100 protein-coding genes and 3 tRNA genes are annotated in these 109,160 nt (G+C 31.4%); 50 read left to right on the top strand and 53 right to left on the bottom strand.

The features are described 5' to 3' along the window. Window positions 1–130: 130 nt before the first annotated feature. Entirely contained in the window at window positions 131–331 is a 201-nt protein-coding gene (locus ACEQT4_RS08985) for a dodecin family protein (protein WP_027880463.1), read from the bottom strand. Between the two features lie 115 nt (window positions 332–446). Beyond that, complete coding sequence (locus ACEQT4_RS08980) at window positions 447–1,349, bottom strand: NifU family protein (protein ID WP_370227066.1); 903 nt, start codon at window positions 1,347–1,349, stop codon at window positions 447–449. A gap of 259 nt (window positions 1,350–1,608) precedes the next feature. On the opposite strand from ACEQT4_RS08980, the gene ACEQT4_RS08975 reads away from it, so the two are divergent. Beyond that, window positions 1,609–2,625, top strand: a complete 1,017-nt coding sequence (locus ACEQT4_RS08975) for a type IX secretion system membrane protein PorP/SprF (protein WP_027880465.1) — start codon at window positions 1,609–1,611, stop codon at window positions 2,623–2,625. Window positions 2,626–2,681: 56 nt separating this feature from the next. Here the strand turns inward: ACEQT4_RS08975 and ACEQT4_RS08970 are convergent, their stop codons facing one another. Next, window positions 2,682–3,686, bottom strand: coding sequence for an SIMPL domain-containing protein (locus tag ACEQT4_RS08970; protein WP_370227065.1), 1,005 nt, complete (start codon window positions 3,684–3,686; stop codon window positions 2,682–2,684). 209 nt (window positions 3,687–3,895) lie between these two features. Here ACEQT4_RS08970 and ACEQT4_RS08965 point away from each other — a divergent pair, with 209 nt between their 5' ends. From ACEQT4_RS08965 to ACEQT4_RS08955, 3 genes are all read left to right on the top strand, one after another. Next, entirely contained in the window at window positions 3,896–6,061 is a 2,166-nt protein-coding gene (locus ACEQT4_RS08965; RefSeq protein WP_370227063.1) for a histidine kinase, read from the top strand. Window positions 6,062–6,108: 47 nt separating this feature from the next. Continuing rightward, window positions 6,109–6,843 carry a LytTR family DNA-binding domain-containing protein gene (locus ACEQT4_RS08960; RefSeq protein WP_027880468.1) on the top strand — a complete coding sequence of 245 codons (735 nt, stop codon included), beginning with the start codon at window positions 6,109–6,111 and terminating at the stop codon, window positions 6,841–6,843. Between the two features lie 229 nt (window positions 6,844–7,072). Continuing rightward, window positions 7,073–7,588, top strand: coding sequence for a gamma carbonic anhydrase family protein (locus ACEQT4_RS08955; protein WP_304145992.1), 516 nt, complete (start codon window positions 7,073–7,075; stop codon window positions 7,586–7,588). Between the two features lie 182 nt (window positions 7,589–7,770). On the opposite strand, the gene ACEQT4_RS08950 is transcribed toward ACEQT4_RS08955, so the two are convergent. Continuing rightward, a complete protein-coding gene (locus ACEQT4_RS08950; RefSeq protein ID WP_027880470.1) occupies window positions 7,771–7,992 on the bottom strand; it encodes a hypothetical protein in 222 nt (73 codons plus the stop codon). Between the two features lie 56 nt (window positions 7,993–8,048). Beyond that, window positions 8,049–8,843, bottom strand: a complete 795-nt coding sequence (locus ACEQT4_RS08945) for a DUF2797 domain-containing protein (protein WP_106676439.1) — start codon at window positions 8,841–8,843, stop codon at window positions 8,049–8,051. A 43-nt stretch (window positions 8,844–8,886) separates the two neighbouring features. Between ACEQT4_RS08945 and ACEQT4_RS08940 the strand changes: the two genes are divergently transcribed. Next, a complete protein-coding gene (locus ACEQT4_RS08940) occupies window positions 8,887–10,401 on the top strand; it encodes a GH3 auxin-responsive promoter family protein (protein ID WP_370227062.1) in 1,515 nt (504 codons plus the stop codon). Window positions 10,402–10,622: 221 nt separating this feature from the next. On the opposite strand, the gene clpX is transcribed toward ACEQT4_RS08940, so the two are convergent. The 6 genes from clpX to ACEQT4_RS08910 all read right to left on the bottom strand — a co-directional run bounded on the left by clpX (window position 10,623) and on the right by ACEQT4_RS08910 (window position 15,985). Continuing rightward, entirely contained in the window at window positions 10,623–11,855 is a 1,233-nt protein-coding gene (clpX, locus tag ACEQT4_RS08935; RefSeq protein WP_027880473.1) for an ATP-dependent Clp protease ATP-binding subunit ClpX, read from the bottom strand. Between the two features lie 15 nt (window positions 11,856–11,870). Next, a complete protein-coding gene (gene clpP / locus ACEQT4_RS08930) occupies window positions 11,871–12,548 on the bottom strand; it encodes an ATP-dependent Clp endopeptidase proteolytic subunit ClpP (protein WP_027880474.1) in 678 nt (225 codons plus the stop codon). A 129-nt stretch (window positions 12,549–12,677) separates the two neighbouring features. Beyond that, window positions 12,678–14,006: a trigger factor gene (tig, locus tag ACEQT4_RS08925; RefSeq protein WP_370227061.1), complete on the bottom strand. Its 1,329-nt coding sequence runs from the start codon at window positions 14,004–14,006 to the stop codon at window positions 12,678–12,680. Window positions 14,007–14,133: 127 nt separating this feature from the next. Then, on the bottom strand, window positions 14,134–14,487 hold the full coding sequence (locus ACEQT4_RS08920; RefSeq protein ID WP_370227060.1) for a phage holin family protein: 354 nt from the start codon (window positions 14,485–14,487) through the stop codon (window positions 14,134–14,136). A gap of 22 nt (window positions 14,488–14,509) precedes the next feature. After that, a complete protein-coding gene (locus tag ACEQT4_RS08915) occupies window positions 14,510–15,271 on the bottom strand; it encodes an alpha/beta fold hydrolase (RefSeq protein WP_370227059.1) in 762 nt (253 codons plus the stop codon). After that, window positions 15,272–15,985, bottom strand: a complete 714-nt coding sequence (locus ACEQT4_RS08910) for a pyridoxine 5'-phosphate synthase (protein WP_370227057.1) — start codon at window positions 15,983–15,985, stop codon at window positions 15,272–15,274. It abuts the gene before it with no gap. A 94-nt stretch (window positions 15,986–16,079) separates the two neighbouring features. Between ACEQT4_RS08910 and ACEQT4_RS08905 the strand changes: the two genes are divergently transcribed. The 8 genes from ACEQT4_RS08905 (at window position 16,080) to murI (ending at window position 24,212) form a co-directional block, all read left to right on the top strand. Then, a complete protein-coding gene (locus ACEQT4_RS08905; RefSeq protein WP_370227056.1) occupies window positions 16,080–16,739 on the top strand; it encodes a CBS domain-containing protein in 660 nt (219 codons plus the stop codon). Between the two features lies 1 nt (window position 16,740). Then, entirely contained in the window at window positions 16,741–17,610 is an 870-nt protein-coding gene (locus ACEQT4_RS08900; protein ID WP_027880480.1) for an NAD kinase, read from the top strand. Window positions 17,611–17,708: 98 nt separating this feature from the next. Beyond that, complete coding sequence (locus tag ACEQT4_RS08895) at window positions 17,709–18,398, top strand: DUF6089 family protein (RefSeq protein WP_027880481.1); 690 nt, start codon at window positions 17,709–17,711, stop codon at window positions 18,396–18,398. Window positions 18,399–18,452: 54 nt separating this feature from the next. Continuing rightward, window positions 18,453–19,136: an isoprenyl transferase gene (locus ACEQT4_RS08890; protein ID WP_051169874.1), complete on the top strand. Its 684-nt coding sequence runs from the start codon at window positions 18,453–18,455 to the stop codon at window positions 19,134–19,136. Then, a complete protein-coding gene (locus ACEQT4_RS08885; protein WP_370227055.1) occupies window positions 19,108–21,723 on the top strand; it encodes an outer membrane protein assembly factor in 2,616 nt (871 codons plus the stop codon). The genes ACEQT4_RS08890 and ACEQT4_RS08885 overlap by 29 nt, the downstream gene beginning before the upstream one ends. Window positions 21,724–21,934: 211 nt before the next feature. Next, complete coding sequence (locus tag ACEQT4_RS08880; protein ID WP_370227053.1) at window positions 21,935–22,777, top strand: OmpH family outer membrane protein; 843 nt, start codon at window positions 21,935–21,937, stop codon at window positions 22,775–22,777. Between the two features lie 76 nt (window positions 22,778–22,853). After that, window positions 22,854–23,363 (top strand): OmpH family outer membrane protein, encoded by a 510-nt coding sequence (locus tag ACEQT4_RS08875; protein WP_027880484.1) that lies wholly within the window; start codon window positions 22,854–22,856, stop codon window positions 23,361–23,363. A gap of 69 nt (window positions 23,364–23,432) precedes the next feature. Then, the gene (gene murI, locus ACEQT4_RS08870; protein WP_370227052.1) at window positions 23,433–24,212 is read left to right on the top strand and encodes a glutamate racemase; all 780 of its coding nucleotides are present in this window, start codon (window positions 23,433–23,435) and stop codon (window positions 24,210–24,212) included. Between the two features lie 54 nt (window positions 24,213–24,266). Here the strand turns inward: murI and rpsU are convergent, their stop codons facing one another. The 4 genes from rpsU to ACEQT4_RS08850 all read right to left on the bottom strand — a co-directional run bounded on the left by rpsU (window position 24,267) and on the right by ACEQT4_RS08850 (window position 28,977). Continuing rightward, window positions 24,267–24,461, bottom strand: coding sequence for a 30S ribosomal protein S21 (gene rpsU / locus ACEQT4_RS08865; protein ID WP_027880486.1), 195 nt, complete (start codon window positions 24,459–24,461; stop codon window positions 24,267–24,269). Window positions 24,462–24,538: 77 nt separating this feature from the next. Next, entirely contained in the window at window positions 24,539–25,402 is an 864-nt protein-coding gene (locus ACEQT4_RS08860; protein ID WP_027880487.1) for an RNA polymerase sigma factor RpoD/SigA, read from the bottom strand. Window positions 25,403–25,505: 103 nt separating this feature from the next. Next, on the bottom strand, window positions 25,506–28,178 hold the full coding sequence (locus ACEQT4_RS08855; protein ID WP_370227050.1) for an AsmA-like C-terminal region-containing protein: 2,673 nt from the start codon (window positions 28,176–28,178) through the stop codon (window positions 25,506–25,508). 94 nt (window positions 28,179–28,272) lie between these two features. Continuing rightward, window positions 28,273–28,977 (bottom strand): queuosine precursor transporter, encoded by a 705-nt coding sequence (locus tag ACEQT4_RS08850; protein ID WP_027880489.1) that lies wholly within the window; start codon window positions 28,975–28,977, stop codon window positions 28,273–28,275. A 71-nt stretch (window positions 28,978–29,048) separates the two neighbouring features. Here ACEQT4_RS08850 and folK point away from each other — a divergent pair, with 71 nt between their 5' ends. Then, window positions 29,049–30,200: a 2-amino-4-hydroxy-6-hydroxymethyldihydropteridine diphosphokinase gene (gene folK / locus ACEQT4_RS08845; RefSeq protein WP_370227049.1), complete on the top strand. Its 1,152-nt coding sequence runs from the start codon at window positions 29,049–29,051 to the stop codon at window positions 30,198–30,200. Further along, on the top strand, window positions 30,172–30,651 hold the full coding sequence (locus ACEQT4_RS08840) for a GyrI-like domain-containing protein (protein WP_370227048.1): 480 nt from the start codon (window positions 30,172–30,174) through the stop codon (window positions 30,649–30,651). The genes folK and ACEQT4_RS08840 overlap by 29 nt, the downstream gene beginning before the upstream one ends. A gap of 21 nt (window positions 30,652–30,672) precedes the next feature. On the opposite strand, the gene ACEQT4_RS08835 is transcribed toward ACEQT4_RS08840, so the two are convergent. Together ACEQT4_RS08835 and ACEQT4_RS08830 are read right to left on the bottom strand one after the other, a co-directional pair. Then, a complete protein-coding gene (locus tag ACEQT4_RS08835) occupies window positions 30,673–31,218 on the bottom strand; it encodes an RNA methyltransferase (RefSeq protein WP_370227046.1) in 546 nt (181 codons plus the stop codon). A 69-nt stretch (window positions 31,219–31,287) separates the two neighbouring features. After that, on the bottom strand, window positions 31,288–31,752 hold the full coding sequence (locus ACEQT4_RS08830; RefSeq protein WP_370227045.1) for a DUF1573 domain-containing protein: 465 nt from the start codon (window positions 31,750–31,752) through the stop codon (window positions 31,288–31,290). 183 nt (window positions 31,753–31,935) lie between these two features. Between ACEQT4_RS08830 and mutS the strand changes: the two genes are divergently transcribed. From mutS to ACEQT4_RS08815, 3 genes are all read left to right on the top strand, one after another. Beyond that, complete coding sequence (gene mutS, locus ACEQT4_RS08825) at window positions 31,936–34,509, top strand: DNA mismatch repair protein MutS (protein ID WP_370227068.1); 2,574 nt, start codon at window positions 31,936–31,938, stop codon at window positions 34,507–34,509. A gap of 104 nt (window positions 34,510–34,613) precedes the next feature. Continuing rightward, window positions 34,614–34,685 (top strand) — tRNA-Gly (locus ACEQT4_RS08820). 29 nt (window positions 34,686–34,714) lie between these two features. Then, a tRNA-Leu gene (locus tag ACEQT4_RS08815) sits at window positions 34,715–34,799 on the top strand. A gap of 111 nt (window positions 34,800–34,910) precedes the next feature. Here ACEQT4_RS08815 and ACEQT4_RS08810 read toward each other — a convergent pair. Both ACEQT4_RS08810 and ACEQT4_RS08805 read right to left on the bottom strand, forming a co-directional pair. Further along, window positions 34,911–35,186 (bottom strand): hypothetical protein, encoded by a 276-nt coding sequence (locus tag ACEQT4_RS08810; protein WP_027880495.1) that lies wholly within the window; start codon window positions 35,184–35,186, stop codon window positions 34,911–34,913. A gap of 100 nt (window positions 35,187–35,286) precedes the next feature. Beyond that, entirely contained in the window at window positions 35,287–36,489 is a 1,203-nt protein-coding gene (locus ACEQT4_RS08805) for a 3-deoxy-D-manno-octulosonic acid transferase (RefSeq protein ID WP_372521215.1), read from the bottom strand. Window positions 36,490–36,626: 137 nt separating this feature from the next. Between ACEQT4_RS08805 and ACEQT4_RS08800 the strand changes: the two genes are divergently transcribed. From ACEQT4_RS08800 to ACEQT4_RS08790, 3 genes are all read left to right on the top strand, one after another. Continuing rightward, window positions 36,627–37,769, top strand: a complete 1,143-nt coding sequence (locus ACEQT4_RS08800; RefSeq protein WP_370227067.1) for a DegT/DnrJ/EryC1/StrS family aminotransferase — start codon at window positions 36,627–36,629, stop codon at window positions 37,767–37,769. An 88-nt stretch (window positions 37,770–37,857) separates the two neighbouring features. Further along, a complete protein-coding gene (gene galE / locus ACEQT4_RS08795) occupies window positions 37,858–38,877 on the top strand; it encodes a UDP-glucose 4-epimerase GalE (protein WP_370227043.1) in 1,020 nt (339 codons plus the stop codon). Between the two features lie 162 nt (window positions 38,878–39,039). Beyond that, a complete protein-coding gene (locus ACEQT4_RS08790; RefSeq protein WP_027880499.1) occupies window positions 39,040–39,231 on the top strand; it encodes a hypothetical protein in 192 nt (63 codons plus the stop codon). Between the two features lie 54 nt (window positions 39,232–39,285). Here ACEQT4_RS08790 and lspA read toward each other — a convergent pair whose 3' ends face one another. The 10 genes from lspA to ACEQT4_RS08740 form a co-directional block, all read right to left on the bottom strand. Further along, window positions 39,286–39,774 (bottom strand): signal peptidase II, encoded by a 489-nt coding sequence (gene lspA / locus ACEQT4_RS08785; protein WP_370227042.1) that lies wholly within the window; start codon window positions 39,772–39,774, stop codon window positions 39,286–39,288. After that, entirely contained in the window at window positions 39,774–40,667 is an 894-nt protein-coding gene (fabD, locus tag ACEQT4_RS08780) for an ACP S-malonyltransferase (protein ID WP_027880501.1), read from the bottom strand. Before fabD ends, lspA begins: the two co-directional genes overlap by 1 nt. A gap of 247 nt (window positions 40,668–40,914) precedes the next feature. Continuing rightward, on the bottom strand, window positions 40,915–42,471 hold the full coding sequence (locus tag ACEQT4_RS08775; RefSeq protein WP_370227041.1) for an NAD(P)/FAD-dependent oxidoreductase: 1,557 nt from the start codon (window positions 42,469–42,471) through the stop codon (window positions 40,915–40,917). Between the two features lie 42 nt (window positions 42,472–42,513). Next, window positions 42,514–43,425, bottom strand: coding sequence for a dihydrofolate reductase (locus ACEQT4_RS08770; protein ID WP_370227040.1), 912 nt, complete (start codon window positions 43,423–43,425; stop codon window positions 42,514–42,516). Between the two features lie 14 nt (window positions 43,426–43,439). Further along, window positions 43,440–43,877 (bottom strand): energy transducer TonB, encoded by a 438-nt coding sequence (locus tag ACEQT4_RS08765; RefSeq protein WP_370227038.1) that lies wholly within the window; start codon window positions 43,875–43,877, stop codon window positions 43,440–43,442. A gap of 10 nt (window positions 43,878–43,887) precedes the next feature. Beyond that, on the bottom strand, window positions 43,888–44,712 hold the full coding sequence (locus ACEQT4_RS08760; protein ID WP_027880504.1) for a thymidylate synthase: 825 nt from the start codon (window positions 44,710–44,712) through the stop codon (window positions 43,888–43,890). Between the two features lie 210 nt (window positions 44,713–44,922). Then, window positions 44,923–46,620 (bottom strand): NupC/NupG family nucleoside CNT transporter, encoded by a 1,698-nt coding sequence (locus ACEQT4_RS08755; RefSeq protein ID WP_370227037.1) that lies wholly within the window; start codon window positions 46,618–46,620, stop codon window positions 44,923–44,925. 16 nt (window positions 46,621–46,636) lie between these two features. After that, window positions 46,637–47,251 carry a bifunctional nuclease domain-containing protein gene (locus ACEQT4_RS08750; protein WP_370227036.1) on the bottom strand — a complete coding sequence of 205 codons (615 nt, stop codon included), beginning with the start codon at window positions 47,249–47,251 and terminating at the stop codon, window positions 46,637–46,639. 114 nt (window positions 47,252–47,365) lie between these two features. After that, complete coding sequence (locus tag ACEQT4_RS08745) at window positions 47,366–48,328, bottom strand: electron transfer flavoprotein subunit alpha/FixB family protein (protein WP_370227034.1); 963 nt, start codon at window positions 48,326–48,328, stop codon at window positions 47,366–47,368. A 46-nt stretch (window positions 48,329–48,374) separates the two neighbouring features. Next, window positions 48,375–49,121, bottom strand: a complete 747-nt coding sequence (locus ACEQT4_RS08740; protein WP_027880508.1) for an electron transfer flavoprotein subunit beta/FixA family protein — start codon at window positions 49,119–49,121, stop codon at window positions 48,375–48,377. A 241-nt stretch (window positions 49,122–49,362) separates the two neighbouring features. On the opposite strand from ACEQT4_RS08740, the gene ACEQT4_RS08735 reads away from it, so the two are divergent. The 5 genes from ACEQT4_RS08735 to ACEQT4_RS08715 all read left to right on the top strand — a co-directional run bounded on the left by ACEQT4_RS08735 (window position 49,363) and on the right by ACEQT4_RS08715 (window position 57,275). After that, window positions 49,363–50,340 (top strand): pyruvate dehydrogenase complex E1 component subunit beta, encoded by a 978-nt coding sequence (locus tag ACEQT4_RS08735; RefSeq protein ID WP_370227033.1) that lies wholly within the window; start codon window positions 49,363–49,365, stop codon window positions 50,338–50,340. Between the two features lie 78 nt (window positions 50,341–50,418). Further along, window positions 50,419–52,920 carry a DUF5686 family protein gene (locus ACEQT4_RS08730; protein WP_370227032.1) on the top strand — a complete coding sequence of 834 codons (2,502 nt, stop codon included), beginning with the start codon at window positions 50,419–50,421 and terminating at the stop codon, window positions 52,918–52,920. A gap of 151 nt (window positions 52,921–53,071) precedes the next feature. Further along, entirely contained in the window at window positions 53,072–53,599 is a 528-nt protein-coding gene (locus ACEQT4_RS08725; protein ID WP_027880511.1) for an inorganic diphosphatase, read from the top strand. Window positions 53,600–53,744: 145 nt separating this feature from the next. Continuing rightward, window positions 53,745–56,198 (top strand): sodium-translocating pyrophosphatase, encoded by a 2,454-nt coding sequence (locus ACEQT4_RS08720; RefSeq protein ID WP_370227030.1) that lies wholly within the window; start codon window positions 53,745–53,747, stop codon window positions 56,196–56,198. A gap of 75 nt (window positions 56,199–56,273) precedes the next feature. Further along, complete coding sequence (locus ACEQT4_RS08715; protein ID WP_370227029.1) at window positions 56,274–57,275, top strand: App1 family protein; 1,002 nt, start codon at window positions 56,274–56,276, stop codon at window positions 57,273–57,275. A gap of 96 nt (window positions 57,276–57,371) precedes the next feature. Here ACEQT4_RS08715 and ACEQT4_RS08710 read toward each other — a convergent pair whose 3' ends face one another. Next, window positions 57,372–57,986 carry a deoxynucleoside kinase gene (locus tag ACEQT4_RS08710; protein ID WP_027880514.1) on the bottom strand — a complete coding sequence of 205 codons (615 nt, stop codon included), beginning with the start codon at window positions 57,984–57,986 and terminating at the stop codon, window positions 57,372–57,374. Between the two features lie 2 nt (window positions 57,987–57,988). Then, window positions 57,989–58,768: a hypothetical protein gene (locus ACEQT4_RS08705; RefSeq protein WP_370227028.1), complete on the bottom strand. Its 780-nt coding sequence runs from the start codon at window positions 58,766–58,768 to the stop codon at window positions 57,989–57,991. A gap of 157 nt (window positions 58,769–58,925) precedes the next feature. Here ACEQT4_RS08705 and ACEQT4_RS08700 point away from each other — a divergent pair, with 157 nt between their 5' ends. Together ACEQT4_RS08700 and ACEQT4_RS08695 are read left to right on the top strand one after the other, a co-directional pair. Further along, complete coding sequence (locus ACEQT4_RS08700; RefSeq protein WP_370227026.1) at window positions 58,926–59,831, top strand: GLPGLI family protein; 906 nt, start codon at window positions 58,926–58,928, stop codon at window positions 59,829–59,831. A 23-nt stretch (window positions 59,832–59,854) separates the two neighbouring features. Next, window positions 59,855–62,590: an outer membrane beta-barrel protein gene (locus tag ACEQT4_RS08695; protein ID WP_370227025.1), complete on the top strand. Its 2,736-nt coding sequence runs from the start codon at window positions 59,855–59,857 to the stop codon at window positions 62,588–62,590. Between the two features lie 51 nt (window positions 62,591–62,641). Here the strand turns inward: ACEQT4_RS08695 and rodA are convergent, their stop codons facing one another. The 7 genes from rodA to ACEQT4_RS08660 all read right to left on the bottom strand — a co-directional run bounded on the left by rodA (window position 62,642) and on the right by ACEQT4_RS08660 (window position 70,563). After that, window positions 62,642–63,919, bottom strand: coding sequence for a rod shape-determining protein RodA (gene rodA, locus ACEQT4_RS08690; protein ID WP_370227024.1), 1,278 nt, complete (start codon window positions 63,917–63,919; stop codon window positions 62,642–62,644). After that, window positions 63,920–65,845 (bottom strand): penicillin-binding protein 2, encoded by a 1,926-nt coding sequence (gene mrdA, locus ACEQT4_RS08685; RefSeq protein WP_370227022.1) that lies wholly within the window; start codon window positions 65,843–65,845, stop codon window positions 63,920–63,922. After that, window positions 65,842–66,348, bottom strand: a complete 507-nt coding sequence (locus tag ACEQT4_RS08680; protein WP_027880520.1) for a hypothetical protein — start codon at window positions 66,346–66,348, stop codon at window positions 65,842–65,844. Before ACEQT4_RS08680 ends, mrdA begins: the two co-directional genes overlap by 4 nt. Then, a complete protein-coding gene (gene mreC, locus ACEQT4_RS08675) occupies window positions 66,341–67,153 on the bottom strand; it encodes a rod shape-determining protein MreC (RefSeq protein ID WP_027880521.1) in 813 nt (270 codons plus the stop codon). Before mreC ends, ACEQT4_RS08680 begins: the two co-directional genes overlap by 8 nt. Before the next feature lie 12 nt (window positions 67,154–67,165). Next, window positions 67,166–68,194 carry a rod shape-determining protein gene (locus tag ACEQT4_RS08670; RefSeq protein WP_027880522.1) on the bottom strand — a complete coding sequence of 343 codons (1,029 nt, stop codon included), beginning with the start codon at window positions 68,192–68,194 and terminating at the stop codon, window positions 67,166–67,168. A 226-nt stretch (window positions 68,195–68,420) separates the two neighbouring features. Beyond that, entirely contained in the window at window positions 68,421–69,950 is a 1,530-nt protein-coding gene (gene purH / locus ACEQT4_RS08665) for a bifunctional phosphoribosylaminoimidazolecarboxamide formyltransferase/IMP cyclohydrolase (protein WP_370227021.1), read from the bottom strand. 157 nt (window positions 69,951–70,107) lie between these two features. Further along, window positions 70,108–70,563 carry a GAF domain-containing protein gene (locus ACEQT4_RS08660; RefSeq protein WP_027880525.1) on the bottom strand — a complete coding sequence of 152 codons (456 nt, stop codon included), beginning with the start codon at window positions 70,561–70,563 and terminating at the stop codon, window positions 70,108–70,110. An 80-nt stretch (window positions 70,564–70,643) separates the two neighbouring features. Here ACEQT4_RS08660 and xrtF point away from each other — a divergent pair, with 80 nt between their 5' ends. Next, window positions 70,644–71,195, top strand: coding sequence for an exosortase family protein XrtF (gene xrtF, locus ACEQT4_RS08655; RefSeq protein ID WP_370227019.1), 552 nt, complete (start codon window positions 70,644–70,646; stop codon window positions 71,193–71,195). Beyond that, window positions 71,188–71,616: an exosortase F system-associated protein gene (locus tag ACEQT4_RS08650; protein WP_027880527.1), complete on the top strand. Its 429-nt coding sequence runs from the start codon at window positions 71,188–71,190 to the stop codon at window positions 71,614–71,616. Before xrtF ends, ACEQT4_RS08650 begins: the two co-directional genes overlap by 8 nt. A 52-nt stretch (window positions 71,617–71,668) precedes the next feature. On the opposite strand, the gene groL is transcribed toward ACEQT4_RS08650, so the two are convergent. The 8 genes from groL to miaB form a co-directional block, all read right to left on the bottom strand. Next, window positions 71,669–73,306, bottom strand: coding sequence for a chaperonin GroEL (gene groL, locus ACEQT4_RS08645; RefSeq protein ID WP_027880528.1), 1,638 nt, complete (start codon window positions 73,304–73,306; stop codon window positions 71,669–71,671). Between the two features lie 73 nt (window positions 73,307–73,379). Next, on the bottom strand, window positions 73,380–73,658 hold the full coding sequence (gene groES, locus ACEQT4_RS08640; protein WP_027880529.1) for a co-chaperone GroES: 279 nt from the start codon (window positions 73,656–73,658) through the stop codon (window positions 73,380–73,382). Between the two features lie 138 nt (window positions 73,659–73,796). Beyond that, the gene (secG, locus tag ACEQT4_RS08635; protein ID WP_027880530.1) at window positions 73,797–74,153 is read right to left on the bottom strand and encodes a preprotein translocase subunit SecG; all 357 of its coding nucleotides are present in this window, start codon (window positions 74,151–74,153) and stop codon (window positions 73,797–73,799) included. Window positions 74,154–74,165: 12 nt separating this feature from the next. After that, window positions 74,166–75,086 carry a hypothetical protein gene (locus tag ACEQT4_RS08630; RefSeq protein ID WP_370227018.1) on the bottom strand — a complete coding sequence of 307 codons (921 nt, stop codon included), beginning with the start codon at window positions 75,084–75,086 and terminating at the stop codon, window positions 74,166–74,168. A gap of 10 nt (window positions 75,087–75,096) precedes the next feature. Further along, a complete protein-coding gene (locus ACEQT4_RS08625) occupies window positions 75,097–75,597 on the bottom strand; it encodes an LptE family protein (protein WP_370227016.1) in 501 nt (166 codons plus the stop codon). A 29-nt stretch (window positions 75,598–75,626) separates the two neighbouring features. After that, window positions 75,627–76,886, bottom strand: coding sequence for a sigma-54 interaction domain-containing protein (locus ACEQT4_RS08620; protein ID WP_370227014.1), 1,260 nt, complete (start codon window positions 76,884–76,886; stop codon window positions 75,627–75,629). A gap of 25 nt (window positions 76,887–76,911) precedes the next feature. Next, entirely contained in the window at window positions 76,912–77,877 is a 966-nt protein-coding gene (locus ACEQT4_RS08615; RefSeq protein WP_370227013.1) for a hypothetical protein, read from the bottom strand. 12 nt (window positions 77,878–77,889) lie between these two features. Further along, window positions 77,890–79,335 (bottom strand): tRNA (N6-isopentenyl adenosine(37)-C2)-methylthiotransferase MiaB, encoded by a 1,446-nt coding sequence (gene miaB, locus ACEQT4_RS08610; RefSeq protein ID WP_370227012.1) that lies wholly within the window; start codon window positions 79,333–79,335, stop codon window positions 77,890–77,892. Between the two features lie 155 nt (window positions 79,336–79,490). Here miaB and topA point away from each other — a divergent pair, with 155 nt between their 5' ends. From topA to ACEQT4_RS08575, 7 genes are all read left to right on the top strand, one after another. Further along, complete coding sequence (topA, locus tag ACEQT4_RS08605; protein ID WP_370227010.1) at window positions 79,491–81,995, top strand: type I DNA topoisomerase; 2,505 nt, start codon at window positions 79,491–79,493, stop codon at window positions 81,993–81,995. 6 nt (window positions 81,996–82,001) lie between these two features. Further along, entirely contained in the window at window positions 82,002–83,168 is a 1,167-nt protein-coding gene (locus tag ACEQT4_RS08600) for a formimidoylglutamase (protein ID WP_370227009.1), read from the top strand. A 162-nt stretch (window positions 83,169–83,330) separates the two neighbouring features. After that, window positions 83,331–84,698, top strand: a complete 1,368-nt coding sequence (gene gldK, locus ACEQT4_RS08595; protein ID WP_106676546.1) for a gliding motility lipoprotein GldK — start codon at window positions 83,331–83,333, stop codon at window positions 84,696–84,698. A gap of 68 nt (window positions 84,699–84,766) precedes the next feature. Continuing rightward, a complete protein-coding gene (gldL, locus tag ACEQT4_RS08590; protein WP_027880539.1) occupies window positions 84,767–85,402 on the top strand; it encodes a gliding motility protein GldL in 636 nt (211 codons plus the stop codon). 49 nt (window positions 85,403–85,451) lie between these two features. Beyond that, window positions 85,452–87,014: a gliding motility protein GldM gene (gene gldM / locus ACEQT4_RS08585; protein WP_027880540.1), complete on the top strand. Its 1,563-nt coding sequence runs from the start codon at window positions 85,452–85,454 to the stop codon at window positions 87,012–87,014. A gap of 32 nt (window positions 87,015–87,046) precedes the next feature. Continuing rightward, the gene (gene gldN, locus ACEQT4_RS08580; RefSeq protein WP_027880541.1) at window positions 87,047–87,946 is read left to right on the top strand and encodes a gliding motility protein GldN; all 900 of its coding nucleotides are present in this window, start codon (window positions 87,047–87,049) and stop codon (window positions 87,944–87,946) included. Between the two features lie 76 nt (window positions 87,947–88,022). Continuing rightward, window positions 88,023–89,072: an NAD(P)/FAD-dependent oxidoreductase gene (locus ACEQT4_RS08575; protein ID WP_370227007.1), complete on the top strand. Its 1,050-nt coding sequence runs from the start codon at window positions 88,023–88,025 to the stop codon at window positions 89,070–89,072. 144 nt (window positions 89,073–89,216) lie between these two features. Here ACEQT4_RS08575 and ACEQT4_RS08570 read toward each other — a convergent pair whose 3' ends face one another. After that, window positions 89,217–89,603 carry a DUF983 domain-containing protein gene (locus tag ACEQT4_RS08570; protein WP_027880543.1) on the bottom strand — a complete coding sequence of 129 codons (387 nt, stop codon included), beginning with the start codon at window positions 89,601–89,603 and terminating at the stop codon, window positions 89,217–89,219. Window positions 89,604–89,690: 87 nt separating this feature from the next. Between ACEQT4_RS08570 and ACEQT4_RS08565 the strand changes: the two genes are divergently transcribed. The 13 genes from ACEQT4_RS08565 to ACEQT4_RS08505 all read left to right on the top strand — a co-directional run bounded on the left by ACEQT4_RS08565 (window position 89,691) and on the right by ACEQT4_RS08505 (window position 103,749). Next, complete coding sequence (locus tag ACEQT4_RS08565) at window positions 89,691–91,598, top strand: ABC-F family ATP-binding cassette domain-containing protein (RefSeq protein WP_027880544.1); 1,908 nt, start codon at window positions 89,691–89,693, stop codon at window positions 91,596–91,598. Window positions 91,599–91,679: 81 nt separating this feature from the next. After that, a complete protein-coding gene (locus ACEQT4_RS08560) occupies window positions 91,680–92,819 on the top strand; it encodes an efflux RND transporter periplasmic adaptor subunit (protein WP_370227006.1) in 1,140 nt (379 codons plus the stop codon). Further along, complete coding sequence (locus ACEQT4_RS08555; protein WP_370227004.1) at window positions 92,819–96,019, top strand: efflux RND transporter permease subunit; 3,201 nt, start codon at window positions 92,819–92,821, stop codon at window positions 96,017–96,019. Before ACEQT4_RS08560 ends, ACEQT4_RS08555 begins: the two co-directional genes overlap by 1 nt. Continuing rightward, window positions 96,006–97,331 (top strand): TolC family protein, encoded by a 1,326-nt coding sequence (locus tag ACEQT4_RS08550; RefSeq protein ID WP_370227003.1) that lies wholly within the window; start codon window positions 96,006–96,008, stop codon window positions 97,329–97,331. The genes ACEQT4_RS08555 and ACEQT4_RS08550 overlap by 14 nt, the downstream gene beginning before the upstream one ends. Window positions 97,332–97,525: 194 nt before the next feature. Beyond that, window positions 97,526–98,338, top strand: a complete 813-nt coding sequence (locus ACEQT4_RS08545; protein WP_370227002.1) for a Two component regulator three Y domain protein — start codon at window positions 97,526–97,528, stop codon at window positions 98,336–98,338. A 64-nt stretch (window positions 98,339–98,402) separates the two neighbouring features. Further along, complete coding sequence (locus ACEQT4_RS08540; RefSeq protein ID WP_027880549.1) at window positions 98,403–98,585, top strand: CPXCG motif-containing cysteine-rich protein; 183 nt, start codon at window positions 98,403–98,405, stop codon at window positions 98,583–98,585. A 121-nt stretch (window positions 98,586–98,706) separates the two neighbouring features. Continuing rightward, window positions 98,707–98,779: transfer RNA gene (locus ACEQT4_RS08535), tRNA-Met, on the top strand. A 56-nt stretch (window positions 98,780–98,835) separates the two neighbouring features. Next, complete coding sequence (locus ACEQT4_RS08530) at window positions 98,836–100,191, top strand: tyrosine-type recombinase/integrase (protein ID WP_370227001.1); 1,356 nt, start codon at window positions 98,836–98,838, stop codon at window positions 100,189–100,191. Window positions 100,192–100,194: 3 nt separating this feature from the next. Further along, window positions 100,195–101,172, top strand: a complete 978-nt coding sequence (locus ACEQT4_RS08525) for a hypothetical protein (RefSeq protein WP_370226999.1) — start codon at window positions 100,195–100,197, stop codon at window positions 101,170–101,172. Window positions 101,173–101,363: 191 nt separating this feature from the next. Next, window positions 101,364–101,588, top strand: a complete 225-nt coding sequence (locus ACEQT4_RS08520; RefSeq protein WP_370226998.1) for a ribbon-helix-helix protein, CopG family — start codon at window positions 101,364–101,366, stop codon at window positions 101,586–101,588. Next, on the top strand, window positions 101,581–102,615 hold the full coding sequence (locus ACEQT4_RS08515; protein ID WP_370226997.1) for an AAA family ATPase: 1,035 nt from the start codon (window positions 101,581–101,583) through the stop codon (window positions 102,613–102,615). The genes ACEQT4_RS08520 and ACEQT4_RS08515 overlap by 8 nt, the downstream gene beginning before the upstream one ends. A gap of 4 nt (window positions 102,616–102,619) precedes the next feature. After that, window positions 102,620–102,817 carry a hypothetical protein gene (locus tag ACEQT4_RS08510; RefSeq protein ID WP_027880554.1) on the top strand — a complete coding sequence of 66 codons (198 nt, stop codon included), beginning with the start codon at window positions 102,620–102,622 and terminating at the stop codon, window positions 102,815–102,817. A gap of 65 nt (window positions 102,818–102,882) precedes the next feature. Then, the gene (locus ACEQT4_RS08505) at window positions 102,883–103,749 is read left to right on the top strand and encodes a DUF6371 domain-containing protein (protein WP_370226995.1); all 867 of its coding nucleotides are present in this window, start codon (window positions 102,883–102,885) and stop codon (window positions 103,747–103,749) included. A gap of 505 nt (window positions 103,750–104,254) precedes the next feature. On the opposite strand, the gene ACEQT4_RS08500 is transcribed toward ACEQT4_RS08505, so the two are convergent. The 6 genes from ACEQT4_RS08500 to ACEQT4_RS08475 form a co-directional block, all read right to left on the bottom strand. Continuing rightward, the gene (locus ACEQT4_RS08500; RefSeq protein WP_370226994.1) at window positions 104,255–105,136 is read right to left on the bottom strand and encodes a DUF4238 domain-containing protein; all 882 of its coding nucleotides are present in this window, start codon (window positions 105,134–105,136) and stop codon (window positions 104,255–104,257) included. Between the two features lie 176 nt (window positions 105,137–105,312). Continuing rightward, a complete protein-coding gene (locus ACEQT4_RS08495) occupies window positions 105,313–106,020 on the bottom strand; it encodes a hypothetical protein (protein WP_370226993.1) in 708 nt (235 codons plus the stop codon). Window positions 106,021–106,166: 146 nt separating this feature from the next. Next, on the bottom strand, window positions 106,167–106,490 hold the full coding sequence (locus tag ACEQT4_RS08490; RefSeq protein ID WP_278006647.1) for an HNH endonuclease: 324 nt from the start codon (window positions 106,488–106,490) through the stop codon (window positions 106,167–106,169). 5 nt (window positions 106,491–106,495) lie between these two features. Then, on the bottom strand, window positions 106,496–107,005 hold the full coding sequence (locus ACEQT4_RS08485; RefSeq protein WP_278006648.1) for a hypothetical protein: 510 nt from the start codon (window positions 107,003–107,005) through the stop codon (window positions 106,496–106,498). Window positions 107,006–107,156: 151 nt separating this feature from the next. After that, on the bottom strand, window positions 107,157–107,741 hold the full coding sequence (locus ACEQT4_RS08480) for a hypothetical protein (protein WP_370226991.1): 585 nt from the start codon (window positions 107,739–107,741) through the stop codon (window positions 107,157–107,159). Between the two features lie 149 nt (window positions 107,742–107,890). Then, window positions 107,891–108,655 (bottom strand): hypothetical protein, encoded by a 765-nt coding sequence (locus ACEQT4_RS08475; protein ID WP_372521214.1) that lies wholly within the window; start codon window positions 108,653–108,655, stop codon window positions 107,891–107,893. Window positions 108,656–109,160 lie beyond the last annotated feature (505 nt).

Genomic DNA, 109,160 nt, shown 5'->3' with positions numbered 1-109,160 from the left:
CACTTTACTCTGAAACGCTAGGAAACAACTTCTAATTCAAACAAACCAATACAAATAGAAACAAAAAAGCCTGAACATAGTGTTCAGGCTTTTTAATATAAGGTGTTTTATAAATAAAAACTAAAAGTGATTACTCAACTTCAAAAGTGATTTTAAGGTTAACTCTAAACTCTGTTACCTCACCACTTTTAACAATAGCGCTTTGATCTTGTACATACACAGAACGTATGTTTTTTACACTTTTTGATGCGTGTTTTACTGCTTTTTTTGTTGCATCTTCCCAACTTTTTTCAGAGTTAGATAAAACTTCAATAACTTTTAATACTGCCATAATATTTGTTTTTTAAATGTTAATACTATTAAATTAACAAATATTTGATGTTTAAAAGTTTGATTTATAGTTAAATGAACTGAAAATAGATGAAAGGTTTAATTTTTAGGATTAATTAACCATTAATAGCTACAACAGTATTAACTCTACCAGGCAACATTTCTTTTAGCATATTTTCAATACCATTTTTTAAAGTAAAAGTAGAAGATGGACAACCACTACAAGCACCTTGTAATATAACTTTTACACTTTTAGAAGGTTCATCATAAGATTCAAATTGAATGTTACCTCCATCACTTGCTACTGCTGGTTTAACATATTCTTCTAAGATATTTATAATTTCTTGAGATGTAGTATCTAAATTTTCAAAATGCTGTTCTACTTTTTCGGTAGATTTTTCAATAACTTCAGGCGCGTTAGGATCTATAATATTTTTACCTTCTTCTATGTACTTTTTGATAAAATCTCTAAGTTCTACAGTAATATCGTTCCATTCGGCAATATCATATTTTGTTATAGATATATAATTTTCATCAAAAAATACGCTTTTTACAAACGGAAAATGAAATAACGCGGTTGCTAAAGGAGATGTTTTTGCTTTTTCTATAGAATCATAATCATAAGTCGCAGTCACTAATTTTTTATTAGCTACAAACTTTAACGCGGATGGATTAGGAGTACTTTCTGTGTAAACTGTTACAGGTACTTTTTGTGTAGTAGCAGTTTCGGTCACAATGACACCATCATTATTTAAATAGTTTTCAATTTGTTTTGCAACTTCATCTTTTACATCATCCCATTCAACAATGTTATAACGTTCTATTGCTATAAAATTACTAGATATGTATACTTTTTTAACAAATGGTAAATAGAATAATTGCTGTGCTAAAGGCGAGTCTTTTGCTTCATCAATATTATTGTACTCATAGTTTTGATGCTTGGTAATAAATTGATTAACATCAAATTTTAAAATAGTAGGGTTACTTGTGTTTTGTATAGAGATTTTATATGTGCTCATGCTGTAATTTTTTTGCAAAAATACTAAAACAATAGCAGAGATATCTATATATTTGATCTTTATATACGTTGAAATTTTTAATATAACTTTAGTAATTTTACTAAAAGAATTTTAAATTGAAACCTTTAACTATTTTCAACTTAATTATACGTTCTAAATTTATATATTTACAAACGTTATAATTTTTTACTTAAAATTAAGTTATAAATTATAAGTTGATTTGAAATAACAGACCATACGACCTCGGAAAAAAGAGATTATGAGATTAAAAAATATTCTATTTATAGCAATTGCAACTTTATTTGGATCGCAATTAGCTAACGCTCAAGAAGGACTTCCAATTTATTCAGATTATTTAACTGATAACTATTATTTAATTCATCCATCTATGGCTGGTGCTGCTAACTGTGCAAAGGTTAGGATTACTGGTAGACAACAATGGTTTGGAGATGATGATGCACCAAGATTAATTACTGCAAGTGTAAATGGTAGAATTGGAGATTCTCCTTCAGGTATAGGTGCAATAGTTTATTCTGATAGAAATGGTTATCATTCTCAAACAGGAGCTTATTTAACTTATGCTCATCATTTAATGTTTTCTCGTAGTACAGCAGATTTAAATCAATTATCTTTTGGTTTAAGTGTTGGTGCAATACAATATAAATTAGACGAGACTACTTTTTTAGCAGATGGGTTTGACCCTTTAATTGCTGGTATAGAGCAGTCTGCTACAGAGTTTAATGTAGATTTTGGGTTCTCTTATAACCTTTACGATTTTTATGCTCATGCAACCGTGAAGAATTTATTAAACAACGATGGTGTAAACTATAATAATAACCCTGGTAATTTAAACTTTAATAATTTAAGAACATACATCTTTACTGTAGGTAATACTTTTGGTAGCTACGGAAGCGAGTGGAGTTTTGAACCATCTGCGTTATTCTTATATAGAGAATCTACTGAAGAGGCTCTTTTTGATGTAAATCTTAAAGTTTATAAAGAAATGGACTTTGGTAAAGTTTGGGGAGGTTTATCTTACAGACGTTCTTTAGATGGAGCAGAGTATTTAGATGGACAATCTGTAAGTAGTCAAAAATTACAATATTTAACACCGCTTTTAGGGGTTAATGTAAAAGACTTTATGTTTGCCTATTCTTACAATTATCAAACAAATGATATTGTGTATAATAGTGGTGGTTTTCATCAAATTACTTTAGGTTTTAACTTTAACTGTGGTAGAGCTGCTTATAGCTGTAACTGTCCAGCGGTTAATTAAGATATAAAATACATATTAAAAAAAGCCTTGAGAGATCTCAAGGCTTTTTTTTTGTATTATTTAGTGTCTAATTCTTTAATATCAATATCACCATTTGGAGAGATTACATAATACTTACGTTCTATTTCTTTATTTACTATTGGTTCTGGCTTATCGTTTTTAGGTTTAGGGTTGTAGTGTAGTTTAATTTCCATACCAATTTGTACAACAGGCTCTATAATGGAAGGGTTAATAACAATATCATAATTTTCATAGGTTAGCGGTTGATAGTAATAAGAGGTTTGCTTGTTTGCAGTAGTAACACCTTCGTTTTGCTTTAAGGCTTCAAAAGAAATACTATTAAATGCCTGATAATTATTGTAAAAATCTTTTGGAAAGTAGCAATACTTTTGATCTGCCATTTGTACATTATATTCTTTTAAATCAAAACCTAAAACAGAGTAATATTCTTTTTTGTCTTTTATTAATTGTAAAAGTTGTGTTTGTAGATTTTTGTAGACTTCAGCAATGTTTTCGATAAAATAATCCACCTTAACAAGATTATAGACTTCGTTATTAGCACAAGCAGAAAGTATGTTTTCAAATTGATTGGTCTTCTTAAACTGTATATGTATGTTCTGTTGTAACTCAAAGCCTTTAGGGACTTCGGTATAAGTTTTGCTAAATAGTTTTTTAGTAACTTCAACTTCATAAACAGGTATAAAAGAAATTACATCTATAGCAATATCACTTTCTTTTAAGCCGATCTTTGTTAGTTCATTTTTAATATTTTCAACTTTAAGACTCATTAAATTTTTAGTTGCTTCTGCAGTTTCTGCAATTTGAGAAACGTTAAAAATAGCAGTGTAACTAGATGCTTTTACATTTTGTAAAGCTCTAACATCTATTATCAACGTACTGTTTGGATTTAAGATTTGTTGTTTTTGTTTAGTAGTATGACCATAAGCAATAGCGTTACCGGCTATGTTAGCTCTAGATATTTTTTGATCAAAATTACCCTTGTGTTGTGCTTTTACTGTTAAAATAGTTAGGATAAATAAAAATAAGTGAAGGTTTTTCATAATTGAATTTTTTAAAATTAGGCATAAACCTATACTCAACTTTTTTATAATAAAAAGAGCAATGAGGCAACATTAGCTTTAGTTTAGTGAATAAGAAATACGACTGAGTAAGTGATGTTATTTTGTTAGTTTTTAGTGATAAATACCTAAAATGCTATTTTATTAAATGAGTTAAAACGTGTAGCTTTATACTCGATATTTAATTTAAAATGAAACTTTTAAAACAATTTATATTAATCTATTTTCTTACAATCGGATTTCAATCTGTATTGGCTCAAACCAATACAATAATTGATAATGCAGAAGCCTTTACAGTAAGAGGGAATATTAGAGAAAGCGATACGCGTAATCCAATAGAAAACGCAGATATACAAGTAAATGGTGGTAGCTACACCAAATCGTCTTTAGACGGTACGTTTAGAATTCAAGTAAAAAAAGGAGATCAAATTGTTATTAGTCACGACGATTTTGAAACCGTTTATTACACCATTAAAGATAATGATGATATTACAGTTGAAGTCCAGCCAATAGGCGTAAACGGTTACGTGCAAAAAATAAAAACTAAAGAAAACACTTTTAGAAGCACAATAGACTCAGCTATATTTTACAAGAAAATTTCAGCAGAAAAAAGTATTCAATTTATTACCGAAAGTATATCTAAAAGTACATCAGTAAAAGAAAATGCACAAGCATTTGAAGTTTTGGGCGATGTAAATATGTATTGGAAACAATATGATTTAGCAACAACTAATTACCGTATAAGTCTTAAAAACGATAGTAATATAGATGTAAAATTAAAATTAGCAGAAGCCTACTTTTTAAATAAAAATTATCAAAAAAGCCTAGAGATTTATAATGACTTAGAAGATAAAACACTTAATAACTGGCAGCAAATTGAAAAACAAGAAGGTTTAGGAGATGTCTTTTTAGAACAAAATAAAATAAAACTAGCAACACAATCTTTTAAGCAAGGATTAAAAATAGCCGAGACCAATAATATAAAACCAAAAATCACCGATTTAAACTCAAAATTAGGTGATTCTTACAGCGAAATTGGAAATAAAACTGAAGCAGAAAGCTATTTCACAAATTCAATAAATTTAGCATCTAAAGAAAATAAAGCCAAAGCGCTAGAACAAAAAATTAAAATAGCCGATTTTCAGAATACTAACCGAGCATTTGATAAAGAAATTCAATTAAGAAAAGAAATTATCAAAGATATAGATGCTATAGAAAAAGACTCTGTCATCACTAACGAAAGTCCGTTAACCAAACAAAAACAAAACTATAAAATTGGTAATGCCTATTTTTTAAAAAATAATTTAGATGAAGCCATTCCGTATCTAGAAGAAAGTATTGAAGAAGCCGATAAAAAAGAAGATTTAATAGTTAAAAAAGACGCTACCAAAAAGTTAGCCGATGTATTTGTAGCTTCGGGTAATTTTGAAAAAGCTAAAGAAGCCTTTAACGCCTATACCGAAGCTGTAGACCAGCTTTACATAAAGAAAGAACAAGAAATATCTCAAGCAGCAAGAATATCCAAAAGCATTGCCGAAAAGCAAAATCGTATTCTTTCACTAGAAAACGACAGACAGCTTACTTTAAGCCAAATGCAATTGTCTGACGAGAAAAACAAACGCCAACAACTTATCATTTACTCATTAATTGGCGGCTTATTTTTATTAGTTGTCTTGGCGTATTTAATGTATAAATACATCAAACAACAAAAATTGGCTAACAATTTACTGGCTTTAAAATCTTTAAGAAGTCAAATGAATCCGCACTTTATCTTCAACGCATTAAACTCGGTTAACAGTTTTATTGCTACTAACGACGAGCGTACAGCTAATAAATACTTGTCAGATTTTTCAAAATTAATGCGAGCAGTTTTAGAAAATTCAGAAGAAGATTTTATTCCATTACAAAAGGAAATTCAACTTATAGAATTATACACCAAGCTAGAATATTTTAGGTTTAAAGATAAATTTGATTATAAAATTTCTGTGGAAGATACTATAGATATAGAAGCCTATAAAATACCACCTATGCTATTGCAACCCTATATAGAAAATGCGGTTTGGCACGGATTACGTTATAAAGAAGACAAAGGAATTTTAGATATTAAAATCTGTAAAAAACAAAAAGACCAAATAGAAATCACTATTGCAGATAATGGTATTGGTCGCAAAAAATCTAAAGCATTAAAGACCGAAAATCAGAAAAAACACAACTCTAAAGGATTAGGAAACATCAAAAAACGTGTTACTATTTTAAACGAAATGTACAAAGATAAAGTAGACATCAACATAGAAGATAATCAGCTTAATGCAGAAGATGTTGGTACAAAAGTAATAGTGACTTTAAAGAAGGATTAATAAAAAAAAGCTTCAGACTTCGGTTTTCAAGCTTAAAAAAATAAACAATGAAACTAAACGCCATATTAGTAGAAGACGAAGAACAAAGTAGAACAATTTTAAAAAACTACTTGACCAAATACTGTCCAAAAGTTAATATTTTAGGAGAGGCATCAAACATAAACGAAGGTTTAGAACTCATAAGAAAACTAGATTTAGACCTCGTGTTTTTAGATGTAGAAATGCCTTACGGAAACGCATTTGATTTATTAGATAAGGTTGGCGATCGTAATTTTGAAACCATTTTTGTAACCGCATATAATCACTATGCAATGGATGCGTTAAATGCGCACGCGTCTTATTATTTGATGAAGCCGATAGATATAGACGAGCTTATAAAAGCAGTAGATTACGTTGCCGAGATAAAAACCAAAGAAGACGCTTTACAAGACCAAGTACTAATCCCAAAAACCAATAGTGTAGAAGGCAAAATAACCATTCCCCAACAAGATGGCTTTGAAGTATTAAACACCAAAGACATTTTGTATTGCAAAGCAGATGATAATTACACGCAAATATTTTTAAATAATAACAAGAAAAAATTAGTAAGTAAAACGCTTAAATATTTTGAAGACATTTTATCAGAATCTGGTTTTGCAAGAGTACATAAAAGTTACTTAATAAATGTCTCAGAAGTGGTTAAATACGTTAAAGGAAAAGGCGGAAGCGTTATTTTAAGCAACGGAAAAGAAATTATGGTTTCAGCCTCCAAAAAATCAGGATTATTATCGTATTTTAATTAACAAATTCCTGCGTAAGCAGGAATCTCTAAGAAAAAAAACAATTAATAATATATGTTGTCAGGCTAAGCGCAGTCCAAAACTAAATTATTTAATAAATTCAGTTCATATGTATTGAAACGCATGATCAAAACATAAAACTCAACATACGTCAGTTCGAGTGTTTTGCGAAGTATAAGCAAAATGTATCGAGAACAAATAATAAATCATAAATCAAAAATCATACTTCAAAATGCCAATTATAAAACCAGTAAACGGTAAATCACCACAACTTCCAGAAGACTGCTACATTGCCGAAAACGCAACCATAGTAGGAGATGTACAAGCAGGTAACCAATGTAGTATTTGGTTTAATGCCGTAATACGCGGCGATGTACATTACATAAAAATGGGAGATAAAGTTAACGTGCAAGATGGCGCAGTTATCCATTGTACGTATCAAAAACATCCAACCAACATCGGTAATAATGTGTCTATTGGTCACAATGCTATAGTGCACGGATGCACCATAAAAGACAATGTTTTAATAGGTATGGGAAGTATTGTAATGGATAATTGCGTGGTAGAAAGCAATAGTATTATTGCGGCAGGAGCAGTTGTTACACAAAATACAATAGTCGAGTCTGGTAGCATTTACGCAGGCGTACCAGCCAAAAAAGTAAAAGACATTAGCGAAGAATTAATTAATGGCGAAATCAACCGAATAGCTAATAACTACGTTAAATATTCAAGTTGGTTTAAAGAATAGTGTAATTATAATTTTTTGGGCGTTACCTTATCGGGTCGGTCTTTCGGCAGTCGCAATCAAAGATGTGCTCCAATAATGCCTCAACTACGAAGTAATTATTAATACATAAATTTAAAAATAAGTAGTAATGAATAATCCCTAACATGGGTATAACCAATGGTCATTTATTTAAAGCAAAATTACTAACGATAATTTATAGGTCGGTCTTCATAAAAATGTTTAAACGTTTTATCGGTTGTATAGTTATCGGTTAACACCTTATAAACCATAACGCCAACTAAAACTTGACCAATACAGGTTAAATAAAATACCCAATTAAAAGGCATATTCATAGATACCATTATAGTTACGGTAACTAAAAGCATGGTAGTAATTGCTACCCAAAATAATACTGGAATTTTCATAATTGTAATTTTATTTACAAATTACTAAAAACCAGTGTTTTAATGCGTTAATGTAATTATAAAATAGAAATGTTTACAACGTAACCTTCATTACTTCTAATGTTACAAACGGTATCATCTTCAAAAATTAAATATTGACCTTTAATACCTTTTAAAACACCAGTATATGTTTTGGCTTTTTCAAAATTCAACGATTTTGGTTTTTTAGGATATTGCAAAACCGGGAAGTGTATTTCGGTTTCGCTATTATTTTCAATAAAATAGTCTTTAGCTTCATCTGGTATATAAGCTTTCAAACGATCTCTCCATTCTACTAAATTTTCATCTTTAATATCATTTTTAAGCATGGTGCGCCAATTGGTTTTATCGCTAATATGGTCTTTTAATGCTATTTCTGTAATACCAGCAAGATAACGGTTTGGGACTTCTACAATTTCAATAGCTTCGTGTGCACCTTGATCAATCCATCTTGTTGGGACTTGTGTTTTTCTGGTAACACCAACTTTAACGTTACTAGAATTAGCTAAGTAAACAATATGTGGTTGTAATTGTACTTTTTTTTCATACTCTAAATCTCGGTCTTCAATATCTAGATGAGCTTGACTTAATTCGGGTTTCATGATCCAATCTGCAGCTTGAGGAATGTCAAAAAAACAACTTTTGCAAAACCCTTGGCGGTAAATGGGTTTATTTAAATGACAGTTTAAACACTCATAACCAACAAATTCAAAAGATATGGTTTTATCTAATAGTTGATTAAAGTTTATAAAGTCGTTTTTAAAAACCAAATAGTAGGCAATTGGGTCTAAAAACTCGGTTTGCATTTTTGTTAAAACACCTTGGTAGGTCATAAAAAAAAGTATTATTTTTAAAACTTTAAAGATACAAATTACTATGCCAATTCCTCTTGTTAATTCTATTGCATCTTGGTTTTTAAAGAAACGTTTTCATCAAATAGAGTTGTTTTTAAAGTATCCAAACGAAGTACAACAAGAGTTGTTATCTAGCCTTATAGATATTTCTAAAGACACAGAAGTAGGTAAGAAGTATGACTTTTCTTCAATAAAAAATTATAAAACTTTTGCTGATCGTGTTCCGATTTCTTCCTATGAAGATATACAAGATGATATAGAGCGCGCACGTAAAGGCGAGTCTAATATTTTTTGGCCAAAACCTATTAAGTGGTTTGCAAAATCTAGTGGTACTACTAATTCTAAAAGTAAATTTATACCTGTTAGTATGGATAGCTTAGAAGACTGTCATTATGCTGCTAGTAAAGATTTGCTATGTATGTATCTTAATAATAATGAAGATTCTCAGCTTTTTACAGGTAAAAGTTTAAGGTTAGGAGGAAGTAAAGAATTATACAAAGAAAATGGTACTGCGTTTGGAGATTTAAGTGCTATTTTAATAGATAATATGCCATTTTGGGCAGAATTTAGTAGTACACCAAGCAATAAAGTAAGTTTGTTAAGCGAGTGGGAAACTAAAATGGCAGCAATAGTTGATGAAACGATAGAGGATAACGTAACAAGTCTTGCTGGTGTGCCAAGTTGGATGTTGGTTTTGCTTAACAATATTTTAGATAAAACAGGAAAAAATAGCATTTTTGATGTTTGGCCAAACCTAGAAGTTTACTTTCATGGAGGTGTAAGTTTTAATCCTTATATAGAACAATATCGAGCTATTCTTCCGAAGAAAGAATTTAAGTATTACGAGATTTATAATGCTTCTGAAGGGTTTTTTGCTATACAAGATCAAAATTACTCTGGCGATTTATTATTAATGCTAGATTATGGGATTTTTTACGAGTTTATCCCAATGGATACTTATGGTACAAAAGATGAAAAAGTAATACCGTTAAGCGAGGTAGAGCTAAATAAAAACTATGCAGTTATAATTACTACAAATGCAGGTTTATGGCGTTATAAGATAGGTGATACTGTAAGATTTGTGTCAATTAGCCCTTATAGAATAAAAGTGTCTGGACGTACAAAACATCATATTAATGTGTTTGGAGAAGAGTTAATTATAGAAAATGCAGAAGATGCACTAAAAAAGGTGTGTAAAAAAACTCAGTCGGAAATTAAAGATTATACAGCAGCACCAATATTTATGGAAGGTAAGGAAAAAGGTGCGCACGAATGGTTAATAGAGTTTAAAACTCCTCCAAAAGATATTAATTATTTTAGTGAGTTATTTGATAATGCATTAAAAAGCTTAAATTCAGACTACGAAGCTAAGCGTTATAATAATATGACGTTGAACAAACCTAAAATTAATGTAGCTAGAGAAAATTTATTTTACGATTGGCTTAAGAAAAATAATAAATTAGGAGGACAACATAAAGTGCCAAGACTGTCTAATACACGCCAGTATATAGACGAATTATTATCTATCAATAATTAAACATGTTTTAAATCAGTTAATAGGTGTTATCTAATTTGGATATTAACGAAAAATTAACTACATTTAAAATGCTATTAATCTGACTTAGGGGAAACGTCAAATTAACATTTAATTTGAAAACCACTTTATATTTGTAAATGTATAAAGTGGTTTTTTTTATTTATAAAAAAACCACTCAAAACGTGAGTGGTTTAATTTTATTTAAAAAGTGTGTTCTTATTTTAAGATACAGCTTTTAGTTTTTTAAGTTTTGTTTTACTTAGCTTTTCTTCTGCGTAAGATTTAGTTACACTAAACTTTTTAGTCTCACTTCCTGGTAACTCAAACATTGCGTCTGTTAAAATCTCTTCACATAAACTACGTAAACCTCTAGCTCCTAACTTGTATTCTATTGCTTTTTCTACAATATAATCTAAAGCGCCATCTGTAATGTTAAGCTCTATTTCGTCCATTTCAAACAGTTTTTTGTATTGTTTGATAATGGCATTTTTTGGCTCTGTTAAAATAGCTCTTAAAGTCTTTTCGTCTAAAGGATCCATGTAAGTTAAGACAGGTAATCTACCAATAATTTCTGGTATTAAACCAAAGTCTTTTAAATCTTTAGGAATGATGTATTGTAACAAGTTATTTTGGTCAACAACTTCTTCTTTAATAGAAGCGCTATAACCTACAGCTTGCATGTTTAAACGTTTAGAAATAACACGTTCTATACCATCAAAAGCTCCGCCAGCTATAAACAAGATGTTTTCTGTATTAACTTCTATAAATTTTTGATCAGGATGCTTACGTCCGCCTTTTGGTGGTACGTTAACTACTGTTCCTTCTAAAAGCTTTAATAATGCTTGTTGTACGCCTTCACCAGATACGTCTCGGGTAATAGAAGGGTTATCACTTTTACGTGCTATTTTGTCAATTTCATCTATAAAAACAATACCTTTTTCTGCTTTATCAAGATTGTAATCTGCTGCTTGTAATAATCTAGTTAAAATACTTTCTACATCTTCACCAACGTAACCAGCTTCTGTAAGAACAGTAGCGTCTACTATAGCTAATGGTACATTTAACATTCTGGCAACTGTTTTTGCCATTAATGTTTTTCCTGTACCGGTTTGTCCTACCATAACAATATTTGATTTTTGTATATCAATATCGTCATTGCTTGCTGGTTGTAACAAACGTTTGTAATGGTTGTATACAGCTACAGACATTACTTTTTTTGTGTATTCTTGTCCAATAATGTATTGATCAAGAAACGTTTTAATCTGTAATGGTTTTTTTAGCATTAGCTCTGCCGATAAACCATTGTCTTCGTTTTGTTTAGATTCTTCTATAACAATGCCATGAGCTTGTTCTATACATCTATCGCATATATGAGCATCTAAACCAGCAATTAATAAATTTGTTTCTGGCTTTTTCCTACCACAAAATGAACACTCTAATTCTTCTTTTGCCATTATTAATTTTAATTTTTACTCGCCTCTTGTTAAGATTTCGTCAATCATTCCGTACTCTTTAGCTTTATCAGCTTTCATCCAATAATCACGGTCACTATCATTGTAAACCTTATCGTAATCTTGTCCAGAATGTTTACTTATTATTTTATATAATTCTTCTTTTAAAGTAAGAATTTCTCTTGCAGTAATCTCAATATCACTAGCCTGTCCTTGTGCACCTCCTAATGGTTGGTGAATCATAACACGTGAATGTGGTAAACCACTACGTTTTCCTTTTTCTCCTGCACATAATAATACTGCTCCCATAGATGCTGCCATACCTGTACAAATAGTAGCTACGTCTGGTTTTATAAATTGCATAGTATCATAAATGCCTAATCCAGCATAAACACTACCACCTGGAGAGTTAATATATATTTGAATATCTTTATTAGCGTCTGTGCTTTCTAAGAATAATAATTGTGCTTGTATAATGTTTGCAACTTGGTCATTTATGCCTGTTCCTAAAAAGATAATACGATCCATCATTAAACGAGAAAACACATCGAAGATAGCAATATTCATCTGGCGCTCTTCAATAATATTAGGTGTTAAATTAGTTGGATACATACTACTAACAATTTTGTTGTAGTAATTACTGTTTATCCCTTGGTCTTTTATTGCAAACTTTTCAAATTCTTTTCCGAAATCCATAGTTGTAAATAATATTTTTTAAATAAAATTAGGCGTTGTTTTAGTGAATTAAACAACGCCTAAAGATAATGATTATTTTGTTAAACCTATACTAAAGAAACTATTGCTTTTTAAGGTTTAAAAAGAGGTTTACTTATCTCCGTAAACTTCTTTTACAAACTTATCGTAAGATAATTCTTTAGTTTTGATGTTGGCTTCTTCTTTATATAACTCTAAAAGTTTTTGGCTAACAACTTGTTCAGAAATTCGTCTTACTTCATCTTGATTAGATAATACGCGTGCTGCGATATCATCTAATTCTTTTTCTGAAGGGTTTAATTGTCCAAACTGTGCCATTTGCATTTTAATCATGTTTTTGGCGTTGCTTTTTACGTCTTCAAAATCTACTTTTAAACCATGTTTTTCCATGATTTTTGCTTCGATTAATTGGTAACGTAGGCTTTTTTCTGACTTTTCGTACTCTTCTTTAGCAGTAGCTTCATCCATTTCTTTTTCACCAGAAACTTGCATCCATTTTGTTAAGAATTCTGCTGGTAAATCAAATTTTGTATTGTCTACTAAATACTCAGTAATGTCGTTTAATAGTTTTTGATCAGATTGCTGTACGAATTGCTTTTCTGCATCTTCTTTAATCTTTTCTTTTAACTCGGTTACAGATTTTACGGTGTCTTTTCCAAATAACTTATCAAATAACTCTTGGTCTAAATCTGCTAATTCACGTTTGTTAATTTCAGTAATTGTAAACGTTACTTCAATGTCTAAACCATGAGCATCATCATGAGATACTTTTAAAGCATGCATTAACTCGTGATCATCTTCGTAAAGACCTTTAGTCTTTAAAGTGATTACATCACCAACTTTAGCTCCGATAAATTTCTTCTCGGTAGTTTTTCCTTTAAACTTGTCTAAAGTTAAAGTTACAGTGTTGTCAATGTCTTTGTCTTCGTTTTTGAAAGTACCGGTAATTTCGCTGTCTTTTTCTACAGTGTCTTGAGATACTATTTTACCGTATTGTTTTTGGATACGCTCTATTTGCTCTTCTATCATTTTATCATCTGCAACGATGTTATAGTGCGTAATTGCTTTTTTACTTTTAATATCTACGGAAAATTCTGGAGCTAAACCTAATTCAAATTCAAAAGAAAAATTATCTCCATCCCAATCAATATCATCTTGTTGTTTTGGTAAAGGTTGTCCTAAAACATCAAGTTTTTCTTCTGTTAAATATTTATTTAATGCATCTTGAAGTAATTTATTTACTTCGTCTACTAATACAGCTTTACCGTATTGTTTTTTTACCATTCCCATTGGTACATGACCTTTTCTAAATCCAGGAATGTTAGCTGTTTTACGGTAATCTGATAAGATTTTTTCTACTTTATCACTATAGTCTTCTTTAGCGATATCTACTTTTACTACAGCATTTAATGCATCAATGTTTTCTCTTGTAATATTCATTATAAATGGTATAAAGCCTTTTTAAAGGCATTTAACACTTGTTTTAATTTAAAAAGGAGTGCAAAAGTACTACTTTTTTACACTCCAACCAATTTTTTAAGCTGTTGTATTTCAGAGTTTTTTGTGTTTACTCAGATTTTATGTCTGATTTTAATAAAGATTGTAAAAACCACTGTAAAATTGATAGTAAAACACTAAATAAAATGGCTGTCCAAATGCTTGAAACGGCAAAACCATCTATAAATTTATCTGCCAATAAAATTATAAGTCCATTTATTACAAAAAGGAATAATCCTAACGTTAAAATAGTAGCAGGTAATGTTAATAAAACTAAGATGGGTTTTACTAATAGATTTAAAACAGCTAATACCAATGCTACAATAATAGCTGTAATATAACTGTCTACACTTACGCCATTTAAGATGTGTGCTAGGACAAAAACAGCAACAGCGTTAAGTAAAAGTCTAAGAATTTGATTCATAAATTAAGTATTAAGAGTTGTTCTAATTTACAAAATTAATTACAGCTTCGTAGAATTGTTCTGGGTTTTCTGCATGTAGCCAATGTCCTGCATTTGTAATTGTTATTATATTGGCTTTAGGGAATTGTCTTTTTATAATAGCTTCATCTTGTGCGCCAATATATTCGCTTTTATCACCTTTTAAGAATAATGTGCTTTTGTCGAATTTAAAATGAAGTGGAAGCGCCTCTCCAACTTCACTAACATTTTCAGTAAGTGCTTCAAGATTCATCCTAAAGGCAAGTTTTCCTTTTTCTTTCCAATATAAATTTTTAAGTAAAAATTGTCTAACACTAACCTGTGGGATATAATTTGCTAATTGCTTATCTGCAGCACCACGACTTTTAATTTCTTTAAAATCAAAACTATTTAATCCTGCTAGGATAGTGTCATGATGAATTGGATAAAATCTTGGTGAAATATCTGCAACTATCAAGTGGCTAACTAGTTCTGGATATTTGCTAGCAAAAAACATAGCGGTTTTGCCTCCCATAGAATGTCCTAAAACAATAGCTTCTTTAATATTATGATGATCAAAATACTGCTTTAAATCTTCAGATAATGCTTCGTAATGATGGTCTGGATCATGAAAACTCCTACCGTGATTACGTTGGTCTATCAGGTGGACTTCAAAACTTTCTGCAAATTGATTCCCTAAAGTTTTCCAGTTGTCACTCATACCCAAAAAGCCATGAAGGATAACAAATGGTTTGCCTTGACCAAGTATTTGTGAATGTAAAATCATTTATTTTAACTTGTTTTTATACATGTTTATTACATTTTCTACACCTAAGTATAGGCTTTCTGCAATTAAAGCATGACCAATAGATACTTCTAATAGATTAGGGATGCTTTGCTTGAAAAATTCTATGTTATCTAATGATAAATCATGACCAGCATTAACACCTAAATCTAAACTATCTGCTAATTTTGCACAATCTGCATAAGGTATTACAGCGTCTTTGTTGCCTAAGCTGTATTGGTGTGCAAAAGCTTCGGTGTATAATTCAATTCTATCAGTTCCGGTTTCTTTAGCGCCTTCAATTTGTTTTAAAACAGGATCAACAAAAATGGATGTTCTAATTCCGTTAGTTTTAAATTCTTTTATAACTTCAACTAAAAAGTCTTTGTGTTTAATAGTGTCCCAACCAGCATTACTAGTAATTGCGTCTATGCTATCTGGTACTAAAGTAACCTGTGTAGGTTTTGTTGCTAATACTAAATCTATAAATTTTGGTATAGGATTACCTTCTATATTATACTCTGTATAAACAACAGGTTTTAAATCGTGAGCATCTTGGTATCTTATGTGTCTTTCGTCAGGTCTGGGATGGATAGTGATTCCTTCTGCACCAAAACGTTGTGCGTCTTTTGCAAATTGAACAACATTTGGTACATCGCCACCACGAGAATTACGTAAAGTAGCAATTTTATTAATATTAACGCTTAATTTTGTCATTAACTTAAAGTTTATTTTAACACAAAAATACGAACTCTTAAAGGCTTTTTGTGCTAAAATTTAATTAATTTGCATAAACAAAAAGTTAAACTAAATGAATCTTTCAGAATATATTTTAAACGATATTAAACCTTTATCAAGTGCTGATAAAATAAGCGATTTGCAATTGCTGTTTAATCAGTTAACCTTCTCGCATATACCAATTAAGGATCAAAATGATGTATATATAGGTTGTGTTTCTGAAAATGATGCACATTGTTTTAAAGGCTCTGAAGTGATAAGCGATATAGCGTATTCTGTAGAAGGTTTTTTTGTAAGAGAAGAAACTAACTGGTTAGATGTTTTAGAGGCTTTTGCTCAAAACCACACTAACATAATGCCTGTTTTAAATAAAAATAATAAATACTTAGGGTATTATGAACTTAATGATGTAATTGGATTGTTTAATGAAACTCCATTTTTCTCGGCAAATGGAGGGATTTTAATTGTAGAAAAAGGTATTCAGGATTATTCGTTTAGTGAAATTAGTCAAATTGTAGAGAGTAATAACGGAAGGTTATTAGGCGCTTTTGTTTCTAAACATGAAAATGATTTAGCGCAAATTACCTTAAAAATAGGGAATACAGGCTTAAATGATATTATGCAAAGCTTTAGGAGATATAGCTATAATATAGTTTCAGGTCATGAAGAAGATACCTATTTAGAAGGCTTGAAAGAACGATCTGATTATTTAAAAAAATATCTAGATATTTAAGATGAAGGTTGCTATTTACAGTCAATTTCAAAAGAAAAAACCTTTAGCATCTTTAGAAGTATTACTAGAGGTTTTAGAGAAAGAGAATTTTGATGTTTTTATTGAAGAAACCTTTTTTAAAAACATTTCATCCAAAATAAAAAAGACATTAAACACTTTTTCTAGTTTAGATAGTTCTTACGATTTTTTAATAAGCATTGGTGGTGACGGTACAATTTTACGAGCTGTTACTTTGGTAAGAGATTTAGATATACCAATGGTTGGAATTAATACTGGTAGATTAGGCTTTTTAGCAACTATTCAACATGACGAAATTGAAGACGCTATTAAATCTATAATAGAAAAAGATTATAAAATTTCTGAACGTACCTTGTTAAGTATTTCAGTTTCTGAACCTAATAAAGAAATTGAGTCTTGTAATTTTGCCTTAAACGAAATAGCCGTTAGTCGTAAAAACACCACATCTATGATTACGGTTGAAACCGAATTAGATGGTGAATATTTAACCTCTTATTGGAGTGATGGATTAATTATATCTACACCAACAGGATCAACAGGATATTCTTTAAGTTGTGGCGGACCAGTAATTACGCCAAAAGCAGCAAGCTTTGTGCTAACGCCAATTGCACCACATAATTTAAGCGCAAGACCTTTAGTAATAGAAGACTCTATTACAATTAAACTTAAAGTTGATGGTAGAGAGAAGCAACATCTAGTATCTTTAGACTCACGTATAGCAACACTTTCAAATAAAACCGAAATTACCATAAAAAAAGCTCCATTTTCAATTAAAATGATAGCGCTTCATAACGAAACCTTCTTAGATACCTTACGTAAAAAATTACTTTGGGGAGAAGATAAGCGTAATTAAACAATAAAATTTGCCTAAATCTGTTTAAATGAGTAACTATTTCAATAGAATTGTTATAGGCTAATCTTATTTATTATATTTGCAAACTTTGAAGATTTATGAGGCAATTAACAGTAATCATAATAACACTATTTAGTATACAGTTTAGCACTGCTCAAATACATGAATTTGGCTTGTATTTAGGCGGTTCTAATTTTATAGGCGATGTTGGAGCAACAGATTATATTGCGCCAAAAAACCTAACTATAGGTGGAATTTATAAATGGAATAGAAGTCCGAGACATTCGTACAGAATTTCATTACTGTTTAGCGAGCTAGAAGGAATTGATAAAAACTCTGATGACCCAAGTCGTCAAATAAGAGGATTAGAATTTAATAGTCAAATAATAGAATTATCTGCCGGAATGGAGTTTACCTTTTTAGATTTTAATCTTCACAAAGGAGGTTTTGTTTCAACACCATATTTATATACAGGTGTTACAGTAACAAAACACGATAACTTCTTCTTAGCAAATTCAGGACAATTAGAACCAGAAGGAACCGAGAGTTTTGCTTACGGTATACCAATGGTAGTTGGTTATAAAGCAGCAATTGCACAACATTTTGTGCTTGCTTTTGAAATTGGTGCACGTTATACATTTTCAGATGAAATTGATGGAAGTGTACCAGATGCAGAAGAACTTCAAAGTAGAAGCTTTGGTAATTTAAATAATAATGATTGGTATACCTTTACAGGTGTAACACTAACCTATACATTTGGTAAAAACCCTTGTTATTGCGCATTTTAAGTGAGTATTGATAAAATAAATAAAGACTATTTACCTAAACATCTAGCTATTATAATGGATGGAAATGGGCGTTGGGCAAAACAAAAAGGCATGTTACGTGCTATTGGTCATGAAAACGGAACAAAAGCAGTTAGAACAACAGTTGAGTCTTGTGCAAAATTAGGTGTAGAAAACTTAACACTTTATGCGTTTTCTACAGAAAACTGGAACAGACCAAAATTAGAAGTAGATACACTAATGAAGCTTTTAGTGTCTTCACTAAAAAAAGAAATTAACACACTTTTAGATAATAATATTAAACTAAACGCTATTGGTAACTTATCATTATTACCAAAAAAAGTGTATAAAGAATTACAAGAAGTTATTAATTTAACTAGCAAAAACACGCATATGAATCTTACTTTAGCACTTAGTTATGGGTCTAGGGAAGAGTTAGTTACAGCTGTTAAAGAAATCAGTAATAAAGTTAAAAATAATATAATTTCTGAAGAAAGTATTGACCAGTCAGTTATAAATAAGCATCTTTACACGCACAATTTACCAGATGTAGACTTGCTTATACGAACTAGCGGAGAGCAACGTATAAGTAACTTTTTGTTATGGCAAATAGCCTATGCAGAGTTGTATTTTACTCCAGTACTTTGGCCAGACTTTACAGAGCAACACTTAAGTGAAGCTATTATAGAATATCAAAAAAGAGAACGACGATTTGGGAAAACAAGTGAACAAATTAGCTAAACAATTACCATTGAAAAAAGCATTACAATACGTTTTAATTACCTTCATATTTGCCATTTCAGCATTAGGTAACGCGCAAGAATTAGACTACGAAGGCGGAGAAAAATATAACCTTGCCGGTATATCAGTAAAAGGAAACACAACCTTTAGTGAACAAACCATAATAACCTATTCGGGATTAAGAAAAGATACCGAAATACAAATACCAGGCGAACAAATAAGTAATGCTATAAAAAAGCTTTGGAGTTCTAATTTATTTAGTGATATAGAAGTTTACTTAGTCAAAACAGAAGGTAAAGATGCCTTTTTAGAAATAAGATTATCAGATCTTCCAGAATTAAATGAAATTAACATCACAGGTGTTAAAAAGAATAAGAAAGAAACTATAATCAAAGAAAATAAGTTACTTAAAGGTACAAAGGTTACAGAAAACCTAGTAACAACGACAAGAAACTATCTTGAAAATAAGTATAGAAAAGATGGTTTTTTAAATGCAGATGTAAAAGTAAATACTACAGAAGTTGTTAGTGACTCTACATTTAAGCCACAAGTAAATATGTTCGTTGCTGTAGATAAAGGAGAAAAAGTTAAAGTTAAAAAAATCAACTTTGAAGGTAACGAAGTCTTATCAGACAAAAAGCTAAGAAAAGCAATGAAAAATACGAAGCAGAAAAACCCAATTCGTATTTTTAAACGATCAAAGTTTATTGAAGCAGACTACAAAGAAGATTTATCTTCAGTTATAGATAAATATAAAGAGATAGGTTATAGAGATGCACGTATTATTTCAGACACTTTAACATACAATGGAGAAGAAACTGTGTCTTTAGACATAAAAGTAGAAGAAGGAGAAAAGTATACTTTTGGCGACATTACATTTATAGGTAATACAGTATATTCTGATGAGTTCTTAAAAAGAAAGCTAAGAATTGAAAAAGGAGACACATATAATGGTATAGAACTACAAAAAAGAATAGCAGATGCATCTAGTCCAGATGCAGATGACCTTACAAACTTATATCAAAATAATGGATACTTATTCTCAACAATAAACCCGGTAGAGGTTAATGCAGATGGTAACGTTATTGATATGGAAATTAGAATAAGCGAAGGTAAACCTGCTTATTTTAACAAAGTAACAGTTGTTGGTAACAACAAAACAAATGACCATGTTATTTATAGAGAAATAAGAACACGTCCAGGAGAATTATACAGTAAAGAAAATGTAGTAAGAACAATAAGAGAGTTAAGTCAACTAGGTTTCTTCGATGCAGAACAATTAACACCAAATTTTAAAAATGTAAATCCAGATGAAGGAACTGTAGATATGGAGTACTCTGTAGTAGAATCTGGATCTAGCCAAATAGAATTGCAAGGTGGTTACGGTGGAGGAGGATTTATTGGGACCTTAGGTTTATCTTTCAATAACTTTTCTTTAAAAGATATATTCAAAAAAGATGCTTATACGCCAATTCCAATGGGTGATGGACAAAGATTAGCTTTAAGATTACAAGCTAGTAGATTTTTTCAAACCTATAGTTTTCAATTTTCAGAACCTTGGTTAGGAGGTAAAAAACCAGTACAATTTTCTACCTCTATATCACAAACAAAACAGTTTTTATATAATCCTTTAACACAAAACGCAGATAAGGATAGACGTTTTAATATAACAGGTATTACTTTCGGTTTAGCTAAACGTTTATCTGTCCCAGATGACTATTTTACCTTATCTCAAGCAGTAAGTTTTCAGCATTATAACTTAAAAAATTATAACACAGGATTATTTACATTTGGTGATGGTTACTCAAACAACTTATCTTATACGATAGGTTTAACAAGAAACAACACTTTTAATGATCCTATTTTCCCAATGGGAGGATCTAACTTCTCTATTACAGCAAAAATGTCATTACCGTACTCTGTGTTTAATAATGTAGATTATGAAGCATTAAAGCAAGAAAGAGAAGACAATATAGCTATAATTAACGACTCTAATAGCACAGTAAGCGAGTCTAACGCAGCATCAAGTAGAGTTAGCGAAATTGATCAAGAACGTTTTAAGTGGTTAGAGTTTTACAAGGTTAAGTTTAAAGGAGATTGGTACACTAGATTAGTAGATAAGTTAGTATTACGTCCAAGTGTAGAATTTGGTTTCTTAGGAGCTTATAATCAAGATAGAGGAATTATACCTTTTGAGCGTTTCTTTGTTGGTGGTGATGGTTTAGGAAATTATAGCTTAGACGGAAGGGAAGCAATAGCCTTAAGAGGTTACCAAAACCAATCCTTATCAACTCAAGATGGAGGAACAATTTATAATAAGTTTTCTTTAGAATTACGTTATCCAATAACCTTAAAACAATCTGCAAAAATCTATGCTTTAACATTCTTAGAAGCAGGTAATTCTTATAATGATTTTAGGAGCTATGATCCTTTTGAGTTAAAAAGATCTGCAGGATTTGGTGTAAGAATTTTTATGCCAGCATTTGGATTATTAGGTATAGACTTTGGACATGGATTTGATCCACAACCAGGCGAAACTTCAAAACACGGTTGGGAAACTCACTTTATCATAGGACAACAGTTTTAAAAAAAACAATGCTAAAACCCAATAAAATAGGTTAATAAGCTTGATAGTTTACTAATTTTTTTATTTTTGGCACGATATTTTCTAATAACAAGTTGAGGATTTAATTAAAGAATTAAAATTTTTATAATTAAAATTCGTTATTTTGAAAATAGCAGCTTAAACACAAATAATTTGGCGGCTAAGTTTAAATTAAAAACTAAATAAATCCAACATGAAATTTAAAGTTCTTTTAGTATTGTTCATATTAAGTGTGTCCTTTCAAGCAAATGCACAACGTGGCGTAAGAATAGGTTATATAGATACTGAATATATTTTAGAAAATGTTCCAGAATATACCGAGGCTACTAAACAGTTAGAGTCTAAAGTACAAAAATGGAAAACTGAAATTGAAGGTCGATTAAATACTGTAAAGCAAAAACGCGAGGCACTTAATAACGAAAAAGCATTGTTAACAAAAGAGTTAATAGAAGAGCGTGAAGAAGATATTTTATTTGAAGAAAAAGAAATATTAGATTACCAACAAAAACGCTTTGGTCCTAATGGTGATTTGATGATTCAAAAAAAACAGTTAATGCAACCAGTACAAGACCAAATTTTTCAAGCAGTACAAGACATAGCAGCAAACAAAAAATACGATTTTGTTTTTGATAAATCTGCAGATGTTGTTATGCTATATTCAGCAGAACGTTTTGATATTAGCGACTTAGTAATAAGAACAATTACAAGAGCATCAAAACGTAAACAAGCAACAAACAGAAAAGAGCGTAAAGAAGCCAAAGAAGAAGAAGTTGTAGAAGAGATTAATGACTCTCAAGAAGCTAGACAAAAAGCGTTAGACGAAAAAAGAGCAGCAAGAGAAGCTGCAGCAGAAAAACGTAAACAAGAAATATTAGAAGCAAGAGAAGCGAAGAAAAAAGCAGCACAAGAGAAGAGACAAAAACTTATAGAAGAACGTGCAAAAGCTAGAGAAGAAAAATTAAAAGCTAGACAAGAAACTAAAGACGAAGAAAACCCATCTTTTGATGGAGACGAAAATAATAAAGAAGATAAATAATCTAAAAAAAAAGAGTTTAGTTAACAACAAACTCTTAGATAAACACTAATAATTTATAACACAAATACTATTAAAAATGAAACAAATTAAATCACTTTTATTCGCTGCAGCATTATTTATAGGAGCAACAAGTTTTACTAATGCTCAATCAAAAGTAGCGCATATTAATGTTGGAGAGCTTGTAACTTCAATGCCAGAGATGAAAACTGCACAAGCAGAAATGGAACAAATGGGTAAAACGTTTGAAACTGACATTCAAGAAATGATGAATGAGTATAAAACAAAAGCTCAACAATACGAAGCAGAAGCTGCAACAAAAACTAATGAAGATAACCAAAAAAGAGGTGAAGAGTTAGCAGGTATGCAACAAAACATTAGACAATTTCAAGCTAATGCACAACAACAATTACAACAAAAAGAATTAGATCTTTTAGAGCCAATTACAAAAAAGGCTAAAGCAGCTATTTTAAAAGTAGCAAAAGCACAAGGTTTTGATTATGTATTAGATTCTTCTCAAGGTTCAGGAGTAATCATGGCAGAAGGTAAAAACTTATTACAAGACGTTCAAAAAGAATTAGGATTTTAATTAAAATCTCTTTTAAAATACAATAAAGCTGTCTAAATTTAGACAGCTTTTTTTATACTATAATTTTTTATGAGTAAACAGCCTATTGGTATCTTTGATTCTGGAGTTGGTGGTACTTCTATTTGGAAAGAAATACACGCTTTATTACCCTACGAAAACACTATTTATCTTGCAGATAGTGCAAATGCACCTTATGGGCCTAAAGGAAAAGATGCTATTATAGCATTATCAGAAAAAAACACCGAGTATCTATTAAACCAAAAGTCCAAAATAATTGTTGTAGCATGTAATACAGCAACAACAAATGCAATTAAACATTTAAGAAAAAAATATGATGTGCCTTTTATAGGTATAGAGCCAGCAATAAAACCTGCAGCATTACAAACGCAAACAAAAGCTATTGGTATTTTAGCAACAAAAGGCACTTTAAGTAGTGAGCTTTTTTTTAACACCTCACAATTGTATTCTAATGGAATAGAAGTAATAGAACAAGAAGGAGAAGGTATTGTGCAATTAATTGAAAGTGGTAATATTAATTCGGAAGAGATGAAAGCGCTTTTAGAAATTTATTTAAAGCCAATGCTAAATGCTAATATCGATTATCTGGTGTTAGGTTGTACACATTATCCATATTTAATACCACAACTTTTAAAAATGCTTCCTAAGCATATAAAAATAATAGACTCTGGTGAAGCTGTTGCTAGACAGACAAAAGCTATTTTAAAACAGTTAAACTTGCTTAATATAGCGGATGTTAAACCAGATTTAAAATTTTATATCAATTCTAATCCAAAAGTAATGTCTCAACTTTTAAATAATAACTTTGAGGTAAATCAAAAAGATTTTTAGTCATAAAAAAAAGCCAAGTGTAACACTTGGCTTTTTTATTATATATGTTCAGTTCTATACTTCTTCAGCATCTCTTAAGCTTTGAATGTAAGCTGCTTTTTGAACTTGTTTTCTTCTTGTTACAGAAGGTTTTGTAAAGTATTGCTTGTCTCTTAAGTTTTGCATTACTTTAATATTTCTGTGTTTACGCTTGTAACGTTTTAAGGCGCGTTCTATGTTTTCGCCTTCTTTAATTTCTATTCTTAACATATCAGTATTTTAAATCTTTTGCGAATATCCCTCAAATATTAGGATTATTCAAATTATTAATGTTTTATTTTATTTTTTTAACCTAAATAGGTCTTTAAAATCTTACTTTTTGATGTTTGACGTAATCGTCTTATACCTTTTTCTCTAATTTGCCTAACGCGTTCTCTTGTAAGATCAAAGGTTCTTCCAATCTCATCTAATGTCATTGCTGGTTGATTACCTAAACCAAAATTTAATCTAATTACATCACTTTCTCTTGGTGTTAAAGTTTCTAATGCACGTTCAATTTCAATATTTAAAGATTCATGCATTAGTTGATTATCAGGGTTTGGAGATTCTCCAGATTTTACTAAATCATAAAGGCTATAATCTTCGCCTTCTTTTAGCGGTGCATCCATAGATACGTGTCTGCTAGAGATACGCATAGATTGTTTTACATCACTTATGGTTAAGTCTAACTCTTTAGCAATTTCTGCTGCACTTGGCGGTCTTTGATTAGCTTGCTCTAAATGAGATGTTACTTTTCTTATTTTATTAATACTTCCAATTTTGTTAAGTGGTAATCTAACAATTCTTGATTGTTCTGCTAAAGCAGAAAGAATAGCTTGTCTAATCCACCAAACAGCATAAGAAATAAATTTAAAACCTCTAGTTTCGTCAAAACGTTTAGCTGCTTTTACTAAACCTGCATTTCCTTCGTTAATTAGATCTGGAAGTTTTAAGCCTTGATTTTGATATTGTTTGGCAACAGAAACAACAAAACGTAAGTTAGCAGTGGTTAATTTATCTAAAGATTTTTGACATCCTTCTCTAATTTTCTTGGCTAATTCTACTTCTTCTTCAGCAGTAACCATAGGAAGTTTACTTATGTCTTGTAGGTATTTGTCAAGTGATTTAGATTCGCGATTGGTAACTTGTTTCGTGATTTTTAATTGTCGCATTCAATGTAGTTTAATGTTTAACATTTTCAATCTAACAGAATATTCGACAATTCCTAATATTTAACAGTTTTTTAGGTGTTTTGTTGCGAAGTTTTTAAAAGAATTAATCAGATTTCTTCTTTTTTCCAAAAAGTCCTCCTAACACGTCTTTTACATTATTTTTAGTTTTTGTAGAGTCAGTTTTTGTCGAGTCTTTTGGTTTGTTTCCGCCTAGAAGTCCGCCAATAACATCCTTTACAGGATTGTTAGTAGTGGTTGATGTACTGTCACTACTTTGATTGTTGTTGTTTAAAATGTTACCAATAGCATCATTAAGCTTGCCTTTACCTTGGTTTATTAATTTTTGTTTTTGAATTTCGACTAACTGCTGTGTTAATGTTTTTACACCGCTAGTTAAGTCTGTAGACACTTGCGGTTTTGTTGTGTTACCAGAAACAGATGCGGTTACAGGTATTGTAATATTGTTTACTGCAGGATCGTTAATTTTATTTATTAGTGCGTTTACATCGCTTCCTAAATACTTTGCAGGTACATCAATAACTACTTGATAGTTCATTGTGTTGCTAAAAGAATGCGATCCGCCAATTGTCATTTTTATGTCCTTATATTTTATATCAAACGGTTGTACATTGACTTGACCATTATTAAAAGATAATTTTGCGGTAAGGTCTTTTAAATTAAGCTTACTAAAGTCTAAAAAGCTTAATTTGTTTTCTAAAGCTGTAAATAGCTGTTCGTTTTTAGGCTTAAATTCTCCAGTTAATAATTCCGCGAAAGCGTCACCCGAAATTGTATTTAAAATAGGTGTAAAATCTTGACCTAATGTACCAGAAATATCAATAGAGCTGTTAAGTTTTCCTTCTAAAGCTTTAGCAATTGGCGCTAACGCTTGTAACATGTCCAAGCCATTAAATGATTCTGAAATATTAAAGTTAGAAGCACCAAGTTGCATCTTAAATGTAGACTGCTCTTTTGTGGTGTCCACTAAACCGTTTAAGCTTAAATTACCATCAAAAATACTTGAAGTCATATTGTTTAACTGCGCTTTACCATCAGCTATATTTAAGCTTCCTTTTACGTTTTTTAGAGTAAGATTGTCATAAACTACAGTAGTTGCATTTGCTGTTACATTACAATCTAAAAATTCTGGGATTTTTAATGCAGTATCAGGTTCTGTGCTTTGGTTTACTGGTGCTTCACTACCGCCTTCTATCATAAAGTCACTAACCACAAATTTATTTGAGTTGACATTAAAATTTCCTTTTAGCTTTTTATTGCTTAATAAAAAACCAAGTAAATTATTTATTGTACCAGTTGCGTTTAAATCAGACTGTCCTGTTGTTGCATTAAACTTATCAAGTTTTATAGTGCCTGGATTAAAGTTAACTTCTGCATTACTTATATTAATTGGGTTTACTATATCTGCTGAAGAAAACTCAAATCCACTAACGCTAACCATACCGTTGTTTTTAATGCGTTCGTAAGCATTAGTTTCTATAGCATTCATATCAAAACTGGTATTTAATTTAGCCTTTAAAATACCTTTTAATTCATTCTCAAGTTCAATTGGGTACGCTTTTGTAATATTAGCTAAATTTAAAACACCATCAATATTAGCGTTTACTAACATGTTAGTCGTTAGATTTTTTATAGTAGCCGAACTCTTAAAAACATCTTGGTCTATTTTAAAATTAAGCGCATTTAAGTTAATGTAAGTATCGTCTAATAAACCAGTTTCGTTTTTTATTTGTGCGTTAATATTGATGTTTTCTACTCGTTTTGGTAGATCTGCAAATTTAAAAGATGCATTATCAGATAGAATATTAATATCTAAAGTAGGTATGGTTTCTTCAGTTACTTTTCCTTTAATAACTCCGTTTACTTTAAAGTTTCCTGTCGTATTTACGTTGTCTAAGTTTTTAGCATAGGTCTTTGGGATAACTGCTAAAAACTCTTTAAATGAAGAACCAGGATTTTCAAAAGAAATATCAATCTCTTGTCCGTCTTCAAGTTGTTTTACGTAACCTTTAAATTGTAAAGGTAAATCATTTACAAAACCTTCGTTGTCTTTAAATGTGTATGTTTGATTAGGTATGTCTAAATCTATTAAAGCATCAAGTTTAATTAGGTTGTTACTTAAATATTCTGTGCTATCAATGCTGAAAGTTACGTTAGCTTCTGTTTTTGTATCTAATTGGGAAGTGTCTCCAGAAAAAATTCCGTTACCTGTATGATTAATGTTGGTAACTTTTATTAGTGTATTAGCGCTTTCATCTATATAATTAAAAGCACTATTATTTATGCTGTAATTTTCAATATCAAAAGCAAAACCATCATTATTTGAAGTGTCAGGTGATGTATTGTTAGTATTTTCTTTTGCAATGTCCCAATTTACTTGTCCATCTTTGTTTGTTTTTAAATTAATTAAGGCGTCATCAACATTTATGCTGTTTACAATAATTGGATCTTCACTAGCGGTTTTAAAAAGTTCTTTAACAGACATGTCTAAGGATAGCTGTTTTACTCTAGCTAAAGTATCATTTTTAAAAGGCTCAAAATTGGTAATTACCAAATTGTCTAAGGTAACATTAGCTTGTGGGAAGCTTCTAATAAAACTTAAGTCTACATCATTAAATTCAACTTTTGCATTTACATTGTTGTTAATGAAATTTTTAACCATATCCTTTATTTGACTTTGAAAAATAAACGGACTAGCTATTAAAAGTAGAAGTAGAATTAAAAATGAAATTCCGATAATTTTAAGCTTTTTCTTCATGAGAACTTTTTAAGTTGAATTTTCATACGAATTTACGTATTAAAATAGGTAAAAAGATCTTGATAAGCTTAGATTTAATATAAGTTTAGCATTTTTAAAGTAGATTTATCTCTTCGTTAACTTTAAGCTTAAAACGCTTTCTAAAAAGATATACACCTAAGTACAAAAATGGTGTGTCGATGATGGCTATAAAAACCTTAAATAAAAAACCGCTAATCAATAATCCAGCAAATTTATCCCAACCAATTTCACCAAAAGAACACAGTAAAAATAAAACTGAAAAGGTGTCTACAAACTGAGATAAAAAAGTAGAGCAATTATTACGCAGCCAAAGCATTTTTCCATTGGTTAATCGTTTCCAAAAGTGATAAATCTGAATATCTACAAGTTGCGCTAATAAATAGGCCATCATACTGGCAAATACAGCAATAATAGTGTTGCCAAATACTGTGGTAAAAAGAGAATTGTTAACAGGCGACCAACTTGTAGCAGGAACAAGATTGGCGGTGTAAACTATTAATAAAGAAAAAATTGAAGCAAAAATACCAGCAATTACAATTTGGTTTGCACGTTTTTTTCCATAAATCTCACTTATTAAATCGGTGATTAAAAAGGTGATCGGGTAAGGAAGAATACCAACAGAAATCTCAAATAACTTAGCGCCAAAAATTTCAATATCAAAAGGATGCCAATAAAAAAACTTCTGAAAAATTAGGTTAGAAACCACCAAAGAGGTTATAAATAAGGCACCTAAAAACAGGTAGATTTTTTGAGCAGCTAGTTTGTCTTTTAAGGTCATAAAAACTTATTAACAGTTTGTGTAAAGATAAGGACTAAGTGAATTTCTTTTAGTTATTTTGTCAAAGATTTATGAAGGATTCTAAAACCATATATATAGCATTAGGCAGCAATAAAGGCGATAAGTTTAAAAATTTACAACTTGCGGTAGATGCTATTTTTGAAAAAATTGGCACAATAATTAGTATTTCAAAAGTCTATCAAAGTCAAGCAATGGGCTTTGAAGGCGACGATTTTTTAAATACATGTATAGCTGTAAACACCAAGTTAACACCTAAAAAAGTACTTAAAACGCTTCAAGAAATTGAAGTGAAATTAGGTCGAACACCTAAAAAAAGTGAAAGTTACGAGTCTAGAGAAATCGATCTAGATATAATCTTTTTTGAAGATGAAATTTTAGATGAAAGTAACTTGGTAATTCCTCACCCAGAAGCTCATAAACGTAAATTTGTTTTAGAACCCTTAAAACTAATTGCAGCTAAAACAGAACATCCAGTTTTAGAAAAAACAGTTGAGCAACTTTATGAAGCTTGCGAAGATCAAACGGCTTTAGAACCTTATAATATCTGGCTAAAAAACCCAATTAAGCAGTATAAATTATCTAAAAATAACTATATAGCTATTGAAGGTAATATTGGCGCAGGTAAAACAAGTTTGTCAACACAAATTGCATCAGATTTTAATGCAAAATTAATTTTAGAACGTTTTGCAGACAATCCGTTTTTGCCTAAGTTTTATAAAGAGCCAAATCGCTACGCGTTTACTTTAGAGATGTCCTTTTTAGCAGATCGCTACCAGCAAATTAGTGATGATTTAAGTCAACTAGATTTGTTTAAAGATTTTATTGTTAGCGATTACGACGTGTTTAAATCTTTAATTTTCTCAAAAATTACGCTACAACCAGACGAGTTTAAATTATACCGAAAGTTATTTTATTTGATGTATAAAGATATTGCAAAGCCTGATTTGTATGTGTATTTATATCAAAATACTGAGCGTTTACAAGCTAACATTAAGAAAAGAGGTAGAAAATACGAAAGCGAAATAGCAGACGATTATTTAGAAAAAATTAATGCAGGTTATTTAGATTTCTTAAAAAGTCAGTCAGATTTTAATGTGAAAATTATTGATATTTCTGATAAAGATTTTGTAAAAAATAGAGCAGACTATTTATGGCTTTTAAACGAAATAAATAATGGAGTACAAGATAGTCAAGACCGATAAAATTTTAATTGTTGGTTTAAGTGCAACTGCTAATTTTTTAAATACTAATCAAATAACTGGTCAGTTAGCAAGACAATTTATGCCAAGAGTTGAAGAAGTAACACATAGAAAAGACAACTTTAAATTGTCACTTCATAAATACTCAAGTTTTAATATTTCAGAATTTAATCCTAATCAAACGTTTCAAAAATGGATAGGTGTAGAGGTAGATAACTTGCAATTTGTACCAGAACATATGGAAACTTTAACTATAGATCCTGGCAGATATTTAGTAGTAAATTTTGAAGGAACTATAGCAGCATTTGTAAGCTTTTGGCAAGACCTTCATTTTAATTGGCTACCAAATTCAGAATTTGAAATAGATAATAGACCTCATTTTGAAAGACTTGGTCCAGACTATAATCCAAATCAAGCTGTAAATAAGGAAGAAATTTGGATTCCTATTAAGTAGAAGTTAGGTTGTCGAAAACCTTTAATTTTCAACATTCAAACCTTTCAACTTACTAAATACATCCCAAACTACAACGCCACAACTTACGCTAATATTTAAAGAGTGTTTGGTGCCAAATTGCGGTATTTCAATAACATTATCGCTAGCATTAACTACTTTTTGAGAGACACCTTTTACTTCGTTTCCAAAAACTAATGCGTATTTAATGTTTACTTCTGGTGTAAACTGGTCTAACATAACCGCATTTTCGGCTTGCTCAATACTTAAAACTTTGCAATTTTCGGCTTTAAGTTTTTCAACTAACTCAACAGTGTTTTCTACATATTCCCAATCAACAGTTTCTGTACTTCCCAATGCAGTTTTATGTATGTCTTTATGTGGTGGCGTAGCTGTAATTCCGCAGAGATAAATTTTTTCAACTAAAAACGCATCACTTGTTCTAAATACACTACCAATATTATTTAAACTTCTAATGTTGTCTAACACAATAATAATAGGTGTTTTTTTAGAGTGTTTAAAATCTTCAACACTTAGTCGGTCTAGTTCGCTGTTTTTTAGTTTTCTCATAATGCAAATATTCAAAAAAAAACTCCCTTTTTTCAAAGGAAGTTTTAATAAAAAGTATTTAGATAAGGTTTAGTGTATCTCTTCTTTAGTTTCTGTTTCTTTTGCTTCTTCAACTTTTGGCTTGACAGTTCCTTTAATTCTTAATCTAACAGTAGCCGAGTTAACAGCATTTGTAGTTAATGTAACTGTTTTAGAAAAACCGCCAGTTCTGTTAGTTGCGTAACGTACTTTAATAACATCAGATGCTCCTGGTGCAATTGGTGTTCTTGGCCAAGTTGGTACTGTACAACCACAAGATCCTTTAGCGTTTGTGATTACTAATGGAGCGTCACCTGTATTTGTAAATTTAAATTCTCTATTTCCATCTGCACCATTTTCAATAGTTCCGTAATCTATTGTTTTAGATTCAAATTCAATTTTTGCGCCTTTAGTATTGGTTGCTGCTTTAACAGTTTCTGTTTTTTCTGCTGTTTGAGCAACACTTAATGTTAATATTCCGATTAAAGCGAAGCTTAACAATATTAATTTTTTCATGGTAAATATTTATAGGATTATTGGACAAATTTAGAAAAATAGATATACTTCTTTGGTTAATTAAATAATAATTTAAACATCGTTTTATAGCATCTGGAAAATTGATTAAATTCGCAATCAAACCAAAATCAAAATATATTCCCTTTGGCAGCAAAATCTAAAACCAAAAAAGTAACACCATTAATGAAGCAGTACAACGCTATAAAAGCGAAATACCCTGATGCTTTGTTACTGTTTAGAGTTGGAGATTTTTATGAAACTTTTGGAGAAGATGCTGTAAAAACTGCCGAAATTTTAGGCATCATTTTAACCAAAAGAGGCGCAGGAAGTGATAGCGAAACAGAATTAGCAGGTTTTCCGCATCACTCATTAAACACCTATTTACCAAAGCTGGTAAAGGCTGGAGAACGTGTTGCGATTTGTGATCAGTTAGAAGATCCAAAGCAAACAAAAACCATTGTTAAACGTGGTGTAACCGAGTTGGTAACTCCTGGTGTAGCTTTAAATGATGAGGTGCTTCAATCTAAAACAAACAACTTTTTATGTTCGGTTTATTTTGGAAAATTATCCATAGGGATTTCATTTTTAGACATCTCTACGGGCGAATTTTTAATCGCGCAAGGTAATGCAGAATACATAGATAAGCTACTTCAAAATTTTAGTCCAAGTGAAGTCTTGGTTTCTAAACCAAAACGCAACAAATTTACAGAAGTATTTGGAGGTGATTTTCATACCTTTAATCTTGAAGATTGGGTATATCAAACCGATTTTGCTAATGAAACTTTGCTAAAACATTTTGATACAAAATCATTAAAAGGTTTTGGTGTAGAAGATTTAAATGAAGGTATTATTGCAGCAGGTTCTATCTTACATTATTTAGCCGAAACGCAACATCATAAGCTAGAGCATATTACTTCAATAGCAAGAATTGCCGAAGACGATTATGTCTGGATGGATAAGTTTACGATTAGAAACTTAGAGCTGTATAACTCTACAAACAATAATGCAGTTACACTTTTAAATGTTATCGATAAAACCATATCTGCTATGGGCGGACGTATGCTTAAACGTTGGTTAGCATTACCGTTAAAACATGCAGATAAAATTAAGCAACGTCATGAGGTGGTTTCTTATTTAAAGGACAATGAAACGGTTTTACATAAAATTCAAAATTATATAAAAAACATAGGCGATTTAGAGCGTTTAATTTCTAAAATTGCTACACAAAAGGTAAGTCCGCGTGAGGTTATTCAACTAAAAAACTCATTAGAAGCAATAGTGCCAATAAAAGCATTGGCGACCAATTGTGATAACGAATCGTTAAAGATTATAGGTGATAATTTACAAAGCTGTAATGTGCTTCGCGAAAAAATTAAAGAAACTTTAAACGAAGATGCGCCGGTTAATGTTTTAAAAGGAAATACTATTGCAAACGGATTTTCTTCTGAATTAGATGAACTTAGAGCACTATCTACATCCGGGAAAGATTATTTAGATAAAATGTTAGAGCGAGAGAGTGAACGTACAGGTATTACTTCTCTAAAAATAGCATCTAACAACGTATTTGGTTACTATATTGAAGTAAGAAATACACATAAAGATAAAGTGCCAGAAGAATGGATACGTAAGCAAACTTTAGTAAGCGCAGAACGTTATATTACAGAAGAATTAAAAGAATACGAAGCTAAAATTTTAGGAGCAGAAGAGCGTATTCTTGCAATAGAGCAAAAGTTATTTGCAGATTTGGTACAATGGATGAACCAATACATAAAACCAATACAGCAAAATGCCTATTTAATTGGACAGTTAGACTGTTTGTGTGGTTTTGCACAATTGGCTACACAAAATAATTATGTGTATCCACAATTAGATGATTCTTTTGACTTAGAGATTGAAGATGGTCGTCATCCAGTAATAGAAAAACAACTACCAATTGATGAACCATATATTGCAAATTCAGTATTTTTAGACAGAGAAACACAACAAATTATTATGATTACTGGACCAAATATGTCTGGTAAATCGGCAATATTACGTCAAACTGCCTTAATTGTTTTACTAGCGCAAATAGGAAGTTTTGTGCCAGCAAAAGAAGCTAGAATTGGTGTTGTAGACAAGATTTTTACACGTGTTGGAGCCAGTGATAACATTTCTATGGGAGAATCTACGTTTATGGTAGAAATGAATGAAACAGCGTCTATTCTTAACAATATTTCAAATAGAAGTTTAGTCTTGTTAGACGAAATTGGTCGCGGTACAAGTACTTACGATGGTATTTCGATAGCTTGGGCAATTAGCGAATATTTACATGAACATCCAGCAAAACCTAAAACCCTTTTTGCAACGCATTATCACGAGTTAAATGAAATGTCAGAAACATTTAGCCGTATTAAAAACTTTAATGTTTCGGTTAAAGAGCTTAAAGATAATGTATTATTCTTACGTAAATTAGTAGAAGGAGGTAGCGAACATAGTTTTGGGATACATGTTGCAAAGATGGCAGGAATGCCACAACAAGTATTACACAGAGCTAATAAAATATTAAAGAAATTAGAGAAAAGCCATTCTAGCGAAGAGCTAACAGACAAGGTTAAATCTATGCAAGATGAAATGCAATTAAGCTTTTTTAACCTAGACGATCCACTACTAGAAAATATTAAAGAAGAAATTTTAGAAACGGATATTGATACCTTAACACCAGTGGAAGCATTAATGAAGCTAAATGAGATTAAGCGTATGTTGCTGAAAAAGAAGTAAGTAAAAATTATTTTTATTTTTTTTAAAAAAAGGCTTTGTAAATCGTAAATATATTTTAAATTTGCATCCGCAATAGCAATATTGCTCGTTCATTAAAAAAGACTGCGAAAGTAGCTCAGGGGTAGAGCATCACCTTGCCAAGGTGAGGGTCGCGGGTTCAAATCCCGTCTTTCGCTCTGATACTTTCTTAAAAATATACCAAGATGCTGAAGTGGTGGAATTGGTAGACACGTTGGACTTAAAATCCAATGACCGTTTTGGTCGTGCGGGTTCAAGTCCCGCCTTCAGTACAAAAGCCTTATCATTTGATAAGGCTTTTTTTATTTGAAATATATAAGTTATAGACATAAAAAAAGCTCACTTAAATTTAAGTGAGCTTTTCAATTTAAAGAGTAATTCTCTTAATTATCGTCATCGGTAGCTTCTTTTACTGCATCCTTAACAGATTCTCCTGCTTCTTTAGTCTCTTCAACAGCTTCATCAATTGCTTTTCCTGTAGCTTCAAAACCATCTTTTGCAGCCTCTTCAGTTTCTTCTGCAGCATTCTCTACAGCGTCACCTGTTGCTTCTGCAGCATTTTCAATGGTATCTTCAACTTCTTCTGCTTTTTTTTCGTCTCTACAAGATGTAAAGGCTATTGCAGATACTAAAACAGCACTTAATAATAGTTTTTTCATTTTTAATTGTTTTTGATTAGTAATTCTTTAAAGTTATGAATGAATTTTAAAAGAAATGAATATTTCTCTTACTTTTTTTATTTATAACCTTTTACATATACTATTTACGTAGAAAACCTATTATTTGGATGATAGTACCTTCTTTTTCTTTTACAAAGTTGAAACTTTTTTTACTGGTTTCTTTTCTAAATATCTTATTTTCAATAAGTAAGTCTAATTTATTTTTAAGTGAAGAATAATCATTTACAGAAAAGACATTTCCATTATCAATCATTGCTTGCGCTTCAGGAAATTTTTTGTAGTTAGCACCAATTATAATTGGTACTCCAAAAACAGCTGGTTCTAAAATATTATGCAAACCTGTTTTTCCCATTGCGCCACCAACATAAGCTATATCTGCATAGCTGTATATTTTACTTAAAATGCCGATAGTGTCAATAATGAAGACGCTTGAATTACTAAGATCTGTATTTTCTTTATTTGAAAATAAAACAGTCTCTTTTTTTATGGATTGTTTTAAGCTATCAATCTGCTTAGCTTTTATATTATGAGGTGCAATAATAAATTTCACATCATGTTTACATTGATTAATATACGGTACTAATATAGCTTCGTCTTCTGGCCAAGAGCTACCAATAACAATACATAATTTGTTTTGTTTAAACTTCTCAATAAAATCTAATGTGTTATCAATTTGTAACTGATTTAAAACGCGATCATATCTAGTGTCGCCAGAAACAGTAGCACTTTTATAACCTATACTTTCAAGGAGTTTTTTAGAGTCTTCGTTTTGCGTAAAAATATGTTCAAAAGCAAAAAGTGCTTGTTTAGTTCGAGTACCATACCATTTAAAAAAGGATTGATCTTTTCTAAATACAGCCGAAATTAATATAGCGCGCAAACCATTCTTTTTAATTTCATTTAAATAATTTGGCCAAATTTCGTACTTCACAAAAACGGTTAACTCAGGGTTTACAAGTTTGATGAACTGTTTCGCATTAGATTTTGTGTCTAATGGCAAATACACAACAACATCTGCAAATGGTGCATTTTTTCTAATCTCATAACCAGAAGGAGAGAAAAATGTTAAAACAATTTTGTGTTTAGGATAATCTTTTCTTAGTATGTCAAAAATAGGTAAACCTTGTTCATATTCACCTAAAGACGCACAATGAAACCAAAGCGTTTTATCACCTTTTTTGATTTCATTTTTAAGAATATCAAACGTATTAGCACGACCTTTTACGCCTAATTTTATTTTTTGATTAAAAAGCGCAATTACTTTTAATACTAATGAAGTCAAATAAATAAGGATGTTGTAGATAATGTTCAAATTAAATTGTTTGTGCTAAAATACGTAATTCATTGGTTAGCGTTGGCTAATTTTGTAAATTCGTTACATAAACGATTATAAATTAAAATCGAGTGAAAAAAATACAAATGGTTGACCTTAAAGGTCAATACGCAGATATAAAACAAGAAGTAGATACTTCAATTCAAGAGATTATTGATAATACAGCTTTTATTAATGGTCCTAAAGTACATCAATTTCAAAAAAACTTAGAAAATTATTTAGGTGTAAAGCATGTTATACCATGTGCAAATGGTACAGATGCTTTACAAATAGCAATGATGGGATTAGGTTTAGAGCAAGGTGATGAGGTCATTACAGCCGATTTTACCTTCGCTGCAACCGTAGAAGTTATTGCCCTTTTAAAATTAACACCAGTTTTAGTAGATGTAGATCCAGATAATTTTAATATCGATATAGACGCTATTAAAAAGGCAATTACGCCTAAAACAAAAGCAATTGTGCCAGTACATTTGTTTGGTCAATGTGCAAACATGGAAGCGATAATGCAAATAGCTAAAGAGCATAACCTTTATGTTATAGAAGATAATGCGCAAGCTATAGGAGCTAACTACACATACCAAGATGGTACAAAAGCAAAAGCAGGAACAATAGGTCATGTAGCCTCAACATCATTTTTTCCTTCAAAAAACTTAGGCTGTTATGGTGATGGCGGCGCTATTTTTACAAACGACGACGATTTAGCACATACCATAAGAGGTATTGTAAATCACGGAATGTACGAGCGTTATCACCATGATGTAGTCGGTGTAAATTCGCGTTTAGATTCAATCCAAGCAGCAGTTTTAGATGCCAAATTACCTCATTTAGATAATTATAATCAAGCACGTCGTGACGCAGCAAGAAAGTACAATGCAGCATTAAAAAACGTACCACAAATTACATTGCCTAAAACCGTAAATAATTGCGAAGGTATTTGTGATACTTGCGATTGTCACGTGTTTCATCAATACACATTAAAATTAGAAAATGTAGATAGAGATGCGTTGGTAAAATATCTAAATAGTCATGAAGTCCCTTGCGGCGTTTACTATCCAATACCTTTACACAAACAAAAAGCCTATCAAGATAACAGGTATAACGAAGCAGATTTTACAGTCACTAATCAGTTGGTAAAACAGGTCATTTCTTTACCAATGCATACCGAATTAGAAGACGATCAAATCGAATTTATAACAACAAAAATTAAAGAATTTATAGCAAATAATTAGGGCGTTACCCTAAAGGGTCGGGCTTTCGCAAGTCGCAATCAAAGATGTGCTCCAACAATTGCTCAATCCCTAACGCACATTCCAGTCAATGAAGGTACTAGTAACAGGAGGATTAGGATTTATCGGATCTCATACTGTAGTCGAGCTTCAAAACAAAGGTTTTGAAGTCGTTATAATTGATAATTTATCAAATTCATCAATAAAAGTATTAGACGGTATTGTAAGTATTACAGGTAAAACGCCAATTTTTGATAATCTAGATTTAAAAGAAAAATCTAAAGTCCAAGAATTCTTTTTAAACCATCAAGATATAGTTGGGGTTATACATTTTGCAGCAAGTAAAGCAGTTGGAGAAAGTGTAGAACAACCGTTAATGTATTATGAAAATAATATAAACACTTTAGTTTATGTGTTGCAAGAATTAACAAAATTAGAGCAATCTAATTTCATCTTTAGTTCGTCTTGTACTGTTTATGGGCAAGCAGATGAGTTACCAATTTCAGAAAACGCACCAATAAAACCAGCCGAATCACCTTACGGTAATACCAAACAAATAGGTGAAGAAATTATTAAAGACACTTGTAAAGTCACTCCAAAATTAAATGCAATCGCTTTGCGATATTTTAATCCAATTGGAGCACATCCAACAGCAAAAATAGGTGAGTTACCAATTGGAGTACCACAAAACTTAGTACCTTTTATAACACAAACAGGAGTTGGAATACGCGAACAATTATCTGTTTTTGGTGATGATTATCCAACACCAGATGGGACGTGTATAAGAGATTATATTCATGTAGTAGATGTAGCAAAAGCACACGTTGTCGCTTTACAACGCTTGTTAGAATCTAATAATACAAGTAATTACGAGTATTTTAATTTAGGAACAGGAACAGGAAGTAGCGTGTTAGAAGTTATAAATTCATTTGAGCGTGTTTCTGGAGAGAAATTAAATTACAAGATTGCAAATAGAAGAGAAGGTGATGTTATTTCTGCATATGCAGACACGACAAAAGCCAATCAAGTTTTGGGTTGGAAAGCAGAATCTTCACTTGACGACGCTATGATATCTGCTTGGAAATGGCAAAAACGTCTAAATTCAAATTAGTATATCATAAATTATTCGGTTTTAAATTGTCAAATACGTAAGTATTACGCAAAATCATTAAGGATATTTTATTAATGTGTTGATTAACAATATTTTAATTTTTAAAATTCGTGATTGGTTAATATTCTTGTTTATTTTGTGGCTAATGCAAATGATAAAACAATGAAATTGATTACCGTAAAAAGACAAACAAAACACGAAGACAGGTTTACACCAAAAATGGGTAAATTAACTGCAAAAGTAACCTACATTAAGAAGCACTTATTAGGTATTCCTTTTAAAACATTACACAAATATCGCGAAACATATTACGGCGAAGTTAAAGATTGTATAGATTGCAACTTAGCTAGATAACATAAAAAAAGCCTCGAAAATATTTCGAGGCTTTTTTATATGATATTAATAAGTTTATTTGGCTTCTTTTTTCTTTTTAAAGCTACCTACAATTAAACAGCCCATTCCTACCATTACAGAAACATCTGCAAGGTTAAATATTCCGGTTCTTAAAAAACCACCAAAATCTAAATGTAAGAAGTCGGTAACAGATCCATAAACAATACGGTCGTAGACATTTGCTATACCGCCACCAATTATACAACAAAAACCAACTAATGTAAACATGTTCATGGTTTTGTCTTTAATAATGTGTCTAAGCACAAAAGCTAACACTAATATTGGTAAAATTAATAGAAGTGTAATACGTAAAGCAGGACTAAAGTCGCTACCCATACCTAAAAAAGCACCTTTATTTTCAACATTATGTAGTGTAAAAACATCTCCTATAATTTCACTAACACTGCCTTTTCCGACTTCAGCTCTAACAATAAATTTAGAGATTTGGTCAATAGCAATGTTAAGAAAAATTAATGCAGTAATAAGTATGTTTCTTGCGCTCATTATTGCTCTGTACTTATTGTTGCAGATTCAGTTTCAGCAGATCTATCAATCTTTTTTACTAAGCCTTGTAAAACTTTTCCGGGACCAACTTCAGTAAAAAGTGTAGCACCATCAGCAATCATTTGTTGTACAGATTGTGTCCAGCGTACAGGCGCTGTTAATTGCGAAATTAAATTAGCCTTAATTTCAGTTTCATCTATAATAGCGCTAGCTGTTACGTTTTGGTATATTGGGCAATTAGGTTTACTAAACGTTGTGTTTTCTATTGCTGCAGCTAATTCTTCTCTAGCTGGTTCCATCATTGGAGAGTGAAATGCGCCACCAACAGGTAACACCAAAGCACGTCTTGCGCCAGCTTCTTTCATAGCTTCACAAGCACGATTAATTGCTTCTACTTCTCCAGAGATCACTAATTGACCTGGACAGTTGTAGTTAGCAGCAACAACAACACCTTCGGTTTTTGCGCAAATATCTTCAACTAATTTGTCTTCTAAACCTAAAACAGCCGCCATAGTACTTGGTTTAATTTCGCAAGCTTTTTGCATAGCCATAGCACGTTGAGATACTAATTTTAAACCATCTTCAAAGCTTAATGCTCCGTTTGCTACTAATGCAGAAAATTCACCTAAAGAGTGACCAGCGACCATATCTGGTTTGAAGTTATCACCTAAAGTTTTTGCTAAAATTACCGAATGTAAAAAGATAGCTGGTTGAGTTACTTTAGTTTCTTTTAATTGGTCTGCAGTACCTTCAAACATAATATCTGTGATGTTAAACCCTAAAATTGAGTTGGCATCTTCAAATAAATGTTGAGCTTCTGGAGAGTTTTCGTATAAATCAAGTCCCATACCAGTAAACTGAGCACCTTGACCAGGAAAAATATATGCTTTCATTAAATTTAGTTTCTTAATTATTGAGCAAAAATAGGAATAAAATATTAAAGAAAACTATTGATTTTAAAGCTTCTCGATACAATTTGTTCATACTTCATAAATCACTAGAAGTGATGAAAATTAATAACTACATGACGTAAGTTCGAGTGGCGCGACGATAAAAGTGTTGTATCGAGAATTATGTTAAATTGATTTAAAATATTAGAAAAAATCAAGGTACTTGTCTCTATATTCTTAGATCTATAAATTACAAATTCCCAGTAGCAGCTTCTGCACAGCGTTCGCCATCCATTGCTGCGCTAATAATTCCGCCAGCATAACCAGCACCTTCACCGCAAGGATATAAATTGGTGATTTCTGGATGATGTAATTGGTCTGTTCTTGGAATACTAACTGGTGATGAGGTACGCGATTCTACACCTATAATATTGGCTTCTTCGGTGTAATAGCCTTTCATTTTATCACCAAAAGCTTTAAACCCTTTACGTAAAGTACTTCCTATAATTTTAGGAAATAAACTGTGTAAAGGCGCACTTTTTATACCTGGTTGATAAGACGTTTCGTTTAAAGTTGAAGATAACCTACCTTCTACAAAATCGGTCATACGTTGTGCTGGAGCAGTTTGATCACGATTACCAGAAGTAAAGGCTAATTTTTCAAAATCTTTTTGAAATTCTAGTGCTTTTAAAGCGCCAAATTGTTCGTATTTATGTAAATCTTTGTCAGCATTTATTTCAACAACAATACCAGAATTAGCAAATTTATTGTTACGTCTAGAAGGTGACATACCATTAACTACAACTTCGCCATTTGCTGTTGCTGCTGGTACAATAAATCCGCCAGGACACATACAAAAACTGTAAACGCCACGTCCGTTTACTTGCTGCACTAAACTGTATGAAGCAGCTGGTAATAACGGATGTCTTTCGCCAGTACAATGATATTGAATGTTGTCAATAATCTGCTGCGGATGCTCTGCACGTACGCCCATTGCAAAACTTTTAGCTTCAATAGCAATATTTTTTTTGTCTAATAAATAGAAAATATCTCTTGCAGAATGACCTGTTGCTAGAATTACTTTTTCGGTAGTTAATTCTTCACCATTATTAAGCTGAAGCGCAACTATTTTTTCATTTTTTATAATGAAATCGGTAACACGCGTATTAAAATGAATTTCGCCACCAAAATCTAAAATAGTTTGTCTAATATTTTGAACGACTTTAGGTAGTTTGTTAGTCCCAATATGCGGATGCGCATCGACCAGAATCTGATCTGTTGCACCATGAAATACAAGATTTTCAAAAATACGACGTACATCACCACGTTTTAAACTTCGTGTGTATAATTTTCCGTCAGAATATGTTCCTGCGCCACCTTCGCCAAAACAGTAATTAGAATCTTCATTTACAAAATGATCTTGATTAATGGCTTTAAGATCGCGACGTCTATCTTGTACATTGGCGCCACGTTCTAAAACTATGGGTTTGTAACCAAGTTCTATACAGCGCAATGCTGCGTACATACCAGCAGGACCAAAACCAATAATATGAATTGGTTTAGCGTTAGACACATCTTTGTATTCAAAATGATAATCGGAAGTTTCCTGAACAGGTTCTTTTATAAAGACTGAAACTTTATAGTTGAAGATAATTTTAGGCTTACGTGCATCGATGGATTTACGCAGTATTTTAATGCCAGAAATGTCTTCACGCGGTATAGACAACCATTCCGCAGATTTAATTAATAATATATCTGGGATTTCTTCTTCTTTAAGAGAAACACGAAGTTGAATGTCTTTTACCATAATGCGAAATTAGGTAAATTTTGAATGAAACTTAGTAATAAATTAAATTCTCTCAAATGTTAAAAATGAAAACTCATATTGATGATTATCATCTTTTTTATGAAAAACATTTGAGGTTTCTTTAAATATTGAAGTATCTATTTTCGGGAAAAAAGTATCTGCTTCCGGAAATGTTGCATGTACTCGCGTAATTTCTATTTTACTAGCGTATGGCATAGCCTGTTTGTAAATTTCTCCGCCACCAATAATAAAAGGTTGCGAGTCTTTTTTAGCTATGTTTATTGCGTCTTCTATGCTATTAACAATTATAACACCATCTGGCGCTTTATAATTTGATTGTCTTGTAATTACAATGTGTGTGCGATTTGGTAATGGTTTTGGAAAACTTTCAAAAGTCTTTCGACCCATAATTATATGATGTCCAGAAGTTAATGATTTAAAGCGTTTAAGATCGTCGCTTAAATGCCAAATTAGATCGTTATCTTTTCCTATTTCGTTATTTTCGCCAGCAGCAACAATCATAGTTAAGTTGTCAACTATTTTGCTGTTTTTTTGATTAAATACTTGACTTTCTGCAATAGTTAAATCTTCTTTTTCCAGTTGTGCTTTTAGTTTTTCTATGCGTACTTTTTGTTTGTTTACTAGCTTAGCCAATTGTTTTTCTTCCCATTTTTTACCCATAAATTTATGAGTAACAAATACATTAAATAAATGAAAAACAAATAAGAATAACCAAACAATAATAGCAATTACAAACCAATCTTGACCAAAAATTTTTAGATCTTGACCAATACCTAAAACGGTATTTGCTAAGATTAAAAATAAAGCGCCAATTAAAAATATAACAAAATGATAGTATAGGCGTTTTTTTTGTTTAACACGTTGTTGAGCATTTTTTATTAATTCTAATTGCTCTTTATCTATCTGCGGTTTTTCCTTTTTTTTGCCGAACATAAATATTCTGTTATTTATCTGTAAATTCTAAATGTTACAGGAAGAGAGAAAGGAACATCCACTAATGCACCATTAATTTTACCCGGTATTATTTTAGGGACAAACTTCATAACTCTTCTAGCCTCTTTGTCAATATTTTTGTGTGGAGATTTTGTTTTTATTTCAGTAATATTACCTTCTATATTAACAATAAAGCTTATATATATTTTATAAACACCAGGTTCTAATTTTGTCTTTTTAGTAGCTTTTCTAACATCAAAATATTCAAAAAAATGTTCGTTTATTTTTTTAGAAAAACATTGTTTTTTTAAATAATTACTGGTTTCATCTTCACAACCTGGATATACAGGAGTTATTCCTACGTATGATAAGGGTATTTCTTTAGAATCATTTTCCTGAGCAAAAGTCCATTGCGAAATTATAATTAGAATTAACAGTAAAACTTTTTTCATATAATTGTTATTAAACAGCAACTGCACCTTTAATGTGTGGATGCGGATTATAATTTTCTAATGTAAAATCTTCAAATTTAAAATCAAAAATATCTTTAACTTCAGGATTTAACTTCATTGTTGGTAATGGTCTGCAGTCTCTAGATAATTGCAATTCTAATTGCTCTAAATGGTTGTTGTAAATATGTGCATCTCCGAAAGTATGAATGAATTCTCCAGCTTCGTAACCGCAAACTTGCGCCATCATCATTGTGAATAAAGCATAAGATGCGATGTTAAACGGAACACCTAAAAAGATATCTGCACTACGTTGGTATAGTTGACAAGATAATTTACCATTAGCCACATAAAACTGAAAAAACGCATGACATGGTGGTAAAGCCGCTTTACCATTAGCAACATTTTCACTAAAGCTTTTAGAAGTGTCTGGCATTACAGAAGGATTCCAAGCAGATACTAGCATACGTCTACTATCTGGATTGTTTTTTAGTGTATCTATAACTTCTTTTATTTGGTCAATCTCATCACTATTCCAGTTTCTCCATTGGTGACCATACACAGGACCAAGATCTCCGTTTTCGTCAGCCCATTCGTTCCAGATTCTTACACCGTTTTCTTGTAAATAGTTAATGTTGGTGTCGCCTTTTAAAAACCAAAGTAACTCATGTATAATAGATTTTAAGTGTAGTTTTTTTGTGGTTACCATAGGAAAACCTTCACTTAAATCAAATCTCATTTGATAACCAAAAACACTTTTGGTGCCTGTTCCTGTACGGTCTTCTTTTGCGTTTCCGTGTTCTAAAACGTGTTTTACAAGGTCGTGATATTGCTTCATAATACTATCTCTGCGAAAGCAGAAATCTCATTTTTAGTTATAAAAATAGCTAGTTATTTTGAAATAAGAAATAGCTAAAAACGAAAATAAACAAAAATCAATGTAGTTAATTAGTTAATTGATTTTAAGATATTAAAAGTTATTAACTACTATTTTAAATGAAAAAGTTACGTCTTGGATTTAAAGATTTCTGCTTTCGCAGAAATTGTTTTAACCAATAATCATTCCTGCAATTGTAGCTGATATTAGAGAAGCAATTGTACCTCCAATTAAAGCTTTTATACCAAATTGCGATAATGTTTTACGTTGTCCAGGTGCTAAAGAACCAATACCACCAATTTGAATTCCGATAGAAGCAAAATTTGCAAATCCACAAAGCATATATGTAGCCATAATAATTGACTTTTCATACTTTAAATGTGTTGGATTTGCTATGTTTTTTAAGTCTGCTAATTGAATGTATCCAATAAATTCTGATGCTGCTAATTTGATACCTAATAATTGTCCCATTAAAGCCATGTCTTCTTTAGCAACACCAATTAACCACATAAGAGGCGAGAAGATGTAACCTAATATTAGTTCTAATGAAAGACTCTCATAAGGTGTGTTGCCAGCAATCCAGCTGTTTAATCCAGTGTAATATCCAAACTTTCCAAATATAAAATTAATCATAGCGATAAAAGCAACAAAAACTAAAAGCATAGCACCAACATTAACAGCAAGTTTTAAACCTTCTGTAGTACCGTTAGCAATAGCATCTAAAATATTAGATCCAATTTTTTCTTGAGAAACAGAGACGTCTGTATTTACTTTTTCGGTTTGAGGATATAGTATTTTTGAAATAACAATAGCACCTGGAGCAGCCATAACAGATGCTGCCAATAAGTGTTTAGCATAGAATAGGCGTAAAGCTTCATCTTCACCTCCTAAAAATCCAATGTAAGCGGCAAGTACAGCACCAGCAACAGTAGCCATACCACCAATCATAACAAGAAGCATCTCAGACTTATTCATTTTTTCCAAGTATGCCTTAATTAAAAGAGGTGCTTCGGTTTGTCCTAAAAAGATGTTACCAGCAACAGATAGACTTTCTGCTCCAGAAATTCTCAATAATTTAGATAATAACCATCCGAAAGCTTTTACTACTATTTGAATTATACCCAAATAATATAATACAGAGGTTAATGCTGAAAAGAAAATGATAGTTGGTAACACTTGAAAGGCAAAGATAAAACCGAAAGTATCCATATCAACTACCAAGCCTTCAAATAAAAATTTGCTTCCTGCTCTTGTAAAATCTAGAACTTGAACAAAAAGTCCACCAACAAGTTCAAAACCATTTTTTATAAAATCTACTTTTAAAACGCCTATTGCAATTAATAATTGAAAAGCTAGACCTATTCCAACAATTTTCCAATCAATAGCTCTACGATTACTACTAAATAGAAAAGCTATTACTATTAAAGAAACCATACCTAGCGCACCACGCCATAAACTATTAAATGAAAATCCTTGATTTGGGATTATTTGATTTGATTCTGCAACAGTTGTTTCTTTTTTGGATTTAGGTTTTACAACAAATTTATAGATGTTTTCTTTTTGGGATAATACTAAAGTTGAATCTGTTAAGTTTTTAATTTTAAACCTTTTTGTCATTTCAAAAGGTGTATCATAATAAAAAACTAAAACTTTATTTTGAAAAATATAATCTCCACTAGCATCTTTTAGCTTAAAAGAACCTTGATTTAATTTAAGCTCTGTGTTTTTTTGAATTATTAGCGGTTTGGTGTCTGTAGAATTGATATTAATGTTACTAGTGTCTAACAACCAATCTTTACTAATATCTTGCGCTAAAGTAGAGGTAAATGCAAGTAAGAAGGTTACTGTAACAATTAAAAATTTTTTCATCTGTAAAAAGTGTAAGTTATCTTTTAGATATTTCGTCTCTAATTTTTGCTGCTTTTTCGTAGTCTTCGTTGTTAACAGCTTCATCTAAAAGTTTATGGAGTTCTTCTATGTTTTTAGACTGTAATTCGTCTTCAGAAGAAGGTTCTAATTCTAATTCTTCGTTAATTATCTCATTAACAAGTACATCATCGTCTTCGCTGTCTTCATCTTTTGGATCTACTTTTAAGTAGATACCAGCTTTGTCTAGAATATTTTTATAAGTAAAAATAGGAGCTTGAAAACGAAGTGCTAATGCAATAGCATCACTGGTTCTTGCATCAATAATTTCTTCAATTTTATCACGTTCGCAAATTAATGAAGAGTAGAAAACACCATCTACCAACTTGTGTATGATGACTTGTTTTACGACAATATCAAAACGGTCTGCAAAATTTTTAAATAAGTCGTGGGTAAGTGGTCTAGGTGGTTTAATTTCTTTTTCTAAAGCAATAGCTATAGATTGTGCTTCAAAAGCACCAATAACGATAGGTAATTTACGGTCTCCGTCAACCTCATTTAAGATAAGCGCATAGGCGCCATTTTGGGTTTGGCTGTACGAAATTCCTTTAATATTTAGTCTTACTAAACTCATGCAATCAAAAACACAAAGAACTGTTTAAATTAGGACTTTACCAAACCGTAAGGGTTAGATTTTTGTGCAAAATTTAAACAGTCCTTGTTATATCAGACTTAAAGTTAAAAAAAATTAAGCGTTTGCTGATTTAAAAGCTTTTAATTTTTCTATAAGTTGAGGTACGACTTCAAAAGCATCACCAACAACTCCATAATCTGCAGCTTTAAAGAAAGGTGCTTCTGGATCTGTGTTGATTACTACTTTTACTTTAGAGGCGTTAATACCAGCTAAATGTTGGATGGCACCACTAATACCAATAGCAATATAAAGGTTAGAAGCAACAGGTTTTCCTGTTTGTCCAACGTGTTCGCTATGTGGTCTCCAGCCTAAGTCAGAAACTGGTTTAGAGCATGCTGTTGCTGCTCCTAAAATGTCTGCTAATTCTTCAACCATTCCCCAGTTTTCTGGACCTTTTAAGCCACGACCAGCAGATACTACAATTTCTGCATCTGCAATAGTTACTTTGTCTGTTACTTTATCTACAGACTCTACAGTAACTCCTGACGAAGCAATTTCCGGAGAAAAATCTTCAGAAGAAGCACTTGCACTGTTTTCAACTAAGCCAAAAGAGTTGTTTGATACACCAACAATCTTTACATCTGTATCTATAGTTGTAAAGTTAAATGCTTTATTTGTAAAAGCAGTACGTTTTACTGTAAAAGGAGAAGTAGATGTAGGTACAGCTACTACATTAGATGCATATCCTGCGTCTAACCCTACAGATAATAATGGAGCTAAATATTTGCTGTCTGCGCTTTGACTAAGTACAACAACTTTTGAGCCTTCTTGCTTTGCTGCTTGAGATAAAACTGAAGCATAAGATTTTGCATTAAACTTTGCTAAACCATCGTTAGATACATTAAGTACTTTGTCTACACCGTATTTACCTAACTCTGAAGTGTCATTTACATTAACTGCAACAGCAGTAACGCTTGTGCCCATTTGGTCTGCAACCGCTTTAGCGTAAGATGCAACCTCAAAAGCAGCTTTTTTAAAAGTTCCGTTTTCTGATTCTGTATATACTAAAATTGACATGTTTATAATATTTTAAATTCTGAAACTAATTTTCGTAATCTAACGATTAGATTACTTTAGCTTCGTTGTGTAAAAGGTTAACTAATTCGTCTAAGTTATCAGGAGCAACTAAAGTTACTTCACCTTTTGGAGCTGGTTTTTCAAATTTTACAGTTCCAGTTTCTGTACTTGCGCCGTTAGGTTCAACTACATTTAAAGGTTTTTTTCTAGCCATCATAATACCTCTCATATTTGGTATACGTAAGTCGCTCTCTTCAACTAAACCTTTTTGTCCTCCGATTACTAAAGGCAATGTAGTAGAAACACTTTCTTTACCACCATCAATCTCTCTAACAGCTTTAGCGTTTGTGCCATCAACCTCAAGACTAATGCAGTTAGTAACAAAGTTAGCGTCAACCATTTCTGCTAACATACCAGGTACCATTGCACCGTTATAATCAATAGACTCTCTACCTGCAATTACTAAATCGTAACCACCATCTTTTACAACTTTAGCTAATTCTTTAGCAACTTGATAACCGTCTTTAGCTTCTGCATTTACTCTAATAGCAGTATCTGCACCTATAGCTAATGCTTTTCTTAATGTAGGCTCAGTTTCTGGTCCTCCAACATTAACAACGTCTACAGAAGCACCTTGTTTTTCTTTAAACCACATTGCTCTTGTTAAACCAAATTCGTCATTTGGATTAATTACAAATTGAACACCATTTGTGTCAAACTTTGTATCACCATCTGTAAAATTAATTTTTGAAGTAGTGTCTGGTACGTGACTAATACACACTAAAATTTTCATATTTTTTAATTTATTTAGTTTTTAAATTTATGCCTTTAGACCTACTAAATCGTTATAGTAACATGGGTTAATCAGCAATTTTTTATAAAATTTTAAAGCAAAAAACGCTCTAAAATCTTGTGGTTACGAAGATATGGAAATATTTTTAAAATTTACTATGCGTGCATAATAAATTTTAAAGAATTCTTTTACTGTAAGTTTTTTATTAATTCTTATTTTTGCAATTCAAATAGATATTTTAATGAAAACAATACAGTTTAGAGAAGCTATTGCTGAAGCCATGAGCGAAGAAATGCGTCGTGACGAAAGCATCTACCTTATGGGTGAAGAAGTAGCAGAATATAATGGTGCTTACAAAGCATCTAAAGGTATGTTGGACGAGTTTGGTCCAAAACGTGTTATTGATACACCAATTGCAGAGCTTGGTTTTGCTGGTGTAGCTATTGGATCTACCATGACTGGTAATAGACCGATAGTAGAATATATGACCTTTAACTTCTCTTTAGTTGGTATTGACCAAATTATAAATAACGCTGCAAAAATTAGACAAATGTCTGGTGGACAATTTAAATGTCCAATTGTTTTTAGAGGTCCAACAGCTTCTGCAGGACAATTAGCAGCTACACATAGTCAAGCTTTTGAAAGTTGGTTTGCTAATACACCAGGTTTAAAAGTGGTAGTGCCTTCTAACCCATATGATGCAAAAGGTTTATTAAAATCTGCAATACGCGATGATGATCCAGTGATTTTTATGGAATCTGAACAAATGTATGGTGATAAAGGCGAAGTGCCAGAAGGAGAATACACTATACCATTAGGTGTGGCAGATATTAAGCGTGAAGGTACAGATGTAACTATCGTTTCTTTTGGTAAAATTATAAAAGAAGCTTATAAAGCTGCAGACGAACTTGAAAAAGATGGAATCTCTGTTGAAATTATAGATCTTCGTACAGTTAGACCAATGGATAGAAAAGCTATTTTAGAGTCTGTAAAGAAAACTAACCGTTTGGTAGTTTTAGAAGAAGCTTGGCCATTTGGTAACGTAGCGACTGAAATTACATACCTTGTACAAAGTGAAGCATTTGATTACTTAGATGCGCCAATTGTAAAAATAAACACAGCAGATACGCCTGCACCATATAGTCCAGTATTGTTAGAAGAGTGGTTACCAAACCATAACGATGTGATAAAGGCTGTTAAAAAAGTAATGTACAAATAAAAAATTATTATTTTCGTTATATCAAAACTTCATTAGCACGATTGTTGATGAAGTTTTTTTGTTTATAAACCAAAATTAATGAATAGACTTCTTTCTGTCCTTTTTTTTCTTTTTAGCATCATTTCTGCGTTAGCACAAACCAAAGTTAGTGGTCAAGTTTTTGACGCATCAAATAATCCGGTGCCTTTTGCAAATGTAATTTTTAAAGGTTCTTCAATAGGAGTAATAACTAATGAAGAAGGAACATTTTATATTGAAGATGAAAACAATTGGGACGTATTAAAAATATCTTTTATTGGTTTTGAAACTCAAGAAATTCAACTTGAAAAAAGAGTAACTTATAAGTTAAAGGTGACGCTTAAAGAAGAAGCTGCTGCATTAGATGAAGTTGTTATTGTCTCTGGTAAACAACCTAAAAAAAACAATCCTGCGATTGATATTCTAAGAAAAATTTGGGCAAATAAACGTAGTAATGGACTTAAGCAGTACAAACAATACCAATATGATAAATACGAAAAGGTAGAATTTGACCTTAACACCATAGATAGTTCGCTAATAGATAGTAAGTTGTTTAAAGGTATGGAGTTTGTATTTGATCAAGTAGATACTTCTAAAGTTACAGGTAAAACGTATTTACCAATGTTTATTAACGAAGCTGCTAGTGAGGTTTACGGTGATAATGTAATTAATGAAAAACGAGAAATTTTAAAAGGAAATAAAAACTCAGGATTTAGTAATAACCAGGTAATTATTGACTTTGTAGACGATTTGTATTCAGACTATGATGTATACGATAACTATTTAAAGTTTTTTGATAAAAGTTTTGTTAGTCCAATCTCTCGTACCGGAATACAAACGTATAATTACGTCCTTTCAGATAGTGCATATATTGATAACAAATGGTGTTATAATATTATTTATTATCCTAGACGTAAAAACGAACTTACTTTTAAAGGCGATTTTTGGGTAGCAGATACCACATTTGCATTAAAAAACATCAATATGCAAGCCTCTAAAAGCGCTAATATAAATTGGGTGAAAGAAATTTATATAGAGCAAGATTTTGAAGTGTTAAACGATTCAGTCTTTTTAATAAAAAGAGATTATTTTATGTCAGATTTTGCCTTTAATAAGAAGGAAAAATCTAGAGGAATTTACGGAAAACGTACCACACTTTACGATAATTACAAGTTTGATAAAGAAAAGGATCCTAAGTTTTACAAGCAAAAAGTTTACAGCTTTGATGAAGATATCTATAATCAAGATGATAGTTTTTGGGATAAAAACCGTATGGAGTCCTTAAGTAAAGACGAAAAAGGTGTTTACGTCATGTTAGATTCTTTAAAAAAGACTAAAAAATTTAAAAGACTTTACAACTTAGGAAGCATTTTAGCATCTGGTTATATAGAGTTTGATGATTTAAATTTAGACTACGGACCTATATTTTCAACCTTTGGTTATAATGAAGTTGAAGGTGTTAGATTAAGAGCTGGCGGACGTACTTATTTTGGGCAAAATGATTTATGGCGTATAGAAGGATTTACAGCGTACGGTTTTAGAGACAATAAGTTTAAATATGGTATTTCAGGAAAATGGTTATTAGATAAAAAAAGCAGATTAATAATTTCTGGAGGAAACCGTCGTGATGTAGAACAAATAGGGGCAAGTCTAACTAATAGCACAGATGTTTTAGGACGAAGTTTAGCAAGCTCATCAGTAGTAGGAACAGGAATAAACGATAAATTAACCAATATTAACCTAAGTACTCTAGCAATAGAAGCAGAACCATTAAGAAACTTTGTAACTCGTTTAAGCGGAAGTTACAGAACCTTAGAGTCTGCTTCAAACACATTTAGTTTAGATTATTATACAGACGCAACTCAAACAACGACAAAATCTGAAGTAAAACAATATGAAACCGCAATCTCTTTATCTTATTTTCCAAAAAGAGAAATGACAGGTTTTGGTGTAGAACGAAGAACAAAAAACGATGATTTTGCAAGGCTTTTTGCGCAGATTTCTATTGGCGATCAAAGTATTTTAAATAGTGATTTTGATTATACTAAAGTTCAATTTTCATATACACAACCTTGGGCTATTGGTGGTTTTGGTAGACTGTACACAACCGTAGAAGCAGGTAAGACTTTTGGAGAAGTTCCTTTAGGTTTGTTAAGTGTTGTGCCAGGTAACCAAAGTTATTTTTCAATATATAATACTTTTTCAAATCTTGATTTTTATGAGTTTATTACCGATGAATATGCAACACTTCATATAGAACATAACTTTAACGGAAGATTATTTTCGCGTATCCCATTCTTAAAAAAATATAATTTAAGAGCTATTCTAGGAGCAAGAGGTGTTATTGGTAATATATCTCAAGACAACAGAAATATTAACGCTTCAGGATTAATTTATGAAGCTCCAAACAGAAAACCTTACTATGAGTATAGTTTTGGTGTAGGAAACATTTTTAAAGTCTTTAGAATAGATTTTAACTTTAGAGGTAACTACACAGATCCTGTTTTATATCCAGATGCCAGAAAATTTGGTGTAACCGGTAGTTTTGGCTTTTATTTTTAAAAAAGTGCAAGCTATATGTAAGTTACTATACCAATTTTCCAAAGTCAAACTCTTTTCTCTTGCCTAAACCTAAATAATCACTTACTTTTGCATCCCTTATTTTTAGATAGTTAATAAATAAATAACGCTATTAGCGTATAAAATAATTAAGATGAGCCCAAAAGGAGAAACAACATTTGATGCTTTAGTAGAAATTCCTAAAGGAAGCAGAAACAAATATGAATATGACTTTGATTTAAAAAAAATACGTTTTGACCGTATGCTATTCTCTTCGATGATGTATCCAGGAGATTACGGATTTATACCACAAACATTAGCTTTAGATGGTGACCCGTTAGACGTTTTAATTTTAGGTCATGAGCCTACGTTTCCAATGTGTGTTGTAGAGGTAAAACCAATCGGAGTATTCCATATGGCAGATGAAAAAGGTCCAGACGAAAAAATAGTTTGCGTACCAGTATCTGATCCAATTTGGAATTCTAAAAATGATATATCAGATATTAATCCTCACCGTTTAGATGAAATTACTCACTTTTTCCAAGTATACAAAGATTTAGAAAAAAAGAAAGTAGATGTAGGAAGTTGGGGAGATGCTAAAGAAGCTTACGAAATTGTAAGCAAATGTGTAGATAGATACGAAAACAGCGAGCATAAAGCAAACGGCGATTTCTTAATTTAATTTAAGAAAATTATACCCGCTAAAAACGGGGATTTTATAAACATTTTAAATATTCAAAACCCTTACATATTGATTGTAAGGGTTTTTGTATTAGATTCCATTTTGTTACATTTACGATAATTAACACTAACAAATCAAAATAAATATGGAATCAAACATGATTTATTTGCCAATAGCATTGGCAATTCTCGGACTTGTTTTTATGTTCGTTAAAATGGCTTGGGTAAAAAAACAAGCTGCTGGAAACGAGAAAATGCAAGGTATTTCTAAAGCTATAAAAGAAGGTGCTTTAGCATTTCTAAATGCAGAATACAGATTATTAGCAATATTTGTAGTCATTGCTTCAATTGCATTATTTGGAATATCTCAAGTTGTATCAACAACTAGTTGGATGATTATTCCTGCATTTATTATCGGAGCTGTTTTTTCTGCTTTAGCAGGAAATATAGGAATGAGAATTGCTACAGACGCTAACGCACGTACTGCCGAAGCTGCAAAAACAAGTTTACCACAAGCGTTAAAAGTGTCTTTTGGTGGAGGAACAGTAATGGGATTAGGAGTTGCCAGTTTAGCAGTTTTAGGGCTTAGTTTACTATTCTTATTGTTCTTAGGGCAATTTATGGGTAATGAAGATTCTTTTTATAAAAATATGACTATCGTTTTAGAGACCTTAGCTGGTTTTTCTTTAGGAGCAGAATCTATCGCACTTTTTGCTCGTGTTGGTGGTGGTATTTATACTAAAGCTGCAGATGTTGGTGCCGATTTAGTTGGAAAAGTAGAAGCAGGTATACCAGAAGACGATCCGCGTAATCCAGCAACAATTGCAGATAACGTAGGAGATAATGTTGGTGATGTTGCCGGTATGGGAGCAGATTTATTTGGTAGCTACGTCGCAACAGTATTAGCTGCAATGGTATTAGGTAACTATATCATAAAAGATATGGCAGATGCTGGGACAGTATTAGAATCTTTTAATGGTATGGGACCAATCTTACTACCAATAGTCATAGCTGGTGTTGGTATTTTAGCTTCAATTATAGGGACGTTTTTAGTTAGAATTTCTTCAAATGAAGCTAAAGAGTCTCAAGTTCAAAAAGCACTAGATGTAGGAAACTGGGTTTCGATAGGTATTACACTTGCTGCAAGTTGGTTCTTAATTCGTTGGATGTTACCAGAAACAATACAAATGAGCTTCTTTGGGGAAGGTGTAAAAGCTATTCCGTCAAGACATGTCTTTTATGCAGCTATGATTGGATTAGCAGTAGGCGCATTAATCTCTATGGTAACAGCACATTACACAAGTTTAGGTAAAAAACCAGTTTTAGATATAGTAAAAAATAGTTCTACAGGAGCGGCAACAAACATTATTGCAGGTTTAGCTGTAGGTATGAAATCTACTTTCTTGTCTGTAATTTTATTTGCAGCAGCAATCTATGGGTCGTATGCATTAGCAGGATTTTATGGTGTTGCATTAGCAGCTTCTGCAATGATGGCAACAACAGCAATGCAATTAGCAATAGATGCGTTTGGACCAATTGCAGATAACGCTGGTGGAGTAGCAGAAATGAGCGAACTTGAGCCACACGTAAGAGAACGTACAGATATTTTAGATTCTGTAGGTAATACAACTGCAGCAGTAGGTAAAGGGTTTGCAATAGCATCTGCAGCCTTAACAGCGTTAGCATTATTTGCTGCTTATGTAACTTTTACAGGTATTGATGGTATTAACATTTTTAAGGCAGATGTGTTAGCAATGTTATTTGTTGGAGGTATGATTCCTGTCATTTTCTCTGCATTAGCTATGCAATCTGTAGGTAAAGCAGCAATGGAAATGGTGCAAGAAGTACGTCGTCAGTTTAAAGAAATTCCTGGAATTATGGAAGGAACTGGTACGCCAGAATATGCAAAATGTGTAGATATTTCTACTAAAGCAGCATTAAAAGAAATGATTTTACCAGGATTAATCACAATTATCACTCCGATAATTATCGGATTAGTTTTTGGAGCCGAACCTTTAGGAGGTTATATGGCTGGTGTATGTGTGTCTGGTGTTATGTGGGCAATTTTCCAAAACAACGCTGGTGGCGCATGGGATAATGCTAAAAAATCTTTTGAAGCAGGTGTTGAAATAGATGGAAAAATGGAGTATAAAGGTAGTGAAGCGCATAAAGCAGCAGTTACCGGAGATACTGTCGGAGACCCATTTAAAGATACGTCAGGACCATCTATGAATATTTTAATTAAGTTAACCTGTCTAGTAGGATTAGTAATAGCTCCAATCCTAGGGAATCACGATGCGGAAGAAGGTATGGCAATGAATAAAGATGTTGAGGTTACAGTAAATAATAGTAATAAAAAAGAAGTTAAAGTAAAGGTTATTATGGAAAAAAATAATGACGGAACTGTAACTGCAAACGTAACATCAACAACAGTTAGTAACGGAGAATCTTTTGTGAAAAAGCACGTTTTTACAGGAACAGAAGAAGAAGTTAATGCAAAAATTAATGCTTTAGAAAATGCTAAAGACAGCAATAACAAAAAAGTGAATAAGCAAATAGAAGTTACAAAAGAAGAGATTAAAAACTTACCTCAAGCTTAATACTTTAAGTATTATAAAATTAAAGACCTGCTATTGCTTTTAGCAGGTTTTTTTTGTGTTATATTTGAATCTAATATGAGCTGGTTTAAAAAAGATCCGTTACAAATAATTTCATTTTTAAGTTATGGTACACAACACCATTTCTATATACGTGGTCGCGCTTTAGAAGACGAAACTATTAATTTAGAAGAAAAAAGCTTGTGGAATCTTATCCTTAATACTTGGAAGCGTTTTGAAACCGACGAAATTAAAAACACCAAACTAAAAATAACCTTACCAGACAACAGGGTTTATTATACAAAAACCGATAAAGATGGATACTATAAAATAGATGTTAATAATGAAGATTTAAAACATCTAGTTAATGAAGAAGGTTGGTTAAATTTTGAGCTTTCTTACGATGAACCTAACATAAAACGTACCATTCAAAAAGAAAACCGTTTTAAAGGTGAAATGTTAATACCTGCTAAAGATGCAGATTTTGGTGTAATAAGTGACATTGATGATACGATTATTCATACCGGAGTAGCTTCATTTTTAAAATGGCGTGTTATTTTTAATACCTTTTTAAAACATGTACAAAGTAGGATGCCTTTAGAAGGCGCAGCAGAGTTTTATCATCTTTTACATCGTGGTACAACTGGTAAAAAGGCTAATCCTATATTTTATGTAAGTCATAGTCCATGGAATTTATACAGATATTTAGAGTTTTTTTTAAAAACTAACAACTTTCCTAAAGGACCAATATTGCTTCGTAGTTTTAGAACTATTTTTAAAAAGAAAACATCTACTTGCAAGCCTCAAAAACAACTAGAAATTACTAATATTTTAAATACCTATCCTAATCTACCTTTTGTATTAATTGGAGATAGTAGTGAGCATGATCCAGATATTTATTTAGAGTTAGTCAATAGTTTTCCTAACCGTATTAAAGTTGTTTATTTGCGTAGTGTATTACATAAACAGAAAATGCAGCGTGTTAAAAAACTATTGGCAGATTACAGTATTCCTGTTATGTTAGTAGACAACAGCAAAGAAGCTATTGCGCATGCTAAAGGTTTAGGTATTATTAAGTAAACCCGCGTTAAGGATTGAAGTGAAAAACCCACAGCGAAGCATGAGCGAGGATTTGTAACGTAAAGCCTGACCCTTTAGGGTAACGCCAAAAAAAATCTAAAATAATCCGTTAATTTGCGCGTCTATTTTATTAATGATATTACCTAAGTCTTCAGGATTTGCAACAAAATCTAAATTATCTACGTCAATTATTAATAAGTTTCCTTTGTCATAATTATGTATCCAAGCTTCGTAACGCTCATTAAGTCGGCTTAAATAATCGATGCTTATAGAGTTTTCATAATCACGACCTCTTTTGTGGATTTGAGCTACTAAATTTTGAATAGAACTACGTAAATATATCAATAAGTCTGGACCTGGCACAAAAGATTGCATAAGATCAAAAAGTGATTTGTAATTTTCATAATCACGATTTGTCATTAGTCCCATAGCATGAAGGTTAGGTGCAAAAATATGTGCATCTTCGTAAATGGTACGGTCTTGTATAATGTCTTTACCACTTTCGTTTATTTGGGTGACTTGCCTAAAACGACTATTTAAAAAATAAACTTGTAGGTTAAAACTCCAACGTTCCATTTGGTTATAAAAATCGTCTAAATATGGGTTGTCTACAACATCTTCTAATTGAGCTTCCCAGTTAAAGTGTTTAGCTAATAATTTGGTTAGCGTAGTTTTACCTGCGCCTATATTTCCTGCTACAGCAACGTGCATAATTAGTCGGTTTTAAGTTGAAATTTAGATAAAAAATTAAGGGTGTAAATATACAGGATTTGATTGGTTACAAAAAACTGTTTTATTAACATATTTGAAGTTTTAATTTCTTTTTGTGTTTGGTCTTTTGAGTTGTAATAGATTAACCCATCATTGGTTTTTATGATTAAGTTTTCTTTAGTGGCTTGAAGTTTTGTAAAACCAGTGTTTGGTATTTTGTAAACTAAGCTACCAAAGTAGTTGTAGCAGTACAAAAAATTATCTGTTAGTAGCCAACAGTAATTGTAATTACTAGTTAGGTCTAAAACTTTAGAGCTTACAGGTATAGTTTTGTATCGTGTTTTTTTAGTTTGAAAATCAAATAATTCTAAATACTGAAAGTCTTGATTGTAAATCCAAATAGTATTATCAAAACCAGTAGTGACATGGGTGATGTTTTTATAATTTTCAGCAGAATTAAAATCAATTTTTGCTACTTCAGCTAGACGGTTGTCAAGAATAATAACCGTATTAAAGTCTGAATAAAACAAATTAATCTTTAAAGAGTTAAAAGCGTTAGCACTAGTAATTTGACCTAACTGAAAGTTACTATAGTTTAAAGTGTCTTTGCTAGTCGCTTTTTTAAAGGTGTTGTTTTTAATAAAGTAAGTTGCTTCAAAATTATCTATGCCAACTAGCCAATCTGCTTTTAGAGATTTTTTTTCAATAAGAGTAGTAGTGATTTCTTCTTGAGCAAAACAAGAAGAGCTAACAAAAGCAAGTAAAATTAAAAGCTGTTTCATTAAGATACAATGTACAAATTTCAAACCATATTTGTAACAAAATCAGCAATTTTACTACTAATTTTTTATTAGTAAATAATTAACATTTCAGAATTAAACTATTGGTTAATTTCAAAGTCAAATAAAAGATTAAAATTTAATACTTAAAATTTTTAAAATGAATTTAAGAACTACCTTAAAAACCTATGGATCAATATTTATTATGTTGATTGCTTTTGGTTTACATGCTCAAAATGATTTTCAAGGAGAAGCAGTTTACATGTCAAAAACGACAGTAGATTTAGATAACTTTGGAGGCAGAGAGCTTAGTCCAGAACGTAAGAAAATGATTATGGAGCGTATGAAATCTATGCTAGAAAAAACCTTTATACTTACGTTTAATAAAACAGAATCGATGTATAAAGAAGACGAAGCTTTAGAGTCGCCAGCACAAGGAGGAATGCGTATGATGGGCGGAATGGGAAGCAGTGGTCCAGTTTATAAAAATGTAAAAACAAACGAGTACTTACAGGATCAAGAGTTTTTTGGTAAGCAATTTTTAATTAACGATAGTTTACCAAAATACGAATGGAAAATGACAGGCGAAACCAAACAAATTGGTCAATACATGTGTTTTAAAGCAACAGCTGTAAAAAAGGTAGATGCTGCAGATTGGACAAATATGCGTCGTAGAGGTAGAGATGAAGACAAGAAAAAAGATGACGAGAAAGAAGATGCAGAAGAACAAAAAGATAGCACAAAAAAAGAAGAATTTAAAGATCCATTTGATGAGATAGAAATCCCTGAAGAAATAGAGATTACAGCATGGTATACTATGCAAATACCAGTAAGCGCTGGACCTGGAGAATATTGGGGATTACCAGGATTGATTTTAGAAATAAACTCTGGAAGAACAACTATTCTTTGTACTAAAATAACTTTAAATCCTGAAAATAAAAAGGAAATCAAAAAACCAACTAAAGGTAAAGAAGTTGGTAGAGAAGAGTATCAAGACATAGTAAAAAAGAAAATGGAAGAAATGCGTGCCATGTTTAGAGCAAGACGTGGCGGTAGAAGAAACTAACCAAGTACTTACCAACTTACAATATGAAAAATATAATAAAACTACTAGTATTTTTACTAGCAAGTACATCTTTTGCACAGGTTACGTTTCAAGGTGTAGTAAAAGATAGTACAGGTGTTGGTTTAGAGTTAGCCAACGTAGTAGCTATAAACCAAGCAACAAAAAATTTAGATTCTTATGGGATTACCAACGATAAAGGTCGTTTTAAGTTAAATTTAGAAGAAAATTCTACCTATACAATTACTGTTAGTTATATCGGTATGCAATCTTTATCAGAAACAGTAGAAACTAAAGAAGCAAATGTAGAAAAAGACTTTACAATGTCTTTTGATGATAGTTTAGATGAAGTTGAATTAACCTATGAAATGCCAGTAACCATTAGTGGAGATACCATAGTTTATAACGCAGATTCTTTTAAAAACGGAACCGAAAGAAAACTTGGTGATGTCCTAGAAAAACTTCCAGGTGTAGAAGTAAATGATGAAGGTGAAATTGAAGTAGAAGGTAAAGCTGTTGGAAAAGTTATGGTAGATGGTAAAGACTTTTTTGATGGCGATTCTAAATTAGCTACAAAAAATATTCCTGCAAATGCAGTAGATAAAGTGCAGGTTTTAAAAAACTATTCTGAAGTTGGTCAACTTAGCGGTGTAACTAATAATCAAGATAATATTGCCATAAATATTAAGTTAAAAGAAGGAAAGAAAAACTTCTGGTTTGGTACTATTACAGGCGGTATTGGTGACTCTCCAGACAAAACTTTATACCTAGCACAACCTAAATTGTTTTATTACAGTCCAGAAAAAAGCATCAACTTTATTGGTGATTTAAATAATGTTGGTGAATTGGCTTTAACACGTCGTGATATCTTTAACTTTTCTGGTGGTTTCCAAATGCCAAGTCAGCAAAGTGGTACAAATATAAGTTTAGGAAATAATAATCTAAGTTTTCTTCAACTACAAAATAACCAAGCTAAAGATATTAATACAAAGTTTGGTGCTGCTAACTTCAGTTTTTCACCAAAAAAGACTCTAGACTTAAGTGGTTTTGGTATTTTTTCTAGTAGTCGTATAGACTTACAAGAAAACCAAAATGTAATTTATACAGACCAAAGTTTAAATATTCCTAATGAACAAACAGAGACAAACACACATCAAAAAAGTGATTTAGGAATGATTAAATTAAGTGCTAAATACAAACCTAACACTAATAATCAACTAGATTACGATATTGTTGGACGTACATCTAAAGAGTCTCAAGATCAAGTAGTATTATCTTCTGTAGTTGGTGGCATTGACGAAAATCAAAACTCAAATCCATACAGTATCAATCAGAATTTAAACTACTACTACACGCATGACGAGAATAATATTTTTGCGTTATCTGCGCAGCATTTAATTCAAGATGAAGATCCTTTTTACAAAGCCGTTTTAGAGAACGATCCAACAAACAATGCAGATGCAGATAATGATGCTTTTGATAATACTGCATTTGCTTTAGGCTTAAATACAGATCAAAATTTATACGATGTAAATCAAGAGAAGCGTGTAAAATCTAACCAATTAGATGCCAAATTAGATTACTGGAACATTCTTAATAAGAAGAGCGATATTAATTTTACTATCGGGACAATTTACAGCAAGCAACAGTTTAATTCTAATATCTTTCAAGTGTTAGATAACGGAAGCGAGTTAGATACAACTCCAATTGCAGGTGTAACCGATGTAAATGATACAGATTACACATTTAGCGATGTGTATTTAGGATTACATTACCGTTGGAAAACAGGTAAGTTTACTATTAGTCCAGGTGTTTCTGCTCATGCTTATAGCGCAATTAATACGCAATTTGGAGAAGAAACTAAAGATAACTTTTTCAGATTATTACCAGATTTAAATGTTCGTGTTCAGCTTAAACAATCAGAAAATTTAAGTTTTAATTATAGAATGCAAACCCAATTTACAGATGTTAATCAGTTTGCTAGAGGATTAGTTTTAAATAATTACAATTCGACTTTTATTGGTAATCCAGATCTAGAAAGTGCATTGTCACATAACTTAAATTTAAGTTATTTCAGCTTTAATATGTTTAATTATACTAACGTGTTTGCCTTTTTAAATTACACAAAAAGTATTGATAATATTAGGACAAGATCGGTGTTTCAAGACGGTTCTGTAATTAGAAGTAGTACACCTTTTAACTCCGGTTTTGAAGACGAATCTTTTACAGCAAGCGGACGTTTTCAAAGACGATTTGGTAAGCTACAAGGTAGTGTAAGAGGTAGTTTTGCCTACACAAAATTTAATCAGTTAATTAATGATATTGTTTCGGTTAACGAAAACTATAATCAAAGCTATACAGCAAGTATACGTTCTAACTTTTTAGAAGCACCTAATTTTGAAGTAAGCTACCGTTACAGCATTCAAGATAGCGATCAAGGTAATACAAGAACTAAGTTTTATACCAATGCACCAACTTTTGAATTTGATGCATTAATCTTCAAAAAATTAACTTTTAAGACAGACTATACATACAGTAATTTAAGAAATGAAGATGAAACTATAAACTCTTTTGATTTATGGAATGCCTCTTTAGCGTATCGTAAAACAAATGATAGTAAATGGGAATATGAGCTTAAAGCAACAAACTTGTTAGATACAGCGACAAGAAACCAAACAAGCAACGGAACATTTTCTGTAAGTACAAGTCAGTACTACATACAACCAAGATTTTTAACACTAAGAGTTATATATAATTTATAGTATTGAATTTTAGTCCAGTAAAAAAGCGCTTTTAAAAAGGCGCTTTTTTTATTACCACTCATTAATTCTATTAGAATCTAATTTAATAAAAATGAATAGTAAAATAGTAAATCCCCAAAGACCAGAGCCACCATAACTAAAAAACGGAAGCGGTATGCCAATGGTTGGGATTAATCCCATAACCATACCAATATTAATATTAAAGTGAATAAATAAAATACTAGCAACCGCATAACCATACATACGGCTAAATTGATTTTTTTGACGTTCTGCAAGAATAATAACCCTTACAATTAGCAATACAAATACAATAACAGTAAGTGTGCTACCAATAAATCCCCATTCTTCACCAACGGTTGTAAAAATGTAATCTGTATGTTGTTCTGGTACAAAATTTCCTGTAGTACGTGTACCTTGTAAAAAACCTTTTCCTGCAAAACCACCATTACTTATAGCTTTTTCAGATTCGTTTAAATTGTAAGCTATGGTTTGTTTCATTTGCTTCAATTTAACAGGGTCTTTTTCTAAGCTTAACCAAATTGTAATACGGTCTTTTTGATGGACTGGTAAAAAGTTTTGATAAATAAACCTTACAGTAAATGCTAGAGCTCCGGATATTAAAATGACCACTAAAGGTTGAAAAAATGATGGTCTCTTTTTTCTGGTGAAATGATGAGTTAGCACAATAAAAGCAGTAACTAATAAAGTAATTATTAGTCCAAATTTTAATGCAGAAATAGAAAGTAAAACTATTAAAACCGCAATAACTAAATAGATTTGAGGTAAACCTTCTCTGTATAAAACAAAGAAGAAAGCGCTATACACCAAAGTACTACCTGCATCTTTTTGAAGTAAAATTAATAGAGCAGGTAACACAATAATACCAAAAAGTTTTAATTGATCCGAAAAACTTTTAATATCTGTGTTTAAATCGCTTAAGTATTTTGCAACAGCAAGCGCAGTAGCTGTTTTTGCAAACTCACTTGGTTGAAGTGTCATAGATCCTATTGCGTACCAAGAAGTGGCTCCGTTAATATTTTTACCAAAGATGAATAAACCAACTAAAGAAACTATAGAGATGAGGTAAAAAATACTAGAAAACCGTTCGTAAAATTTAGCTTCTAGAGACAAAATAAAGATAATTAAAACGACAGATAAACCAATAAATATTAATTGTTTACTGTAAGAATGACTAAAATTAAAAAGTTCTATAGCGTCGCCTGAATGTGATGCAGATAGTATATTAACCCATCCAAATCCTACTAATAAAAAAAATAGTATTATGGTTAGCCAATCAAATTTAAAATGTCTGTCTGTTTCTCTTAGCATTTAGTTAAGCTGGTTTAACTTTTGTTTTAGTTTATTAAATTCTTCTGGCGGAATGACTTGTAACTCAGTTTGGCCATTAATTTTAAACGGTTTACCAGAATAAGGTTTTGCGTATTCGTTTTCAAGACTGTGTGAAAGTAGCCAATCTTCTAAATCTGTTCTTGTGATTTCGCCTTTTAAATGTTTTTCAATCATTAAACTAGCAACTTTTCCTGCAAATCTGCTTCCCCAATATCCATTTTCAACAAAAACAGCAATTGCAATTTTTGGGTCGTCTTTTGGTGCAAACGCCACAAAAATAGAATGGTCAGTAAGCTGTGTTCTTACACTATCTATTCTGGTAAAATTTTCTACTGTACCAGTTTTTCCACAGATTTCAATATCTTTTATTTTAAGGCTACTTGCAGTACCACTTTTGTAAACTTGGTGCATACCTTCAATTACTGGTTCAAAATTTTCTTTGCTTATAGAAGTGTATTTTGGTGTTTTAAAACTTTCAGGAATAGTGTCTCCTTCTATAGATTTAATAATGTGTGGTGTAAAATAAAAACCTCTGTTAGCTATTGCGGCAGTCATATTTGCCAACTGTATAGGTGTTGTAGCAACTTCACCTTGTCCAATTGCATTAGACACAGTATAAGTAGAGTAGAAGGTTTTTGGATATTGATAGCTATAGTACTCTCTATCGGGAATTCGCCCTTTTTGACCAACAAAAAGATCGTTATTTAGATAGTTGCCTAAACCAAAACTTTTTACATGCTTACTCCATTTATCAATACCAACAGATGCATTTTCATATTTATCTAATATGCGTCTATATGCTGTTAAAAAATAAGCATTACAAGACTCTTCAATACCTTCAATCATATCATTTCTTTTACCAGAAGGACAGTGACATCCCATAAAACGGTTACCGTATTTAATACCGTGATAACACGTTACTTTTTCATTAGGGGACATAACGTTTTCTTCTAAAGCAATAAGAGCATTCATTAATTTAAACGGTGAACCTGGCTCGTAAACACCTTGTAAGCTTCTGTTAAATAAGGGTTTTGCAATAGAGTCGTTAAATAGTTTTGTAAAGTTTTTGCTTCTATTTCTTCCAACTAAACTATTTGGGTTGTAAGTAGGAGCAGAAACCATTGCTAAGATTTCTCCTGTTTTTGGTTCTATAGCTATTACTCCACCACGTTTATTGGTCATTAGTAACTCTCCATAAGCTTGTAAATCTGCATCAATTGTAATTTTTATGTCTTTACCAGCTCTTGGTAGCGTATCATATTTACCGTTTTTATAAGGTCCTATATCTTGATTATGGATATCTTTTTGGATAAACTTAATCCCTTTTTGTCCACGTAATATGTTTTCATAAGAAGCTTCTACACCTTGTTTACCTATTAAATCTCCACTATGGTAGTAATTGTCTTTTGCTATATCTCTGCTATTGACTTCTCCTATGTCTCCTAAAACATTTGCGCCAATATTGGTTTCGTATTTTCTTAAGGATCTTTTTTGAATATAAAATCCTTTATATTTTCTCATTTTTTCTTGAAGGATAGCGTAATCTTCTTTTGCTAAATGAGAAACAAAAACAGAAGGTAGTCTTGGTGAGTAATGCCTAGCTTTATTATATTTATTTAAAAACTGTTCTTTATTGATTTTTAAAAGTGAACAAAACTCTAAAGTATCTAAAGGTTTGACATCTCTAGGAATAACCATGACATCATAAGATGGTTGGTTTGATACTAAAAGTTTACCATTTCTGTCGTATACAAAACCTCGTTTAGGATAATTAAAAACTGTTCTAATTGCATTGTCATCATAAATGCTTTGGGCATGACTGTTAAATACTTGCAAGTATAACAATCTACCTATAAATATGATACCAACAATAATTACAAAAAAGAAAAGTATATATTTTCTCATTTAGTTTTTTTGCTAAAAATAGTAGTTATTAAAATACTAAGTAGTATAGTAAAAATGCTGGATAATAACGTGTTTTTTAAGATTAAAATTATTTTAGAAATGTTAAAAAATTCCATCAAAAAGTAAAAGAAATGATGAATAACTATCAAGATGCTAAAGTAAGCCAGTTTTTGAATAAAATTAGTGTTGTTAAACTTTAGCACATTGTGTTCGTATACTGCACCAAAGCTAAACTTTAATACAGCAGGTCTAATAAAGGCTATAATTAAAGAAGCTGTTGCATTTATACCGCCAGAATCCATGAAAAAATCTATAATTAACCCTAGTAAAAAACTTAAAAATAAAAACAACATACGATTGTTTTTTACAGGGTATAATGCAATAAAAAGTATGTAAATGTATGGGTTTACGTAGCCTAAAAAATCAATATGATTAAATAGTAATACTTGAAAAACTATTAACAGTAAAAACCTTAATGTATGTATAGATAATAAATTATTCATTGTTTAATAAATCTTCAATTAATGATTTGTCTTTGTTTTCTATAACCATAACATGCTCTAAATTGGTCATGTCATTAAACAATGAAACGTTTATTTCGTAATAATTCTCTGTAATATCTAGTTTAAAATCTTTGATAGAGCCAATAAGTATTCCTTTTGGAAAAATTGACGATCTACCAGAAGTTATAATAGTATCTCCAATTTTAACTGGAGCGTTTTTTTGAATATCTGTTAATTGTACAACTTTTGGGGACTTTCCGTTCCAACTTAAAGTCCCAAAATGATTAGTTTTTTTAAGTTGTGCACTAATACGACTTGTTGTATTTAATATTGAAATAACTGTAGCGTATTTTGAGTTGTAATTGGCTGTAATACCTATAATCTTATTATTGTCAATAACAGCTAAGTCGTCTTTTATACTATCTTTTTTGCCTTTATTAATTAATAAAACATTTTGTTGCTTAGAGTAGCTGTTTTTAATTATTCTAGCAGGTGTAAACTTAAAAGTATTTTCAAAAGTTGTAGTGTCTATATAGCTAATACTTTCCTTTTTAGTATTACCAATTAATGTGTTAAGTCTAGCGTTTTCTTTATTAAGTTTTTGGTTTTCTTCTTCTAAGTTAAAATAACTAGAAATTGAGTTGCTAGTATTATAAAGTCCTCCAGTAAAAAAATTAGCAGAATTTATAAACTTACTTCTGTGATAAGAATGTGATTGAATTGTAAGTGAAACCGAGATAGACAGTAGCAACAAGAAAAACAAAAACGATTTGTTTCTTAAAATGAAATTTACAATTTGTTGCATAGTGTTTTTATCCTACTTGATCAATACGCCTTTAAATCTACCTATGTTTTTTAGCGTAATACCTGTTCCTCTAACTACAGCACGTAATGGGTCTTCTGCAATGTAAACAGGTAAATCTGTTTTTTGAGAAAGACGCTTGTCTAAACCACGTAACATAGATCCTCCACCAGCTAAGTAAATACCTGTATTGTAAATATCCGCAGCTAATTCTGGAGGCGTTTGAGATAATGTTTCCATTACCGCATCTTCAATACGCAAAATAGACTTGTCTAATGCCTTAGCTATTTCTCTATACGATATTTGTACCTGTTTTGGTTTACCTGTTAACAAATCTCTACCTTGAACACTCATGTCTTCTGGTGGTAAATCTAAATCTTCGGTAGCAGCACCAATTTGGATTTTAATTTTTTCAGCAGTACGCTCTCCAACGTAAAGGTTGTGTTGTGTACGCATGTAGTATATAATATCGTTTGTAAAAACGTCTCCTGCAATCTTCACAGATTTATCACAAACAATACCACCTAAAGCAATAACTGCAATTTCTGTTGTTCCTCCACCTATGTCAACAATCATGTTTCCTTTAGGTTGCATAATATCTACGCCAATACCAATTGCTGCAGCCATAGGCTCGTGGATTAGGTACACTTCTTTGCCGTTAACACGTTCTGCACTTTCTTTTACGGCGCGCATTTCAACTTCAGTAATTCCTGATGGAATACAAATAACCATTGTTAAGGCAGGTGTAAATAGCTTTTTCTTTAATGCAGGTATGTTTTTAATAAACATACTAATCATTTGCTCTGACGCATCAAAATCTGCAATTACACCGTCTTTTAGAGGTCTAATAGTTTTAATGTTTTCGTGCGTTTTACCTTGCATCATGTTAGCTTCTTGACCAACTGCAATGATTTTTCCAGAAACTCTATCTCTGGCAACTATGGAAGGCGCATCTACCACAACCTTATCGTTATGAATAATAAGTGTGTTTGCTGTTCCTAAATCTATTGCGATTTCTTCAGTTAAAAAGTCAAAAAAACCCATGCGCTACGTGTAATTATTTGCTATTAGTATATGATGGTGTAAAAGTAAGAAAAATGCTGAAATTATTGTGAATTTAATAATTTACTTGCTACTTAATTTTATTAAGATATAAATTCCTTTTCAAGTAACAGATTTTTTTATGTTTTATTTTATTGAAGTTGAAAATTTTTGCATAAAAAAAGCTTCAGTGTTTAACTGAAGCTTTTAAATATATTTTAAATAGAAATTAGTGTTTAAAATGACGTGTCCCAGTCATGACCATTGAAATATTATTATCATTACAATAATCAACACTTAATTGGTCTTTTATAGATCCGCCAGGTTGAATAACGCTTGTTATACCAGCGTTTCCTGCGATTTCTACACAGTCAGGAAATGGGAAAAATGCATCACTTGCCATAACACTTCCTTGTAAATCAAAATTGAAAGATGTTGCTTTATGTATAGCTTGATTTAATGCATCTACACGACTAGTTTGACCTGTTCCACTAGCACAAAGTTGCTTGTCTTTTACTAAAACAATTGTATTAGATTTTGTATGCTTACAAATCTTTGAAGCAAAGATTAAATCTTCAATTTCGGCATCTGTTGGTTTTGTGTTTGTTGCATAAGTAAAATCTTCTACAACATCAGTCTTATTATCTTTATCTTGCACTAAAACACCGTTTAAACATGTTCTTACAGTTTTAGCAGAAAGCGGTGTGTCTTTTAAGATTAAAAGAATACGGTTTTTCTTTCCTTTTAAAATCTCTAAAGCTTCACCTGAAAATGAAGGTGCAATTACAACTTCACAGAATAAATTATGAATATCTGCAGCAGTGTCTGCATCAATTTCAACATTAGAAATTAATATACCTCCAAAAGCAGAAACAGGATCGCCTGCTAATGCATCTGCATAAGCTTGTTTTATTGTACTACGTTGTGCAAAACCACAAGCATTATTATGTTTTAATATTGCAAAAGTTGGCGCTTCGCCTTTAAATTCGTTTATTAAATTTACAGCAGCATCGACATCTAAAAGGTTGTTGTAGCTTAATTCTTTACCGTGTAATTTTGTAAACATAGCGTCAAAATCACCAAAGAAGAAACCGTCTTGATGAGGATTTTCGCCATATCTTAAAACTTGACCTTTAGTTTCACTTAATTTGTAAGCAGGAATATTTTCAGTGGTGTTGAAATAATTGAAGATTGCCGAATCGTAATGCGATGATACATTAAATGCTTTTGCAGCAAAACGCTTACGATCGTCTTCGCTTAAATTTCCTTTTTTGTCTGTGATTAGCTCTAAAAATTCAGCATAATCATCTACAGAAGATACACAAATAACATCTGCATAATTTTTTGCAGCAGCACGTATTAAAGAAATACCTCCAATATCAATTTTTTCAATAATATCTTGGTTTGATGCGCCAGAAGCTACCGTTTTTTCAAACGGATAAAGATCTACGATTACAACATCTATTTGTGGTATGTCAAAGTCTTTCATTTCTTTAACATCGCCATCATGATTTTGACGATTTAAAATACCACCAAATACTTTTGGATGTAATGTTTTAACGCGACCACCTAAAATAGAAGGGTAAGACGTTACATCTTCTACAGGAATGACGTTAATGCCTAAATCTTTAATGAATTTTTCTGTACCACCAGTAGAATAGATGGTTACACCTTGTTTGTCAAGTTCTTTAACAATTGGCTCTAAACCATCTTTGCTAAATACTGAAATTAATGCAGATTTAATTGTTTTGTTGCTCATTATAGTTGTGTTAATAAGCCATCAAATGTAATGAATTTCAAGTTTTTTTCAACTTTGTTTGTTATAGTTTTTTTAACTAAAAAATATAAGTTGTTAACATAAAAAAAAGCAACTATAAGAAATAGTTGCTTTTTGTAAGTTGTTGATTTGTTACGTTTTATAATATTGATGCTACTTTTTGGCAAACAAATTCTAAAAAACGTTCGTCTGCTTCTGTAAACGGATCTGGAGTGTTAGAATCTATATCTATTTGACCAATGTTTTCTCCGTTAACAAAAATAGGAATTACAATTTCGGCTTTTACAGTAATGCTACATGCGATATAGTTGTCTTGTGCAGAAACATCCGGAACGACAAAATTTTTGTTACTTACTGCAACTTGACCACAAATACCTTTACCAAAAGGGATGATTGTATGATCTGTTGGTTCGCCAACATAAGGACCTAATTTAAGTTCGTTTTTATCACCGTTTTTAAAGTAAAATCCAACCCAATTATAATATTCTATATTGGTTTCTAGAAGTTTACATATGTTTAAAAGTTTTTCGTCTTCAGATAAAGAAGAATTAGCAATTATAGCTTCAACTTGAGGTTTTAGTGTATCAAAACTCATTTTCATAAAATTTTTGGTAAAAGTATTTAAAAAGGTGTAATTTCCACATTTATAAAACTATTTTTTTTCTATTTACGCATTTGAAATCTTTATTATTACAATACAAGTCTGTTATTAAATTTATAATCACTTTTTTATTGGTTTATGGTGTGCTAAGTTTTGTTTATAGTCAATATCTAGAGCTGTCTAAAGGAACGATTTATTATCCTGATTACGTGACAAATTTGGTTGCTAACCAATCTGAAATTTTATTAGATAGTTTTGGGTACGATAGTCAAGTTTTGCCACATCCTGACGAGCCTTCAATGAAGCTTTTAGTTAATAAAAAATATGTTGCAAGAGTAATAGAAGGTTGTAACGGTACAAGTGTTATAATTTTATTTATTGCTTTTGTTGTAGCTTTTGCAGGTAAACCAAAAACCACCTTTTTTTATATTTTGTCAGGTAGTGTTTTAATTTATACAGTTAATCTTTTTAGAATAGTAATTTTAGCAATTGGATTGTATCATTATCCTTGGCGAAAAGAAATTTTACACTCTGTGATTTTTCCAGGAATAATTTACGGAATGGTATTTTTATTATGGATGTTTTGGGTGAATCGTTTTTCTAAAATCAAGAAAACTAATGGGTAAATACGCTAAATATATATGGATAGGTTTGCTGTTTTGCTTATTAGCTTTAGTGCGTTTTTTTGAAAACGAATTGTTTTATGATCCGTACTTGGTGTTTTTTCAAAATGACTATTTGTATTTGGACTCGCCAAGACGCGAAGTTGCAAAATTGGTAGCTTTTACAACATTGCGATATGGGATTAACACCATTATTTCTTTAGGTATTTTATATCTGTTTTTTAAAGATAAAAGTGTTGTGAAGTTTTCGGTATTAGTTTATTCGATTTCTTATTTCATTTTAATTATACTTTTCTTGTACTTTGTTTTAAATCCAAAACAAGAAGATTACTACGTATTTTTTAATATTAGGCGCTTTTTAATTCAGCCTTTAATATTGTTATTGCTTTTGCCAGCTTATTATTATCAACGGTTAAAGACATAAAAAAACCACTTCAATTTTGAAGTGGTTTTTTAGTATTATTTATTTGATAATATTACATCATTCCTGGCATACCTCCGCCCATTCCTGCAGGCATTCCTCCAGATGGATTGTCTTCTTTAATGTCTACTAAAGCACATTCGGTAGTTAAGATCATTCCAGAAACAGAAGCTGCATTTTCTAATGCTACACGAGTTACTTTTTTAGGATCTATAATACCAGCTTTAAGCATATCTACGTAAGCTTCAGATTTTGCATCGTAACCAAAGTCTTTTTTACCTTCAATTACTTTTGCTACTACAACGCTACCTTCTCCGCCAGCGTTTTCAACAATAGTTCTTAAAGGCGCTTCGATAGCTCTAGCTACAATTTGAATACCTGTAGTTTCGTCTAAATTATCTGTAGTTAATTTTTCTAAAACAGATTTTGCTCTAACTAAAGCAACACCACCACCAGCAACAATACCTTCTTCTACAGCTGCACGAGTTGCATGAAGTGCATCATCTACACGGTCTTTCTTTTCTTTCATTTCTACTTCACTAGCAGCACCAACATAAAGTACAGCTACACCGCCTGCTAACTTAGCTAAACGCTCTTGTAGTTTTTCTTTATCGTAGTCGCTAGTTGTTGTTTCAATTTGTGCTTTAATTTGATTAACTCTATTTGTAATCATGTCTTTATCACCAGCACCATTAACAACAGTAGTATTGTCTTTATCAATAGTTACGCGTTCTGCAGTACCTAACATATCAAGAGTTGTGTTTTCTAGAGTGTAACCTCTTTCTTCACTTACAACAGTACCGCCAGTTAAGATTGCAATATCTTCTAACATAGCTTTACGACGATCTCCAAATCCTGGTGCTTTTACAGCAGCAATTTTTAAAGAACCACGTAATTTATTTACTACTAAAGTGGCTAAAGCTTCTCCATCTACATCTTCTGCGATGATTAATAAAGGTTTACCAGATTGAGCAACAGGCTCTAAAACAGGTAATAAATCCTTCATTGTAGACACTTTTTTATCGTATAATAAAATGTAAGGATTTTCTAAATCTGTAACCATTTTTTCGCTATCAGTAACGAAGTAAGGCGATAAATAACCTCTGTCAAACTGCATACCTTCTACAACGTCTACATAAGTATCTGTTCCCTTTGCTTCTTCTACAGTAATTACACCTTCTTTACCTACTTTGCTAAATGCCTTAGCTATTAAATCTCCAATAACATCATCGTTATTTGCAGAGATTGAAGCTACTTGCTTAATTTTTTCTGAAGAGTCTCCAACTTCTTTAGCTTGTTTACCTAAATCGGTTACGATAGCTTCTACAGCTTTATCGATACCGCGCTTTAAATCCATTGGATTAGCGCCAGCAGCTACGTTTTTTAATCCTTCTTTTACTATTGCTTGAGCTAAAACGGTAGCAGTAGTTGTACCATCACCAGCAAGGTCATTAGTTTTAGAAGCAACTTCTTTTACCATTTGTGCGCCCATATTTTCTAGAGCGTCTTCTAATTCTACTTCTTTAGCAACACTTACACCATCTTTTGTTACTACTGGTGCGCCAAAAGAACGACTAATAGTTACGTTTCTACCTTTTGGTCCTAATGTTACTTTTACTGCATTTGCTAAAGCGTCTACACCACGTTTTAATCCGTCGCGAGCTTCAATATCAAATTTTATATCTTTTGCCATTTTTATTTAATTTAATGTTTTTGGAATTGTTAATAATGAATGTTCTAAATCTTAATTTAGGTTTAGAATAATCTTAAATAATTGCCATGATGTCTTCTTCGCGCATCATTAAGTAGTCCTTACCATCTAATTTGATTTCAGAACCAGAGTATTTACCGTAAAGTACAGTATCACCAACTTTAACAGTTAAAGGCTCATCTTTTTTACCGTTACCAACTGCAACTATAGTTCCTTTGTGTTGCTTTTCTTGTGCTGTATCTGGAATGTATAAACCAGACGCTGTTTGTGTTTCGGCAGGAAGCGGTTCTACAAGAACACGATCTGCAAGTGGTTTAATGTTTAGTTTACTCATTGTATATATTTTTAGATTATTAAATTTTACTATCATCAATTAGCCAAAAATGTGCCAATGACATAGGACTGACAAACTTTCAGAAACAAAAAATGCCAACTGTAAAAGTTGGCATTTTAATATTTTTTATAGTGATAACTATTGTCCTATTGTAGTTGTATCTGCTGGAGTAGATGTGTTGTCTGTTGCAGGTGTTTCTGCAGGAGCAGGTAACTCGATGTTGTCATTTTCTAAAATTTTAGAGTCTGAAGTAACACCTTGTCTAGGTATTGCTAAACTAGATGTTAATATTAACACTAATAACGCAATTGCTAATGTCCAAGTACTTTTGTCTAAAAAGTCTGTTGTTTTCTTAACACCACCTAATTGTTGTGTGCCGCCACCACCAAAAGAAGAAGATAATCCGCCACCTTTTGGATTTTGTACCATAATTACAACTACTAAAAAGAAAGCTACTGCTATGATTAGTATTAAGAAGATTAAAAATGTATTCATTATATTATAATTTTATTCTTGTAATTGTTCTATTGCTTTAATTTGGTCTGCAAAGAAACCACTTTTTTCTGGATATTTCAAACTTAAAATTTTATAAGATTGAATTGCCTTCTTGTAATTTTTTTGTTCTACATAAATTCTTGCCAAAGTTTCGGTCATTAACGCTTCTGGTTGTATCATCCGATCTTTTGCAAGGTTTTGTTTTTTGCCACTAGTTTTAGCAGGTTCTAATTTAGGGTTGCTTGCTATAAACTTATCTATTAACTCAAATTTTTTGTCTCTGTCTGATTCTTGTTCAGGTTCAGATTCTAAAGTATTATTAGTTTCTTCTTCTATAAAAGTGTCTTCATTTCTTTCAATAGGATTAAAACTGGTTAGTTTAAGCCATTCGTTAAAACTATGTGTTTCAGTTTTATCAAATTCTAAAGGTTTACCTATATTTAAAACCTTTTCTGGTGTTTTTTCTTTTTGGTCTTCTGTTTCAACTTCGTCTTTATTAAACTTTGCTATTTCTTTAATTTCGATTTTAGGTTGAAATAATTCTGGATTAATAATTTCTTTTGTGGCTTTTATATGAGTATCTAAATCGTCATCAAAAGTCACGCTTTTATTAACCGAAATGTCTTCTGCAGTTACATCTAAATTGTTAATGTAAGCTGTATTTTGTTTGATGTAGTCTGAAATTTCGTTTTGATTAAAACTTTCTGAAGTTATAAAATCAAACAAGATGCTTCTGTCTGTTGTGTACGCTGCTGTTTGTTTTAAAGCTTGGTTGTACTTAAAGCTTTCTTTGTTTTTTAATCCTTTTAAATATACTGCTCTTGCTGATTGAAAATACGGAAACTCTTCTATAATGCCACTTAATGCATTGGTTTGCTCTTGGCTAACGGTTTGCGGTTGTTGTAAGATTTGTATAAAGTCTTTAGTGGTCATAGTTGTGTTTTTACCAATTGGCTAATGAGGCGTTGATGATATCTTGTGTTAATCGCTGAAAAATTTCTTCAAACGCTGTATCTTTTGTTGATCCGCTTAATAATTCGCTACCTGTATAATCGTAGAAGAAAGAAAAGCTTTTTTCAAAATTTTCTTCTTCGTTCAATTTGTTGTAAAATCTAACATTAACACCTATAGTTAATCGGTTTTGAGCAGCTGTACTGTTTGCAGTTGCTGTTGTTGGAGATATACGATACTGTGTGATTTCTCCTTCGTAAACTAAATCTCCGTTAGAGTTTACTAAACTAAGGCTACTTAAATTTAGGATTTGATCTTGCAGCGCTATTGTAAAATCTCTATCTAAACCTGGTTCTATAAGGTTGGCATTATTCTGAAAGTAATTAACTTGAAAGGTTTTTGCGTTAGTTTCGATACCCGTAAACGAGTAGATGCCACAACCAAAAAAGAGTAGTGGTAAAATAGCAACTAATATATTTTTGTATAATTTCATCTTAATTTTTTTTGAAAGTAACGCTTTTTTTATAAATCGTATTGTTTAATCTTTCTATATAATGTGCGTTCGCTTATGCCTAGCTCTTCTGCAGCAAGTTTACGTTTACCGTTGTGACGCTCTAAAGATTTTTTGATTAATTCTAATTCTTTGTCTTGAAGAGATAGTGTTTCTTCCTCTTCAATTTCTTCAGCAAAATGATATTTGTCTTCTGCACTTGATATTTTGCTTTCTGATGACTCAGGAATTGATAAAATTTCTAAATCATGTACTTGTTCTTCAAACTCGGCATCGCTTTCATTTTCACCATAGATTTTCTGAATAAGTCCTTCATTATCTTTTTGTACTTCTTTTGCGTTACCGTTTTTCATTAACTCCATGGTAAGCTTCTTTAAGTCATTTAAATCGGCTTTCATGTCAAAAAGAACTTTATATAATATTTCTCTTTCGCTACTAAAATCACTTTCAGATTTAGACTCATTAACTACAGCTGGTAGATTGCTAGCTCCAGATGGTAAATAAGTTTGTAACGTTTGCGCATTAATAGTACGATTTTGTTCCAAGACCGAGATTTGTTCTGCTACGTTGCGTAGTTGTCTAATGTTTCCGCTCCAGCGATATCTTAGTAGCATATTTACAGCATCATCTGTTAGCTTAACAGTTGGCATTTTATATTTTAATGCAAAGTCGCTAGCAAATTTCCTGAATAAAATATGAATGTCTTCTTGTCTATCTCTTAAAGGCGGTAAGTGAATGTCTACAGTGCTTAAACGATAATATAGGTCTTCTCTAAACTTTTCTTTTTTTATGGCTTCAAACATATTAACGTTTGTAGCAGCAACGATACGTACATTGGTTTTTTGTACCTTACTAGAACCTACTTTAATAAACTCGCCATTTTCTAAAACACGCAATAGACGCACTTGTGTAGTAAGCGGTAATTCTCCAACTTCATCTAAAAAAATGGTACCACCATCTGCAACTTCAAAATAACCACTACGTGTTTGTGTTGCACCGGTAAAGGCTCCTTTTTCGTGTCCAAAAAGCTCACTATCTATTGTGCCTTCTGGTATTGCACCGCAGTTTACAGCAATATATTTACCGTGTTTACGATGTGATAATTGATGTATTATTTTAGGAATACTTTCTTTACCAACACCACTTTCTCCGGTGACTAGTACAGAAATATCTGTTGGTGCTACTTGTATAGCTTTTTCTATAGCACGGTTTAAGCCTGCGCTATTACCTATAATCCCGAAACGTTGTTTTATTGATTGAATGGATTCCATATGAAAAGGAATTTAAGCGATTGGTTTAATTTAAATAATTGAAATTTTCGTTTATTGAAATTGAAAATTCAGGTCCGTAGTTGTACGAAATTTCTCTAGACTGAATTCTGTTTGCTGAGTTGTATTGTAAGTCAAAATTAAATGTTGTTCCGTCTACAGTAACACTATTCCAGTTTTTTGTAGAATGGAATTGAGCAATTAGTCCTCCAATTTCATCAGAATAATCGTCTGCTAAAAAGTTTAGTAGATAACTTTCGTCATAAACTACTTTTAAGGGATTTTCAAAATTATCATAAGCGTAAGTAGCACTATTGTTGCTTTCTCCAGAGCTTACGCTACTTATAATGTTACCTTCGCTGTTATAAGTTATATCTTCTGCTAGTATTGAAGCTCCGTTTTCAAAAGCTTCTTTTCTTATTAATTGGTCATTATTGTTTAATGTAAACTCTACAGTTATTGAAGAGCCAACTTCTGTTCTTGTAATAACGTTACCGTTGTAAGAGTAATTATAAACATGGTTTTCGTTGTAGCTTGGGTCTTCGTAATCGTAATAATTGTATTCTATTTGAGAAATGTTATTACCGCTGTAAGTAACAAAATATTCGTTTGTATTTTGACCAGATTCATTTACGCTAATATCACTAATTACTTGTCCGTTAGCGTTTCTTGTAATAGTTTGGTTTTCGGTTACAAATGGACTGTTATTTGCAGATAATTCTATAGAACTAGAAATTATAATATCGTTAGAAATATTAATATCACTATTAGTAATTGTGTTTATAGGGAATCCAAAAAATGAAAGGGATAAATCAATATCTAGCTCGTAAACAGATAGTGTTAAATCATCACTATTGCTATTGTTACCGTTGTTACCATTATTATTACCGTTGTTTTGGTTGTTGTCAAAATCTGTAAACCCATTATCTAAAGGTTCATTTTCGCAAGCAGTAAATAGGCTTAAAGATATAAGGATTAAAAGTAGTTTTTTCATATTTAGTTTTTATTAGTTGTTTTTAGATAACCCAAAAGCTTCACCTATTAATGTCGCTTTTGTACAATCTGTTACGTTTACGTTTACAAAGTCTCCAACTTTAAATTGACCCTTAGGGAATACACATACAATATTATGAGGTGTACGACCTGACCAATGTTGGTTAGATTTTTTAGATTCTTTTTCTATTAAAACTTCTACAGTAGTGTTTAAAAATTGCTTGGTTCTGTATTCGCTGTGTTTTAATTGTAATTCAATAATTTCAGCAAGGCGTCTACTTTTTACATCTTCAGGGACATCATCTTCTAATTTACGTTCAGCCAATGTGCCTGGTCTTTCAGAATAAGTAAACATGTAGCCAAAATTATATTTTACGTATTCCATCAAGCTTAAAGTATCTTGATGATCTTCTTCTGTTTCTGTAGGGAAACCAGCAATCATATCTTGGCTAATAGCGCAACCAGGAATAATCTCTCTTATATTATCTATTAAAGTGAAATATTCTTGTCGAGTGTGTAATCTATTCATTGCTTTTAAAATACGATCACTTCCGCTTTGTACTGGTAAATGTATATGATTACAAATATTATCATACTTAGCCATAGTTTTAATGACATCAATATGCATGTCTTGCGGATTAGATGTGCTAAAACGAATTCGCATTTTTGGTTGCGCTTCTGCACAAAGTTGTAATAACTTTGCAAAGTCTGTAGCTGTTGCTTTTTGTATATCACTAGCTTTATCAAAATCTTTTTTTAGTCCGCCGCCATACCAAAGGTAGCTGTCTACGTTTTGACCTAGTAAAGTGATTTCTTTATAGCCTTTTGCCCATAAGTCATTTACTTCTTCAATAATACTTTGAGGATCACGACTACGTTCTCTACCACGTGTAAATGGAACTACACAAAATGTACACATATTATCGCAACCACGTGTAATACTTACAAAAGCTGTTACACCATTGCTGTTTAAACGAACTGGTGAAATATCTCCGTATGTTTCTTCTTTTGATAGTATTACGTTTATTGCATCACGACCTTCTTCTACTTCACTAATAAGATTAGGTAAATCTTTATAAGCATCTGGACCAACAACAAGGTCTACTATTTTTTCTTCTTCTAAAAATTTACTTTTTAAACGTTCTGCCATGCAGCCTAAAACACCAACCTTCATTTTTGGGTTTATCTTTTTTACTGCATTATATTTTTCAAGGCGTTTTCTAACAGTTTGTTCTGCTTTATCACGTATAGAGCATGTGTTAACCAACACTAAATCGGCTTCCTCTAAATGCGGTGTTGTATTAAAACCTTCGTTTTGAAGTATTGAAGCTACAATCTCACTGTCGCTAAAATTCATAGAGCAACCATAGCTTTCTATAAAAAGCTTTTTGTTGTTTTCTGCTTTAGAAGGGATAACTAACGTTTCACCTTGTTTTTTTTCGTCTATTGTTTTTTCCATATATAATATTGAAATACTGCTACTCAATAAGCATGCAAAGGTACGATTAATTTAAAAATATGACAATCTGACAGCTAGTTAAATTATGGTAAAAATTATAAAATTAGGTAGATAAATTTTTTTTAATTTACCTTTGCACTCACAAAAATCAAAGAATGGCGAAGAATTTAGTAATAGTAGAGTCACCTGCAAAAGCAAAAACTATAGAGAAATTTTTAGGAAAAGATTTTAAAGTAGAATCTAGTTTTGGGCATATTGCAGACTTACCTTCAAAGGAACTTGGTGTTGATGTTGATGGCGATTTTGAGCCAAAATATCAAGTCTCTTCCGATAAAAAAGCGGTAGTAAAAAAATTAAAAGACTTAGCTAAAAAAGCCGAGACGGTTTGGTTAGCAAGTGATGAGGACCGAGAAGGAGAAGCTATTGCGTGGCATCTTGCTGAAACATTAGGTTTAGATAAAGAAAAAACTAAACGTATTGTGTTTCATGAGATTACTAAAACTGCCATTATGAAAGCGGTTGAAAACCCGCGTAAAATAGATTACGATTTAGTAGATGCGCAACAAGCAAGACGTGTTTTAGATAGAATTGTGGGTTACGAGCTTTCTCCAGTGTTATGGCGTAAAGTAAAAGGAGGTTTATCTGCTGGTCGTGTGCAATCTGTTTCTGTGCGTTTAATTGTAGAGCGTGAGCGTGAAATTCAAGAATTTCAACCAGAAGCATCTTACAGAATTGATGCTGAGTTTTCTAACGAAGAAGGACAGTCTTTTAAAGCAAAATTGCCTAAAACTTTTTCAACAAAAGAAGAAGCTTTAGCCTTTTTAGAAAAAAATGCGACTGCTAATTTTAAAGTTGCAGATTTAACAAAAAAACCTGCGAAAAAATCTCCAGCAGCTCCATTTACAACATCTACGCTACAACAGGAAGCATCACGTAAATTATACTTCTCAGTAAGTAAAACTATGACTATGGCACAACGTTTATACGAAGCCGGTTTAATTACTTATATGAGAACAGATAGTGTAAATTTATCTGACGAAGCAAGAAAAGGAGCAGAGAAAGAAATTGTAGATGCCTACGGTAAAGAATATAGTAAAGAAAGAAATTTTACAGGGAAAACTAAAGGTGCGCAAGAGGCTCACGAAGCGATACGACCTACAGATTTTTCAAGACATAGCGTTAATATTGATCGTGATCAAGCACGTTTATACGAATTGATTTGGAAGCGTGCAATTGCATCACAAATGAGTGAAGCGCAGCTAGAACGTACAAACGTTAAAATTGAGGCAGATACACATGACCAAACGTTTACAGCAAATGGAGAGGTAATTAAATTTGATGGTTTTCTTAAGGTGTACTTAGAAGGGACAGATGATGAAGATACAGAGCAAGACGGAATGTTGCCAGCAATGAAGGTAAACGAAACCTTATTAAATAAATATATTACCGCAACTCAACGTTATACACGTCCGCCTTACCGTTACACAGAAGCTTCGTTAGTTAAAAAGTTAGAAGAGTTAGGTATTGGTAGACCATCTACATATGCGCCAACAATTTCTACTATTCAAAATAGAAATTATATAGAAAAGGGAACGGTTGAAGGTGTAGAAAGAGAATACACGCAATTAACCTTAACAGAAGGAAAAGTTGAAGATAAAAAACTAACCGAAAAAGTTGGATCTGATAAAGGAAAATTAGTGCCAACAGATATTGGTATGATAGTTACCGACTTTTTGGTTAATCACTTTGAGAGTATTTTAGATTATAACTTTACAGCAAAAGTAGAAGACCAGTTTGATGATATAGCAGAAGGAAAAGAAGATTGGAAAAAGATGATGAAAACTTTTTACGATAAGTTTCATCCGGTAGTAGAAGATGTTAAAGAAAATGCAGATAGAGAATCAGGAGAGCGTATTTTAGGAGAAGACCCTAAAACAGGAAAGCAAGTTAGTGTGCGTTTAGGTAAATTTGGACCAATGGTACAAATGGGTACAGTAGATGATGAAGAAAAACCAACTTTTGCAAGTCTTGGACCGGATCAACAATTAAATACAATAACTTTTGAAGAAGCAATGGATCTGTTCAAGCTTCCAAAATCTTTAGGGAAGTATAAAGAGGAAGAAGTAGAGGTAAACAATGGTCGTTTTGGACCTTATGTTAAGTTTGGTAAAAAATATATTTCTCTTCCAGCAGGACAAGATCCTTTAAATGTCGAGTTAGATGAAGCAATAGAGTTAATTAAAGAAAGAGAAAAAGCAGATGCTCCAATCTATAATTATAAAGGTAAAGACGTAACAAAAGGTAAAGGACGTTTTGGACCGTTTATTAAATGGGACGGTATGTTTATTAACGTAAATAAAAAATACGATTGGGACAATTTAACTACAGAAGATATTGAAACGCTTATTGATGAGAAAATTCAAAAAGAAATAGATAAAGTAGTACATAATTGGGAAGATGAAGGTATACGTGTAGAAAAAGCACGTTGGGGCAGACACAATATAATTAAGGGCAAAACTAAAATAGAGTTAGCAAAAACAGTAGATGCAGCTGCGCTAACTTTAGAAGAGGTAAAAGATCTAATAGAAAAGAATGCACCTAAGAAAAAAGCATCAAAAAAGAAAACGACCAAGAAAAAAACAACAGCAAAAAAGAAATAATATATAATGAATTTTAACTTTCTTTCACCAGTACCAGATACAGTTTTAGCGCATAACCAATTACTAGCGCCACTTAGTCTAGGAAGAAAAATTAAAATTCACACTGAACAAGACGGGATTCCTGATTTAGATAATATTAATATTGTAATACTTGGAGTATTAGAAAATAGAAATGATATAAACTATATAGGAGAAGATTTTAATTTAAATGAAATTAGAAAATCGTTATACTCGCTCTTCCCAGGAAGTTGGTCAACCAACATAGCAGATTTAGGAGATATCCAAAAAGGTGAAAGCATAGAAGATACTTACTTTGCTTTAAAAGAAACACTTTCAATATTAATTCCAAAAAGAATCATACCTATAATAATAGGAGGAAGCCAAGATTTAACCTACGCTAATTATCGTGCATACGATAGTTTAATGCCAATGGTAAACGTGGTAAATGTAGATCGTGCTTTTGACTTAGGAGACTCTTCCAAACCAATAAAGAATAATAGCTTTGTAGGTAAAATTATTATAGATCAACCTTACAATTTATTTAACTACGCAACTGTAGGTTACCAAACCTATTTTAATAGTCAAGAAGAAATTGACTTAATGGAGCGACTTCATTTTGAGTCTTACAGATTAGGAGAAGTATCAAATGATATTACTTTGGTAGAACCTGTAATGAGAGATGCTAATATTGTATCTATAGATTTAGGAGTGTTAAAAGCAGCAGAAGTAAGTTTAAGGCAAAAAGTGTCTCCTAATGGATTAGATGGAAAAGAGATCTGTGCAGTATCAAGATATGCAGGTATAAGCAATAAGGTGAGTAGTTTTGGAATTTATGAATACAAACCATCTACAGATGATGAAATAACATCAATGCTTATCTCTCAGATGGTTTGGTATTTTATAGAAGGTGTAAATTGCAGAGTCCAAGATGATAACTTTGCAGATGATAAAAGTCATCAAAAATTTATTACCTTAGCTGACTCTCATGAGTTAATCTTTTATAAAAGCGTTAAAACTGGGCGATGGTGGATAGAAATTCCATTTTTATCAAATGTTAATAATAAATTAAAAAAGCATACGTTATTACCATGCACGCATCAAGATTATTTAGATGCCTGTAATGACAAAATACCAGATCGTTGGTTCAAAGCTTATTACAAGAATAGCGTTTAAGTGAGTGAAAAATCAGATTAAGTGTAAATTTATACCGTTCAAATGTTAAATTTTGACGATAAAACGTGATATTTTTACATTAAAAAGTTGTTTTTTAAAAAATATATAAATATGTTTACGCTCTTAAAATTTTAAGAGTATAAAATTAACCTCGAGTTTTCTATGAATATGAAGAAGTTTGTATTACTAACAGCGGTTTTCGCACTATTGGCAAGTTGTGGGTCTAAAGACAAAGGACAGCTAGTTGGTGTTAAAGGAAAAAAATGGCATCCAGAAAAGCCTTACGGTATGACCTTAATACCTGGTGGAGCCTTTATTATGGGTAAAGCCGACGATGATTTGGCTGGTATCCAAGATGCACCTGCTAAAACAGTTACTGTAGCATCTTACTATATGGATGAGACAGAAATCACTAATAGTGAGTATCGTCAATTCGTAGAATGGGTACGTGACTCAACAATTCGTACCAAATTAGCAATCTTAGCTGATGAGGTAGGAGAAACTCCTGGTAGTGGAGGAATAGGAGAATTTGCTTTCAAAGACGCTGATCCAGAAAATATGACTCCATATGAGCAATACATGTACGATAACTACAGTGGTTTAGGCGAAACTGGTTATGAAGGTAGAAAATTAAATCATGATGTAGATTTAATTTTTGATACAGCAGAATATCCTGATGAATATTACGTGGAAGTAATGGACACTATGTATCTTCCTTTAGAAGAATCTTACAACGGACAAAGAACTTGGGATGTAACTAAGTTTAAATTCCAGTATTCTTATATGGATATCGCAAAAGCTGCAAAAAATAAAAAATTAAGACGTAAAGACGTTATAGTAAAAGAAGAGGTAGAAATTTATCCTGATACAACTGTTTGGATTAGAGATTTTGCATACTCTTATAACGAGCCAATGCACAACGACTATTTTTGGCATGACGCATATAGCGATTACCCAGTAGTTGGTGTTTCTTGGCAACAAGCTAAAGCATTTTGTGAGTGGAGAACACTATACCATAATGCAGAAAGAAAAAGAAGAGGTAAACATTTTGTAGCTAGATATAGATTACCATCAGAAGCTCAGTGGGAATATGCTGCAAGAGGTGGTTTGCAAGCAGCTACTTACCCTTGGGGAGGACCTTACGCTAAAAACGACAGAGGTTGTTTTATGGCAAACTTCAAACCTTTAAGAGGAGACTATGCGGCTGACCAAGCATTATATACTGTTGAAGCAGATGCCTACGAGCCTAATGACTTCAACTTATATAATATGGCTGGTAATGTGTCAGAATGGGTAGATTCATCTTATGATCCAGGTTCTTATGAGTATGCATCAACTATCAACCCAAGTGTAAACGATCCTAACAATAAACGTAAAGTAGTTAGAGGTGGATCTTGGAAAGATGTAGCTTACTTTTTACAAGTAAGTTCTAGAGATTACGAATACGCAGACTCTGCAAGAAGTTACATTGGTTTTAGAACTGTTCAAGATTACATGGGTACAGATGTAACAGCCAATGCAAGAAAATAATAAACTAAACAACTTAACTAAATTATAATAACCTACACTAGTAGACAAAAAACTAAAACTTAGAAATTATGGCACAAAAAGGAAAACTTTCAACAATGAATATGGTCTATGGACTAGGAGCTGCAATCGTAATTATTGGAGCTTTATTCAAGATTCAACACTGGCCTTACGGTTCTTTAATCTTAACAATTGGTATGATTGTAGAAGCAATAGTATTTACTATTTCTGCATTTGAAAAATCTCAAGCAGAATTAGATTGGTCACTAGTATATCCAGAATTAGCAGGAGGAAAATCTACAGGTAAAAAAGCTGTAAAAGAAGATCCAAAAGAAGCAGAAGGATTATTATCTAAAAAATTAGATAACTTATTAAAAGAAGCTAAAATTGACGGAGAGTTAATGGCAAGCTTAGGAGAAAGTATTAAAAATTTCGAAGGTGCTGCAAAAGGAATTGCACCTACAGTAGATTCAGTTGCTGCAACAAAAAAGTATGGTGAAGAAATGACTTTAGCTGCTGCACAAATGGAGTCTTTAAATAGTCTTTATAAAGTACAAATGGAAGCTGCAACTCGCCAAGCATCAATTAACGAAGAAACTGTAGAAAACGCTGCAAAATTAAAAGAGCAAATGCAATCTTTAGCATCTAACTTATCTTCATTAAATGGAGTATATGGTGGAATGTTATCTGCAATGTCAAAAAACTAATTAGTAATTAGTTCAAATTTATTTATTAATTAAAAAAAACTAATTAGAAATGGCAGGAGGAAAATTATCTGCAAGGCAGAAAATGATTAACTTGATGTATTTAGTATTTATTGCAATGATTGCAATGACAATGTCAAAAGAAGTACTATCTGCATTTGGGTTAATGGATCAAAAATTTGATAGAGCTAACGAGTTAGCTGCAAATTCAAATGATGGTATTTTAAAGCAGTTAGAAACACAAGCTGATGAAAAACCTGAAGAATTTGCTGCAGCAAATGAAAAAGCAAAACAAATAAGTATAATCTCTGACGAATTTTATAAGTTTTTAGATGATGTAAAAGCTAAAGACATTGTAAAATTAGGAGGTTACGAAATGGAAGCAGGAGAGTTACCTTACGAAGAAATGGACAAAGGTGACAAACTTGACGAGCATTGGTTTACTGGAGACAGACTAACCAAAAGAGGTCAAGAGATTGTTGACAGAATAGAAAAGTATAAATCAGATATTAAAGCTGTTATCCCTAACGAAGGAAAGTGGCAACCTGTTATTACTAGCTTTGAAGAGCGTTTTAGTACAAACAAAGTTGAAAATAAAGATGGAAAAAAAGTTGATTGGTTAAACTATCACTTCCAAGGTTTTCCAGCTATCGCATCTTACACTAAGTTAACAGCTATGCAAAATGATGTAAAAGCTACAGAAACTAACATTTATAATGGGTTTTTAGGAAACTTAGTTAGTGATGCTACATCATTAAAAAATTATCAAGCAATTGTATTAGCAGATAAATCAGCGTTTTTCGCAGGTGAAAAATTCCAAGGACGTGTAGTTTTAGGAAAGTATGCTAATGTTGTACCAACAAAAATGACAGTTTCTGGTCAAGAAATAGATTTATCTAATGCAATTGACTCTACAGGAGCTGCTAGATTAGACTTTAACGTAGGTAATGTTGGTGAGCACGAAATTGATGGTAAATTTACTTTCTTAGAAGATGGTAAGCCATTAGAAATTGACATCAAAGGTAACTATGTTGTTGTGCCAAGACCTAACTCTGCTACTATATCTGCAGACAAAATGAATGTTGTTTACCGTGGTGTACCAAACCCAATGACAATTTCATTTGCTGGTGTGCCAGATAACAAAGTAAAAGCCTCAGGTAATGGATTATCTAAAACTTCAGGTGTTGGTAAATATGTTATGAGTCCAGGTGGAGGTAAAGAAGTAACTATTAATGTTACAGCTACCTTAGACGATGGTTCTTCAGCTAGAGATAGTAAAACATTTAGAATTAAAGATATTCCTAAGCCAACTGGTAAGATCGCAGGTATGTCTTCTGGTTCTTTACCAAGAAACAACGTAGAAATAGGTACTATTAAAGCAGAATTAGAAGACTTTGATTTTGATTTACCGTTAACAGTAACTGGTTTCAAATTTAAAGTTCCAGGTGAAGCTACAGTAAGAGTATCTGGTAATAAATTAAACGGACAAGCTAAAGCAGCGTTAAGAAAAGCTAAGCGTGGTGAAGCAATCCAAATATTTGACATTTCGTCAAAAGCTAATTCAAGCGTAAAAATTAAGCCGGCAACAGCTATCGTAATTGAGTTAGCAAACTAATCATAATTGATTAACATTTTAAAATTTTTCAGATGAATTATAAATCTTTATTAGCAATCGTATTCGGAGTAGTTTTTACTGCTCAAGTAAATGCACAAGCTAACATTCTTAATGCAAAAGATCCAGATCAAATTGGGTTTAGAACAGAAGAACAAAAAGCTTTAGATAACGACAAACCTTTAGAATACGGTTATGTTGATGATAGAGATATTATGTTTGCTAAAATGACTTGGGAAAAAGTGGTTTTAGATGAGCGTGTAAACTTTCCATTATACTATCCAGTAGATACAAATAATATTGGTAGTGATAGACGTTCTTTATTTGATGCATTAATGAAAGCTGTAGACGAAAATAAAATTGAAGACGTTTACACAGACTCTTATTTTACTTCAAAGAAGACTAAAAAAGAGATTGCTCAAATCAGAACATCTATTGATACAATGGATATTGGTTACGATCAGTTAAATGCAGATGGTTACGTAGATCCAGAATACATTATTAAAAGAACAATTTCAGCTTACAATGTATCTGCTTACTTAATCAAAGGATTATGGTACTTTGACAAGCGTCAAGGCGAATTAAAATATCGTATTCTTGCAATTGCACCAGCTGCTCCAGATGTTAACTTTATCGACTCTGACGATCCTGCTAACAACGAGCCAATTCCATTATTTTGGATTTTCTATCCAGATGCAAGAGATGTTTTACACGAAGCAAAAGCATTCAACACAAAAAACAGTGCTATGCCTTTTACTTTTGATCATATCTTAAATTCAAGACGTTTTAATGGTATTATCTACAAAGAAGAAAACGTTTATGGAGATAGAGAAGTAAAAGAATACATTGCAGAAAATGCTTTAATGCAACTTTTAGAATCTGAAAGAATTAAAGAAAAAATTAGAAACTTTGAGCTAGACATGTGGTCTTACTAATAAGTAACTAAATAATATTTAAAAACGCTCACTATTTTAGTGAGCGTTTTTTTATACCCTTTATTACCTTTGCATTATGGAAGTAGATTATATAATTGTTGGTTGCGGTTTGGCAGGAATAGCTTTTTGCGAGCAACTATATTCAAATCAAAAGTCATTTATTGTATTTGATGATCAAAGTCAGCAATCATCATTAGTTGCTGGCGGATTGTATAATCCGGTAGTTTTAAAACGATTCTCAAAAGTTTGGAAAAGTAAAGAGCAATTAGATTTGGCTATCCCAATCTATCAAAATATTGAAGATAGACTTGATGTAAAATTAGATTATAAAATACCTGTAAGAAGACGTTTTACTTCATTAGAAGAACAAAACAATTGGTTTGAAGCTTCAGATAAAGAAGGATTAAAACCATTTTTAAACACTAATTTAATTACTAATGAAAATGATGCAATTGATGCTGATTTTAAATTAGGCGAAGTTTTACAAACCGGAAAAATAGATACCAATACGTTAATTGATAACTATAAAATCTGGTTAAAAAGTTTAAATAGTTATTACCCTGAAACTTTTAACCATAATCAGTTAGAAGTAAAATCAACAGGTATACTTTATAAAACTATAAAAGCAAAACATATTGTCTTTGCCGAAGGTTTTGGATTAAAACAAAATCCATTTTTTAATTATCTACCGCTTAATGGAACAAAAGGCGAACTTCTAATTATAAAAGCCCCAAAATTAAAGTTGGATTACGTATTAAAATCTAGTGCATTTTTAATTCCTTTAAAAGAAGAAGATCAATACACTGTAGGTGCTACTTATGAGTGGACTGATAAAACTAATAATATTACCCAAAAAGCAAAAGAAGAGCTTTTAAATAAGCTTAAAACCTTTTTAAAATGCGATTTTGAAGTTGTAAATCAAGTGGCAGGAATAAGACCAACGGTTAAAGATAGAAGACCATTAGTTGGCGCTCATTCAGAATATAAAAATATGTTTGTGCTTAATGGTTTAGGAACAAGAGGTGTTATGATTGGACCTTACATTGCAAAACAGCTTTTTAATCACATTGAAAATGAAATACCTTTAGATGATGAGATTAATATTAGCAGATTTGCCGATACATAGTAGATAGTTGCGTTAGCGGTAGTAACGGCATCCTTTTTTTTATGGATCAATTGCGACTACGCTAGGTGATCCATAAAAAAAAGATATAGTGGATAACGCGACCTATATTCTAAACACTTTTAGGATAAAGGTAACGCCCAAAAATTAATTTTTTTTGGCTAATTTTTTATCGTAGCTCATAAAAATATTAATCCAAATATTTCTAGAAAGTCTTACTATTACAGGATAAAACACAATTAAAGCGCCAACAATAGCTATAAAAGCAGTCTTTAAAGACGACCCAATAAAAAGGTAGCTAATAACAAAAGCAGCAACACCAAAAGCAATACCAACTGCATAGCTAACATACATTGCACCGTAAAAGAACGATGGTTCTATTTTATATTTTGTATTGCAATTGCTACAACGCTCGTGCATGCTAAATAGTTTTGAAACATTGTACGGATTAGGATCTTCATACATTGATTCTTCTTGACATTTTGGGCATGCGCCAGTTATAATAGAGTATATTTTAGAGCCTTTTTTAAACATAATAATTGTGTACTTTTGCAATTGATTTTAAGAAACACAAATTTAAAGTTTCTTGGTAAAATTATAAGTAACAAAAGTCACAAATCTATGCTCAATATTCATAATTTATCTATTTCTTTTCAAGGTGAATATCTTTTTGAAGACATAACCTTCAAACTTAATGGTGGCGATAGGGTAGGACTTATAGGTAAAAACGGAGCAGGAAAATCTACAATGCTTAAAATTTTATCCAAAGAAATGGAGCCTGACTCTGGTCAAATAGCAACAGATAAGGATATAAAAATTGGATTTTTAAAACAAGATATAGACTTTGTTTTTGGTAGAACAGTATTAGAAGAATCTTATCAAGCTTTTGAAGAAATAAAATCGTTAGAAGCTAAGATGGAAACCATAAATACACAATTAGCTGAACGTACCGATTATGAAAGTGAAAGCTATCATGATTTAATGGTAGAGCTAAATGAAGTTCAACACCAATACGAAATTATTGGAGGTTACAACTATCAAGGTGATACCGAAAAAATATTACAAGGATTAGGATTTAAACGTGAAGATTTTAATAAACTCACCGATACATTTTCTGGTGGTTGGCGTATGCGTATTGAACTTGCGAAACTTCTACTACAAAACAATGATATTTTGTTATTGGATGAGCCAACAAATCACTTAGATATCGAGTCTATTATTTGGTTAGAAGGGTTTTTAAACAACTATTCTGGTGCAGTAGTTATAGTGTCTCACGATAAAATGTTTTTAGATAATGTGACCAATCGTACTATCGAAATTTCTTTAGGTAGAATTTACGATTACCCAAAACCATACAGTAAATATTTAGTCTTGCGAGATGAGATTAAAACACAACAATTAGCCGCTCAAAAAAATCAGCAAAAGCAAATAGAGCAAACCGAAAAGCTAATTGAAAAATTCCGTGCTAAAGCTAGTAAAGCAACTATGGCGCAGTCTTTAATCAAAAAGCTAGATCGCATGGATATTATTGAGGTTGATGAAGATGATAATAGTGTCATGACCTTAAATTTCCCTGTATCAGTAACGCCAGGTAAAGTTGTAGTAGAGGCTAACAGCGTATCTAAAAGCTACGGGAAAAAGCAAGTTTTAAGTAAAGTAGACTTGTTAATCGAAAGAGATGCTAAAACAGCTTTTGTTGGACAAAACGGACAAGGTAAATCTACGTTAGCTAAAATAATTGTTGGTGATCTTGAACACGATGGAAACCTAAAACTAGGTCATAACGTACAAATAGGCTACTTTGCCCAAAATCAAGCAGAGTATCTTGACGGAAGTAAAACTGTTTTAGATACCATGATAGATGCCGCAAACGAATCTAACCGTAGTAAAGTACGTGATATTTTAGGGTCGTTTTTATTTAGAGGCGAAGAAGTAGATAAATATGTGCGCGTACTTTCTGGAGGAGAACGTAACCGTCTAGCTTTAGCAAAACTAATGCTTCAGCCTTTTAACGTATTGGTGATGGATGAGCCCACAAATCACTTAGACATCAAATCTAAAAACGTACTAAAAGATGCCTTACAACGTTTTGAAGGTACTTTGATATTGGTGTCTCATGATAGAGATTTTCTGCAAGGATTGACCAATACAGTTTTCGAATTTAAAGATCAACACATCAAAGAATATTTAGGTGATATTGATTTTTATTTAGAACAACGTAATGTTGAAAATTTACGTGAAGTCGAAAAACGTACCGTAGAAAAAGAATCGCCAAAAGCAAGTAATAAGCAATCTTACGAAGACCAAAAGAAACTAAAATCTTTAAATAATAAGCTGAGTAATACAGAAGCTAAAATCAATCAATTAGAAAAAGAAATTAAAGAAATTGATGTAGAGTTAGCAACCAATTATGATGAAGTTATTGCGCAGCCAAACTTCTTTGATAACTACCAAGCAAAAAAAGATCAATTATCAGAACTTATGGAAACTTGGGAAGCTATTACCATTGAATTAGAATCACTTAGCTAGTTTCTTTTTAAGAAAGTTTTAAGAAAGTTACATCTATCTAAAAGCTAGTTTTGTAGTTTTAAGATTTATAACTTTCTAACCATGCGTAAAATTATACTTAGCATACTTGGTTTAGCTTTAATTGCAGTAGCTTATTTTGGAGCAAAAACACTAGTAAATAATAAGAACAAGCCAAAACCAGTAGTGCCTAAAGTGGTAAAAACTGTATTAACAGATACCGTTAAAAATACTACTGTTCCTATTGTTATTCAAGCCAACGGTAACTTAACAGCTAAGCAAAGAGTTGAGTTGTACTCAGAAGTGCAAGGTATTTTTAAAACAGGCAACAAGTTATTTAAACCAGGACAAAAGTATAACCGAGGAGAAACTTTAATTCGTATTGATGCCTCAGAATATTATGCTAGCGTACAATCTGCAAAAAGTAATTTATATAATAGCATAGCTGCAATTATGCCAGATTTACGTTTAGATTTTCCAAATGTTTTCCCAAAGTGGCAATCGTATTTAAATGGTTTTGATTTAAACAAAACAACACCAAAACTTCCAGAAATTTCAAATGAAAAAGAAAATTATTTCATCACCGGAAGAGGTATTGTTAGTGCCTATTACAACGTTAAAAACTTAGAGCAACGGTTAGCAAAATATCGCATTACTGCACCGTTTTCAGGAATTTTAACCGAAGCTTTAGTAACCGAAGGTACCTTGGTACGTAATGGACAAAAATTAGGGGAGTTTATTAATCCTTCTGTTTACGAGATGGAAGTTGCAGTAAGTAAATCTTTTGCAAGTGTTTTAAAAGAAGGTGAAAACGTTAGTCTTTCTAACTTAGAAAAAACTGAAAACTATACAGGAACAGTGTCTCGTGTAAATGGTAATATTGATGCGACTACACAAACCATAACTGTGTTTATAGAAGTAAAACATCCAGATTTAAAAGAAGGCATGTATCTAGAAGCAAATTTAGATGCAGAGAAAGTAGACAATGCTATAGAAATAGACAGAAACTTGCTTTTAGATAGTCAAGAAATTTATGTAGTTAAAGATAGTTTGTTAGATGTGATGCCTGCAAAACCAGTGCATTTTTCCGAAACAAAAGTAATTTTAAAAGACGTGCCAAATGGTACAATCATATTACGTAAACCAGTACCTAGTGCTTATGCAGGTATGCGTGTAAAATCATCAAGTAGTACTACAGCAACAACTAAAGATTCAATTAAATAATGAAAAAGATAATTGAATATTTTATAAGGTATCACGTTGCAGTAAACATTTTTATTATAGCCTTTATTGTATTTGGTATACTTGGTATTTTATCATTAAAATCGTCATTTTTCCCGTTAACCGAATCCAAAATTATCAATGTAGCTATTACTTATCCAGGTGCATCACCACAAGAAATAGAAGAAGGTATTGTACTTCAAATTGAAGATAATTTAAAAGGCTTAAAAGGTGTAGACCGTGTGACTTCGGTATCTAGAGAAAATAGCGGATCAATTACTGTTGAAATTGAAAAAGGCGAAAGTCTTGACTTTATGCTTTTAGAAGTTAAAAATGCAGTAGATAGAGTACCGTCTTTCCCCACAGGAATGGAACCTTTGGTGGTTTCTAAACAAGAAGCGGTAAGAGAAACTATTTCTTTCGCTTTAAGCGGAAACAACGTGCCATTAGTTACTTTAAAACAATTAGCGCGTCAAGTAGAAACCGATCTACGTGCATTAGAAGGTATATCGCAAATTGAAATCTCCGGTTTTCCTGAAGAAGAAATTGAAATAGCAGTAAACGAGCTTGATTTATTAGCCTATAATTTAACTTTTAACGAAGTCGCTCAAGCGGTTAGTAACGCCAATATTTTAGTCACTGGTGGAAACGTAAAAACAGAAGCCGAAGAATATTTAATTAGAGCTAATAACCGTGAGTATTACGGTAAAGAACTGTCTAATATCGTTGTTAGAGCATCTGCAGATGGTAAAGTTATTAGATTAAAAGATGTAGCAATAATAAGAGATCGTTTTTCAGAAACACCAAATGCAACGTATTTTAATCAAGATTTAGCAGTTAATGTAACAATTACAAGTACTAATAATGAAGATTTAATTTCTTCAGCAGATAAAGTAAAAGCCTACATAGAAGATTATAATCAAAAGTATGATAACGTTAGATTGAATGTTATTAGAGATTTATCAATTACATTAAATCAACGTACAGAATTACTAGTAGAAAATGCAGTTGTAGGTATGATTTTAGTGCTAGTATTTTTATCTGTTTTCTTAAATACAAGATTAGCACTTTGGGTAGCTTTTGGGTTACCAATTTCGTTTTTTGGGATGTTTGCTTTTGCAGGTCAGTTTGATGTAACCATAAATGTATTGTCTCTCTTTGGGATGATTATCGTAATTGGTATTTTGGTAGATGATGGTATTGTAATTGCCGAAAACATCTATCAACATTACGAAAAAGGAAAAAAACCTATCCAAGCAGCAATAGATGGAACGCTAGAAGTGATTCCGCCAGTAGTTTCAGCAATAGCAACAACACTTTTAGCGTTTTCATTATTCTTCTTTTTAGAAAGTCGTATTGGCGAATTTTTTAGCGAAGTATCCGTTATTGTTATTCTCACGCTAGTAGTTTCTTTAGTAGAAGCATTAATAATCCTACCTGCTCATTTAGCACATTCTAAAGCATTAAGAATAAAAAAGGAAGAGCTACACGCTAAACAATCTAAAGGTTTTTTTGCTGTAATGCGAGGTATTAATAAAGCAGGAGATAACTTTATGGCATACTTAAGGGATAAAGTATATACACCAGTTTTAAAGTTTGTATTAAGTTATAAGGTGTTGTCATTAGGTATTTTTGTGTCTTTATTAGTGATTACTTTTGGATCTATTGGTGGCGGAATTATAAAAACATCATTCTTCCCAAGAATAGCAAGTGACTCTGCAAATATCGAGTTGGTAATGCCAGCAGGAACTAACGTAAAGATTACAGATTCTATCATTTCTATGATAGAAGAAAAGTCGTTTATTGTTAATCAAGAGCTTACAGAAAAATATTTAAAAGGTACAGGTAAGCAATTGTTCGAAAACACAATAGTTAATATTAGTAGTAGCTCTAGCGCAACTTTAAGAATTAATTTATTACCAGGTGAAGAACGTCCTGACGAAATTCAATCTTTTTTAGTAACTAATAGGTTAGAAGAATTAGTTGGACCTGTAATAGGAACAGAACGACTAATTTATGGTTCTGGAGGAAATTTTGGCGGTAGTCCAGTTTCAGTATCATTATTGAGTAATAATATTGAAGAGCTCAAAGCATCAAAACAAGAGCTTAAAAAGTATTTAGAATCTAATCCTTTACTTAAAGATATAGGAGATAATGATCCTGCAGGAATTAAAGAAATCAGACTACAACTTAAAGATAACGCCTATTTACTTGGTCTAGATTTAAGAACAGTAATGTCTCAGGTAAGAGCTGGGTTTTTTGGTGCGCAAGCACAACGTTTTCAACGTGGACAAGACGAGATTAGAGTTTGGGTACGTTACGATAAAAACAACAGAAGCTCAATCAATGATCTAGACGCTATGCGTATTGTAACACCAACCGGCGAGCGTGTTACTTTAAAAGACATTGCAGAATATGATATTGTTCGTGGTGACGTGGCAATTAACCATTTAGAAGGAAAGCGCGAAATACAAGTCTATGCAGATTTAAAAGATCCTAGTACAAGTCCAAATGATATTTTGGATGATATAAAAGATAGTTTTATACCAAATTTACAGTCAAAATATCCAACAATTAATGCTTCTTTTGAAGGTCAAAATAGAGAGTTTAGTAAACTAGGAAGATCTTTAAAAGCAGCAGGAATACCTATATTACTGCTAATTTACATTACAATAGCTTTCACTTTTAGAAGTTATTCTCAACCATTATTGCTATTGCTTTTAATACCTTTTAGTTTAACAGCAGTAGCTTGGGGACATTGGATCTCTGGTTTTCCTGTAAATATTTTATCGCTTTTAGGGATTATCGCTTTAATAGGAATTATGGTTAATGACGGTTTGGTCTTGATTGGTAAATTTAATAGTAATTTAAAAGAAGGAATGCCATTTGAAATCGCATTATCTGAAGCTGGTAAATCACGTTTTAGAGCCATATTCTTAACCTCTTTAACGACTATTGCTGGTTTAGCACCTTTACTTTTAGAAAAAAGTAGGCAAGCGCAATTTTTAAAGCCTATGGCAATTTCAATTTCTTATGGTATTGGTTATGCCACAATATTAACATTACTAGTACTGCCTCTATTTTTATCGTTTAGCAATACAATTAAACAAAAAGGGAAATGGTTAGCAACAGGTAATAATGTAACCAAAGAAGAAGTAGAACGTGCAATAATAGAAAAACATGAAACAGATGAAGAAGAGTAATTTTGCATTTTTAATAAGCATTTCTATTATGTTTTGCATCAATAATTTGAATGCACAACAAATGTTGACTAAAGAGGAAGCAGTAAAATTAGCTTTAGATAATAATTACGATATAAAGATTGCCAATAATAATGTTCAAGTTGCCGAAAATAACACAAGTGTTTTAAACTCTGGATATTTACCGACAGTAACAGGTACTGCTGGAGCAACTTATAATTTAGATAATACAGAAGCAGAATTTTCTAACGGAAATTCAACCGTTTTAAACGGAGCAGAAAGTAACAGGTATAATGCAGGTGTAAGTTTAAATTATACCATTTTTGATGGTTTAGGAAGGCATTATAATTACAAGCGGCTAAAAGAACAGTATCAATTAAGTGAATTGCAAGCAAGAGAAACTATTGAGAATACAATTGTACAGTTGTTTTCTGTGTATTACAATGTGGCTCAACTCTCAGAAAATTTAGAAACTTTAGATCAAACACTTTTAGTAACAAAAGATAGGTTAGTTAGAGCAGAATATCAATTTGATTACGGACAAAATACTAAACTAGAAGTACTTAATGCAGAAGTAGATATAAATACAGATAGTATTAATATCATAAACACAAAACAAGATTTAAAAATAGCAAAACGAGATTTAAAGCTGGTTTTAGGCGAAACGTTTACCGAAGATTTTAACGTAGAAACAGAAGTTGATTTTTTACTTCAGTTTAAAAAAGATAGCCTATTTGAAAAGGCAAAACAGCGTAATGTAGCTTTACTTCAAACAGAAAAAAATATAGCTATTAGTCAGTTAGATATTAAATCAGGTAAATCTGCATATTTGCCAACCTTAGGATTAACAGGTAGTTATGGTTGGAATAAAAACAATAACAACGCAGCTTCTTTTGTAACTGTATCTACAAACACTGGGTTGTCTGGCGGACTTAATTTAAGCTGGAATTTATTTGATGGCGGAGCAACTATAACGCGTGTAAGAAATGCAAAAGTAAATTTAGAAACACAGCAACTTCAAAAAGAAAATATTTTATTATCAATCCAAAGAGATTTTGATAATGCTTGGGACGATTATATGAATAAATTGGAGATATATAATATCCAAGAAAAAAACATCATCACTGCCCAAAATAACTTTGATCGTACACAAGAAAAATTTAAAATAGGACAAGTTAATTCTATCGAATTTAGACAAGCACAACTTAATTTATTAAATACAGAATTAAGCAGAAATCAAGCTAAATATGCCGCAAAATTAGCCGAATTACAATTACTTCAAATTAGTGGCGAATTACTAAATGTTGAATTTTAGTAAAATGCTGTTTAACAGTGTTTTTAGTCGATAAACGTAGAATATAGTGTTTAGCTTCAAGTAAATATCCGATGAAATGCGTCTTTTTCCGAAATGAATGTTAAAATTTCATGCATTTAATCGAAAGAATTTGTCATTCACCTCCTTTTAAGTTAGTTTTAATATGAAATTAGAAACCAAATCTATAATTCACCATGAAACACTTAAAATTAACCATCGTTTTCTTTTTAACTACAATGTTATCTTTTGCAGAAGTTTCAAATTCAGAAAAAGAAGCTTTAGTAGCACTTTATAACAGTACAAACGGAGCTAGTTGGAATACAACTTGGGATTTAGAAGCGCCAATAAACACTTGGCATGGTGTAACTATTCAAGATTCTAAAGTAGTTGGGTTAAATCTTTCTTTCAATAATTTAAAAGGTCAATTACCTTCAGAAATAGGAAATTTAATTCACTTAAAATCAATTAATTTAGGTTTCAATAAAATTAACGGAACATTACCAAATACTATATCAAACCTAAAATCTTTAGAAAATTTAGAGTTATTCTTAAATCAATTAGAAGGAAATATTCCATCTTGGATAGGAGATTTAAAGAATTTAGAAGTTGTTGCTCTTTACAGTAACAAGTTTACAGGACAAATACCAGAAACAATTACAAATTTAAAAGAGTTAGAAAGCTTAGAGTTAGGTAGTAATTATTTACAAGGTACAATACCTTATTCAATCAATAACTTAAAACAATTAAAAATATTAAGTTTAATAGATAACCAATTAGAAGGAGATATACCTGAAACAATTGCAGAACTATCTAAATTAGAAGAATTAGTATTGTCAAACAACAATTTAACAGGAGTATTACCATTTCAGTTATCGCAATTAAATAATCTATCTTTAGTTATGGTTAGCGACAACAACTTAAATAATGATTACATCACAGTAGTTAATAATAATCCAAAAAAAGTATCTTTATTTTTAGAAGACCAAACGGTTGTTGATAAAGATTAGAATTAAAATAAAGTTTGTAAATTAAAGTCAACCAATTGGTTGACTTTTTTTATATTATAGAACTATGTTAGAACACTTTTTTACATGTCCTTACTGTTGGGAAACAATATCTATGCTACTAGATACTAGTGTTAGTAATCAAACTTATGTAGAAGATTGCGAAGTATGTTGTAATCCAATACAAATAACACCAGTGTTTGAAGAAGCAGAACTAATTAATTTTGAAGCTATTAGTATCGATCAGTAATTTTTTTTTAAAATATCCTTGTTATATGTAAAAAGGGTTGTATATTTGCAGTCCGAAATGTTTTGGTCGGCATTATGAACCGACAAGTTAAAAGCTAAGAAAAGCATTTCAACATACATATCGCGGGATAGAGCAGTAGGCAGCTCGTCGGGCTCATAACCCGAAGGTCACAGGTTCGAGTCCTGTTCCCGCTACTAAGTCTTTAGACTAATAAAATCAACGGTTTGTGTCCTCACAAACCGTTTTTTTTATGTCTAGTATTTTCTTACTTTTACAAAGAGTACACGATTCAGTACACGATTTACCAATGAAACTAAACTATTCTAAACCTAAAATTTATACAGGAGGTGTAGATATACATCAATGGTCCAAGTTGACTAAAAAAGAACAAAAAGAGGCCTTGTCTAAGTTTTGGTACGTATATTATTCATATAGAAATCCAAAGACAGGAAAACTTGTAAGACAAACTAATATAAAAGGTGGTGCAAACCAATATAAGGATAAAAAAAGCAGGTATTATGTACTTAAAATGCTTAAAGAAGGCTTGGAGATTGTATTACAAGACGGCTTTAGTCCGTATGACAAAAATGTATCACTAGAAGAGTATATTAAACAGAAGTTAGATAAAAAACCTAGCACTAAAACAAAAAATAATATTGTCAAAGAAACAGTTTTTGTTAATAGTAGTACTGAACAAAAAGAAATTATTTTAAGTATTGAAGATGCACTTGCGCTTGTATTGAAGACCAAAAAAAAGATTTTAAACCAAAATTCATATCCAAAGTTTAAAAGTCGTATAAATAGATTTAATAAATGGTTGTTAGATAATGGTTTTGTGTTACAAGATTGTATTACAACTGTAACCAAAAAGGATGTAATAAAATACCTTAATAGCGTATTAGAAAGAACAAGTCCACGAAATAGGAATAATGCACGTGTAGATATATCTTCTTTTTATCAAGTTTTAGTTGATAATGATATTATACAAGACAATTTTATCAAAAAGATTAATGTACTTAAAGCTATTCCAGAAAGAAATAAAACTTATAAACCGAGTCAGCTTAGTAAGATTTTAGAGTATCTTAAATCAGAAGATCCAATTTTAGATTTATTTGTCAAGTTTATATCATATAATACTTTAAGACCCATAGAGGTATGTCGATTGAAAATAGGAGATTTGGATTTATTAGACAATAAGTTGTATGTTAGGGCAAAGAATAAACCTGTTAAGGTTAAAATTATACCAGATATAATGGCAAAGGAATTGACAGGGTTAAAAAAGAAAAACTCAGAATTATTGCTTTTTACACCTAATGAAATTGGCGGTACTTGGGAAACAGACGAATCTAATAGACGAGATTATTTTACCAAGAGATTTAAAAAAGTAAAGGATCATTTTGGTTTAGGAAAAGATTACGGCTTATATAGTTTTAGGCATACGTACATAACAAAGATGTACAGAGAATTAGCTGAAAACTTAACACCAAACGAGGCAAAAAGTAAACTAATGATAATAACAGGTCACGCAACAATGAGCGCTTTAGATAAATATTTAAGAGACATAGATGCAATTCTACCTGAAGATTATTCAAACCTTTTAGAATAGATTATGCTTAAATATTTAGGATGCTTAGATGAGGCTCAATTAAAAACTTTAGATGATAACTCTAAAATCGATGTATTAAAAGAACATAATCTTATAATATTTAGTGAATCAAAAGTTATTGAAGCTTCAATTAATACAGGGTTATCTAGGCTGTTATTTAAAAATAAATTTAAAGGAATTACTAATAAATATAGTTATAGTAAGGATGTAGCAAGTGATTATTTATCTTTTTTATTACAACATTATTCTTGTTTTATTGATGGTGAAGTTTTTCAATATAAAAGGGATTTTGACTTAAAAACTAACCTTTTAGAAAAAAAGAAAGCTAAAGAATTTGCTTTAAGTGATTTCATTAGAATTTTCGAGATGATTGTTGATGTAAGATTTATTTCCTTAGAAAAAGATGTTCATGGTGAGATGCGAGTAGGAAACAGGTTTAAACTACTAGATAAGGAGAAAAATAATAAGTATATTGATAGATTAAGACATCAAAAAGACAATGTTTTGCAATATTTGATAGGAGATACAGATTTTTTTGATGTTGATTTTTTTAATACTAATGGATGGCTTCAAGAAATTATTGACTTTGAAATTGGTAGCCAAATATTAATCTATTTAAACGATAAATTTCAGTTTGAATCGGTTGAATATAATAGCGAGAACAAAAAAGCAATACTTATACATGAGAAATTTAAAGGAAAATTTGAATCATTAGAGCAATTGATATTTATTGAAAATCAAATAGAAAATCGAGAGAATGTTGATAGAGCATTTATTATTTCTTTATTTTATTTTTTTAAAAGAAAAATTAAATTGAAAATGCCAAGTACCAAGTTGTTTACACAAATAATTAATGACTTTTTTGAGTTAAACATCGGATTAGTAAAGGATCCAAGTTCTGAAACTGAAGCACATTTAAAAAGAACTGAAAAATTAAAAAATGAGTGGGAAAATTTTAACTCTAGAATGTCAAAAATCTAAAATGTCCCAAAAAGCTTAAAATACACCCTAAATACAACTATGTTTACCCAATAATTCCCCAATTAATTTCCTTTTTTCAAGTGAAAATGTTTCACAATTTGCAACTAGTTAAATCTTATTAGCTAGTGCTTCATGATTAATACTTTTTAATAAGCATTTAACTAATAAATGTTTAATTAAATAAAGTATACATGAAAACAACAGTTAATTTTAGAGTAACGTATGATGTTAAAGAACAACTTGAATTTTTAGCAGAAGAAGAAGGAAGCTCTATCTCAGATGTTGTTAGAGAAATTATTATTCAACATCTAAGAGAACAAGGTCTTATTGAGGCTCAAACAGAAAGGGTAATAGAGATTGATTTAAGTCAAGTCAATTTCAGAAGTATTAATTATAATACTGAAAATTATGAATAAGTCAGCAATCAAAAAGATTGCTGATGATATTCAGCTTAACGAAAGTAAATTAAAACTTACAGAAGCTACTCAAGGTTGTCTTATTATAAAAAAGACAAAAAGCTGGATAGAAGAAGCAATGAAACGTCCAATACCAAATATGCTTTTTAGCGAGTTTTGGTATGAAAATGAACTTTGTATTTTGTTCGCAGATACAAATTTAGGTAAATCCATTTTAGCGGTCCAAATAGCAGATAGTTTGAGTAAAGGAAAACCTATTTACGGTTTTAAACTAGAAGCACAACCTAAAAAAGTATTATATCTTGATTTCGAATTGTCTGACAAACAATTAGAAAATAGATATTCTATTGACTATACAAAACACTATGCCTTTAGTGATAATTTTTTGCGTGCAGAATTAAATTCTGATTTAACGCTTCCTAAAGGATGTAATACAATTGAAGATTACATTTGTGATACGTTAGAACAAACAGTGTATCACAACAATGTTGAAGTCTTAATAATAGATAATCTTACATACTTAAATAATGACAATGAGAAAGCAAAGTACGCTTTACATTTAATGAAGCTTTTAAAAAAGCTTACTAAGAGTACGTCAATTTCAATATTGGTTCTTTCTCATACACCAAAGCGTGATAATTCAAAACCATTAACTAAAAATGATTTAGCAGGAAGTAAAATGTTGATGAATTTTTGTGATAGTTCATTTGCAATTGGAGAAAGTTCTCAAAGTCATAATTATAGATACTTAAAGCAAATAAAACAACGTAATACAGAACAATTATATCACTCTAGTAATGTGGTTGTTTGTAGTATAGAGAAAAACCACAATTTTCTAACATTTAATTTTATTGATTTTGATGAAGAAGCTTGTCATTTAAAAGCAACAGAATCAGGTAGTCTTGGAGATAGAGACAATAAAATGGCTCAATTAATTGATGAGGGTTTAAGTAATGTGAAAATAGGGGTAGAGTTAGGGATTAGTGAAGGTGCAGTTAGAAAACGTCGTAAAAAACTAAACCTATAGTTTAATGCAAGCTACCGACGTATATAATATTGCTAAAGCGCTTTCTGATAAAGAGCTAAAAAAGCTATATAAAATGCTAGGTAATTTGCCAGAAGTTAAAGAAAGTACTTCTACTATAACAAAAACAAGAAAAAAACTACCTGATTTTACGGTAGATGATGCTATAAAGTTCATAATACAAAATCATTTTAATAAAAAGTAGTCAATTAATACTCGTACCATTCGTACTAAATAAAAGGTACGAGCAGTACGAATTATATTTAAAATATGAAATATAAATATCAACTTGATAAAACAAGTAAAAAGTATGTTTGCCCAAATTGCAATAAAAAGACATTCGTGAGATTTGTAGATACATTAACTGGTAATTATTTAAATACAATAGATGGGAGATGTGACCGAGAAACCAAATGTGGTTACTTTAAAAAACCAGAATCTAATCAAATTGTAACACAAAAGTATGATTGTAATACAAAACAGGTTAAACCATCGTATCACAAAAATTTTTTAATAAAAAAGTTTGGTTGCAATTATAAAAACAATCATTTTGTATCATATCTACTAAAACACTTCGCTCCAATAGATGTAAAACAAGTAATTAAAAAATACTTTATTGGTACTTCTAATCATTGGGCAGGAGCAACAGTATTTTGGCAGATAGACCAGAATGTTAATATAAAAGCAGGAAAAATCATGTTATACGATTGTAATACAGGTGATCGTGTAAAACAACCATACAATCACATATCATGGGTGCATAAAAAACTTAAATTAAACCAGTTTGTATTACAACAATGTTTATTTGGTTTACATAATTTATGTGATTATGACACAAGTAATACACTTTGTGTTGTTGAATCTGAAAAAACGGCAATAATAATGAGCATTATTATTCCATCTAATTTATGGTTAGCTACAGGTAGCAAGTCTGGCTTTAAAGAAGAGCTTTTAAAACCTATTAAAAATTATAACATTATTGCTTACCCCGATAAAAGTGAATTTAATAGCTGGAATAAAAGAGCTGAAGAGTTAATTAAAAAAGGATATAGGATTAGATGTAGTAATTTGTTAGAAAACCTAACAGTAGATAATGGTTATGATTTAGCTGATTATTTAATGACAAGAACAGCTTAAATTGTCATTTGTAAAAAAAGATAACTAGTTAACCTGTATTGACTAAAGGGTAATACAAATGTATAGATTTCATTATATCAATTATGACAGCTAAAATAGAAATTTTTTCGGACAGCTTTTTAATCAGGTTTCTTTAATTTCTACGTTTAATTCATTCCGCAAATTTGCTCAAATTCCGATCGTTTTTTAATTCAGGTTTGAGTGCACAATTCCACTGTTTTTTTTCATTCCACGTTTGGTTGATAATTCCGAAAATTTTCAAAATTCCGCACACCGTTTTTCTGATTTATCTACCTTAAAATTCTAAAAAAAATCGAAAAATAAACCAGGCTTTTTTTACCGCAAACTTGCAACAGTATTAAAGCTAACGGTTTCGTATAAGATTAGTTGCGTGGTTTAAGCACCTAATTTAGCAAATAAAAACCGAATAGAAAATCCGCGAGGATTTTCGTAAGTAGGCTAGTACCAAGCAATTAATTTTATACATTGTTGGCAGTAGTATTTTTTATTCAAATATTTCGAATACTCTTTCTTTCAAATATTTAATTCGGTTCTCTGTATTGTAAAGTTTAGCGTGATTAGCAATATCTTCTAAATATTTCGGATTTGACCCACAAACCATTTTTTTAGCTTGAATAAATCCTAATACATCAATATCAATTCTGTTTTCGGGTGGTATTTCCTTTAATATTTTTCCTTTTGTATGATAAATAGTTTTTCCTTTTGAGATTGAAAGGATTAATTCAGATTCTAAAATATTCGAACTTTTATTATTTCTTATAATTAAAGGATTATCTGATAGCAAACCTAATTGAGGTTTATTTTCAGGTATGTAAAATAACCTCCAATTTTCCAATTTGCAGTTTTTGCTCATTTGCATAAATTCTTCCATTCCTCTTATAACTTTAGAAGTTTTTATAAAAAAAGGTTCGTCTTTTAATTTTTTAAATTTTTCTTTTGTTATATTCTTACCTGTAATTTTATCTTTTGCTTGAAGAATTGATTTCCCCATTACCATTTTATTTATATATTCATTTGCATTATCATCTTGACTTGGAACTCTCCAATGTATTTCTGAAATAAAATACATAAGATGAAGTATTTCATATGGACTTAGTTCTATTTGTCCTTGTTTTTCAATTATTTTATTATAGGTTTTAGAGAATTTTGTTTCTCCTAATTGATATGCTTTTTCAATAAAATCATTTTTTTCTTCATTAATGTAGAAAGAATTTCTATTCCATTCAAAGAATATTTGTTTTGGACTTTTTCGTTTTTTTTCTAATTCACCTTTTTCTTTATTATAAACTGAAATGAAACCATCTTCACCAACGAATCCTTTTATCCAAAATTCAGGAATGTAATGATGTCTTTTTGTAATATTCAAATTCGTTTGTTTTCAAGGATTATTACTGCCAACGGTTTTGTGTATGATTTTTTGCGGGAAAAGGACGCGAGTCGTTTTCCGTTGTTGCGGAAAGATAATTAATAAGATTGAATTTCTGGTGAGGAAATTCAGCCGCAATTAATTATACACCTTGTTGTACACCGTTTTTCATTTATTTAATTTTTATCAAATCTGGTAAATTCCATCCGTTTCATTTTCGGACAATGATTAACTACAATATCAAACTCTGAAACTTTTTCCGTTGGTGTCACATACCATTTGCCAAAACTATAATTTAGCAAATAGACATTTTCAAATTCAGTCGGTTTTATGGTCAGTTCAGTTTCTTCAGTTTTCACTTTTTGTGGAACAGTTCTTAATTTTAATGATATTTCATTTTTCGTCATTTTTCTTAAATCATGGATCAAGTCAACATCAGGTTCCAATTGGTAGAAGAATAGAACTGAACTTTCATTTATTTCAAAAGCGGTTGTGTTTCCATCGCAAGGTTCATAAACCACAAATTCATTGTTGAGTTTTTTTAAGCTTATCCAATGTCTTGGGAATTCTTTTAGGTCAATTTTTATTGGTTTATGTTTTTTTGCAATTTCTTTTTCTTGATATGAAATTGCGTCATTATCCATTCGGTTTGGTTTCCAGTTAATCAGTCTTTTAAACGTTTCTGAATTTCGACTTGTGTCGATAAACAACTGATGTTTGGAAAGGTCTAGGTTTTTCGGATTTTTCTTTTCTAAAATTGTATCCAAGTCAGCTTTCCAAGTAGGGATTTCAGTCAGTTTATTTTCCGTTTTTTCAGGTTTAGTTTTCTTATTACAAGACAGTAAAAATCCTAATATAAATGCTATGTAGATTGCTTTTTTCAAATGGTGTACAACGTTCTCGTATAAGATTAGTTGCGTGGTTTAAACAACTAATTTAGCAAATAAAAACCGAATAGAAAATCCGCGAGGATTTTCGTAAGTAGGCTATTACCAAGCAATTAATTTTATACATTGTTGTGCATAGTTTTTTATTTCAGTTCAGGTTTATTTTTAATTGCTTCTTTAACAACCAAAGCAACTGTATCTTTTGTAATTCCTTTGTTTTTACAATATTTACTTTCAAGCCATACTTCTAATAACTTAGCACCTTTACTTGCATTACAAGACATACAACAAAGCGCAATATTGTCAACTCCATTTATTCTAATGTCATTAACTATATGTTCCCACGATTGTTTTGTTTTTCTAGATTTGTCGTCTTTCGTAAAAGTGATTCCACAATACACGCAAGATTTATCTCTTGATAACACAAAGTTTTCCACTTCAATTGGAATTCCCCATTTATTAGCCATATTTATTATTCATAAAGACTATTTATTAACTTCTTCCATTTCTCAGAAGCAAATAATATTCTTCTATTTGTCAAAACATTAGATATTCTTTGAGCTAACAGTCCGCCATAAACCATAAGCTCTTGTATATTCATACTACTTTGAATGTGTTGGTTACATCTTGCTGAGTAAAGTCCAATATTTTCAATTGAACTACTTTTTTCAGGCATTTGATTTTGTGAAAGTAAATGTCCCCATTCATATTTTATATAATCAATATTCCAATCTGAAGGTCTATTCCAACAAAGAGGTAATTCAGTTCCTTCTACGTGAAAAAAAGGTCTATGCTCTTGTGCCTCAAAAAGTAGAATTACTATTTCTCTTAAAATTTCTCTTTTCTGTTGGTCAAATCTGATATTTGAAAAATCATTACGAATATGATTAATGATTGATTTAACTAATCGTTCAGATTCTAAATCCGTTTCGTAAGCTTGAGGATTCTTATTTATTATTCTTCTATGTTCAATTAGTTTCATCGGTCAAATTATGCACAACGTTAGCGTATAAATTTCAGTTGCGGAAAATCGGTAACGATTTTCCGATTGAGAGTGAAAGATAGAAAATTGCAATGAATTTCCGCAGGAAATTCAGCCGCAATTGAATTTATACTATGTTGGCAACAGTAATTTAACAGTCATTTTGAATGTATAAAGTTAAATTCCATTTTCCATTTATTTTTTCAAATCCAAGCATTGTTAGAGTTCCTACTTCTTTTAATGTGTATTCAAAGTAAAATTTGTTGTCAGAATAATTGAATGTGTTTTTCCATTCTTTATCAACTCCAATTTCGTTAATAAAGTTCCAATCATCATATACCCAATTATCTTTTGTTAAAACATAAGTTTCTTCACAAGCTCCAACTACTGCAATTAAATTGTCAAAGTCAATATGAGTCTTTTGAAAATTAGTATCGGAAATGAACTTTTGACTGAATTCAAGGAAATCACTCGGAACTTTTGTTTTGTCAGAGTAGGATTCAGACACTTTTCGGTAATTCTCGGCTTTTTGAAAAGCTAAATCCCAGTCATATTTTTCTACTTCTCCTTTTTTGTAAAGTTTGTAAATCGAGTCCATTTTAGCTTTCATCAACTCTTCTTCAGTTATGGAATTCGATTCTACACTTTCCGTTTTAAATTCAGGTTTAGATTCTTGTTTATTTTCTTTACAAGAAACTATTAATAGAAGGAAGAAAGTCAGTTTTAGTATTCTCATTTTTTTATTGTTGCCAACGGTCTAGGCTATGATTTCGTTGTGGAATCATCCGTAGGATTATTCCGCCGAAATCCAGCCATTTGATTTATACTTTTACTTTGGTGTGGCACAAAACCACAATGAATTATAGCCATTGTTGGGCATAGTTTTTATTCTTCTTCGTATTCAGCTTCTCCATAAGGGTATGTTATTCTTCTTCCACTATAATTTGGATATAAATATGACTGAATTTTGATTAGTTTTTTTTCAGATATTAATTCTACAAGCCTTGATACTTCATTATTATAACTATGACCTCCATTATATTTGGATATTATTTCATTTTGAATAGTTATCTCATTCATATATGCAATTTGGTCTCTGTAAAATTGTTTTTGATGTTCTTCTCCTTCTTCCATCTCCCTTTCTTTAAGTACTTTTTTCAAAGCCTTTTTATAGCTTTTATTCAATTTTTTTAATCCAAGTTCAACACTCTTATAGTCATTAATGAACTTTTTGGTCTGGACTTGCATTAGCCCAAGAGAGTGTTTCTTTCCCGTTACTTTGAATTTCAAGTTTTCTATAAAGCGTGCGACTTTCGGTCTGTTGAAATCTTCGTAAATCATTATGGCATAGGCGATTTGTTTTAACTTATCGTTTTCTATTTTCTCATTGACCAATGTAGAGTACTTACTTCTAAAGTGATTAAGTCTGTTTCGTAAGTAATTCTCTTTTCGTTTTATTGTGTTGTCGGATGAAATTCTAATTTGATTTAACGTGTGGAATATGAAAATTAAAATAATAATCCATAGTTCATTTGAAATTGTCTCAAAATCAGGCAGGATATTTTCTTTCTTGTAAATAATTTCAGTGTAAGCAAAATATGATATTGAGACAATAGAAATCCAATAAAGAGTTTGTCGATACCAATTCATTAAAAGTCCACGATTAGTAAATAAGTTGAAAACTAATCGAAAAACTATGTAATAGATTGAAATGAAATAAGCGTTCAGTACATATTTGTCCAATCCAATCTTGTACAGAATAGCCGAGACAACAAACAGGTAAACAATTGGACTTATTATACGGAATAGAAAATTAAAAGCTGGTGCTTCTTCGACTTTCAGAAACATAGATATTTCCATATAACCAACGGAATAGGAATGTTTTCCAATCCAATTTATTATGAAAAATAGAATTACTCCTAAAATGAAATGTAATATGTGAACTTCTATCATTCTTTCAAATTATGCCCAACGTGTTTGGCTATGATACGTTGCGGAAAAATCCGCAGGATTCTTTCCGCCGTAGCCGAAAGATAGTAAATTGCAATGAAATTCCGATAGGAATTTCAGCCGCAATGGATTATAGCCGGTGTTACCTACAGTTTTTATTTATCGATTTATTAATGTCAGATAATGTATTGCAAAAATCAGACGA

Source organism: Mesoflavibacter sp., assembly GCF_964226795.1.
Taxonomy (GTDB): domain Bacteria; phylum Bacteroidota; class Bacteroidia; order Flavobacteriales; family Flavobacteriaceae; genus Mesoflavibacter; species Mesoflavibacter zeaxanthinifaciens.
Note: the sequence above shows the minus strand (reverse complement) of the source record. Positions and strands in the feature narration are given on the sequence as shown.

What these genes read in the sequence shown, in the direction of transcription:
- ACEQT4_RS08830 (WP_370227045.1), bottom strand. Translation starts at nt 31,752, where the DNA reads ATGAAAAAATTAATATTGTTAAGCTTCGCTTTAATCGGAATATTAACA.
- ACEQT4_RS08530 (WP_370227001.1), top strand. Translation starts at nt 98,836, where the DNA reads ATGTCTAGTATTTTCTTACTTTTACAAAGAGTACACGATTCAGTACAC.
- ACEQT4_RS08575 (WP_370227007.1), top strand. Translation starts at nt 88,023, where the DNA reads ATGGAAGTAGATTATATAATTGTTGGTTGCGGTTTGGCAGGAATAGCT.
- ACEQT4_RS08980 (WP_370227066.1), bottom strand. Translation starts at nt 1,349, where the DNA reads ATGAGCACATATAAAATCTCTATACAAAACACAAGTAACCCTACTATT.
- ACEQT4_RS08695 (WP_370227025.1), top strand. Translation starts at nt 59,855, where the DNA reads ATGAAAAATATAATAAAACTACTAGTATTTTTACTAGCAAGTACATCT.
- ACEQT4_RS08525 (WP_370226999.1), top strand. Translation starts at nt 100,195, where the DNA reads ATGCTTAAATATTTAGGATGCTTAGATGAGGCTCAATTAAAAACTTTA.
- ACEQT4_RS08810 (WP_027880495.1), bottom strand. Translation starts at nt 35,186, where the DNA reads ATGAAAAAACTATTATTAAGTGCTGTTTTAGTATCTGCAATAGCCTTT.
- ACEQT4_RS08720 (WP_370227030.1), top strand. Translation starts at nt 53,745, where the DNA reads ATGGAATCAAACATGATTTATTTGCCAATAGCATTGGCAATTCTCGGA.
- lspA (WP_370227042.1), bottom strand. Translation starts at nt 39,774, where the DNA reads ATGAGCGCAAGAAACATACTTATTACTGCATTAATTTTTCTTAACATT.
- ACEQT4_RS08800 (WP_370227067.1), top strand. Translation starts at nt 36,627, where the DNA reads ATGGTTGACCTTAAAGGTCAATACGCAGATATAAAACAAGAAGTAGAT.
- ACEQT4_RS08880 (WP_370227053.1), top strand. Translation starts at nt 21,935, where the DNA reads ATGAAATTTAAAGTTCTTTTAGTATTGTTCATATTAAGTGTGTCCTTT.
- gldM (WP_027880540.1), top strand. Translation starts at nt 85,452, where the DNA reads ATGGCAGGAGGAAAATTATCTGCAAGGCAGAAAATGATTAACTTGATG.
- ACEQT4_RS08480 (WP_370226991.1), bottom strand. Translation starts at nt 107,741, where the DNA reads ATGAGAATACTAAAACTGACTTTCTTCCTTCTATTAATAGTTTCTTGT.
- ACEQT4_RS08710 (WP_027880514.1), bottom strand. Translation starts at nt 57,986, where the DNA reads ATGCACGTTGCTGTAGCAGGAAATATAGGCGCAGGTAAAACTACGCTA.
- ACEQT4_RS08555 (WP_370227004.1), top strand. Translation starts at nt 92,819, where the DNA reads ATGAAAAAGATAATTGAATATTTTATAAGGTATCACGTTGCAGTAAAC.
- ACEQT4_RS08490 (WP_278006647.1), bottom strand. Translation starts at nt 106,490, where the DNA reads ATGGCTAATAAATGGGGAATTCCAATTGAAGTGGAAAACTTTGTGTTA.
- ACEQT4_RS08955 (WP_304145992.1), top strand. Translation starts at nt 7,073, where the DNA reads ATGCCAATTATAAAACCAGTAAACGGTAAATCACCACAACTTCCAGAA.
- mrdA (WP_370227022.1), bottom strand. Translation starts at nt 65,845, where the DNA reads ATGAGAAAATATATACTTTTCTTTTTTGTAATTATTGTTGGTATCATA.
- ACEQT4_RS08600 (WP_370227009.1), top strand. Translation starts at nt 82,002, where the DNA reads ATGAATTTTAACTTTCTTTCACCAGTACCAGATACAGTTTTAGCGCAT.
- ACEQT4_RS08790 (WP_027880499.1), top strand. Translation starts at nt 39,040, where the DNA reads ATGAAATTGATTACCGTAAAAAGACAAACAAAACACGAAGACAGGTTT.
- ACEQT4_RS08565 (WP_027880544.1), top strand. Translation starts at nt 89,691, where the DNA reads ATGCTCAATATTCATAATTTATCTATTTCTTTTCAAGGTGAATATCTT.
- ACEQT4_RS08750 (WP_370227036.1), bottom strand. Translation starts at nt 47,251, where the DNA reads ATGAGTTTAGTAAGACTAAATATTAAAGGAATTTCGTACAGCCAAACC.
- tig (WP_370227061.1), bottom strand. Translation starts at nt 14,006, where the DNA reads ATGAATATTACAAGAGAAAACATTGATGCATTAAATGCTGTAGTAAAA.
- murI (WP_370227052.1), top strand. Translation starts at nt 23,433, where the DNA reads ATGAGTAAACAGCCTATTGGTATCTTTGATTCTGGAGTTGGTGGTACT.
- rodA (WP_370227024.1), bottom strand. Translation starts at nt 63,919, where the DNA reads ATGCTAAGAGAAACAGACAGACATTTTAAATTTGATTGGCTAACCATA.
- ACEQT4_RS08895 (WP_027880481.1), top strand. Translation starts at nt 17,709, where the DNA reads ATGAGGCAATTAACAGTAATCATAATAACACTATTTAGTATACAGTTT.
- gldN (WP_027880541.1), top strand. Translation starts at nt 87,047, where the DNA reads ATGAATTATAAATCTTTATTAGCAATCGTATTCGGAGTAGTTTTTACT.
- ACEQT4_RS08840 (WP_370227048.1), top strand. Translation starts at nt 30,172, where the DNA reads ATGGAGTACAAGATAGTCAAGACCGATAAAATTTTAATTGTTGGTTTA.
- ACEQT4_RS08875 (WP_027880484.1), top strand. Translation starts at nt 22,854, where the DNA reads ATGAAACAAATTAAATCACTTTTATTCGCTGCAGCATTATTTATAGGA.
- ACEQT4_RS08615 (WP_370227013.1), bottom strand. Translation starts at nt 77,877, where the DNA reads ATGAAAAAACTACTTTTAATCCTTATATCTTTAAGCCTATTTACTGCT.
- ACEQT4_RS08950 (WP_027880470.1), bottom strand. Translation starts at nt 7,992, where the DNA reads ATGAAAATTCCAGTATTATTTTGGGTAGCAATTACTACCATGCTTTTA.
- groES (WP_027880529.1), bottom strand. Translation starts at nt 73,658, where the DNA reads ATGAGTAAACTAAACATTAAACCACTTGCAGATCGTGTTCTTGTAGAA.
- ACEQT4_RS08965 (WP_370227063.1), top strand. Translation starts at nt 3,896, where the DNA reads ATGAAACTTTTAAAACAATTTATATTAATCTATTTTCTTACAATCGGA.
- mutS (WP_370227068.1), top strand. Translation starts at nt 31,936, where the DNA reads ATGAAGCAGTACAACGCTATAAAAGCGAAATACCCTGATGCTTTGTTA.
- ACEQT4_RS08670 (WP_027880522.1), bottom strand. Translation starts at nt 68,194, where the DNA reads ATGGGTTTTTTTGACTTTTTAACTGAAGAAATCGCAATAGATTTAGGA.
- ACEQT4_RS08905 (WP_370227056.1), top strand. Translation starts at nt 16,080, where the DNA reads ATGAATCTTTCAGAATATATTTTAAACGATATTAAACCTTTATCAAGT.
- galE (WP_370227043.1), top strand. Translation starts at nt 37,858, where the DNA reads ATGAAGGTACTAGTAACAGGAGGATTAGGATTTATCGGATCTCATACT.
- ACEQT4_RS08775 (WP_370227041.1), bottom strand. Translation starts at nt 42,471, where the DNA reads ATGGTAAAAGACATTCAACTTCGTGTTTCTCTTAAAGAAGAAGAAATC.
- ACEQT4_RS08760 (WP_027880504.1), bottom strand. Translation starts at nt 44,712, where the DNA reads ATGAAGCAATATCACGACCTTGTAAAACACGTTTTAGAACACGGAAAC.
- topA (WP_370227010.1), top strand. Translation starts at nt 79,491, where the DNA reads ATGGCGAAGAATTTAGTAATAGTAGAGTCACCTGCAAAAGCAAAAACT.
- ACEQT4_RS08915 (WP_370227059.1), bottom strand. Translation starts at nt 15,271, where the DNA reads ATGATTTTACATTCACAAATACTTGGTCAAGGCAAACCATTTGTTATC.
- ACEQT4_RS08540 (WP_027880549.1), top strand. Translation starts at nt 98,403, where the DNA reads ATGTTAGAACACTTTTTTACATGTCCTTACTGTTGGGAAACAATATCT.
- ACEQT4_RS08660 (WP_027880525.1), bottom strand. Translation starts at nt 70,563, where the DNA reads ATGAGTTTTGATACACTAAAACCTCAAGTTGAAGCTATAATTGCTAAT.
- gldK (WP_106676546.1), top strand. Translation starts at nt 83,331, where the DNA reads ATGAATATGAAGAAGTTTGTATTACTAACAGCGGTTTTCGCACTATTG.
- ACEQT4_RS08630 (WP_370227018.1), bottom strand. Translation starts at nt 75,086, where the DNA reads ATGACCACTAAAGACTTTATACAAATCTTACAACAACCGCAAACCGTT.
- fabD (WP_027880501.1), bottom strand. Translation starts at nt 40,667, where the DNA reads ATGAAAGCATATATTTTTCCTGGTCAAGGTGCTCAGTTTACTGGTATG.
- ACEQT4_RS08755 (WP_370227037.1), bottom strand. Translation starts at nt 46,620, where the DNA reads ATGAAAAAATTTTTAATTGTTACAGTAACCTTCTTACTTGCATTTACC.
- clpP (WP_027880474.1), bottom strand. Translation starts at nt 12,548, where the DNA reads ATGGATTTCGGAAAAGAATTTGAAAAGTTTGCAATAAAAGACCAAGGG.
- ACEQT4_RS08570 (WP_027880543.1), bottom strand. Translation starts at nt 89,603, where the DNA reads ATGTTTAAAAAAGGCTCTAAAATATACTCTATTATAACTGGCGCATGC.
- ACEQT4_RS08855 (WP_370227050.1), bottom strand. Translation starts at nt 28,178, where the DNA reads ATGAAGAAAAAGCTTAAAATTATCGGAATTTCATTTTTAATTCTACTT.
- purH (WP_370227021.1), bottom strand. Translation starts at nt 69,950, where the DNA reads ATGAGCAACAAAACAATTAAATCTGCATTAATTTCAGTATTTAGCAAA.
- ACEQT4_RS08890 (WP_051169874.1), top strand. Translation starts at nt 18,453, where the DNA reads ATGGATGGAAATGGGCGTTGGGCAAAACAAAAAGGCATGTTACGTGCT.
- ACEQT4_RS08735 (WP_370227033.1), top strand. Translation starts at nt 49,363, where the DNA reads ATGAAAACAATACAGTTTAGAGAAGCTATTGCTGAAGCCATGAGCGAA.
- ACEQT4_RS08510 (WP_027880554.1), top strand. Translation starts at nt 102,620, where the DNA reads ATGCAAGCTACCGACGTATATAATATTGCTAAAGCGCTTTCTGATAAA.
- ACEQT4_RS08770 (WP_370227040.1), bottom strand. Translation starts at nt 43,425, where the DNA reads ATGTTCGGCAAAAAAAAGGAAAAACCGCAGATAGATAAAGAGCAATTA.
- ACEQT4_RS08700 (WP_370227026.1), top strand. Translation starts at nt 58,926, where the DNA reads ATGAATTTAAGAACTACCTTAAAAACCTATGGATCAATATTTATTATG.
- ACEQT4_RS08910 (WP_370227057.1), bottom strand. Translation starts at nt 15,985, where the DNA reads ATGACAAAATTAAGCGTTAATATTAATAAAATTGCTACTTTACGTAAT.
- ACEQT4_RS08545 (WP_370227002.1), top strand. Translation starts at nt 97,526, where the DNA reads ATGAAACACTTAAAATTAACCATCGTTTTCTTTTTAACTACAATGTTA.
- ACEQT4_RS08505 (WP_370226995.1), top strand. Translation starts at nt 102,883, where the DNA reads ATGAAATATAAATATCAACTTGATAAAACAAGTAAAAAGTATGTTTGC.
- ACEQT4_RS08680 (WP_027880520.1), bottom strand. Translation starts at nt 66,348, where the DNA reads ATGAATAATTTATTATCTATACATACATTAAGGTTTTTACTGTTAATA.
- ACEQT4_RS08985 (WP_027880463.1), bottom strand. Translation starts at nt 331, where the DNA reads ATGGCAGTATTAAAAGTTATTGAAGTTTTATCTAACTCTGAAAAAAGT.
- ACEQT4_RS08550 (WP_370227003.1), top strand. Translation starts at nt 96,006, where the DNA reads ATGAAGAAGAGTAATTTTGCATTTTTAATAAGCATTTCTATTATGTTT.
- ACEQT4_RS08900 (WP_027880480.1), top strand. Translation starts at nt 16,741, where the DNA reads ATGAAGGTTGCTATTTACAGTCAATTTCAAAAGAAAAAACCTTTAGCA.
- ACEQT4_RS08475 (WP_372521214.1), bottom strand. Translation starts at nt 108,655, where the DNA reads ATGAATTGGTATCGACAAACTCTTTATTGGATTTCTATTGTCTCAATA.
- ACEQT4_RS08485 (WP_278006648.1), bottom strand. Translation starts at nt 107,005, where the DNA reads ATGAAACTAATTGAACATAGAAGAATAATAAATAAGAATCCTCAAGCT.
- ACEQT4_RS08970 (WP_370227065.1), bottom strand. Translation starts at nt 3,686, where the DNA reads ATGAAAAACCTTCACTTATTTTTATTTATCCTAACTATTTTAACAGTA.
- ACEQT4_RS08745 (WP_370227034.1), bottom strand. Translation starts at nt 48,328, where the DNA reads ATGTCAATTTTAGTATATACAGAATCAGAAAACGGAACTTTTAAAAAA.
- ACEQT4_RS08620 (WP_370227014.1), bottom strand. Translation starts at nt 76,886, where the DNA reads ATGGAATCCATTCAATCAATAAAACAACGTTTCGGGATTATAGGTAAT.
- gldL (WP_027880539.1), top strand. Translation starts at nt 84,767, where the DNA reads ATGGCACAAAAAGGAAAACTTTCAACAATGAATATGGTCTATGGACTA.
- ACEQT4_RS08730 (WP_370227032.1), top strand. Translation starts at nt 50,419, where the DNA reads ATGAATAGACTTCTTTCTGTCCTTTTTTTTCTTTTTAGCATCATTTCT.
- ACEQT4_RS08765 (WP_370227038.1), bottom strand. Translation starts at nt 43,877, where the DNA reads ATGAAAAAAGTTTTACTGTTAATTCTAATTATAATTTCGCAATGGACT.
- ACEQT4_RS08960 (WP_027880468.1), top strand. Translation starts at nt 6,109, where the DNA reads ATGAAACTAAACGCCATATTAGTAGAAGACGAAGAACAAAGTAGAACA.
- rpsU (WP_027880486.1), bottom strand. Translation starts at nt 24,461, where the DNA reads ATGTTAAGAATAGAAATTAAAGAAGGCGAAAACATAGAACGCGCCTTA.
- ACEQT4_RS08975 (WP_027880465.1), top strand. Translation starts at nt 1,609, where the DNA reads ATGAGATTAAAAAATATTCTATTTATAGCAATTGCAACTTTATTTGGA.
- ACEQT4_RS08725 (WP_027880511.1), top strand. Translation starts at nt 53,072, where the DNA reads ATGAGCCCAAAAGGAGAAACAACATTTGATGCTTTAGTAGAAATTCCT.
- ACEQT4_RS08940 (WP_370227062.1), top strand. Translation starts at nt 8,887, where the DNA reads ATGCCAATTCCTCTTGTTAATTCTATTGCATCTTGGTTTTTAAAGAAA.
- ACEQT4_RS08945 (WP_106676439.1), bottom strand. Translation starts at nt 8,843, where the DNA reads ATGACCTACCAAGGTGTTTTAACAAAAATGCAAACCGAGTTTTTAGAC.
- secG (WP_027880530.1), bottom strand. Translation starts at nt 74,153, where the DNA reads ATGAATACATTTTTAATCTTCTTAATACTAATCATAGCAGTAGCTTTC.
- ACEQT4_RS08560 (WP_370227006.1), top strand. Translation starts at nt 91,680, where the DNA reads ATGCGTAAAATTATACTTAGCATACTTGGTTTAGCTTTAATTGCAGTA.
- ACEQT4_RS08920 (WP_370227060.1), bottom strand. Translation starts at nt 14,487, where the DNA reads ATGAATCAAATTCTTAGACTTTTACTTAACGCTGTTGCTGTTTTTGTC.
- mreC (WP_027880521.1), bottom strand. Translation starts at nt 67,153, where the DNA reads ATGCAACAAATTGTAAATTTCATTTTAAGAAACAAATCGTTTTTGTTT.
- groL (WP_027880528.1), bottom strand. Translation starts at nt 73,306, where the DNA reads ATGGCAAAAGATATAAAATTTGATATTGAAGCTCGCGACGGATTAAAA.
- ACEQT4_RS08705 (WP_370227028.1), bottom strand. Translation starts at nt 58,768, where the DNA reads ATGAAACAGCTTTTAATTTTACTTGCTTTTGTTAGCTCTTCTTGTTTT.
- ACEQT4_RS08650 (WP_027880527.1), top strand. Translation starts at nt 71,188, where the DNA reads ATGGGTAAATACGCTAAATATATATGGATAGGTTTGCTGTTTTGCTTA.
- ACEQT4_RS08520 (WP_370226998.1), top strand. Translation starts at nt 101,364, where the DNA reads ATGAAAACAACAGTTAATTTTAGAGTAACGTATGATGTTAAAGAACAA.
- ACEQT4_RS08860 (WP_027880487.1), bottom strand. Translation starts at nt 25,402, where the DNA reads ATGCGACAATTAAAAATCACGAAACAAGTTACCAATCGCGAATCTAAA.
- ACEQT4_RS08715 (WP_370227029.1), top strand. Translation starts at nt 56,274, where the DNA reads ATGAGCTGGTTTAAAAAAGATCCGTTACAAATAATTTCATTTTTAAGT.
- ACEQT4_RS08625 (WP_370227016.1), bottom strand. Translation starts at nt 75,597, where the DNA reads ATGAAATTATACAAAAATATATTAGTTGCTATTTTACCACTACTCTTT.
- ACEQT4_RS08515 (WP_370226997.1), top strand. Translation starts at nt 101,581, where the DNA reads ATGAATAAGTCAGCAATCAAAAAGATTGCTGATGATATTCAGCTTAAC.
- ACEQT4_RS08740 (WP_027880508.1), bottom strand. Translation starts at nt 49,121, where the DNA reads ATGAAAATTTTAGTGTGTATTAGTCACGTACCAGACACTACTTCAAAA.
- folK (WP_370227049.1), top strand. Translation starts at nt 29,049, where the DNA reads ATGAAGGATTCTAAAACCATATATATAGCATTAGGCAGCAATAAAGGC.
- miaB (WP_370227012.1), bottom strand. Translation starts at nt 79,335, where the DNA reads ATGGAAAAAACAATAGACGAAAAAAAACAAGGTGAAACGTTAGTTATC.
- clpX (WP_027880473.1), bottom strand. Translation starts at nt 11,855, where the DNA reads ATGGCAAAAGAAGAATTAGAGTGTTCATTTTGTGGTAGGAAAAAGCCA.
- ACEQT4_RS08850 (WP_027880489.1), bottom strand. Translation starts at nt 28,977, where the DNA reads ATGACCTTAAAAGACAAACTAGCTGCTCAAAAAATCTACCTGTTTTTA.
- ACEQT4_RS08835 (WP_370227046.1), bottom strand. Translation starts at nt 31,218, where the DNA reads ATGAGAAAACTAAAAAACAGCGAACTAGACCGACTAAGTGTTGAAGAT.